Source organism: Aphanizomenon flos-aquae FACHB-1287 (assembly GCF_014698755.1).
GTDB classification, from domain to species: Bacteria; Cyanobacteriota; Cyanobacteriia; order Cyanobacteriales; family Nostocaceae; genus Dolichospermum; species Dolichospermum flosaquae.
The window spans coordinates 57672-173014 of record NZ_JACJTO010000001.1 but is presented as its reverse complement, the minus strand read 5'-3'; the positions used below and the strand labels follow the sequence as shown (position 1 = coordinate 173014).

Here is a 115343-nt window from a genome sequence, read left to right as displayed (position 1 = left end):
GAAGCAACCCATACAGAACACCCATTTTGAGATAAATTTAACACTTGGATTTGGGAATTTTAGGTTTATTTTCGCTATCAGCGTTGACTCTCTCACGCTATTAGATATCTAATCACCAATCTAATCTAAAATCGAGAAATCAGTTAATTAAATTGGTTTTTGGTTAGGTATACCCACCCCACGGGGAAAACTAATTGGTGTGTTAGTAACTTTTCGCAAATACAGACAATGACGAATACTATTACTCAAAGGAGTAGAAAACTCTTCAATTAATTCAATAACCCCACCTAATTGCTCCACAGCAGCTTCTAAACTTTCATTTTCTGCTTGAGTCCAAGTACCTCGATAAATAACCGCCAAACCGCCCTTTCTAACTAATGGTAAACTATATTCAGCACAAACAGAAACATTACTCACAGCCCGAATCACCGCTACATCATAATATTGTCTATGTTGATATTGTTGACCAACTTCCTCCGCTCTCCCCAGTAAAGTTTTAGCATTATTAAGACCAAGCGTTGATAAAATCGTCTCAATAAAAGCAATTTTTTTACCCGTAGAATCTAAAAGTGTAACTTGAGAACTGGGAAAAATTAGAGAAATGGGAATACCCGGAAAACCAGCACCCGTACCAATATCAATTATCCGTTTACCCTGCTCAATTCCAGGAATAAATAGTTGTTTAGGTGCAATTCCCCGTAAAGAATCCCAAAGATGTTTTTCCCAAAAATCTTCAGGTTCAGTAATACGAGTTAAATTAAATTGACGATTTCCCGCAACAATTAATTGATAAAGTTGTTGAAATTGATTTTCTTGCCAAATTGTCGGTTGCCAATTCAGAGTTTTTTGCCATATTTCCCCCATTTCTGGTAAACTAGCTATTGGTAAAGATTCTAAATTCATTGGTAAAAATTAATTTTTTTAAGTTATTTTTAGCGGAAAACCAAATCTTATACCAATTTTATAATGAGGCTGCACAAAATCATCAAATCCATTAATTCATCCCTCTTCATCTGCGTTTATCTGCGTTCATCTGTGTTTAAAATTCTTAAAACCTGACATTTTAACTTAGTCTAAAGCAGATTCTAGCTCTTCTCCCTGACTCCTGATCTTAAAACACCATGATCTAATGTCCAACAATAATCAGCTATTGGCAACATATCACCCGCATCATGTGTTACAACTAACAATGTCCAATCTTTTTTCAGTTTGGCTAATAAATTCACCAGTTGACGACGCATTGACCAGTCTAAACCCGCCGTAGGTTCGTCTAGTAACAAGACATTTGGTTGACGAATTAATTGTACAGCTAAAGCCAAACGCCGCTGTTGTCCACCGCTTAAATCAGTAGGTGATGCGGACAAAGATAAATGATCTAATCCAACTGCCGTTAATGCTTGTCTAACCTGTTCTATTGCTAATTCAGGATGTCCTAAGCGTAATTCTTCTAAAATCGTCCCCCCGCAAAAATGGCGTTCTGGAAATTGAAACACTAAACCTGCTAATTGTTGTAATTCTTCGGCTACGAGTCCCTGTTCTCTCCAGAAAACCCCGCCAGTGGTAGGATCAGCTAATCCAGATAAAATTTCCAACAAGGTGCTTTTACCCGAACCGCTAGGACCAATAATTAAACCCAGTTTTTGGGGAGGTAATTCTAAATTTATGGCTTGGAGAATGGCTTTTGGGGAAGCGGTGGGGTGATAAGTTAGATTTCTAAGATAGAGCATTTGTTAAGATTACCAAGTTATCAAAAATTTTGGCGGAAATAGACTAATTTATAATTCACTATTTTTGTATTCTAGATAACAGATACAACAATTTCAACTGTAACTATCCACAAGAGTTATCATGTTTAAACAGTTTTTAATTGATCCATTAAGGATATCTTGGCGATTTCCTACATTTTTAAAAGTGTCTGTAACTACTGCAATCCTTGTAAATATTTTTGTAAATCCCTCATTTGCTGGTGATCCATTTCGCAGTCGAGATCCTCATAAAATTGGTGATAACACGGAAGCAGTTTTTAAAGCTATTTTTCAGCAGGGAAATTACTCAGTAGCCAAAGATGCTTTACGAAAAGCTGTCTCTAGCGAACCCAATGAACCCTTAATTTATGCTATCCAGGCTTCTTTAGCCTATCAAAATCGAGAAAGTGCTAATTTTGAAGAATACAGCCGTAAAACCCTAGAAACTGGACAAAATCTAATCGCTAGTGATCCCTTGCGTGGTAATTTATACACTGCGGTTGGTCATTTTTTAGAGGGTGCGGTAATTTTGAATCGAGAAGGAACTGTCAAGGGTGCATCTGGGGCTTTTATGCAATTGCGTCAAGTCTACACATATCTTAACAAAGCCGAAGAAATTTCTGCCAATGATCCAGAGTTAAACTTAATTCGTGGCTATATGGATTTAATATTAGCTGTGAATTTACCTTTTACTAGTCCAGATGAAGTAATTGAAAGATTACAAAAAAATGCTGCACCTGGTTATTTAGTAGATAGAGGTATTGCTTTAGCATATCGAGATTTAAAACAATACTCTCAGGCTTTAGATTATGTCAACCAGGCTTTAAAAACAACTGCTGATAACCCAGAAATTTACTATCTCAAAGCCCAGATTCTCTATGAAAAAGGGAAAGCAGAAAAAAGCCAGAATTTAATTAAGGAAGCAATAACTCATTTTGAGAAAGCATTAGCCAAAAAATCGCAACTTCCCGCTAATTTAGTCAACCAAATTGAAAATGAACGCAATCAAGCTGTGAATAGTCAGTAGTTCGTTGTTAGTTGCATAAAATTCTAATTCTAACAATTACAAATTACCCATTACCTATTAGCAAAAAAATGGAAATTCAATTCCGCGAGTTTAATCCTTTTGATACTTGGATTTGGTTGAGGTTCAGCACCATTCCCTCCCAACAAGAAAAAAAATATGTAGAAGAAGTCTTTAATTCCTGGTTTTATTTAGGTAAATTGGGAGGATTTAATGGGGAAAATCTCCAAATCCAAGATACAGGACTTGATATCAGCTACATGGATTATGATCCAAAAGGCTATGATAAAAGCTTACTGGCTTTGATGCACAATATGGGTGAATTTGAATATGAAGGAGAATGGTCCCGTTGTTGGTTTGATTTAGGTACAACTGATGCAATTGCATTAGATATTCTGATTAACGCTCTCACTCAACTCAATGAAGAATACGTCGCAATTGAAGAATTATATATTGGTGGTGAAAATTCAGATTGGCCGATAGAAGATAGCGAAAGTCGCCCTCCTTCAGTTTACGATAATTAATTAAAATTATGAATAAAGAAGGTCAAATTCGGGTAATTGTTTTAGCACTGATTCGAGATAATAATAGAATATTTGTATCTGAAGGATATGATCCTCAAAAACAATCAATATTCTATCGAGCTTTAGGAGGTGGTGTGGAATTTGGGGAAACTAGCCTCATAGCCTTATCTAGAGAATTTCAAGAAGAAATTCAAGCTGAATTAACCAATATTCGCTATCTAAGTTGTATCGAAAACCTATTTACTTTTAATGGTAAACAAGGACATGAAATTATTCAACTCTATGAATGCGATTTTGCTGATTCCCAGTTTTATCAAATTGAAAGTTTAACTTTTTCAGAAACACCAGAACGTCAACATCGTGCATTGTGGATAGATATTTCCCGGTTCAAATCTGGTGAATTAAGGTTAGTTCCTGAAGTCTTTTTTGATTATTTGTAAACCTAGATTCCCGACTTCTTATTGAGTTAAAAAATCGGGGATCTGATTGCTATATTAACAATAAAAGTAAATATAGGAAGTTAATTATATAGTGTATTTATGAACAAATGATTATTCTTTATCGCTACCCTAGTGAAAATGGTTATAGCGACATTCAAAAACTAAGTCAAGAAGAAAAAATGTCAATTCCAGCATTCCCCGAAATGAACTTAGTTGTAGATAATATTTTGGGATCAATACTTCCATCGTCAATCCTAAATAAGATCAAATTCACATCCTGAGATATTGATTAAATAGAATTGCAGAAATATTAATCAAAGCAAAAACGAAAAATGTTTCTTGACATCGCTAATAATTTCCCATGTACATGACATCCCAGCGGGAAAAGTTACTAAATCTCCCTTACCTATTTTTACCGCTTGTCCTCCATGAGGAGTGACAATAATATCACCTGTTAAAAAGTAACAAGTTTCTTGATCATCGTAAGTCCAGGAAAATTTGGATATTTCCTTTTCCCAAATTGGCCAGTTGAACACATCTAACTCTTTGAGATGTGTAGGATTTGGTTGATGTTCGATTTTAATTTCCATGGAATTAAGTTGTATTTAGCAATAAGATTGGATATCTTCTCCACACTTATCTACTAAATAACATAATGCGCGAAAACGCAAGCCTACAAACTGTTCATACAGTGGGTTTAATTTGCACATAGGCGGAATGTGACCAATTTTCCGGCCAAAAACGATGATATCACGTTCAAAGGGACATTGAGCAGGAATAACTTTAGCAATTAATTTAGCAAATTGACGATTATTAATTTCGATTTCGTCTAGACGTTGACGGATTTTTTGCAATAAATCAAACTTATTTTTAACTGAATGGTTTTCCTCGATAGGGTTAACAAAACTAGAGATAATCATCGGTTGACTATTTGTTTTTAGCATGATTGTAAATCCTGTGTAGATGATATGGAGAAAATTTGGCTAATTTGGTAACACTATAGATTATCTTACCAATTCGCGCTGAACCTCATAAACGGTAAGGTAGTTGAACTAATTTTTATTTAAACTGGCTTTGTGTTGAATAACTGTTCAGTTGAATACAAAATAACAAAGAAAATATAAAAATGGTATAGTCTTAGCTTATGGATTCCTGATATTTAATATAGTAATCTCATATAAGAAATTCTCAGGAACTCCCAGGAAAATAAGCCCAAGATACTGCTGTATCTAGCTTTCTTCTCCTATTGGACTGCAAACTGTTAGGAAACGATGACATTGACTCTAGGTGATAGAAGACCAAGAAACGGTGATACCATTTATTTTATAGCAGAGAATAGGTAACAGAAAACAGGTAATTGGTAATTTTCTTATTTTTCCTGACCTCTCTTTAGTCCGCTATGGTTATATAATCAGATTAGTATTGTCACTAATTTACTAACCTAGTATTATCACTAGTAGTATTTATCAAAATCTCGAATAAACTTACTCATGGAGCGTCTAGTAACACTCAAGATCGAAATTTTGGCTGCTGATAAACTCTCCAGGGTACTTGGCAGTACAAACGTAAATTTGCTACTCTTAATTTAGAGTCCTGGCCTGTTTTTAGTAATTAAGTATAGTATAAATACGTAAGTATTAAATTCGGCAACTGCTGTATATTTACGAGATACTTGCCTAAGTTACTAATAGGTTTTTACAGATGAATTATTAAGACAATGTAAAAAATATTTATACAACAGCGGACTAATAAAAAATTGAGGGATTATTAAGAGATCAGGGAATAAAAGTTTCATACAATTTCAAATTATAAATTATGGTTAGTACAATTTTTTTGGCGCAATCGTCTAAGCCAGCAACAACAGTCACAAATACAACAGTTTCCAGCAATGAATTCCCGATTGTACCATTACTCCTATTTACTGATGGTGTATTGCTTTTAGCTTTAGTTGCTGCGATAGTCTATGGAAAAATACTAATAGACAAGAGTGATAAAAAACTCAAGTTTGAACAATTCCGTACACGAGAATTAGAGAAAAAGCTGAAATTAGCCTTAGAAGTCATTCGCAAAATGGAAACTAATCCAGATTTAGCTCACTCACGGGATTTCAACCTTGATTATCTACGAATGCGGATGTCAGAGAAAGTATTTCATTTGGCCTTAGTGAATCAAATTAATGTTAAGATTAAAACTAGGATTACCGAGTCACTGCGTCCTGATCAATCCAAGCAAGGATCTGTGGGAGTTGCTAGTTATAATGGTAGACAGGTAGATGAGATCTTCGATATTGAGTATGAAACTGGAGTAGCGCCCAATATTGTGAAGCGGGTACTATTCCGGGCGCAAATTCGGTTAATAAAGCTACCAACTCAAGCTACTTCTTCTACTATTAGTCAAATCATTAATTGTATAGAAACCTACCTTAGTCCTAAGCAAAATGACGATAGCTGGCAGCCGACTATTCAAGGTCGGATTGTTTATATGCACTGGGATCAAAAGGCTAAACCTACCCCATTACTGGTACTAGAACAAACAAATGAAGGGGTAAATGTGACATTTAGAACTAGCCGTCAAATTCCTATGGTCAAGAAACAGCAGCCTTAAACTACACCATTTAGCCCCTATAGAGAAATGATTATTGTAGGTAGTCAGGATTTGCGGTTAGCCGGCACATTTTGAGCATCACGGGTCAGAAGACCGTCTTCCATTTCTACAATGCGATCAGCGATGTCTAAAATTCGGTTATCGTGGGTTACTAATAAGATAGCTGTTCCCTGGTCTTTAGCTAGACGCTGCATAATTTCTACTACGTCGCGTCCTGATTGTTTGTCTAATGCAGCGGTTGGTTCATCGGCTAATACTAATGGAGGATGATTAACTAAAGCGCGGGCGATGGCTACTCTTTGTTTTTGTCCACCAGATAAATTATCTGGATAATAGTTAGTGCGTTCTTGTAAACCTACAGATGTAAGCATATCTTCTGATTGAGAAATAGCTGTTGACTGGGAAATATGATGATTTAATTCCACAGCCATTTGCACGTTTTGCCTAGCAGTTAAGAAACCTAATAAATTATGAGCTTGGAAAATATAACCAATCTTCCGTCTCATTTGTACCAGTTTGCTTTGACTAGCTCCACATAGTTCTTCACCTAAAAATTTTAAACTTCCTTCTTGTACCGACCTTAATCCACCAATTAGACTCAATAATGTTGTTTTACCTGAGCCAGATGGTCCAGTCATAATCACAATTTCTCCGGCATATACTTCCAAGCTAATATCAAATAAAATCTGTTTTTTCAGAGATCCTCTACCATAGTAGTGGTCTATATTTTTAATAGATATTACAGGTTCTTTGTTGATGATCATAAAAGTTTGTTAGTGGTCAGTTGTTAGTAGTCAATGGTCAGTTGTTCGTAATATTTCTTTTCTCTGTTCCCTGTTTCCTATTTTATAGCAAATTAAAAAATATCTGCTGGGTCAGCAGAGCTTAATTTACGGATAGCAATCATCCCCGAAATAAAACACATTAAAATAGTTAACATGATTACCATAATGGCGCGATTATAACTCATAAATATTGGTAAAAGCGTAGCATCTCTAGCAACATTGTATAACACTAGAGCACAGGCAAATCCAGGTAAATAACCAACAACTGCTAATAAAAAAGCCTCTTGAAGAATCACCATTAGTAAATAGTTTTGAGTGTAACCTATGGCTTTGAGCGTGGCATATTCAGATAAATGATCATTGACTTCTGTATACAGAATTTGATAAACAATTACAGTTCCGACAATAAAACCCATAATTGTTCCTAAGGTAAAAATAAAACCAATAGCCGTACTACCCGCCCAATAATTTCTTTCAAATTCAATAAATTCTTCCTTAGTTAAAACATTAATATCTGTAGGGAGATAACTCCGCAAATATTGAGCTACCTGCATGGGATCTGCACCTGGTTTTAATTTAATAACACCAATATCAATTAATCCTCGTTGACGGTTATTAAAAATTCGTAAAAAGTTAACATCACTAGTAATTAAATTTCCATCTGCACCAAAGGATGCGCCTAAAGTAAATAATCCACCTACCTTAACTTGTCTTCTTCGCACTTCTGCGGTGACAATTTTTCCCTGATTAAAATTATCAGTAATAGGACCATATTCTACTCTAGAAGAACGGTCATATAAAACAACATCAGGAAGTTTAAGTTTATTTAAGTTTTCCTCCACTCCGGGTAAATTAAAAAGATTAACCTCTGGATTAATGCCGAAAATCAAAATACTTCTAGGACGGCCTGTAACGGGATTTCTCCAGCTTGTATAATCCAAATATATGGGGTGTACTGACTGAACTGTTGGCAAATCTAACGCCTTATATAAACGGCGTTGGGAAAAGGTTTTCATTGAGAGAACAGCATTAGATTGACTGTTAATTAAAATTACATCTCCTACTAAACTACTGTGCATTCTCACATTACTGTAATAGAGTGCATCCCGGAAACCTAGCTGCATGAACATTAAAATATCAGCAAAGGCAATACCTGACAAAGCTACCGCTAGGCGAGTTTTTTCTCTTGTCAGTTGTAGCCAAGATAAAGGTATTTTTATTGCCATTTTCTAGACTTAATGATCTGGATATTAATTAAGTATTTGAACGTCCATATTTTGTATGGAAATAGGAAGTTAATGCTCATTAATTTCTACCGTAACTTTAGCATTAGTCAAACCAGAAACTTGCTTAGTATATTCTGGAGATAGGGCAATTTTTACTTCTACAACTCTGGCATCAACATCTGCGGCTGGATCGTTATTGAGTACATCTTTTTTGCCAATTTTCCTGCCAATTTCTGTAATTATGCCTTTTAATTGTCCATTAAATGCCCGGTTATCACTAGAGATAGTAGCAGCTTGACCCAAACGCACTTTACTAATACTATCTTCGGGAATTTCTGCGACCACAAACATCTGATCTGTTTGTCCAATTTCCGCAATCCCATTTGCACTCATCATTTCCCCTGATTTAGTGTGAATTTTTAATATCTCACCGGAACTAGGAGCTTTAACATAGCTTTGTTTAAGTTCTGCTTGGGCTTTTCTGATTAAAGCAATTGCATTAGTAACTTGAGCTTGAGCGACTTGAATATTGAGCGGACTAACTACTAATATTCTGTTCAATCTTTCTCTTTCTTCGTCTATTTGCCTTTGCAAAGTAGCGATAGTTTTGTTGCGGTTAGCTGTAGCTTCAATTAATTGTTGTTGTAGCGTGGATAGAGTTTTAACTTGATTAGCTCTAGCTTCGGAAACTTGCTGTTGGATGGTAGTTATTGCTCGTTTTAAACTAGCTTGACTTTCAATTAATTGTTGATTAGTTGTCACCGCACTTAACCGTCGGCGATCGCGTTCTTGCTCAGAAATAGCACCTTGTTTGTATAAAAAATCATAGCGTCCAGAATCGACTTGAGCATTTCGTTGTTCGGCTCTAACACGCTCAACAGTGGCTCTTAAAGAATCTTTTTGTCCCAGTAGTTCGGCTTCTAGACGCATAACTGTTGCTTCTTGGGCAATTTTTTCACCACTTAACTGGGCAGCAATTCTACTAATTGTGGCTTGTTGAACGTCTTTTTCCCCAGCCAATTGGGCTTGCAATCGAGCAATAATGAATCTTTGGGCTTGAGCATCTCTTGGTGGACCGGCGCTAATTTGGGCTAAATTCGCACGAGATTCTTGCAGTTTAGCTTTGGCTTCTTCCACTACTGCCATGCTAGTATCTCGGCTGTCTAAAATAGCCACAAGTTGCCCCTGTTGTATTCTTTGTCCTTCTCTAACTAAAAGTTGCTGTACTCGTGAACCACCTGATAAACCTGCAGGAGCAGCAAGTTTAATAATTTCTCCTTTTGGTTCTAAGCGTCCTATGGCACTAATCGTACTAGGAACTGGGGCAACAGATACAACATTCGTGAGTTTTTTTAATTGCTCCATTCTAGTTGTAGCTAATAACCCGGCAGCTATAGCTACTGGTAGAGCTACGGCAATACTTAGCCAAAGTTTAGGCTGTTCAAGTTCCTTTTCTTGAGATCTTGATTTTTCATTCACCCTTGACATAATATTTAACCTGTTTATCTGAATTGTGGTGATGAAACTAAAAAAGTAAGTTAGCTGTAATTAAATTAGTTAACCAAAGTCTGAATTTATCAGTATCTGGTAAATCATTAAAATTCCCAGCAAAATTCATCCAAGATTTATAGCTTTTTGGGCTTTCGTTTTGGCAATTTTATAGTTGTTGCTGAGTATGATTACTTTTTCACAAACTACACTTTATGATTATTCAGGTGTATTATCTTTACATGAAAATTTCTGTCTCAAAGCAACCATGGATACAATTAGCAGATTTGATAGATTACATTGTCATGAAAAAGGTTTCAAACTCACATTTTTAGCATTAATTGAGGAGAAATTGAGAGTTTTTTGGACATTACTGATAACTTTAAAAGGGTTTAATTTGCTTCTTTTCGGCAAAAATTAACAAGGCTTAAAGCTGACAAGAGAAAATAAAAAATCTGAGTAGATAGGTAAAAATTTTACCAATTAATAATTAGAAACTTGAATGATTAAGGTTAGTTTTCTCTCCTAAAAGTATCGGTATTGATTACTTCATATAAATTCTACATTTATCAGTTGAGAGAAAACGTAACGGAGTTTACAGATAGAGTAATAGCAATTTTTAATTTTTAATTGCTGACAATTCTGGTAATATCTTTTCAGATCACATTGGTAATTCTGGCAAGTCAAATAAAACTGTAGCCATATAATTTTCTGCCCAATCTACACCAAAAGCTTTTTCTAGAACTCTACGGGTTTTATCATTTTGTTGTTGTTTGGTACAATAATTATGTTGTCCAGCAATAATTTGAGCTACTTTTTCCGGTGCAACTGGACTAGATGCTATCGCTTGGGTACAATGGATATCTAAAAATGATTCTACGTGAGACAAAAAACTTGTTTCTTCTTCTGGGGAAGCAGGACGAATAAACAGACAAAAATCAGAAAAGATATTTCCCCATTCTGGTAATTCACGGGGTTGAGAAAAGTTAGATGTGGTTAACTTCCTAAGTTGCAAATTATAACCATCTGGTAAAATCCGATCTAAGTTTACCGGAGAAAGATCGGCAATAGCAGCACTAATTTGACCTCTACCTCCAACTAAATCACAACCAAACATGGGAATGTCATATTCTGGACGGGGAAACATGACGCAGTGCAAAATATCTAACATATTCCCCACTCTTGCTAGTTCCAAGTGCATTTTACGAAATTGGGGACTTTGATAACAGCGATTTTCAATAATCAATTTTTCCCCCTCTAGTCTACCTTCCACATATCCCAATTCCGCAGGTAAATGGTATGGTGACAAGTCTAAATGTTTATGCCAAACTGTTTCAATACAATCAGCTAATTGACGAATTAGGGGATGTTGTTGTTCACGGAGGGAAGGAGTAGAAGACATATTATTTGGAAAATACAATTTATTTGTTAGTTTACAATTATTTGTACCATTTTTTCTGCCTGGAAATATAAACAAAGAGTTATAGTATGGGCTGATGGTAAAAATAAATTTATGTAACAAAAAAAATGCAATTATATTCCGTATAATTTTAATGAATTATGAAAGCTCTTCAATGATATAATTATAATGCAAATTAAATTTTATTTTGTGGTGACTTTTTGTGATCAATTACATAACAGCAAATCTCCCATTGTTTACAAATCCAGATCGAAAGTTAATAATTAAATTAGAAGAGATTAATACATTAGATTTTGAGCAATCTAATTTCATTATTAATGCAGAAGTTTCTGAAGCTTTAAAAAAACTTCCCGATAACATAGTACAAACAATTATTACCAGTCCTCCTTATTATGATCAACGAGATTATCATACAGATGAACAAATTGGCAATGAAGAAAGTCCAGAACAATATATAAATCGGTTAATAGAAGTATTTGATCAAGCAAAAAGAGTTTTAAAAGAAGATGGTACTCTTTGGTTAAATTTAGGTGATAAATATATAGATGGAAATTTAGCAGGTTTACCTTGGAAATTAGCACTATCTCTGAAAGAGAGAGGTTGGATTTTGAGGTCTGATATTATTTGGTACAAACCCAATGCAATGCCATCTTCTGTAAAAAATCGTCCAACTACGGATCATGAATATATATTTTTATTTGCTAAAAGTTCAAAATATTATTATGATGCAGATTCTATTCGTGAACCTCATGTAACTTTTTCAGAGAAAAGTAAAATGAAAGGAGGAAGAAATCATCTTGGTAAAGCAGGAGGAACTCCAGAATTAGGAAAAAATGGAGGTAATTCTAATCTGCATAAAGGAAGATGGGATCAAGCTTTTCATCCTAAAGGTAGGAATAAAAGAACAGTTTGGGAAGTACCTTTATCTAAATTTAGAGATGCTCATTTTGCAGTTTTTCCCGAACAATTAATAGAACCATGTATTTTAGCAGGATCACCTGAAGGTGGAATAATTCTTGATCCTTTCTTTGGTGCTGGTACAGTAGGATTAGTTTCTATTAATAAAGGACGTAAATTTATTGGAATTGATATTAATCATCAATATTGTGAAATTGCTGCTAAGAGAATTTTTCATTAATTTATTATTTCAAAAATAGGTAAAAGTTTTTGAAGCTCTTGATCTAGTAAAGGTTTGACTATAGTTATTGAATTAGGATTTTTATCTATATATACGAAATTTTTACAACCTAAAGAGTTGATATCCCCTTTCCAAGATTCAGCAATAATAATTGGAATACACATAAATCCTGATTTATTTGCTATTGTTATTGCTTTATAAATATCTCTTGTAAATAAATGAGCATGACCTCCTCCCATTGTTTCACGAGTTTTTACAGGAATTAAGATAGTTCCATTTTTTCCACTAATTTTAACATCATAGGTTTCATCACCTATTTTAACTTGATTATCTGTAATTATAAGTTCTAAATCATTATTTTTAAATATTTCTTTTAGATTGATCCTAACAATTGCTTCAAAGAGATTACCTTTTATGGCTCGACGACTTCCTTCTAAACGATCAATCATTACCTCAAAAATGGCTACCCATTCCCATTGTTTTTGTTCAGGTAAAATATTAGAAACGTATTCGCGAACTTGATTTATTATTTCTACTTTTCGCTCAATAGCTGTACCATGAATTATCTTAAGAAATGGTTTAAGACGTTGTTCAGGAGCATCTCTAAAAATCCAACCTAAAATTAACCATTTAGCTTTATGTTCAAGATAAGGACGAGCAATTCCATCATATAATTTCAAGTTGTCAGGAATTTTACGATCTAAATATTTTTTCAGTACAATTTTTGCTTTTGGTGCTTCTTGTTCTCTTACAAATTGATAAAGACTAATATAATTTTCTGAATTTAGGAAGTTAATGAAATCGTCAAAAAAAAAAAATGGTTTATTTGAATTAGCAATTATTACTAGCTCCTTTAAGCGAATATTTTCTGGTATTTTAGTCATGAAAAAATCTCAAATTTATTATTCAAAAACAGTTATCAATATACCCAAAAATCTATAACTTCATATCCCAATTCCCCGATCATCTGCCGCAATAAGGGTAAACTTAAACCAATGACATTACTGTGACAACCCTCTATTTTCTCTATAAATAAACTCCCAAAACCTTCTAAAGCAAATGCTCCAGCGCATTTAAGAGGTTCACATGTAGCTACATAGGCTCGAATAGCGCGATCGCTCATTTCTGCAAAATACACCCTAGTAACTTGACATTTAACCACAGTTTTATTTTTAGTAGTATCAATCAAAACATGACCTGTATACAAGTCACCAAAATTACCTTGCATCAATTGCCACCGAGCGATCGCTTCCTCTGCATTTGCTGGTTTACCATAGATCATACCACCAATAGCCAAAACCGAATCACAACCCATTACCAAAGCTGATGGAAATTGGGAAACTACAGTTTCCGCTTTACACCGAGCCAGGGTTTTTACTAATTCCCCTGGTTCAGTTAGTTGTATTTGCGACTCATCAAAATCACTCGGACAAACTATTGATTCAATTCCCACAGTGTGGAGTAACCGACGACGCGCAACAGAAGCAGAAGCAAGAACAAATTGTGGGATTTTCATAGATTTTGATAAAAGTAATTTTTGGTAATTGATAATGATTAATTGTCAATTACCACCATTTTTAATTATTAATAAACAGTGAAAGAACTAACAACTTCATCAATCATCCGTTGCAGTTTTTTCCAACGTCTCTCAGGGACTGAAGCATTAAAAGTAAACAGTTTACCACGACTTACAGCCACACTAGAAATATTGTGTCTTTTTTGTCCGTTAGGAAATTTCACTTCATATTCTAGAAAGTAGTAAATTTTCCCATTTACTTCCCGTTGAGCCGCATTGATTAATTCAGCAGTACGCCCAGAATTTACAGGAGCAAGAGCCACTTTTCCTAATTTATAACCAACTTCTGTTGGTGTTCCCAATTCCGCCAAAGTTTTACCAGAGGGAACTGGACTAATTACTACAGAAACATTTTCTGATACTTCAATTAAATCGTGAAATACCACATCAGGTCCATCACCAACTTTAACTTGTAACCAACCATTAGGATAAGCAAACTGATAACCGTCGTCACTATCGATAAAGCTCCTAAGTCCAGCCGCATTAGCTACACCAGGATTACTCAAGCTGAAGCTCAACACCAATAATAAAATTAACGTAATTCTTTTCCACATTTTTTAAGATTCCTTTCAGCCGTCAGCAACACAAGGTAAGGATAATTGCCAGTTTTCATTTTCTCATCAATTAGGTACAATTTGCAGACTTTCTTTTGGCGATCCTCTTCAGGCTTTATAGGTATGTGTGCTATAATCGGACAGTCTCTTGTGGGCAATCAAAAACCCCTTTCTTACGAAAATAAGCCGCAAGCACTTTCAAAAGTGTGAATTATGAAAAAAGTTGTCGTTGGTCTTTCTGGTGGCGTTGATAGTTCCGTAGCCGCCGCTATGCTGCATAATCAGGGCTATGATGTAATTGGTTTAACCCTTTGGCTAATGAAAGGCAAGGGGCAATGTTGCTCTGAAGGAATGATCGACGCGGCTGATATTTGTCAACAATTGGGTATCCCCCATGAAATTGTTGATATTCGGGATGTCTTTCAAACGGAAATTGTTGATTTTTTGGTGACAGGTTATAGTGTGGGAATTACGCCCTTACCTTGTTCTCAATGTAACAAAACTGTGAAATTTGGTCCAATGGTCGAATATGCGCGGGAAAAATTAGAATGCGATCGCATCGCTACAGGTCATTATGCCAAAGTTTGTTATGATGACGCTACTAATCGTTACCAATTATTACGAGCCGTTGACCGCAACAAAGATCAATCTTATTTTCTCTACGATTTATCCCAAGATTTATTAGGGGCTGTAATTTTCCCTCTAGGGGAATTAAATAAAACCGATACCCGGAGAATTGCCAGCGAATACAATTTAAAAACCGCTGATAAACCAGAAAGTCAAGATTTATGCTTGGTAGAAAGTAACGGTTCTATGCGGGCATTTTTAGATAAATATTTAGCTCCCAAATCAGGTGATATTGTTGATACATCTGGAAAAATTTTGGGGCAACATGATGGTATTCATCATTACACTATTGGTCAGCGAAAAGGCTTAGGTATTGCTGCGGCCGAACCCTTGTATGTGATTTCCTTGGATGCTGTTAATAACAGGGTAATTGTAGGCGATCGCACCAAAGGAACTGAGTCAGAATGTACAATAAATAGAGTAAATTGGGTTTCTATTGCCGAACCTGTAACACCGATTCGCGCTGAGGTACAAATCCGTTATCGTTCTCAAGCTGTACCTGTGACGGTAATTCCTTTAGCAGATTCCCGTGTGCGTTTGGTATTTGATGAACCACAGTTCAGTATTACACCTGGACAAGCTGCAGTTTGGTACAACGGAGACAAAGTATTAGGTGGGGGAATTATCGAACAGTTTAGTTAAATCAAAAACCCGTATGAGCGTAAGAACTGGTCTGAGAATTTGCGGACTACTGGGTTTTTCTATTAACTAATATTGATAGTGATTGCTGTTCCTTGCTATTGGAGTATAATTGATAACTGTCAATTAACAATTATCAATTAAGTATTGACATTAAAAATTATCGTTAGTATTCAGCCGTGATATTAGCCTACTTACTTCCTTGCACCGATACTTTTTTGAAATGCGGGACGTTCAGACATTGACTGAATATACTTCACAATTGCCGGATAAGCACTCAAATCTAATTTGAGCATAATGGGAATATAGCAAAGAATTGATCCCACAGCCACATCTGCAACGGTAAAATCATTACCTAGTAAAAAAGGCTGATTTCCCAAAATTTCATTTACAGGAGTCAATAATCGTGGCATTTCTCGTTCACGATTGGCCTCTATAAAAATACCTGTTCCTAAACTAGAATTGGCAAATAATACCCACTGGGCAAAGATAGCTTTTTCTTCCAGAGAAAACGCCATTCTACCGTATTTTTCCGCCAAATAAAGCAAAATAGCTCCTGATTCCCAAAGCCGAAAATCACCGTCAACGATAGCGGGAACTTTACCCATAGGGTTAATTTTCAGAAAATCAGGCCGGAGGTGTTCCCCTGCTTGCATATCCAAAAGTACAACCTCATAAGGAATTTCCAGTTCCTCTAAGTACCATTGGATAATTGCAGCCCGACTACGAGCACCGCCGTAAAGTTTCAATATAGTCATCTGAAATTTCTGAAATTAAAGAACTTTGTGAGTGTGAGAGTGTTGTTTGATGTTGTCGTCTTTAGTGACAACTCTAGCCGCATTCAGTACCCGTTTGCGCTCTATCGAATAATTCAAATCCATTTTAGTTGCTCCTAGGGGAATCAGATTTTGGGCAGCTTCACGGCGTTTATAGGTACGAGCCGCAGAAAACAACCGTAATGGAAACTCATCTCCAAATTGAGCAGAGGCTGGGAAACCTTCTGGCAATAGCATTTTATCACCATCTAACACAGATCCTAAGTTCGTTGCATAAGCCAATCTGTAAGATGTGGGAATGTTTTTACATATAGCTTCTAAGGCCGCTGAAGGAATGGGTTCTATCACTTCAATTTGATGTACTTCCCCATCTTCTTTATAGAAGCAAGTAGCTAAACCAATAACAATGTAGTCATCAGTATTCAGGTCATTAGCATCGGCATAAGAAATTGTTGTTGTCATGAGAAATGTCTCTTCTAGAATTGGTAATTAGGGGTTTGTCAGTTGTCACTTGTCACTTGTCAGTTGTTTTTGGTAAAAATTTCTCTCGCTTCTTGGCCGTCATCATCAAAATCTACACTTCAATTCTTCAGAATTTTACTGATTCAGGAATTGAGCTTGGGTATGAAGTATACATTATTAGGTTTATGACTCCTGTTGTTGTTGGATATAAAATCCACATCCTCCCATCATCCTAGATCCCTCCTGTTACGAAAAATGTAATTTTATTTGACAAGCCAAGTAAATTCAATAGGCAACATTATGAACAAGCACTCTTTTTTAAATTCTGGCATTCAAAACAATCAAGTATGCCTTTTTGATCAAAACAATTTTTGTTATCAATGTGCGCGGTTACAGGATGGTGATCAATCAATGTTGGAAGAACGTTATCTACGCTCTTGTGCTTTGAAGTTAGCACAACAAGGGGATTATACTAAGGCAATCGCTCTATTAAGTTATCTAATTGACCATCATCCCGAAAATGCTGTTGATTACAATAACCGAGGGCTAATTTATTTTCAAAGTGGTGACAGACAAAAAGCCCTCCGTGATTATAACAAAGCTTTAGACTTAAATTCTAAACTAGCTAGTGCCTACAATAACCGGGCTAATTATTATGCTGCTTGTGGTCAATTAACAGCCGCGTTATCTGATTATGAACAGGCACTAGATATTAATCCCCATCATGTTCGAGCTTGGATTAATCGTAGTATTACTTTACGTGATTTAGAAGAGTACGGGGAAGCCATTGAAAATTTAGAAATTGCTATGTTGTTTGGTCAACTTAAAGGACATATTTGGGCTGAACGGGGACGAACTTATCATCTTTGGGGCGATTGGAATTGTGCAATTGCAGATTATCGTCGAGCTTTAGCGAAACTACCATTACTGAAGGATAAAGATGTTATCGGTTATCGCTTACGCTTACAAATCGAAACTTGGTTAAACGAGTTGCTATTTTTTGAAGAATAATTTGGTAGATGACTAAATTTGTACATTGATGAGTCTTATCTTTTCCGCGCTTTTATGGTGCTAAAGTTGATTGTTCCGTTATACCCTGATCTGGATTCATCAATATAACTGGACGCTGATTAGGGTCAAAGCGAAATGATTTTTGTTGCATAATACTTTTGGCTTCACTGGGATCAAAATTGCGGCTAAATTCTGTCTGCAAATTTTGCACACGTCCTTCCATAACTTTTACTTCGGTACGGACTTCTCGCAACTTGTCTTGTTGTAGCCAATGATAAGGCAACAATTGTACTAGAGCAGATACCGCTGCCGCACTAATAACTATGTTAACTGTTACTTTAGCTGTAGTTTCCAACGCCATTAACTGATAAGCTCGTTGCCGTAGCCGTCGTTTAGGTCTTGGTATGGTTCGGCGTTGTTCTACTGGTTTTAAAGGAGGTCTAGATGGTTGAAACGCATTCATAGTGCTAACAAAAGGCTTGCATAATTTCCGGCAATTACCGTCAAAAGCAAACAGGTGCTAATTGCGGCTTAATTTAGCTGCCATGATACTTCAATTTCTGGGAAATTTATACAGGTGTGAAGATGAGCAAAATATCACCTAGTAAGTTCAATAACTTGTCCAAATCCAAAAAGTCTTGATTTGTAGATTGGGTTGAGGTACTAAGCCCAACATAAGCGTCGGGTCGCACTGTCGCTTAACCCAACCTACAAAAAAACGGGCAAGGTATTGAAGGTAAAGGCCAATTTCCAAAATTCTCATAGCTTAGAACCACAAGAATTTGGAAACCAGGCCCCTCATACTAGCACTAATCACCTGTAATAAGGTTACATTGGTGTTATTTGTATAGTTCTGTAGCTAAACGCCAAGCCAAAATTCCTGGAATTAGTGCCACAGCCAATGCAATGTAAACTTGGGTATCTGTGAGAGCCATGATGGAAATCCTCCTAAGTTGAACTAGATTTTCAAGACTTCGTTTACTACTTTTCCCTGTTTTAGCAAGATTAGGAAACATCTTGTTACAATATGCAACAAAAACCGGGGATTTGTTAGTTGTCATTGGTCAGTGGTCAATAGTCAATGGTCAATGGGAAGACTAAATACCAATCTTCTCCCCCTGCTCCCCTGCTCCCTATTACCTTAATTTATGACTTTATCACTCGGTATTGACTTTGGCACCTCTGGCGCACGGGGTGTGGTAATTGATGAAGAGGGTCGAATTCTGTCCCAAATGCGTCATTGCTGGCACGTTGAGACGGTTGATTGGGTAACTTGTTGGCAACAGGCTTTATGGAGTCTATTAGGGCAAATTCCGGGGGTTTTCAGGAAGGAAATAGGGGCAATTGCTATTAATGGCACTTCTTCCACTATTTTGCTGACTGACGAGACTGGAAAGCCAGTAGACGCACCTCTATTGTACAACGACAGTCGGGGAGCTATGGCTTTAGAACGGTTGACGGCAATTGCACCACCCAATCATACTGTATTAAGTGCTACATCAAGTCTAGCGAAACTCCTCTGGATGCAAGAATTACCTACTTTTACAAAAGCTAGATATTTACTACATCAAGCCGATTGGTTGGGATTTCTCTTGCATGGAAAGTTAGGTATTAGTGATTACCACAATGCCTTAAAGTTGGGTTATGACGTGGAAAAATTGCAATATCCAGCATGGTTACAACAGCTACAAATTCCCCTTAATTTACCCCAGGTCTTTCCACCGGGAATACCTATTGGTGAATTACTTCCACAGATAGTGGCTGATTTTGGCTTTAAAGCTGATTGTTTGGTGGTTGCAGGTACAACAGATAGTATTGCGGCTTTTTTAGCCAGTGGAGCTAAATTTCCGGGGGAAGCGGTAACTTCTCTGGGTTCAACGTTGGTACTAAAACTTTTAAGCCGTCACAGAGTTGAAGATGCGCGATATGGAATTTATAGTCATCGCTTAGGTGATTTGTGGTTAACTGGAGGTGCTTCTAACACGGGTGGCGCTGTTTTAAAGAAATTCTTTAGTGATGTTGATTTGGTGAGGTTAAGCGCGGAAATTGATCCAACTCAAGCCAGTATGTTAGATTATTATCCATTATTGCAACCGGGCGATCGCTTTCCTGTTAATGATCCCCATTTATTACCGAAACTAGAACCACGTCCAAATCAAAATCAGGAATTTCTCCATGGTTTATTAGAAGGTATGGCTAGAATAGAAACCAGAGGATATGAACTTTTACAAAATCTCGGTGCTGATTCATTAACTCATATTTATACATCCGGTGGTGGTGCTGTAAATTCTACTTGGACTGCTATTCGTCAACGTTATTTAAAAGTACCAATTGTTTCATCTATTAATACGGAAGCAGCCTATGGAACGGCACTTTTGGCAATGGGAAGAATTAATTTGGAATGAACCACGGAGGACACGGAGAAAGAAAAAATAGAGAGGTTTTTTGCGTCAGTTTTGAGACATTTTTTATTTAGAAGTCCCTAAACTTGCATGATACTATTGTTTAATTTATTATTCGATTCCATAAAGGTATCAGTAGAGCAGTAAACCATTAGATATCATGGAAGTTTTACCATTATCCAATAATTGGCAAGATATTCAACCTGACGTTGTATATTCTTCGACCTATGATTTGCAAGTTTCATTTAGCGACGAACAAATAAAATTAGGTATAAGATATGATAGTAAAGGAAAGCATTTAAAGGCAATTGCGAAAGGGTTAGTACACCCACAGGGTAGTATTGGGCTTGTTGATTCTCAAGAAAAAGGATATAATTTAAAATCTAAAGTGTTAGGTAGCGGTGGTGATAGACGGTTTCACGCCAAATATGTTAATGGTATATTACATTTTCCTGGTTTTGTAACACAACATTAATCCAGAATAAATTATGACTACACTTCAATTGAAAAATCACCAAATCTGGCAAGATTTAACTGAGATATTAGAAAATTTAGATCCTAATTCTCTTGTTCAAAAACATCTTGAACAATGCTGTTATACAATCAATGGTTATTGGGATAAACAGGATAAATATTATGAATCAATTACTTTACCTCACCCCATAGAAGCAAAATTAATCAGCAGTTTTGTGGGTGTTACCCAAGATAATCGGTTTCTAAAACTCAAGTTTTCTCTTATGAATTTTCCTGAAAATATAGGTGAGTTAGTTCTTATCTATAATGAAAATCTAGAATTGATTGATGAAAATTGGCTTTTAGATATAGATTCTCCTCTGCTTGATAAAAGACAATTTACTAACACCTAAGATAATTGTAGGTTGGGTAGAACGAAGTGAAACCCAACAAAATATAGCTAGACTTATGAAAGTAATCTATTTTTGCACGCAGAGGCGCAGAGTCTCAGAGAGTCAATTGTCTTTTATCCTATTTGCAAAACTAAGGTTTCTTCTCCTGGTGAAATTAGGGTTTTTCCGACTGGTAAAATGGCTAAAGCGTTGGTTTGTGCTAAGTTAATTAAGTTCCCTGAATTTAAGTTACCACTGGTTTGCTGAAATTCATAAATACCATCATTTAAATTTAAATTACCCCAAATATAAGTTTCCATTTTCCCGTTAGATTTTAATTCAGAATGAGATTTCACTTTGATAAATTTACTTTCCCAACCTTGATTAATTCCTGAAAGTTTTTTAATTGTCGGTTCTACAAATCTCCAAAATGTGACTAATGCAGAAACGGGATTTCCTGGTAAACCAAAATAAAGAGAATTAGGAAATGTAGCAAATGTTAAAGGTTTTCCTGGACGCATTTGCACGGCACGAAAATGAATTTCTGCCCCCAAAGATGCTAATATATTATCAATATAATCATAATCACCTACGGAAACTCCACCAGAAGAAATAACTATATCACTATTATTAATTGCATAATTTATAGTTTCTGTTAAGGAACTAGGATTATCTTTAACAATTCCTAATGTTAATACTTCCGCACCCAAATCACGTACTAAAGACGCTAAAGCATATTGGTTAGAATCTACTATTTGTCCGGGTTTTAGGGTTTGTTCTGGTGTTACCAACTCATCACCGCTAGAAAAAATAGCCACCCGTGGACGACGGAAAACACTGATTTTAGGCAGTTGTGCTGCGGCTAAAATCGCAATTTCCGCTGGGTTGAGGGAAATTCCCGCTGGTAAAAGTTCCGTTCCTGCTTGGTAAAAGTCCCCTTGTTTTCTGATAAATTCTTGGGGTTGAGGTGTAGCCAAAATAAAAACTTGGTTTTTCTGAAATTTAGTTTTTTCTTGTATAACTATAGTATCTGCACCTTTTGGTATAATTGCACCAGTGAAAATCCTTGCTGCTTGTCCTTTTTTAATAGTAATTTTGGGTTCATATCCTGCGGGAATCTCTTCGACAACTTCTAAAATTGTCGGATTTTCAGAATTTGAATTTTGTACATCTTCATAACGTACAGCAAAACCATCCATTGCGGAATTGTCCCAATGAGGAAAATCCAAAGAACTAATTACAGGAGTTGCTAAAATGCGATGAAATGCTGTTAATAAATCCACAACTTCAAGATCATGTTCTTGATTTAAAGGTCGAACATGATTGAAAATAATCGTTTCTGCATCTTTGACTGATAACATAGTAAATAAATGTGTGATTTGATTACTTTTGATAAATTAAAAATACCGAACCAATTGGACCTAAATTCTCGACATAGACTTTATTATTATAAAACAATCCTGGAGACATTCCTCCATCAAATAACATTCCTTCCTGAATTGTTCCTAAACAGTTATTTCTAGCAATTCCTGTTAAAACATCATCAAATTGATTGGGTAGTAATTCTTTATTATTACCAGAAACTTGAATAAGAGAATTAGCTTTTATATCATTTACCAGGAAAATTACAAAACCTTTACTAGTAATAGCAACTAAAGAACGATTAGTAGCACCTTGACAAGCAAATTTTCCTAAAGCTTGACAAATATCTTTAAATTTTCCTTGATTATAAAATCTCCCATTCCCCCCCACTATATTGTAATTGAGAATATTTGTTCCTCTTCTTCCAGTCCCCATAGTGGCTTTTCGTTGTTGAGGATTTGCTGATGATATTCCAAAAGAAGAACGTCTATTTTTAAATACTCCTGAATACTCAACACCGCGAGAAATATTTAAACCTTGTGGTTGATTTTTTGGATCTATATAGTCAGCATTAATAGCTGCAATTGGTGATTTACCATTTAATTTAGAATTACTATCAGTGATAATTTCTCGAAACTGTTTTGGTACATATTCTCTGCGAAATCTTCCCCTAGAATCTTTAGCATAAATCTGATGATCTAAACCCACATTTACCTTAAAATCTAACTTGGGAGATTGAGGATTAAAAATAATTATATGATTAATCCCTTTTTTATATCTTTCTCCATTATTATTAGTCTGAAAAAACTCAATACTAAATTGAGGATTTTTACCAGGACAATTACCAGGCTGTTTTGCTTTTGAATTAGCTATTATATCCTCTGAACCTGATATTAATACTGCTGTTATTGTCGCAATAGATGTTAAAAATAATTTATTTACGTTCATTTGTTTTCATCTTTTAATATTTTTTAATTACCTTTTGTTGCTAAATAGCCTATTTTTTCATCTTTTTAACCATAAATAACTACTATAAATTACTGGGTATGGTTTTAAATTTATCTGCTGCACCTAGAGAATAATCATCTAATTTAAAATCTGCAAATGGTTTTTTATCTAATCTATCTCTTAAAGCTTCATCTAATATTACACCTTCTGCTTGTTTTTTCACCCCAATAATAATAATACTGCGTTGATAGGCTGTTGAGTCTTGGTTAGCTTGACAATCTTTTCTCTGAAATTGTCCCAAATTTAATAACCGATATCCTTTAACACTGGGTGTACTACTAAATATCTTTTTTCCTAATAGTTGAATTTGTTGAGAACGTTCTAAAGCACGACTTTGTTCTGCGGTAATATTACCTTCACAAGAAGCTGTTCCTACAGAAATAATCTCGCTGGGATTTTCCATAATTTTTTGGATTCCTTCTTGTTCTAAATTGGATTTTAAGGAATCAAGGGTCATAGTTTGATCATTATATTTAATCTGATATGTGCTGCCTAATTGCCATTTATATTCTACTGATAAAACTGCAATATTAAACTCTGCAACTCTTCCTTGACTATCTTTCCCTTCTTCATAGGGAAAATAATCAACTTTACCTTTTTTAACTGGTGTTTGTCCATAGTCAGAAGGTAAAGCTACGAATTTATTATCTCTAAATCCTAAAGCTAACCACCAAAGTAGTAATAAGGAAACTATTAAAGCTGTAAACCACGAGAATAATGGTAATTTTTTCGGTGGTTCTTGTGGAAGAATAACATCATTATTATTAGTTATTTGATTAACTAATTCTGTTTTTTGTTCCTCTACTATATTCACGTTGTTTGCTCTATTTCCTATAATTTGATCTTCAAGTTCTGCTAATCTTCTAGAAATCTCTTCAGCATTGCTAGGACGTTTACTGACTTCTGTTGATATTAACCAATCAACTAAATCTAATAATAATGGAGAAACGTGATTTGCATGATGTCGCCATTTTAAAATATCCAAATTAGGATCATATAATTCTCCGGGTTGATATCCCGTTAATAAAAATACAAATGTCCGTCCTAATGCAAAAAAATCTGATTGAGGTATAGCTTGTCCGCGCATTTGTTCTAAAGGACTATAACCTGATGATGAAATTGCTGTTATTCCTCCACCATTTACTAGATAAGTTCCGGTAATTTCCCTAGCTGTACCAAAGTCAATTAATACTAATTGTCCATCAGGACGAATCATAATATTTGATGGTTTAATATCTCTATGAAGATATTTTTGATCATGAACTAAAGCTATTATTTCTAATAATTGTTTTAACCAAGCTATAGCTTGAACTTCAGAAATAGGACGGTTTTGTTGTTGTTTTAACCATTGTTCTAAATTAGGTCCTTCAATCTTTTCCATCACCATACAATGCAATATGAGATTATTTCTGGTTTGATAGGGAAAATAACCTTCTGTTTGCGGAATACCAGGATGATTTAATTGTTGTAAAACGTTGGCTTCTTGTTGAAATAGTGCTAAGGCTTTACTATCATTTGTTAATTCTTCTTTGAGGACTTTCAGAATTTTTGGACTATCTTGTTGATAGGCTTCGTAAATTTTACCAAATCCCGTTTTATCACTCAATAAACGTAAAACTCGATAACGTCCGATTAATTCTAATTGAGAACCACAACTTTGACAAAAGCGGTTTTCATCATTGTCTGGGTGGTTGGGTTGAGGACAAACTGGATTAATGCAAAGGCTCATAATTTGGTGATTGGTAATTGGTGATTGGTAATTGGTAATTGGTAATTGGTGATTGGTGATTGGTAATTGGTGATTGGTAATTGGTGATTGGTGATTGGTGAAGATTTAAGATTATCTCATGTTTGTGCTGCTAAAAAAACGGCGACTGTTTGATTAAATTCAATTGGGTTAGTTAAAAATGGCCAATGATTTCCAGGGACTTGACGAATAAGTAAATTTTTGAGGTTGGTTTTGTAGGGTTGAATTTGCCAATTTTGGCGGTTCACACCTTTTTCCGGTTGTATAAAGAGGGTAGGTGTGTCAACTGGGTGAATAAAACCTGGTACTTCCATGACTGCGTTAAAAATGCCATCACGGGCTGCTATGGTAAATTTGCTACCCCAAGTACCGTCGGGTTTTTGTTCAATTGCGGCTTGAAAAACCTCCTGTTGCAAAGAACTCCAATTTTGATATTGACTGAGTTGTTTAATTTTTTGTTCAGCTTCCTCATAACTTGCAAAAGGCCCCATGCTTTTCAGGAAAGGCAAGACACGATACAATAAAGGGAATGTGATTTTCAGAAAACTAGGCATTTTCCAGATAAAAATGGGATCTACTAATGTGATACTTTTTAACCTACCTGGGTTCTCCCTCGCCCAAATAGCCGCTAATTTCCCCGTCCAAGAGTGGCTGACAATATGAGCCGCAGACCACCCCAGTTTATCCATTAATGCCTCCAAATCACAAATCGCACTGGCAAAAGTATAATCTTGTTCTGGCTTACTACTCTCACCATGACCACGCATATCTGGCGCGACTATATGATAATCTGCTGCTAAATAATCTCCCAAACTAGACCAAACCAAGGCATGATCAGCCATACCATGTAATAACAGTAATGGTTTTTGACCTTGATTCCATTCTAAATAAGAAAGTTGAATATCAGATGTTAACAGGGTTTGACGTACAGGCATCATTTGCTCAATCTTCTCCAGAACAGGTGATTGGGAATTTTAGCAGAAATCATGACTTTTTTGGTTTGAATTTTTAATTTTGATAATTGTACTGATTAACACGAATTAATGGAACTAATGAATGTCAAAATTAAGAGTAGAAAAACAAGGATATTAAAATTACTATGTCAGAAATCAAGCAATCCATCGCTCAATACTATCACGACCGGACTAAGTACCACCCAGAAACCCTGGCTTCTAAGAGTCGTAATCTAGATTGGGCCAAACAACCAGTACCGTTTAAGGAATACAAAATTGGTTCTGATATTGACCTGAAACCCTATCTAGAAAAAACAGCAGAAACGCTTACCAATCATCAAGATGCTAAATGGTGGTGGCGACTATCTCACCTATTATTTCACAGTTATGGACTCACGGCAAAAATGCCTTCTTTGGGTAATACAGTATACTTGCGTTCCGCGCCTAGTGCGGGAGGATTATATCCGGCTGAAGTATATTTAGTTTCTCGCGGTACGCCATTACTACCACCGGGACTTTATAATTATCAATCTCGGACTCATTCTTTAATGCACTTTTGGGAAAGTGATGTTTGGCAAGGTTTACAAGCCGCTTGTTTTTGGCATTCTTCCCTAGAAAGTACCCAATTAGCTATTATTACGACTGCGGTTTTTTATCGTTCTGCTTGGCGTTATGAAGATAGGGCTTATCGCCGAATTTTCTTGGATACCGGACATCTTTTAAGTAATATTGAATTAGCTGGTAATATTGTTGATTATCGCGCTCATTTAATTGGCGGTTTTGCAGATGAAGCTGTTAATGAGTTACTCTATATTGATCATGAACAAGAAGGAACAACCGCTGTTTTAGCTTTGGCAGATTTATTAGATGTGCGTCAAAATTTACCCCTAGGACGGACTGCTTTACCATCTACAACTGAAACTAATTATCTATCTGTTCCTGACGGTCAACTGCTAAAATATTTTCATCTCAATACCCAAATTCCAGCTAATACTACTGGTAAGTTAAATGTACAAACTGTAGAACTAGAAAAGTCTTTAGAAGATAAATATAATTTTCCTTTTTGTGAAAAGTTTTCAACTCGAACTATACCAATTTATTGGGGAGAAAATTTAGTAAATTTAGCAAATACCATCCAGAAACGTCGTTCGACTCGTGCTTACTCTGGTGATGATTTGAGTTTTGATGAACTGAAAGCTTTACTTGATTTTACTTATCAACCGCAAAATTATCTTGACCAGGATTTAGATCCTCACCCTGATTATTTTGACTTGAATTTAATAGAAACATTTGTTGCGGTTTCTGGAGTGGAAGGATTAGATCCTGGCTGTTATTATTATGCACCTAAAGCTCAAGAATTACGGCAAATTCGCTTTAAAAATTTCCGTCGAGAATTACATTTTCTCTGTTTGGGACAGGAATTAGGTAGAGATGCAGGTGCAGTGCTATTTCATACTGCTGATTTGAAAAATGCTATTGCCCAATATGGGGACCGTGTTTACCGTTATTTACACTTAGATGCAGGTATTTTAGGACAAAGGCTAAATTTAGCAGCTATTCGGTTAAATTTAGGGGTCAGTGGTATCGCTGGCTTTTTTGATGATCAAGTAAATGATGTTCTGGGTATCCCTATTGATGAGGCAGTTATCTATATTACTACACTCGGAAAACCCAGGTAAGTGGAAAGAGACAGGGAGAACAGCACGTTTAGCTTGAGCTATGTACAAGCTATGTACAATTTGTGCGGGCAAGATGCCCGCACCACAAGCGTTTTATTATTAATGTCTCTACTTCATAATACCGGGAACTGCTGTATTTACCAGGGTCAGATACTTCTTTTAAAAAATTGGGTATCTTTTTTATCACTAATCTTGATAAATTACACCACCAACCACGGGTTTAACTTCTTCATTAGAAAATGGATCTGTACCTCCATTCCAATTAAAATCACTAATACGAATACTAAAGCCGCCTAATTGTAAAACAGGATTGTAGCGTAAAGTAATACCATAAGTGCGACGAGTGTATTCTAATGTATAATCAGTGCTAGTGGCTTTACCTGTGTCTAGATTAACGGATGTTTGCAAACCCAGTTGCAATGGTCCATAAACTTGCTGAGAAATACCCGCATTCAGAACTTTGTTATCAACCGAACGGTCAAAGAGAAAGGGTGATAAACCGCTATTAGTTCCTTGGGAGTAGGTAAGATTAAAGGCCGTATAATCTAAGTAAGGGCGAGAAAAATTACCAATTTGTCCCACTAACCCGATAGTACCAGTGACAGTGCTTTGGTTATCTCTGCTACTATAATAGCTAGTAGTTCCCGTAATACCAGCGATCGCTTGCAAATAGGGAACAACAGGATTAGATGTATATTTTAATCCCTCACTAGCTGTGGCCGCTAACGCTGTCCCTTGCCACAAATTGATACCACCACTTAACGCCACACTCCCCTGTAAACGACTTAGAGAAATGCGGTCATTTTTTCGCACCGAGGAGAGTAAATCTTGACGGTCTGTATTTGCGTCTATATATTGAGCACCACCTTGATAGCTAAGATTGATACCGCTTTTGCCTAAAGGAATAACGGGGGAAGTGATAATTCCACCGATACTACTTTGTACAGTTTGATAACCAAGACTACCATTATACAAGCGATCGCGGTAATTAGTCTCTAGGCTCAAGGTATAAGGATTGACATCACCCCAGGCTTGGCGGAAGCGCAAACTTCCACGTAAACTATCTTCCACCTGATTAAAATCAAAGCTAGTTAACTCCCCCGTACCTTCTAGAACAGATTTGGGACTAAGAACAGCATTCAGCTTGCTTTTCGCACCAAATAAACTGGCTACATTATCGCCATTACCCAAAGCCTTTTGTACATAAAACTGGGGTGTAATCACCCAACGTTTTTGATCAGTATTAATCGGTTCAAAAGTTCGTTCTATATACAAACCACCCCGTTTACCATTATCAAAACCAGGAGAGACAATAGCCGGATTTACTTGGCGTGGCCGTCGATCTATAGTTCGACGATTCACAGGAATAGGGATAACAACTTTTTGATCAAAAACCAACCGTTGACGCTGGGTAACAATCCGGTCTATTAAAGGTGCTTCTCGCGTCACCGTCACCTGGTCAGCCCTAACCTCTAGTTCAGGAGGTGAAAACGGATCATTAGTGATTCTGACATCTTGGGCTTGAAAACCTCGGGGATAAAATTCAATGCGTTGGGCTTCAAAACGTAAACGCTTGACTACACCCCCAGATTTAGGTACAGGTAGATTTCGCGCATCTGATTGACCACCAATATTAAATTGTATTCCTCCTGGACTGTTAACACCGATAACCGGCTGATTAGCACGAACACGATTACTTAAAGGACGGGTGACAGTTCTGGGTGTAATATCTGTAGCTAGTGTGGGTGAAAAATTAAAATCTGTACCTGTGCTGGGGATATAAAGTTCACCTTTACCGTTTTCTAACTCCCCGTTATCTTGAATAAAATTATAAGTAAAACGTTGTCCTTGAAGTACCTGATTACCCCTAGTTAAGGCTACATTACCTTCCCCCACAGCAATCAAATTATCTAAATTGATGTGCAAACTATCAGCATCAATCACGGCTTCATTAAATCTGACAACTACATTTCCTTGAGCAGTAACAATACGCCTTTGCTCATCATACTCCTGGCGATCAGCAATTACCTCAATCACGCGGCGTTCTCCCAGTGGGGTGTTTTTTGGGGCTGGGAGTTGGGGTGACGGTGGAAATTCTACATTAGTAGGTTGTGAATCTTGATCTCCAGGCTTTCTTAGCTTAAATTTAATAATATTTTCCACCGGTACAGCAGGTTTCTTTTCACCAACAGACAGATGAAATTTCCCCCCCGATTCCTGTAAATTAACTGTAGGGGTTGATGTTTCAGCTAAAACTACTGATTTACAGGGAAATAAAACTTGACTTTGATTAATAACTTCACCGTTGATTTTAGGATAGGTCGGTAAAAATTTGCAACCTTTGTTTTCAGAAATATTTCTCCTAACTAAGTCGCTATTTGATTGATACTTGTGACCCTCAATGATCAGTTTTTCCTCATCAGTTTTGACCTTAACAGCAGCAGTAGAAGCAAGATGATGAAAAGGTTTTAAAGATTCAAGATTTGGAGGTAGCTGGGGTGGTAATACAGGATGAAACATATTGACCAAAAAGCAAAGAATAGCCGGAAGGTTAAATCACATATTAGCCTGTTTCTACCTTCCAGCCGTTAGGCGTGATTTGTTGTATATTTATTCTGAATCCCGACGACCAGGGTTACGGGCTGGGTCATTGGACAAAAACCCAAATATGAAAATGCTTACAAACAAGCCTACAACAATATAAACAGCGATTTTTAAACTCAACATAGAACTAACTCCCGGAGGTTTGGTAAATAGCAACTAATTTATCTTACCTATATCTTGTACCTTTGGCGAGAGAATAGGGAACAGCAGTTCCGTAGGTTGGGTAGAACGAAGTCCAACCCAACATTAAATGTAAGATACTTATGTGTTGGGTTTTCTCTCGATATAGTTAATAACATCATCTCACTATTTATCTTCATTGCAACGGGAAAAAGTCATAGCCAGCAGTTAAGCTTTTACTTGGTTGCACTTTGACCAATATTGCTTTACCTTTAATATCACCAGAGTCTTGAAATTCAATCTTACCTGTAGCACCATTAACAAAAAAACCTGGACTATGTAGCACTTTTTGTAATGCTTCACGGGTGTAAGCTTGCTGTAAACCTTTAGCGATTGACATAGTTGCATCATAAGCTGTTGCTGAACGCCAATTCACTTTTCCCCCCCAAAGTTTTGTGGCTTTTTGAACAAAAGGATTGTCAAGAATGGCTTTTGGATGCCAGGGTACAGCAAGAACCATACCGTTAATATCAGATTTCCCCGATTCTAATGTTTGAAATGTGTATAATGTCGGACTACCAAACAGTGCTAATTTACCTTGATTTGCTGCTGCTAGTTCTAAAGCCCGGTTAATTCTACCAATATAGGGAGCTAATACCAAGGCATCAGCACCACTACTAATTAATTGAGAAATCATTGTAGTTGGGTTAAAATCAGCAGCGGAAAAATCGCACTTGGTGGGATTAATTTTACCACCACCAGCTACTATATTTTTGGCGTACTCATCCCTAAAAGATTGATTATCAATAGATTTAGAATCTACACATAAGGCAACATTAGTTTTATTGGCGGTTTTGAGGGTATAAACAGCCAGGGGTTCGGACTGAGAACTAATATTGGGGATTGTGCGAAATATATAGCTACCAATACCAGAGAGATTTTGAGCGAAACTGGTAGGAGAAATCATCACTAGTCCCCCTTGCTGATATATTGGTGCGGCAGTAATAGAAGCGTTACTGGCGTTATGTCCAACTACAGCGAGAATGCTAGAATCTTTGACAAAATGCGTCGCTATTTGTTGGACTTGGGTGGGATCATTATCATCATTAGCGATCGCTACTTGTAAAAGTTTACCATTAATACCACCATTGCGGTTTACCTCATCTTGAGCCTGAGCCACACCGCGCAGAATCTCTTTGGCTACATTTAGATTCCCTCCGATGGGCACACTCACCGCAATCTTGATATAGTTACTACTACTGCCCAGGGAATTATGTAAGTAAATTAAACTTTCTGGATCATTGTGATTTTGGCGCAAAGATGCTTGAAAATTGGTTTTAGCAGCCTCAAAATCACCCTGAGCAAAGGCTTCTACTCCTTTTTCTTTATTTGAGTTGATTTGATCAGTAATTAAGATTTTCTCACCTAAACTGATTCGCTTTAGTGTAGAATCAGCATCGGGGGCAATATTATATTTTTGGGAAACATCCGTAGGCAGTTTAAATTGATTCCATAATAAAAAGCCAAGTCCTAATAACGTCGTCGTAAACAGTAGAGAAAAAACCAGCAGTTTTGTTTCATTTTGAGACTTCATAACAGCTTTTTACCTATTTTCACCTGTATTTTAGATCATACCGCTACACTGCCATTCTATCTATACATACAGCAGATAATTAATTTTTACTAAAACTTTGACAATGACTCAGGAAAACCCTTAGACTCAGCATATCTGTTAGTTTAATGTCTATATCTAAAAATTAAATAGTTACCAATTCTTAACAAAGTCATTAAATTGGTAATATTAGGTAAAAACAGTAAACAATATCCATAGCTGAACTTAAAGTTTTTCTAAACCATGCAGCCAATTCGTACTTTTAATGTATCTCCTTCATTACCATCTAGACTAGAACCCCTGCGGAAACTAGCGTATAATCTCCATTTCGATTGGAATGTGGAGAGCAAAGACCTATTTCGGCGTTTAGACCCTGATTTATGGGAATCTAGCCATCATAATCCAGTATTAATGCTGGGAACTATCAGCCAAAGTCGGTTGTTAGAAGTTGTGGAAGATGAGGGCTTTTTAGCACAAGTAGATCGAGCAGCGCGGCAATTAGACGATTATTTGCAAGAGCGAACCTGGTATAATAAACAAAGAACTCAGCAAAATCAAGAATGTTATGCCTACTTTTCCGCTGAATTTGGGTTAGTAGATTGCTTACCTGTCTATTCTGGTGGTTTAGGTGTACTCGCAGGAGATCATCTTAAATCAGCTAGTGATTTGGGATTACCTCTGGTAGGAGTAGGATTACTGTATCAACAAGGCTATTTTGCCCAGTATCTCAATGCTGATGGTTGGCAACAAGAACGCTATCCTATCAATGATTTCTATAATATGCCGTTGCATTTGGAGCGCAATCCCGATGGAACAGAACTACAAATTGCGGTAGATTATCCCGGACGCAAGGTATATGCCCGGGTGTGGCGTGTCCAAGTAGGGACTGTACCCCTGTATATGCTCGATACCAACATCGAACCTAATAAAGCTTACGACCACGATATCACGGATCAGTTGTATGGTGGTGATATAGATATGCGTATCCACCAGGAAATTATGCTGGGCATAGGTGGGGTGCAAATGTTGAAAGCTTTGGGGTATGAAGTTACTGCTTACCACATGAATGAAGGTCATGCGGCTTTTTCTGCTTTAGAACGTATTCGCATTCTGATTCAAGAAAAAGGACTGAGTTACAGAGAAGCTAGACAGGTGGTATCTTCTAGTAATATCTTCACTACTCATACTCCAGTTCCCGCAGGGATTGACCTATTTTCTCCTGATAAGATTTTACATTATCTGGGTTACTATGCAGATATCTTTAATTTACCAAAAGAGCAATTTTTAGGTTTAGGACGAGAAAATACTGGTGATTTGTCTAGTCCCTTCAGTATGGCGATATTAGCACTGAAAATGGCGACATTCTCCAATGGTGTGGCACAATTACATGGTGTCGTTTCTCGGCAAATGTTCCAGGGTTTGTGGCAAAAACTGCCAGTGGAAGAAGTGCCAATTGCTGCAATTACTAACGGTGTTCATGCCCGTAGTTGTGTGAGTAAATCCACTCAAGAGTTATATGATCGCTATCTTGGTCCCAATTGGTCATCAGCACCACCAGATAGTCAATTATGGGAACGCATGGATGCAATTCCCGATGAGGAATTATGGCGGAATCACGAACGCTGTCGTTTAGACATGGTTTTATATGTTCGGGAGCATTTGGTTAAGCATTTACGCGATCGCGGTGCTTCTGCTTCCGATATTACCCAAGCCCAAGAGGTGCTTGATCCTAATGTTCTCACCGTTGGCTTTGCTCGTCGCTTTGCTACCTACAAACGTGCTACTTTATGGATGCGTGATTTGGAGCGAATCAAGCGAATTTTACTCGGTAACAAGCACCAGAAAGTGCAGTTTGTAATTGCTGGAAAGGCTCACCCCAAAGACATCCCTGGGAAAGAATTAATTCGGGATATTAATCACTTTATCCGTGAACACCATTTAGAAAAACAGGTAGTGTTTGTTCCTAACTATGATATTCACATCGCCCGTTTAATGGTAGCAGGTTGTGATATCTGGTTAAATACTCCCCGTCGTCCTATAGAAGCTTCTGGAACAAGTGGTATGAAAGCTGCTATGAATGGCTTACCAAATCTTAGCGTTCTTGATGGTTGGTGGGATGAAGCGGATTATGTTCGCACTGGTTGGGCTATCGGACATGGTGAGAATTACGAAGATCCCAATTATCAAGATGAGATAGAAGCTAATGCTCTCTATGAGTTACTAGAAAAAGAAGTTGTTCCTTTGTTCTATGATCATCGTGATGGTGATGGCTTACCTCGTCCTTGGGTGGCAAAAATGAAAAATGCAATTCGCTTGAATTGTCCTTTCTTTAATACAGCCCGAATGGTGAGAGAATATGCAGTGAGAGCCTATTTCCCGGCGAGCGATCGCTATCATACCCTCACTGTTGATAATTATGAACCAGCTAAGGAATTAGCGGCTTGGGGGGCAAAATTAGGTGAAAAATGGTTTAGTATCAAAATCAAGGATGTTGATGTATCCGCAGCATCAGATATTGAAGTTAATCAAAATGTAGCTGTTAGAGCTAAGGTTGATTTAGCGACTTTGAGTAATGATGATGTACAGGTAGAACTATATCAAGGTTCTATTGATGCTAACGGTAATATTGTCAATGCTATACCTGTGGTGATGAGTTATCAAGGACAGGACGCAGAAGGTTTAAGTGTTTATAACACAAATATCACTTATACTACTTCTGGTTTGCAAGGTTTATCTTTGCGTGTATTACCTAGAAATCAATACCTCTCTAGTGCTTATGAACCCAGATTAATCGCTTGGGCTGAATAAGCAAATAATGTAGAGACGTTCCATGGAACGTCTTTACAAAAATTGTTAAAACATAGGTTTAACCATTTAGGGTATAGCTTGAAGTAGACGATTTAAAATGATTTTGCCTTTATTATTAATTACCTGAACCCGAATATAATTAGGATCATTTGGTCGGTAGGTAACTTGATATTTTGTCCGATTATTATTCCAAGTGTAAACTTGACGTTCATGAGTACCGGAAGCAACAGCACCAGATAAATTAATAGAAGAACCTTTAGTGTGCATTCCATGGTAGTGATAAGAGTTATTGGTAAACTTTAAAATCACTGTCCACTCTTTGTCGCTAAATGTATTGTTTGGATAATTAAACTTTTGCACAGCCATAGCTTGATTAGGAATAGCCATATCAATAATGGCAGGGGTAGAAATTCCTAAAATTGCTGATAAAATGATCGCTTTAGAGTTCATAATTTTCAAGTTTACTACATAAACTTGTGATAAATATTTAGGGCTTACTAAAAAGTGCTAGAAATAGCAAAATTAACTCAAGCACTAAAGATAAAGTTAGTCCAAAAAGAGAGATAGACAAATATAAGCTACCTCTCAGAAATGATTATTTCTTGGCAATTATCCAGACTGCGTGAACAATTCCCAAAATATAAAAACCAAAGATAGTCAAAAGTAAATTAATCCAAAAGTCTAGACCAAAACCTACTTGTAAAAACACGCCCAAAGGTGGGATAAAAATCGCTACTACAATTCTAACTAGATCCATATTCATGATATCCTCTTGTTAATCCACATCCCTAGAGTTAACATCACAGGCTGTCGTGATGATTCCTGAAAAATACGGGAAACCGCACTCTTCAACCACCACTGATTTTAGCCTTGTAACCTAATTTTACCAAAATCTCTAATATCTTCTGTTTATGGTCGCCCTGAACTTCAATTTCATGATCTTTAACCGTGCCACCAGTACCACATTGGGCTTTTAACTGTTTTAATAAAGTAGCCAAAGTTTCTGGTGTAGTTTGAAAACCTGTAATAACTGTAACAGTTTTACCTTTACGTCCAGCACGAGTAGCCTGGATTCTGACATTTTGCTGATTGGGGGGTAAATCTGGGGTTCCGCGTTCTACAGCGCGGTCTAGTGGGGGTGAACTACCATTACCAAATTCTTGGTAGACAAAGCCTTTGTTAGAATTGGGATTAGAAGCCATAAAATTTAATGCAGAAAAAATAGACTTTAGATATTATCTATTTTATATTAAGCGGTGGCCATCAGTTTCGGCAAATCCGATTTAAAACATATCTGCAGGGTCAGCAGATTGGAGTTTGCTTGTAGCAATTGTTCCAGAAATAGCACACATAATAATAGTTAAAAATAGAACTTGGATACCACGAATAATCGTCATATACATGGGCAAATTTGTCGCTGTTCGGGTGATATAATAAAGTCCTAAGGATACAGCTACTCCTGGAAAAAATCCCAAAACTGCTAAAATTAAAGCTTCTTCAAAAACTATAGTTAGTAAATAGGAATGAGGATATCCTATGGCTTTAAAAGTTGCATATTCTCGTAAATGGGCATTAACATCTGCGGAAAGAATTTGATAAACAATAATTACCCCAACGACAAATCCCATTGATACACCGAGATTGAAAATAAACCCAATCGGAGAATTATTACTCCAAAATTTATTTTCAAATTCAATAAATTCGGCATGAGTTAGCACTCTTACATCATCTTTTAAATAAGCCTTTAATTGGGCAACAACTTGATCAGTTTTATAATTTGGTTTGATTTTAACTAAACCAATACTCACACTACTTGTAGGCTGTCTGGCAAATATTTGTGAGAAGTTATTAGTGCTAGTAATTAAAGTACCATCAGCCGCAAAGGAAGCACCAAGTTTAAATAAACCACTAATAGTAATTGTGCTGCCATTAATTTCAGTTGTGACAGTTTTACCCTGTTGAATTTGCTTGATTGCTTCTTGATATTCTCCCCTAGCAGATCGATCAAATAAAACTGTATTTGCTAATTTTATCTTCTCTAATTGTTGATTAATTTCTGGTAAATCAAAAGCTGGTTTATCTGGATTAATGCCAATAATTAAAACTCCTGTTTCTAAATGTGTTTGGGGATTTTTCCAAATAATATGGTTACAATACATGGGTTCAGCGGATTTTACCCCTGGAACATCCATTGCTTGATAAAGTCGTCTGCGGGAGAAAATAGACATACTTTGTAAACTACGGGCTTGAGGACTAATAAGAATAATATCAGCCTGTAAACTTCGATGTAATCTAGTATTACTATCATATAAAGCAGTTTGAAAACCTGACTGCATAAACATGAGAACATCAGCAAAAGCAATACCAGATACTGCGACCAATAAGCGACTTTTTTCATGGGTAAGTTGTAACCACCCTAAAGGTATTCTTCGTCGCAATTGTTGAAAAATAGGAATCATAGAATTGACAACTGATAATTGATAATTGAACTGATTAAAGACTAATAATTGTCTTAACTTGCATATTAGTAAATTTAGCGGCTTGCTGACTAGAAGCCTTATTTAGTCGGATATAAACTTTTACTATTCTATTATCAATATTGGTGGAGGGATCTGTATTGGTGAGATTTTGCTTTCTGACTTGTAAACCGATTCTTTCTACTTTTCCCTGCAATTCTTGAGCAAAAACATCACTAACTATCCGCACATTTTTTCCTTGAATAATTTTATTAATATCACTTTCGTAAACTTCAGCAACTACATACATTTGACTGGTTTTACCAATGTCAGCTATACCATTATTAGAAATTAATTCTCCTGGGTGAGTGTAGATTTCAAATACTTGTCCATTTTGAGGAGATTTGACATAAGCTTGTTGAAGATTAATCGTAGCTTTTTTCACATTTACATCTACCCGATTTAATTCGGCTATTGCAACTTCTATATCTACTTTTCTCACTTCGGAAATCTGGTTTAGTGTAGCTGAAGCTTCTTTTATTTTTTCTTTACTGCTTAATTCTAATTTTTTTAACTGTGACTGTGCTGCTTGGAGACTTTTTTTTGTAGTTTCTATATTCAAGTTTTTGCTATCTTTTTCAGAAGCGGAAATAGCCCCTTCTATATATAATTCCTGATAACGTTTATTTTCGGCTTTTGCATTGAGTAATTCAGCTTGTAATTTTTCTAAAATTGCTTTTTGAGTATCAATATCACCTTGACTTTCGGCCACTAGTCTGTCAATAATAGCTTTTTGTGCCGTAATTTCTCCAGGTTTAGCACCTGCTTGAATTTGGGCAATTTTAGCTTGAATTATTCTTACTTCTGCTTTGGCTGCGGTTAATTCTGCCTGCAAGCGTTCTCTAGTATTTAAAATAGCAATTACCTGTCCTTTTGTTACCATATCTCCCTCCTGAACTAATATTTTTTCGACTTGACTTCCTTCTCCAGATATAGGTGCTGATAATTTAATTACCTCCCCTTCTGGTTCAATTCTACCGAGTGCTGTAACTGTTTTTATCTCTGGTATTACTACCGCAGGATTTTCTGGCTTTTGATGATCTATTTCCCGAAATTTGAGAACAATAAAAACACTAATACTAGCCACAGATAAAGATGCTAACATAGTAATAGCTATTGCTAATCGGAGAATAGACTGAGAAGATAATGAACTTTGTAGTTTGTGGTTTTGCACAACTGCATACCTTTTCAGTGCTGTTTCAAAATTAGTTGATGAAAATTAATCTCTAATTCAGGTATGGTAGAAAACACAAATTCTGGAAAATTTGACAATATAGATGTAGACTAAATAAGGTAATTTAGTCAATTTATGGCATTGAAAATAACAAATGAATTGCAGATTTTTGGCAGATATGAACATTTAGAAATGATATGCTAAAATAGAAAGTCAGATGGTTAGCAGATGACAGTTTGAGTAAAATAGTAAAAATAAATGGTATATTTCCCAGTCTAATGAAGTACACACCAATTTGTTCCCTGTTTCCTGTTCGCTAAAACTAACAAACTTTGTACCTTACAAGTATGAGAACTGCTATATTTGAGACAAAATATTTTCAGGAGGTTAAGTATTAAAATAAACTCCGCTTTCCATTAGGACGCACTGTGAACATATTCATTTTAGCTACAGCTAATTGCTGGTCAGTTACCTTAGCACCAGTAAGATTAGCTCCAGACAAATTAGCTCCCCGGAGATTGGCTTGACTCATATAAGCTCGACTAAGATCAGCACCTCTGAAATCCGCCCCTTCTAAATCAGCATTACTAAAATAAGCCTTGCTTAAATTCGCATCTCTGAAATTTGCTTCTTTTAAACTTGAACCGCCAAAATCCGTATTCTGAAGATTAGTTCCTTGAAAATTGGCTTTATGAAATTGAGCAGAATGAAAATTAGCTCCTGATAGATTACCTCTAACTATATTCAAGAGCGTAAAATTGTAGCAGGAAAAATCCCGTTCGCCTGTGTTATAGGCTACTAATAGACCTTTGGTATCTAATTTTTGCACAGATGGAGATCTGTAATTATTGATGCTTCTATGAGTTCGGTTACTGACAGGAGGCTGTTCAGATATAGACCCTCCCTTTTGAGTGTATCCACGTTGCCATTCCGGTGCCGTTTTTTCTTTTCTAGATCGAATAGATTCAGCAATTTTCGTTATAGAATTATTTTTATCAGAAGTATAATTATGAACACCAGGATCTTCAGATATGGGGGGTGTGGATACTAAGCCTTGAGTTAAATTATCTACATATGGCTCTATATCCAAAGCTTGGAGTACGTTTTGTGCTGTTTGATAGCGATCGCGTACTGACATTTCCAACATCTTTTTTAATACCGTAGTCAAATGATCACTAATATTAACTAGATGTTCCCACGTCACATCACCCGTGGTGGGATTGTATTCTAAATCCTTAGGAATTTTAGCCGTCAGCAAATAAATACAAGTCACTCCTACTGCGTAGATATCACTAGAATAAACGGGACGCATGGCCATTTGTTCTGGAGGTGCGAAACCAGAAGTACCAATTGCATAAGCGGTTAAAGCTGTGGCTTCAGATTCACCAGAGGTGATTTGATTGACTTGATTTTTGACAGCGCCGAAATCAATGAGTACAAGTTTGCTATCTTGAGAACGACGGATTAAATTAGCTGGTTTAATATCCCGGTGAATTACCTTTTGCTCATGAATGTATTGCAGTAATGGCATAAGATCCCGTAAAAAATTCCTGATTCGCTCCTCATTATAAACCCCGGTTTTTATCACCTCCTGTTGGAGAGTTAAGCCGCTGACATATTCTTGAACTAAATAGAATTGCTGATTATATTCAAAATAATCCAGTAGTCTGGGTATTTGGGGATGATTACCAATCCTACCTAAAGTTTCTGCCTCTCTGGCAAATAGCTCCCCTGCCATTTTCAATAGGTGAGGAGTTTTACTGACTGGACGTAATTGCTTAATTACACAACGAGGTTTACCTGGCAAGTTTTCCTCTATTGCCAAAAATGTTGCCCCAAAACCACCTTGACCTAGTGGTTTGACAGGTCGAAAGCGACAGTGCAAGATCAATTTTGAGCCGCAAGCCTCACATATTTGGCTAGAGCCTGAATTTTTAGGAGAGGAACAGGTGGGATTTACGCAATAGCTCATGAACTGTCAACTTAATGGGACTAATCATGCTTTTGTTCGATTATATCAGAGAATTTAATAACTATACTTTTGATTAAGTAATTTGCACCTCACAAGCATAGGAACTGCCATAAAGGCAAAGGGTGTGGTCCAGGGCTGAAATTACGCGCTCTGCCCCCTGCCCTCTACCTATTTACAGACTAGATAGCACCTCTTTCGCTGCGGCTAAGGTCTGTTCGATATCTTCTTGAGTATGTGCCAAGGAAGTGAAACCAGCTTCAAATTGAGATGGTGCTAGATAAATACCATGCTCTAACATTCCGTGATGAAAACGACCAAATTTAGCGGTATCGGCTTTTTTAGCATCTTCATAGTTATGCACGGGTCCAGCGGTAAAGAATAATCCAAACATGGCACTAATATTACCACCACAAGCAGCATGACCAGTATCAGCGCAGATTTTTAGTAATCCATCGGCTAATTGTTTGGTAATTTTTTCTAAATACTCATAAGTTCCGGGTTTGTTGAGTAGTTCTAGGGTTTTAATTCCCGCTGTCATGGCCAAAGGATTACCCGAAAGCGTCCCGGCTTGATAAACAGGACCTGCGGGGGCAACCATTGACATGATTTCGCGGCGGCCACCGTAAGCGCCAACAGGTAAACCACCACCAATGACTTTACCCATGGTGGTTAGGTCAGGGGTAACGCCAAATTTTGCTTGTGCACCACCGTAGGCAATGCGGAAGCCTGTCATAACTTCATCAAATACCAATAGTGCGCCATGTTCTTGGGTAAGTTCTCTAAGTCCTTCTAGAAACCCAGCGTCAGGGGTAATAAAGCCAGCATTACCAACTACAGGTTCGAGAATGACACCGGCGATTTCTTGGGGATTTTGTTCAAATAAGGCTTTTACGGCTTCTAAATCATTGAAAGGAGCGGTTAAGGTGCTGGCTGTGACTGCTTTAGGTACTCCTGGGGAGTCGGGTAAGCCTAGGGTAGCTACTCCAGAACCGGCTTTGACTAGGAACATATCAGCGTGTCCGTGATAGCAGCCTTCAAATTTGATGACTTTTTCTCGATTTGTAAAGGCTCGCATGAGGCGTAAGACGGCCATACAAGCTTCTGTTCCAGAGTTGACAAATCTCACCATTTCGACGCTAGGAACAGCATCAATGACCATTTCGGCTAAAATGTTTTCGAGGACGCAGGGAGCACCAAAGCTAGTACCTTTATCTAGGGCTGTGTGCAGTGCGGAGATGACTTCTGGGTGAGCATGACCACAGATAGCTGGTCCCCATGTGCCAACATAGTCTATGTATTTGTTGCCGTCTATATCCCAAATATACGCGCCATTAACGCGGTCAAATACTATGGGTTGTCCCCCGACGGATTTAAAGGCGCGGACGGGAGAACTCACTCCTCCGGGCATGAGTTTTTGAGCAGCAGCAAAGATTTCTTGTGATTTTGTGGTTTTAATTGAGGTGTTTACCAAGGGTATCTCCTAGTCGGTAATGATGAAAATTGAGTTTCTATCTTAAGATAGGGTGAAAAGTTACTCAGAATTTCTATGGTATAGGATTAGGTGAAAATGGTATCCTAATTCCACTAATTATTGTAAATTAACTGCTATGTCTCGTCCTGAATTGCTATCCCTCCTATCTGCTATCCCTGTGGACAAAATTCGCTATGATGACCAAGGTTTAGTACCGGCAATTGTCCAAGATTATTTGGATGGAACTGTGCTGATGATGGCTTGGATGAATCGGGAATCTTTACAAAGGACTTTAGCAACTGGAGAAACTTGGTTTTGGAGTCGTTCCCGTCAGGAGTTTTGGCATAAGGGGGCTACTTCTGGTCATATTCAGAAGGTGCAAAGTATTCGTTATGACTGTGATAGTGATGCTTTGTTGGTGGGGGTGGAGCAGGTGGGTGATGTTGCTTGTCATACTGGGGAACGTAGTTGTTTTCACCAGGTTGATGGCAAGGTTACACCACCACCAGGAGATAGTTTATCACAGTTGTTTGCGGTGATCTGCGATCGCCGGGATCATCCTCATGAAGATTCTTATACCTGTAAGTTATTGGCTGGTGGTGATAATAAGATCCTGAAAAAGATCGGTGAGGAAAGCGCGGAGGTAGTCATGGCCTGCAAGGATAATGATGCTGATGGAATTGCTGGTGAAGTTGCAGATTTATTTTATCATACGCTTGTGGCTTTGGCACATCATCAGGTTGATTTAAAGGCTGTGTATTTGAAACTACAAGAACGACGGAAGTAATCGGGGTCAAGAAATCTATTTCAACCTGGTAGGGTAGGTAATACTACCCTGTATTCCTGGAAGTTTTTATGTTTATATATTATAATGTGTACTTCATTATACAGGGGAAAACATGGGAAGATATCCTTATTATCCTATCTAATTTATACAATTCTATAATTTTTGCTCCAAAGTTAATACAAATTAACCTATTCAGGTCTTTACAGATATACTTAACTGTAGTTATCATATAATCAGAATTAGCTTAAGCAGGATTTAAGGATATACAGGATGATAATTTTAATTATCATCAAAAACATAAACAAATAAAATTTATAAACTGGTAGAAAAATTAAAATGACCATTCGCTCAGTCTTAAATGAATTTAGAGAAAATTCTGATTCCCCCCGTGATTTAGGTGATAAATTTGAACGATTAATGTTAAATTATCTCCAGACTGATCCTATTTATAAAGAGTGTTTTAGTCAAGTGTGGATGTGGATGGATTTTCCAAAACGGGGAAATATGCCAGATACAGGTATTGACCTAGTAGCAGTAATCAGAGATACTGGCGATTATTGTGCTATTCAATGTAAATGTTATGGAGAAAATCAAACTTTAGAAAAATCAGATATAGATTCATTTTTCACCACTTCCGGGACAAATTTATTTAAAAAACGGATGATAATTTCCACTACAAATAAGTGGAGTAAAAACGCCGAAGCAGCTTTAGATGGTCAACAAATTCCTGTTATTCGTGCTGATATTTATAATTTAGAAAATAGTCCCATTGATTGGGATAAGTTCAGTTTAAAAAATCCTGATCATTTAGAACTTAAACCTAAAAAACAAATTAGAACCCACCAACAAGACGCTTTAGAAAAAGTCCTCGCTGGGTTTAAAACGGGAGATAGAGGTAAATTAATTATGGCTTGTGGTACTGGTAAAACCTTTACTGCTTTGAAAATCGCCGAAAATTTCCCTAGAGAAAATAATTTAATTCTCTTTTTAGTTCCTTCTATTTCTTTACTTTCCCAAACATTGAGAGAATGGACAGCAGAAAGTGATATTAATTTTCATAGTATTGCAGTTTGTTCTGATGTGAATGTGGGTAAAAATAAGAAAAAATCTCAAAATGATGATCTTGCTGATCTTACCATTAATGATTTAGCTTTTCCCCCTACAACTAACGCGGAAGATATTATTAAATCCTATCGTGCTTTTAATACCCCCCAACCCCCCTTAGAAAGGGGGGCTTTTGATTCTCCCTTAGAAAGTGGGGCTTTTGATTCTCCCTTAGAAAGTTCCCCCCCTTTACAAGGGGGGGTTAGGGGGGGTTTAACCGTTATTTTCTCCACTTATCAATCAATTCAATCTATATCAGACGCACAGAAAAAAGGTTTACCAGAATTTGATTTAATTATCTGTGATGAAGCCCATAGAACCACAGGAGTAACGATTTCTGGTGAAGATGAATCTTATTTTGTGAAGGTACATAATCAAGATTTTATCCAAGCTAAAAAACGTCTTTACATGACAGCAACTCCTAAACTTTATAGTGATGAAACTAAAGTACAAGCACAGGAAAACGACGCTTTTTTATGTTCCATGGATGATGTAAATATCTATGGTCAAGAATTTCATCGTTTAAATTTTGGGGAAGCTGTCAGCACTGGTTTATTAACTGATTATAAAGTGATGGTGTTAGCAGTTGATGAAAAATTTGTGAGTGCAACTTTTCAACAACAATTAGCAGACGCAAATAACGAATTAAATTTAGATGACGCAGTTAAAATTATCGGTTGTTGGAATGGTTTAGCTAAACGTTTAATTCAAGATGCTCAAGGAGAAGAAATAGAAGATAATAACCCCATGAAACGTGCGGTTGCTTTTTCTCGCACCATTAAAGATTCTCAAAAGATTGTTGATTTATTCGCTGATATTGTCAATGATTATCAACAATTAAACCCCGATGATGAAACGTTTTTACAATGTAATTTAGACCACGTTGATGGTAAACAAAACGCTTTAGAAAGAAACAGTAAATTAGAATGGTTAAAAGCTGATACTTCCGCACAGGGTTCTATCTGTCGAATTTTATCAAATGCGCGGTGTTTATCGGAAGGTGTAGATGTTCCTGCTTTAGATGCTGTCATGTTTCTCACTCCTCGTAATTCGGTGGTAGATGTGGTACAGTCCGTTGGTAGAGTGATGAGAAAAGCTGAAGGGAAAAAGTACGGTTATATTATTCTACCCGTTGGTATTCCTGCTGATATACCTCCCGAAATTGCTTTAAAAGATAATCAAAAATATAAGGTAATTTGGCAAGTTTTACAGGCTTTACGCTCCCATGATGACCGATTTAATGATACTGTCAATAAAATAGAATTAAATAAACGTCGTCCTCCCCAAATTGCTGTTATTGGAGTGGGAGGTAAAACTGAAAATAATGGTAGGGGCGAACGGCCGTTCGCCCCCACATATAAACAATTAGAATTGAATTTTCCCATTGAAGAATGGAGAAATGCCATTTATGCGAAAATAGTTACTAAATGTGGTGATAGACAGTATTGGGAAAAATGGGCTAAGGATGTAGCGGACATTGCTGATACTCACATTTCCCGAATTAAGGCTTTATTAGGGGCGAACGGCCGTTCGCCCTTACAATCGGAAGCGAAAAAAGTATTTGATGAATTTATCACAGGATTACATCAAAATATTAATCCTAATGTCACCGAAGATGAAGCCATTGAAATGTTATCTCAACATTTAATTACTAAACCGATTTTTGATGCTTTGTTTGAGGGTTACGAATTTACTAAATATAACCCGGTTTCCCAGACAATGCAAAGAATGTTAGATGTGTTAGAAGGTCAATCTTTACAGAAGGAAGTCAAGACTTTAGACAAGTTTTATCAAAGTGTGCGAGAACGCGCTAGTGGTATTGATAATGCAGAAGGAAAACAGCGGATCATTATTGAATTATATGATAAATTTTTCCGTGCGGCTTTTCCCCGGTTGGTAGAAAGATTGGGTATTGTTTATACTCCCGTGGAAGTGGTAGATTTTATTATTAAAAGTGCTGATTTTGCTTTAAAACAAGAATTTGGTGTGGGTTTAAGTGATGAGGGTGTGCATATTTTAGACCCCTTTACCGGGACTGGTACTTTTATGGTGCGGTTATTGCAAAGTGGGTTAATTAAACCAGAGGATTTACAACGGAAGTTTACTTCAGAATTGCACGCTAATGAGATTGTTTTATTAGCTTATTATATTGCGGCAATTAATATTGAGGAAAGTTATCATTTTTTAACTCAATACCCCCCAACCCCCCTTGTAAAGGGGGGCTTAAATTTCAACCCCATTAATGAAGGGGGATTAGATTTCAACCCCATTAATGAAGGGGGATTAGATTTCAACCCCATTAATGAAGGGGGATTAGATTTCAACCCCATTAATGAAGGGGGATTAGATTTCAACCCCATTAATGAAGGGGGATTAGATTTCAACCCCATTAATGAAGGGGGATTAGATTTCAACCCCATTAACGAAGGGGGATTAGATTTCAACCCCATTAATGAAGGGGGATTAGATTTCAACCCCATTAACGAAGGGGGATTAGATTTCAACCCCATTAATGAAGGGGGATTAGATTTCAACCCCATTAATGAAGGGGGATTAGATTTCAACCCCATTAACGAAGGGGGTGCTTCATTCCCCCCCTTAATAAGGGGGGGTAAGGGGGGGTATCAACCTTTTAATGGGATTGTTTTAACGGATACTTTTCAAATGTTTGAAAATGCAGGTTATTTGTTAGAAAGTATCTTTCCTGAAAATAATCAACGGGTAATTAATCAAAAGCAAAGGGATATTACTGTGATTATTGGTAATCCTCCTTATTCTGCTGGACAAACAAGCGAAAATGATGGTAATAAAAATCTCAAATATGAAAATTTAGATCAAAAAATTGCCAATAGTTACGCTAAACATTCCACAGCTACGAATAAAAACAGCCTTTATGATTCTTATATTCGCGGTTTTAGATGGGCTAGTGATAGAATTAAAGACCAAGGTATAGTTTGTTTTGTCAGTAATGGTTCATTCATTGATAATAATGCAATGGATGGTTTTAGAAAATGTTTGGTAGATGAATTTACTAGCATTTATTGTTTTAATTTACGTGGTAATCAAAGAACTTCGGGAGAACAATCAAGAAAAGAAGGAGGTAAAATTTTTGGTTCAGGAAGTCGTGCTACTATTGCCATTATTTTCTTAATCAAAAATTCCAGTAAGAAATCAGAAAATAAGGTATTTTATCATGATATTGGTGATTATTTAAGTCAAAAAGAAAAATTAGATATTATTAAAAATTTCGGTGATATTTCTACTATGAAATGGCAAGAAATCACCCCTAATGAAAATTATGATTGGATTAACCAACGTAATGATGATTTTGAAAGTTTTATTTCATTGGGTGATAAAAAAGATGCAACTTCTAAAACTATTTTTGATGTATATTCAAGAGGATTAGCAACAAGTCGAGATACTTGGGTTTATAATTTTTCTAAACAAGAATTAACAGCTAATATGACTAAAATGATTGATTTTTATAATCAACAAGTTGAAGATTTTAAGAAACATTTAAAAGGTCAAACTTTAAATAATGTTGAACAAAGAAAAAAACAAGTAGAATCTTTTATTGATAATGACCCTAAAAATATAAGTTGGTCAAGAGGTTTAAAAAATGACTTAGGAAGATTCATTAATTATGAATTTTCTCATGATTCTGTATTTATGGGAATATATAGACCTTATTGTAAAAATTGGGTTTATTTTAATAAATATTTTAATGATATGACATATCAATTACCAAGAATATTCCCAAATCAAAACTTAGAAAACTTAGTAATTTGTGTAACTGGAATTGGTGTTACAAAAGATTTTTCAGCTTTAATAACTGATGTTATTCCTAATTTACACTTTCATGATACAAGTCAATGTTTCCCCTTATATACCTACGAAAAACAAAGCGAACTAGGATCACTATTTGCAACAGCAACCACAGAACAATACACGAAAAAAGAAAACATCCCCGATAGCATTTTCAAAGAATATCAGCAAAAATATCAAGACAAAACCATCACAAAATCAGATATCTTCTATTACATTTATGGAGTATTACATTCCCCCGAATATAAACAACGCTTTGCGTCAGACCTCAAGAAAATGTTACCACGAATCCCCTTTACTGCGGATTTTTGGACATTCAGTCAAGCCGGTAGAGAATTAGGGTATTATCATCTCAACTATGAAACCATAGAACCTTATGAATTAGAAGAATTTAAAAAAGAATTATATTTAGACGACAAAGATTATCAAGTCGAAAAAATGGTATTTGGTAAAAACAAAAACGGTATAGATAAAACCATCATCATCTATAATAGTAAACTTACCCTGTCCCAAATCCCCCTAGAAGCCTACGAATATATAGTAAATGGCAAATCAGCCCTAGAATGGATTATGGAACGGTACAAAGTCACCAAAGATAAGGATAGTGGCATAATTAATGACCCTAACCATTGGTCAGAAAATCCCCGTTATATAGTGGATTTAGTTAAAAGGATAGTGAGAGTCAGTTTAGAAACCGTGAGAATAGTTAAAAGTTTACCAGCATTGAATGAGATATAGCCATTCCCCTATAATTTATGTATTGTGTAGTCAGTGTTAAGTTTATGCCACATTGATTTGCGAAATGTGATATGTAATGTGCGAATGTACAATGTACAAATGGAGAATAGGAGACTCGAACCCCTGACCTCTGCGGTGCGATCGCAGCACTCTACCAACTGAGCTAATTCCCCTTGTTACGCTTATGCGTTTTCAAATCTAATGGAAATAATAGACGTACTATATCTTAACACTCAGGAACAACAAATTGCACATCTTTTTCTAAAAAAACTTCTTGTACCCGCTGTAAATCCAAATCAATCAGATAATCAATTGTCCAATTAGCTTGACGTTGTAGCATATGGAAAGGATAAGTATTCGCTACACCTACTACTTGCATTTGGGCGCGTTTAGCTGCTTGTATACCTAATGGAGTATGTTCAATCACTAAACACTCATGGTGTTTTAAGTTTAATTCTGGATATACCTGATTTAGACGTTCAACTGCCAACAAGTAACCTTCTGGATGAGGTTTATTGCTGCTGATATCGTCCCCCGACACAATCACAGAAAAGTGTTCAGCTAACTTAGCAGATGTTAACACCATTGCTATTTCTGAGGATAAAGCATCGCTAACTAACCCCAATTTAAGATGACGGGAACGAATCTGAAAAATCACATCTTCAATGCCAGAATACAAAGGCAATTTTTCCAGCTTCCCCAATTCTAGCACATAAGCTTGAGCTTTGCGGACAAGTAACTGATTTATAGAAGCTTCGTTTAATACCCTACCACGACTTTTTAACAGACTTTGCAGATACGCACGACAGCTTATTCCTAAAAAAGCTTGACGCTCTTGTACCCGTTGAGGTTGAAGATTTTCTTGTATAAGAATTTCATCTATTAGTTGAATATGTACTGCTTTGTCCTTAATAATAATACCATTAAAGTCAAATAAAACTGCCTTTAAATTCCCAGATGAATTTTTGTACTTAGTATAATCCATAATCCTCTCCTACAAATGACTTTAAGTACATTGGTAAAGCTAAAGAAATTGGTTGATTAATAACATTAACCGATTGTATGGGGTTTTTGGCAAACTTGATTGTTTTATCATAATTTTTTACAGTCAGTATCCCAGCTATATTTAGTGTAATCAAGGACGCATACCTGCGTCCATGGGAGTATCAATTGTCTACTTATTTTGTCGGTAAATCTGGGACTTCTCCAGTGCTCACCATTGCTCGATATAATAAAGCACAAACATCTGCTCTAGTGGCAACTTTTTTAGAATTTAGCAATTTTTTATGGGGATAATTAGTAATTACACCATTTTCTGTTAAAGCCGCGATAAAATTACGATGTTCACTTCTAATACTAGAAGCATCACTATAAACTGAAAGGATATTTTCTGTTGAACCTGTAAATTTATAATTCAATCCTTTAGCTAAAGTGATTAAAACATCGAGACGGTTAAGTTTTTGGTTGGGGTTAAAGTTTTTGCTTTTGCTATTGAGAATAGTAAAAAAGCCCATTTCGTAAGTTTCTCGAATAGCATCATAAGCCCAATATTTCTGAGGAACATCTTTAAAATTAATTGCTTCTCGAATTTTACTTTTAACAAAGACTTTTTGCAAAAGAGCGGCTAATTCAGCACGAGTTACTGGTGCATTCGGACGAAAAGAATTATTAGGAAATCCGCTAATTACTTCCATTGCTGCTAATTCGGCAATATATTCTCTAGCCCAATAGTTTTTAGGAATATCAGAAAATGAGACTTGAATATCTTTAGCTACTCCTATTTGCCGATATTCACTTAATAATTTACCAAGTTCAAAACTAGAGTTTGCAGTAATTGGAGTTAATTTTACTAAACTACCAGGACTAGCTGTTAAGGCTTTTGCTAAAGTAGAATCAAAGGCATTGAGGGATTTACCAACTACAGCAAAATCACCTTCACTAAAGGATGTAGGATAAATGCCAGTGGTAGCAACTTTAGCAAATCCTGCGGCTTGATATTGGACAATATTGAGCTTTTCTGAACTATTCAGGAAAGTAACTTTTTGGTTATTAACTTCCGTGAAATAGTCGTAGGCATTATTATTATCAACAATGCTATCATTGTTAGTATCAAAACCATAAAAAGTGCGAACTACTTTGTCTTCTGTGGGATTAGCTGATAAAATCAAATTAACCGCGGTATTTTCTGGTAAACAGACAAATTCACTGTAACCAATAAAGCGATTATTTGTATCATATAAACGGATAACAATGCGATCGCCTAATTTAAATCCTTTAACAAACTTAGCCTTTTGCTTAATCTTATATTTATAATCACCTAAAAACCTTTCTTGACGATATTTATTACCATATTTACTCTTAATAGAAATACGGGCAATTACTTCTTTTATTGTTCCTCCAGGTTGCCATATATAAAGGGTAAATGCTGATTTTTTTTCTGGTGGAAAACTCGTATTATCAGTAGTATCAATTGCTTTACCGTCAGATTGACTTACTAAAAGTTGTGTTTGCGGAGAATTGCTAAATTTTGATGTAACTGGGGAAGAAATTCTTAATACTGCTAATGCAGAAGATATTGGTGATAATACGACAACAGAAACCGCTGTAACAAGCAGTTTACTCCAACTTAAGTTAATGGGATTCATTGTATTTATCTTACACCTAGCCAATGGACTAATATTCTCTAGATCAAAAATTTCGATGCTAGTGAAACTTACTGGTAATACAAGGCATTTTATATTACTTTTGACAAAGAAGCAAAAAAGAGATAATTACCCATTATCGGTTTCAATGTAGATAAGCTGTTATACACGGCAGAAATCACAAAATAAACATAACTCTCGAAAGAGATTAAATATGATTAAGATTCAATTCTTGACATAGAGAATCAATTACATTTTGAGTAGCCAGTAGTTGCTCGTCAGATTTGATAGGTCTAGAAGGAAAAGCTTGTCAAATTCTAAGTAGTTCAGACCTTTAGAAGAAACTAACTAAAAAGAGTAATTCCAGAAAAACCAGAATTACTCTTTTAAAAAGTTTAGGAAAAATTACGCAAAAGCAGCCATTTTCACATCGTTATTACCAAGAATTTCTTGTAATTCCTCAGCGTCTACGGTTTCCTTTTCAATCAGCATTTGAGCAATTTCATCTAATACCTTGCGGTTATCGACTAAAACTTCTTTAGCTCGAATATAAGCCGTATCTACTAACTTCCGCACTTCTTCATCAATAGCAGCAGCAGTTTCTTCCGAGAAATCGCGCTCAGACATAATATCTCGACCCAAGAACATATTTCCTTGTTGACGACCAAGGGCAACTGGACCCAAGCGATCGCTCATACCAAACCGAGTTATCATTTGTTTAGCTACCCTGGCCACCTGCTGTAAATCATTAGAAGCACCTGTCGTAACTTCCTCCTCACCAAAGATAATTTCCTCAGCGAGACGACCACCTAAAGCCACAGCCATTTGATTTTCCAGATACGCACGACTGTATAAACCAGTATCCATACGGTCTTCACTAGGAGTAAACCAAGTCAAACCACCAGCACGACCACGAGGGATAATGCTAATCTTTTGGACAGGGTCATAGTCAGGCATTAAAGCCCCAACCAAAGCGTGACCTGCTTCATGGTATGCTACCAAAGTTTTGCGTTTTTCGCTCATTACCCGGTCTTTCTTTTCAGGACCCGCTAATACGCGGTCAATAGCATCATTAATTTCATCCATCGAAATTTCAGTTAAATTCCGACGAGCGGCTAAAATTGCGGCTTCATTGAGTAAATTAGATAAATCAGCACCAGTAAAACCAGGAGTCCGACGGGCGATTTTATCCAAGTCTACATCTTTAGATAAAGTTTTACCACGGGCGTGAACTCTCAATATTTCGCTTCTTCCCGCGTAGTCAGGACGGTCAACCACAACTTGACGGTCAAAACGACCAGGACGTAATAAAGCCGCGTCTAATACGTCAGGACGGTTGGTAGCAGCGATAATAATAATACCAGTGTTACCTTCAAAACCGTCCATTTCCGTCAACAACTGGTTAAGGGTTTGTTCCCGTTCGTCATTACCACCACCTAAACCAGCGCCCCGTTGACGACCTACCGCGTCAATTTCATCAATAAAGACGATACAAGGAGCATTAGTTTTCGCTTGTTCAAATAAATCGCGGACACGGGAAGCGCCCACACCCACAAACATTTCCACAAATTCCGAACCGGAAATTGAGAAAAAAGGAACACCAGCTTCTCCAGCTACAGCCCGTGCAAGTAGAGTTTTACCAGTACCAGGAGGTCCAACTAAAAGTACACCTTTAGGAATTTTCGCACCAATGGCAGTAAAGCGATCAGCATTCTTTAAAAAGTCTACAACTTCATTTAATTCTAATTTAGCTTGGTCAATACCCGCAACATCCCCAAATGTAACTTGAGTTTGGGGTTCCATTTGCACCCTAGCTTTAGATTTACCAAAGTTCATAGCTTGATTCCCAGGACCGCCTTGAGCGCGACGGAGGAGGAAAAATAAGCCAACTAGCAGCAACACAGGAAAGAATAAGCTGCTGAGAGCCTTAAACCAAAATCCTTCGTCTGCTTGAGGTAATACAGCGATATCAACACCCTTAGCTGTGAGAGTATTAATTAAATCCGGGTCATTAACTAAGGTGACAATCTTTTTATTAGGGTCAAATTTGGGTGTTACCAGGGCTGTAGACCGGTCGGAACTCAAACTAACTCTCTCAACTCCACCTTTTTCAACTTCTTGGATAAACTGGCTGTAACGCCATGTTTCTCTGCTTTGAGGTTGTTTGTCAAAAAAAGCTGTTCCTAGCGCAATAACAACTATAAAAAGGAGCACATACAGCCCCGTATTTCTCCATCTTTTATTATTCACCGATGTTGATTCTCCTGTACTTGTTTGCTGCTTATACCTTGCTTCTCTAAGGAAGAGGACATTATGATAATTATGTTAACTTATCTTAAGATATCTCAAAATCATCCTCCTGTCATGCTCAAAATAATCTCCCACCTCCTGTGGGGTCTAAAACGTGAAGATAGCAGGAGTTCTATTGTAACGTTCTCAGGAGAAGTCACCGAATGAATAACTCACCAATTAATCTGCTCCTGGTCTAATATTAGTTGTACCGTCGGGATTAACAATGACCTTTGCTCCCAGAGCTTCAATTTCCCGAATTGCCCGTTTGCGAGTTTTTTCATCTATGTTATTATTTAAAACCATTGTCCATGTAGCGACTCGCGCCGATTTGCTATCAGGATTTTTACTGAGAAATTGAGCAGTTCTGTCAGAAATAGATGCTACTTGTTTACTTTCTTCATCAGTGTAAGCACTTGCCCATTCTGCGGCTTTGAGAAAAGATGTTCGGGCTGCTTGAGCATTACCTAAAAACAATAACTCATCTGTGCCTTTATAGCGCCAAACATAATAGGATCTTTTTGGTACTTGGGGGGATATAGATTTTAATCCTTTTTCCATTAAAGCTATGGTTTGATCTGGCATACCACCGTATAAAGAACTACTTATTGAAAGTGATAAATAGGCTTCTAGAAATCGTGGGTCGCGGTCTAAAATAACTTTAAAATATTCTGGGCTGATACTGTAACCTGTTTTATCTCTGGCTTCCGTATCACCAAAAAATTGCAAAAAATCAATATACACCCAATCTGCAATCAGGTTTTTATAACCAAAGCTGGGTACATTCTGGAATAATTGCAAGTGGAGACTTGCTTTTTTGAGGTCTTTTTCCAGAGTTTCTACGGAAATCGCTTGTTTATTAATTAATAGTTTTTGCAGTTTTGGTATTTGCATTAAGCTAATGCCAGTAATACACAAGCAAGGGACCAAGGGTGTAATAAAAGCTTCACGAGATAAAAGCATACTTCGAGTAATTAAAAATTCAGCATTAAAAATTAAAAATGAGGATAACCTCCCCTCCCTCTTGATTATCGCATCAATTGGTAACATTGTTGTGCTATTGCCCAATCTTCCTGAGTTGCTACAACTAAAACGCGCACTGTTGAATCAGATGTGGCAATATCAATATCAACAGGTTGTTGTTGATTTTTCTCTAAATCAATTTTTAGCCCCAAAAATTCAAAAGCTGTACAAGCTGCTTGACGGATTCCTGCGGATTTTTCCCCTACCCCAGCAGTAAAGACTAATACATCTAAACCGGCTAAACTCGCCAGCATCGCCCCGATACCAGCCCGCAAACGATGTACGTATATATCCCATGCTAATTGAGCGCGTTGATTACCTTGTTCTTTAGCAGCTATCACCTCCCTTAAATCACTCGATATTCCAGAAATACCCTTTAATCCAGAAGCCTTATTTAACACATTATCTAATTCTTGACTAGAGTAATTATACTGCTGCAATAGATAAATTAAAATCCCTGGATCAACTGATCCACAGCGGCTACCCATCATTAAACCATCCAGAGGAGTAAATCCCATAGTTGTGTCAATACTGCGACCATTTTTGATAGCAGCTAGGGAACAACCATTACCTAAATGACAAGTAATTATCCGCAGAGATGATAAATCTCGACCCAGAATTTCCGCTGCTCGATTCGCACAATACTGATGACTGATACCATGAAAGCCGTAACGACGAATACCTTGCTCTGCTAAATGATAGGGGATGGGATAGATAGCTGCGGACTCCGGTAAGGTGCTATGAAATCCTGTATCAAAAACTGCGACTTGACTCACATTCCCCAAACTTTTTTCAATGACTTCGATACCTACTAAAGCTGCTGGATTGTGTGCTGGGGCGAGATTGCATAAACGAGCGATCGCCTGTTTAATATCTTCCGTAATTATCACAGCCTCTCGGTAATCTTGACCACCATGTACTACCCGATGTCCCACCACTTCTATGGCTGATAAATCATCAATTACCTTAGTTGTACCATTGATGAGAGTAGATAGCAGGTAAGCAAATTGCACCTGTCGGGAATCACCAGCCAGGGTTTCTTGCAGTTTTGCACCTGTAGCGGTTTTGACTGTAATTTCCGCTGGGTTTTGGTCTTGAGTCCAATTTATTTTCCCTTCCCACAGGGGTTGGGGGGCTAAATTAGGAATTGGGGATGTTATATCATATAAACAACTCTTTTGGCTGCTAGAACCGGCATTGAGGATGAGTATTTTCATAAATTAAATTTTATGGCGTTGCTTATTCAGGATATAATTTTACATCACGCAGAGGCGCAGAGTCTCAGAGAGTAAGAATTTGAAATTTTTGATTTTCATACTTCAGTCTCGCTTCGCTACGCAAGCTATCAGCAATGCCAAATTTATTAGTAAGTTTAGTCTCTAGAGACTAAACACTTTCCCTTGTGGGGACTGGTCTATTACCTACGTTTACCAGAACGACGTGGTGTCGGTGAACCAGGAATAGACTTTTTATCACCCGCTGCTGTGCGTGAAGAAGGCTGTCTAGGGGACTTTTGAGAAGCAGATTTAGGAGCAGAACGACGAGTTCGCTGATTTCCACCACCACCAGCAGGAGCTTTGCGTCCATTGGGAATTGGTTCGGCCTTAATTTCCGGGTTGACTCCAAAACCAGCCACCACTTCCTTAGGTAAACGCTGCTGAATTAGTTGCTCAATATCCGCTAACAAATGATGTTCATCAACACATACAAGGGAAATCGCTTGACCTTCCGCACCAGCGCGTCCAGTCCGACCAATACGATGTACATAATCCTCTGGAACATTCGGTAAATCGTAATTAATAACGTGAGGTAATTCACTAATATCAAGACCACGCGCAGCAATATCCGTTGCTACCAATACCTGCAAAGTCCCATCTTTAAACTTAGTTAAAGCGTGAGTTCGCGCTCCTTGACTCTTATTCCCGTGAATAGCTAAAGCTTGAATACGGTCCTCACCCAACTGCTTAACCAAGCGGTCAGCACCATGCTTGGTGCGGCTAAACACTAATACTTGATACCAGTTATTTTCCTGAATCAGATGAGAAAGTAATTGCCGTTTGCGATCGCGGTCCACATGATAAACTTTCTGTGATACCGTAGCCGCAGTTACATTCCGACGTGCCACTTCAATCATTGTCGGATTATTTAGTAACCCAGCGGCCAGGATTTTAACTTTATCCGAGAAAGTCGCAAAAAATAGCAAATTCTGGCGTTGTTTTGGTAAAAGTGCCAGAATACGGCGAATATCATTAATAAAACCCATATCCAGCATTCGATCTGCTTCATCCAGTACCAACACTTCTACACGGGATAAATTAACTGTCCCTTGTTGAACATGATCTAACAATCGTCCCGGAGTGGAAACTAAAATATCTATACGGGTTCTCAATTTCTGTTTTTGGGGACCAATACTCACCCCCCCAAACATCACCATTGAACTCAAATCTAAGTATTTACCATAATCACGGACGCTTTCTTGTACCTGTGCAGCGAGTTCACGAGTAGGAGTGAGAATTAAAGCCCGAATTGGGGAAAATCCCTGAGAATTGCTGGAAATACTCTTATTTGCAGACAAACGATGTAACAATGGTAGAGTGAAGCTGGCGGTTTTACCAGTACCAGTTTGCGCTCCAGCCATAATATCACCCCCAGCCAATACCACAGGAATAGCCTGTTTCTGGATTGGTGTAGGTTGATTATATCCTAGCTCCGTAACAGCACGGATAATTTCAGGGGACAAGCCGAGATTAGAAAAAGACATAGAACTCCAGAAATAACATCGGCCTGTCGCCAATTATGGCTGCAGTCTTAGGCGGACGAATGGTTTAAAATGGTAAATGGGCAGTAAGCACCAAGACTAGGAGCATAAGCCGTAATCTCCCATTATAGCACTTATTGTTAAATCTGAAACTATCTCTCCCAATCCGCGATTTTACAACCGGAGACTTAATAGTGAGAGAATTAAATACTAATCCAGCGACTTTGTAAACCATGGCCGAACTACCCAAAACCCTAGAAGATGCGATCGCTCAATCAACAGAAGCGGTAAAATCAGCTTTAGCTGATGGTGTAACTCGGATTCAAGTTGAGTTATTATTTCCAGAACTCAAATTCATGACAGTTGCAGAACAGTTTCTCCCTCAGTTTACTGAATATGAATCCCGTCTCAAAGTCTTCTTTGCTGATGCCGGTGCGGCTGCTTTAGCCCGTCGTGACTGGAAAGATGCAGGATTCCAAATTTCCGATATTGGTACAGGTAGAGCCGCATCCTTAGCCGCGAAAATTCAGCCAGAAGATGAAATTTTCCTGTTTATCGCCCCCACATCCGTAGAAGTACCACAATTAGAAAAATTGTGTGAACTAATTGGAGAACGTCCCGTCATCATGTTGACACCCCGACTAGAAGATTCTAGTATCGTTGGTATCGGTTACACAGCCAGGGAAACCCGTCGTCGCTTCATTAGTACCATCGAATCTTGTTACTATATCCGTCCTCTAGATGATCAATCTGCCCTTTTCCGTTGCTACCCTGGACTGTGGGAAATATGGTTAGAAACAGAAGGTGGATATCAAAAAATTACCGAACTCCCTAAAAAACCCTCTGGTGATGAATTAGATGCAATTCTCCTAGGGAAAGGGGAAAACACCACAGACTCTACACCAGCTAAAAAATCCAGTGTGTTTAAGAGTTTACAACGGTTTATCAAGGCTTTAAGCAGTTAAGATAACAACGTAATGGGTAAATCAGTTATTACCAATTACCAATTACCAATTACCCATTACCAATTACCTATTCCCTATTCCCTATTCCCCCCATTCAATTACCTTTAAGATGAAATTAATCTGTTCTCAAAGTGATCTCAGTAGTAATCTTTCTCTCGTTAGTCGTGCAGTCCCATCTAGGCCAACTCACCCAGTCCTGGCTAATATTTTATTACAAGCAGATGCCAAAACTAATCAAGTGAGTTTAACAGCCTTTGACTTGAGTTTAGGTATCCGTACCAGTTTTACAGCCGAAGTATTAGAAAGTGGAGCGATCGCTCTCCCCGCCAAACTACTTGTAGATATCACTTCTCGTTTACCAGAAGGGGAAATCACCCTCGATGACCAATCAGGAGACGCAGGTGGAGAAGGTATAATTGTTACACTCAAGCCCAAGACCGGACGTTACCAAGTGCGAGCAATGGGCGCGGAAGAATTTCCCGAATTACCAGTGATTGAAAACGCTGAAGCAATTACTCTTACCACTGCTGCCTTAATTGAAGGTTTAAAAGGTTCTTTATTTGCTACCAGTTCAGACGAAACTAAACAAGTCCTCACAGGAGTACATTTAACCCTAAAACAAGACACTTTAGAATTTGCAGCCACCGATGGACACCGTTTAGCCGTGCTGGAAACCAACAATGAGCGTCCTGTAGAAGGGAGTGAACAGGTAGAAGTGACAGTACCCGCAAGAGCATTACGGGAATTACAACGGATGTTAGGACATAGTTCCGCCTCGGAAGATACTGTAGCGGTATATTTAGATCAAGGTCAAGTAGTCTTTGCTTGGCAAAATCAACGGTTAACAAGCCGCACTTTAGAAGGACAATATCCAGCCTATCGGCAATTAATTCCTCGTCAATTTGAACGCCAAGTTACATTAGAAAGAAAGCAATTTATCAGCACTTTAGAACGAATTGCTGTATTAGCAGATCAGAAAAACAATATTGTCAAAGTTAGCATTGATAATGCCAATCAAGAAGTTACTTTATCTTGTGAAGCCCAAGATGTGGGTAGTGGTACAGAATCAATGCCAGCACAAATATCTGGAGAAGATATAGACATTGCTTTTAATGTCAAATATCTAATGGAAGGTTTGAAAGAATTACCATCTTCAGAAATTCAAATGCACTTAAATCAAAGTTTAACTCCAGTAATTTTTACTCCTTTAGGTGGGTTAAAAATGACTTATTTGGCTATGCCTGTACAGCTTAGAAATTAGTTGTTGAAATGTCAGGGAATGTATCATCTGTTCCCTGACAATTTGTATGGCTGTATCAGGATAGTTTAGTAATAAATTTTACCGCCACCCCATTTAGCGCCAACAACTTTGGGCTCAAGGAGAATATGTCCAGCAATTGCTTTCAAGTCTTCCTCTTTAAGATTTCGCATGACTTTGAAAATATTTGCACTCTTAATACTGGGGTGGATTTCAGAAATCTCTGTTTCACCATCATAGGTGGTGGGATTTTTCATATAGTCCACCAGTCCTTCAATATTATTGCGGTTGGGTAGAGCCCCTGCTAAAGCTTCTGGTTCAAGTCCCACATTTTGGTTAGTCTTCGTCACACCACCTGCATGGCATTGAGCGCAAGCGTAATTGAATAGTCGTTTACCTTTTTTGACTTGTTTCAGAGATAATACAACAGTATCACCTTTGTCATTTAATGGCACCGTGCGGATAGTTTCATTTAGTTCTAAAGCTGTTGCACTACTGATAACCATCTGAAAAGTCAGTAAAATAGTAGCAACAACAACACCAATTAGCCTTCTAAACATATTTCCCCCTTCAAGATTTTATTGAGTCACTGTAATACCAATATCATGTTAGGAGTCCAATTTGTTGCCAAAAAGAAGAAGGTGATAGGTGACAGGTGTACTATTTTAAAATTGGTTTTTTCAGAGAAATAGAAAGAGTGTACTTCTGCTTCTTTCGTGATTGACCTATATACACTAAGTATTTACCCTCTTGCCAGTAACCAGAGAGTTCTGCCTTGCCACCTTCAGCAAGAACACAAAATCTCCCTCCCGGTCCTGAAATCAATAGTGTTTGTCCTGTAGCTTCATTATCTTTAGCCTCCACCGTAAAGCGTAGATAAGGCAATGGCTCTGTAATTGAAATTACTTGATTAGGGGTGGAGCTAATATTCCCACATTTATCTTTCACATCCCCCCCAGACAGACCTGTTAATATTAGGTCTTCTGTCAAAGCAGAATTAATTTCAATGGTTGAGGTGTCAGCAAAACTAGACTGATTCAATAATAAACCTGTTGTAAATGCTAGGGAAGCAATTTTCAATAGCTTCAAAGTTTTCATGTTATTTCTATGCTCTCATATATTGGCTGCATTGAGTTTTAAACAAAAAGGTCTGTTTTAGCCGGATTTTGCAGAACTTTTCGTAATGTTGTTCGTTGTCAGTTGTTCGTTCATGACCACTGACCACTGACTGCTGACGACTGACCTTTGAGATATTACTTATTGAGACGAGAACAATTAGATTGTGTTCCTACTGAATATTTCTTGATTTTAGAGTCAAGAAAACAATGGCTTTCCTTGCGTTAGGCTGAATGAAACTGCAAAACAACGGATAGTTTTATCCGTGTAAATCCTGAAAAATTTCCTGATGTTAAAACTGAAGCATCTTCAAAACACCAATACAGGGTGGTCCTTAGAGCAACGAGATCCAAAGTTTATTGAGTCTATGATGCCTATCTTAGGCTGGTTATATAACTTATATTTTCGAGTCCAAACCAGTGGTTGGGAAAATGTTCCCAATCAAAAAATCCTGATTGTTGGTTCTCATAATGGCGGGCTGGCCTCTCCAGACACATCCATGATGTTATATGATTGGTTGCGTCGCTTTGGCGTGGAGAGACCGATTTATGGTTTGATGCACCCTAAAGTTTGGGATGTCTTCCCTCTAGCAGCAGAAATGGCGATGAAGGCTGGTGCAGTCAGAGCTCATCCGAAAATGGCTTACGCGGCTTTGCGGTCTGGTGCTAGTGTTTTAGTCTATCCTGGTGGGGCGGAGGATGTCTTTCGTCCCCATGCAATGCGGGATAAAATTTACTTTGCTCAACGCCAGGGATTTATCAAGTTAGCGTTGCGGGAAAATGTGCCGATTGTCCCGGCCATTTCCTGGGGGTCACATGATACTCTGATTGTCTTAGCTGATATATATGAAATCATGCAGCAATTTCATAAAATGGGTATGCCTTGGCTGTTTGGAGTTGACCCTCTGGTTTTTCCTATTTATCTAGGATTACCCTGGGGAGTGGCTTTTGGACCTTGGCCTAATATTCCTTTTCCTATGCCTATATACACTAGGGTTTGTCCGCCTATTGTATTTTCTCGCTATGGAAGAGAAGCTGCAAGCGATCGCATTTATGTTAATGAATGCTATGAGTTAGTCAAAAATAAAATGCAGCAAGAGTTGGATACTTTGATCCAAGAATCTACCCATTAAGATCATCCTGGCGATTAAAAACCGCCAGATACAGCACTTCCCGGTGTTATGTCAGTTGTCAGTTGTTCGTTGTCAGTTGTTCGTTCATAACCACTAACTAATGACTACTGACCACTGACCACTGACCATAGAGTTTTTCTTTTTGTAAAGATTGGTTAAAGTACGTAAAGATTTATCACCTTTGTACTTAATTCAGCCCTGAGAGTGTCAACAACTTAAAACTCCCCATATCCGTTATTCTGTTAAAAACTGTATAAGACAAAGCAGGGATCGCCAAAACCATACATTAAACTTGTGTTTGACCAACACTTTATTTGGGACTTCCCTATGACTTCTAGGGCACTTTGGCAAAGATACCAGGATTGGTTATATTTCCATCCAGGATTAGGACTATATCTAGATATTAGTCGAATGCGGTTTGATGATGCGTTTGTGGCATCATTACAGCCTAAGTTTGACAAGGCGTTTACGGATATGGTGAAATTAGAAAAAGGTGCGATCGCCAATCCTGACGAAAACCGCATGGTAGGGCATTACTGGTTACGGAATCCAGATTTGGCCCCCACCCCTGAACTAACCCAAGAAATAGTTCAAACCTTGGAACAAATCGAAGCTTTTGCCGACCAGGTACACACCGGGGCGATTCATCCCCCCAAGGAAAGCCGCTTCACAGATATCATCTCCATTGGTATTGGTGGTTCAGCTTTAGGTCCGCAATTTGTCGCTGAAGCTCTTTCTCCCGATTTACCGCCCTTACAAATTCACTTTATAGACAATTCCGACCCTACCGGAATTGATCGGGTTCTCGCCCAACTGGGAAATAAACTAGCCACAACTTTGGTATTAGTGATTTCCAAATCTGGAGGTACTCCCGAACCCCGCAACGGCATGATTGAAGTCAAACAAGCTTACACAGCCCAAAATTTAGACTTTGCTAAATATGCAGTGGCGATTACTGGACCCGGTAGCAATCTGGATCAGGTCGCCAAATCTGAAAATTGGTTAGCCCGGTTCTCCATGTATGACTGGGTGGGTGGACGTACCTCAGAAATGTCCGCTGTAGGGCTAGTACCTGCGGCATTACAGGGCATTGATATCCGTGCCATGCTAGATGGTGCAAAAGAGATGGATGATGCTACCCGCGTCCCCAATCTCAAAAATAACCCGGCTGCCTTATTAGCCCTGGCTTGGTATTTTTCTGGCAATGGTAAAGGCGAAAAAGATATGGTTGTTCTTCCTTACAAAGACAGCCTGTTGCTATTTAGCCGCTATTTGCAACAACTGGTCATGGAATCTTTAGGTAAGGAAAAAGATTTGGACGGGAAAACTGTATATCAAGGGATTGCAGTTTATGGTAACAAAGGTTCAACGGACCAACACGCCTATGTACAACAGTTGCGTGAAGGTGTCCCTAATTTCTTTGCTACCTTAATTGAAGTTTTAGAAGATCGTCAAGGAAAATCCCCAGAAGTTGATCCTGGAGTGACTTCTGGTGATTATCTCTGTGGATTTTTGTTAGGAACTCGTCAAGCATTGTATGAAAATAACCGCGATTCGATTACAGTCAGCATTCCTCAAGTTAATGCTCGCACTGTGGGCGCGTTAATTGCATTGTATGAACGGGCTGTGGGTTTATATGCCAGTTTAGTTAATGTCAATGCTTATCATCAACCAGGTGTGGAAGCTGGTAAAAAAGCCGCTGCTGTGATTCTTGATTTACAAAAACGGGTTCTAGAAGTGTTAAAAACCCAGAAAAAAGCACTTTCTATGACTGAACTTGCAGATATTGTCGGCGCTGCTGAGGAAGTTGAAGCAATTTACAAAATTCTCCGTCATTTACACACTAATAATCGGGGGGTGGTATTAACTGGTGATTTAGCTAAACCCGGAAGTTTAACTGTTTCTCTCGGTTAGTAAAATTTTCTTTGTTCATTAATTAAATCCCTGACTTCTTGAAGAAGTTAGGGATTTTGTTTTTTATTGGCAAATTTTGTGACTATAAATTATCAAAAATATTAAAAGTACCATTGGATAGAGATAAAAAGATCACATATTAGGTAAATATGATAGATACGTTAATAATTTCTTTAAGTAAGAAAAAAAGAATTTTTAATAAATTGAGTAAATTCAGGAGATTAAATCATGTCAAATATTTTAAAAATATCCAAAGAAGATATTATTTATCATCTGAAAATATCCTGTCAAATCCCTAGTTTATTAGAGGCAATTGCCACCAGGAAAATCATTACAGAAACAGCTAAAAAAGAAGGTATTAGCATTGAAATAGCAGAATTACAACAATCCGCAGATAATTTACGATTAGTTAATAATCTAATTAAAGCAGATGACACATGGGAATGGTTAAAAAAACATTATCTTTCCTTAGACAATTTTGAAGAAATAGCTAATCTTAATCTCCTATCTGCGAAATTAGCCCATCATTTATTTGCTGACAAGATAGAACCATTTTTTTATGCTCATCAAATTAGTTATAGCGGAGCAGTTACCTATGAAGTGATATTAGATGATGAAGATCTAGCTTTAGAAATATTTTATGCTCTCCAAGAAGGGGAAATTAGTTTTCAAGAAGTAGCTCGTCAATATATCCAAAATCCTGAAATCCGTCGCGCTGGAGGATATCAAGGTATCCGCAAACGCAGTGATTTTAGACCAGAAGTTGCTTCCGCAGTTTTTGCAGCTAATCCCCCAGAAATGATTAAACCAGTAACTACACCTAAGGGAGTTCATATAATTATTGTTGAAGAAATTATTGCCCCCCAATTGAATGAACAAATCCGGGTAGGGATTCTTGGAGATTTATTTACTAATTGGTTAAAAGAGCAAATTAATAAATTAGAAATTATGGCTACATTAGGAGATGAAATAAATTCTCCTGTTTCTCCCATAGAAATATTTAGTGAAGCTAGTTAAAACAGGAGATAATTATGCTATTCATTGATATGGAGTTTATTTTTAGTTGTAAAGACGTTTTATGCAACGTCTCTACAGAATTTATTTGAGTCTTATTGATCGGATGTAATCGGTTTACCATTTAAAGTCATTGTAGGAAGGCGATCACAAAGACTAAGATTAGCTTGCCAGCGAGAAGGGAAATCTGGATCAATGAAGGTAATTTCAAATCTGCCCCAATAATAAGTAGGTTTACCATTAGCACCTTCTCTATAGGTATCGCAACGTACCGATGAACGATCACGATCTTGTGCCCAATAGCCGCTGTATGAACCCCGGTTGGTGGTAACTCCTGCTAAACCATCAATAAATATAAGTCTATTGCGGCCATAACTCCAGATAGCAGTTTTGTTACGATCTGTTTGATAGATCACATTATATTCCTTCGTTTTCCACATCTCATCTGCTAGAACTTTTTGGGGAGCGGCAAAACAAGTCAATAGGGCTAAAGTTAGAAAAACATGGTTATTTTTCATACAGTAAAGTTAACCTTGATAAATTTACAATCTGCGTTAGTTGCACAAATCGATTTTATCATGATCTTAGACATGGGAGATTACCGAACTCGAAGATCTTAATTAACAGTAGCCAAAAAGCTAATAATTACTGTCTAAAAAATACTTGAGATCCCCGAATTCTCTAAGAATTCGGGGATATTGATATTATCAATCTAAAGTCGTATAAATATCATCTGAATAGCCATTAAGATAAGGATATCGTAATTTGATTTTGTGTAAAGTAAATTGTTCCAAAATAGCTGTCATTCGACTTTCAGGATGATTATTGCCCGCTTGCCAAGCAGCAATTAAACCATTAGCAATTATTTGACAACGATTAGTCCCAAAACTTTCTTTTTCTGCCAGCTTATTGGTTGGTTCTTCAGCACAACCTAATCCTGGTGCTAGTTGCTTAGTAAACAACGGTACTTGTGGGAAAAAACTATCTTGATTTTCTGAATATACCTGTTGTAACATAGGATAAATTGTTTTATATTGATGTTTATTAAAGTAAAGAACTGCCGAATCATAACGTCTATATTCATCAGGATTATATAGAGCTTTAAATGAGAAAGAAACTTGCATATTATTGAGTTCTGTAGTCACATTCTCCATCACTGATACTGCTCCTTCTGGTGATAGGTTAAAGTAGATTCTGACAATATCTTCATTGTCTTGAGTTCCCAGATTAGATACTGCCATATAAAATCCATTTTGAACTAGATTTTTAGGCATTTTAATTGCTACTAAATTACCAACATTAGCTGATTTATCAACTTCTGATAAATATAAATCCCGTTCAATATGCAAGGTTAAACCATTTTTCTGCACTGCTAAACAGCCATCATTTTCTTCATGAACTACTAACCAATTTTCACTCCAATATCCTCGTCCTGTATTACTTGTATGTAGTTTTTCATAAAACGCCAAATCCATGCCAAATAAGCTATTATTACTGAAGTTATTTATTTCGGTGTCAGTATTAAGAGAATTAGTCCAAGAACCGTTGTAATAAGCACTATAGAGAAAATTACGTAATTGCATACTCAAGTGTTTATTTTGAATATCTAAGGATAAATTTTTAAAGCGAGCAATTACTGATTCTGGTAATTCTGGTAATTTGTATTCTGGATGCTTAATAGAATAAAATGATTCAATTTCCAGATTGTCAACAATATTTTGCAGTGCTGTTTGTAATTCTTTTGGTAATTGGAAAAGTTGACTATTTATAGAATCTAATACTTGCATACAAGCTTTCCTTTTCTAAACAAGAGATAAATTTTTAGAAGTTATTGTTGAAAATTCCATCCCCAAAATTGTGGAAATAGATGCTTGGGGACGACACAATAAACTCTTAGCAACTTGGAGGATACAAATACCCGAATTATCAAAAGTTTTTTCATATTGAAGTCTAGCCTGAATAGATCTAATTAAAGCTAAACCGCTAAATTGCATCACTAATTGCCAGAAATCTGGACGCAGTTCTAAAATTTCTGGAAAATTAGTTAAATAACCAGTAACTAATGTTGATAAAGAAGGTTGAATCATTGTTAACGGAATAGCAGCTAAACGTAAACATTCTTCAATAGGGATAGTTTTATTAGCCACTATGCTATATAACCAAATTTGCAGATAACTAGCAATTATTGTGCCTAAATCATTAGCAGGATCTCCCCAATTGCCTCTTTCCCAATCAATTAATCGGATGATATTTTTGTTTCCAGGTAATTTATCTTCAAGTTCTGTTTCCCAGTTTAAAGATAAAAGAATATTATTAAGTTTGAGATCATTATGGGTGAGACAACAGGGAGTAAAAGCCTGATTTAATTGTACAATTGCTTTTCCTAAATTATCGTAACGTTGATAGAGAGCAAAAAATCTCAAACCATCAGCCGGAAGTTGACCAAATATTTGTGGTGTAATTCTATCTAATCCTTTGATAATATTGTGAGATTTTAGAGGATTTTCAAAGAAATTTTGATAGCTTTTATTGTTTATTGTCTTGCGATGAATAGCTGCAATAGTCGTACCAACTAACTGAGAAATTTCAGCAGGAAATTCCCGATCTTTGGCATAAAATTCCGCTAAATCTTGATATTGATTTAGATAGTTAAAAACAATGATGGAGTTTTCTAAATCAAAATGAATTACTTCTGATAAAGATGAAGGTAAATGATTTAGCTCTGGGAATTTTTGACAAAAATCATGAATTCTCCACTCATCTATAAATTCGCCTAAAGTTTTACCATTTTGATCATAACGCTCTTGTTTTACTAGGAGTTGACGACCATCTGGTAAACTAATTAATAAATTGAAATTTTTCGCGGATTTTAATTCTATTTTACTTAATGGCTGCTCTTGTGGCTGACAAATTCTGTTTTCAATTAGGTAATTGAAAACGTTGGTAGAACTTATTAAGAATGGCATCATTTGCAATGATAATAATATGTGTGTAGAATTGCTATTGTTGATAAGTTGGAAATTATTTATTTTTTAAATGTCTTCGTTAAGAATGAAATACTATCTATAGCATAAATTACCAATACAAACTCTAGAGCCTTAATACCATAATTAAGTATTTGATTAACATCATTATATCCACCTCCAAATATAGATGCCTTGTCCAGATTATTTAGATTAAAAATAAACTTTTTTTCATCAGCATTATCTAGGTCAGAAATTATAATATTTGCCATTTCTTACCTCTAGAAAAATTTAATTTTTGTATCTATAATTTTATTAACTATCCAGGATTATTAGTAATCAATCTGATGTAAATAACATAGATTAGTTTTTACTTTGACTCCTGGATAGTTATATCGGCTTTGTAGTCAACTACAAAGCCAAGTAATTAGTGGACGTAGCGAGAATCATTGCTGAAGGATTTAGCGATATGCTTAATACTAGCAATCGCATAGCCATCAACTAAGAATTCTAGATATTTAACACCAAAGTCACCATAGGCACTAAAACCGCTGAAATCGCTACCACCACCATTGATTGATACAGAAGCTGCATCATTCAATTCATTAAGATAGCTTTCAGAATCTGCAAATAATTCAGAACCAGTTGTATTTAGTTGAGAAAGGGTAATATTTGCCATAATTTCCTCCAAGAAGATCTGTTTTTGTAAGTTAGAATTTGTGAGTCGGTTAAGTTGGTGTTTCCTTAACCGTTACTCCTATTTTTATTCATAAAAAATAGAAAAATCAAGGCTTTGAACCTAGTAAAAAAGACACAAATATCTCAATTCTGTCTTTTATAAAAACTGCAAATTGTGGAATTAACCTCCATAAAAAATCGTGTATCTTCAGGTTAATAAATCTGAAAACACACGAAAATAAGTAAAATATTTGATTTTTCGCAGCAGATATTAAAAATCGAATTTGCTTCTTAGACTATCTGTTGTATCTTTGAGGCTGATTTTCCACCTTTCCATACTACTGTCTAGTTCTTTGAATACTGTTGAAAGATCAGTTGTATTGGTTATATTGGTTGTTGGCGGATTTCTTCTGTCTTTTCTCATCACGTAACCACCCTTAAGAGTTTTCATTTCCCAAGGAGTTAGTTCATCCAGAATCGCTTCTGAAATCCTAAGTTCTAGTTCAGAAATTGTGATTCTCACTATTGATTCACCTCCTTAAATACTCCATTTGCATAGAATAAAATTATAAATTTATCCTGCTCTTATATTTTGGAATAGTATCCGATAAAATACATGATTTGAAACTAATTTATTAGACAGAATCAAGGATATTTTGTCTATCAAAACAAAAAAGCAAAAGAAGTTTTATAAAAGTAACTTCCCTTGCTTTAGACAAATTAAAAATTATCAACCTCTATCAAAAGATTGAAGTTTCTCGGTTTATTAATTAACCAACAAATGCTAACCGAGGTGCAATTTCAGTAGGACGTTCTACACCTTTGAGGTAAGCAAGAACTGTATCAGCATCAGATACTTCAAAGGGGTCACTACCACAGTTATCTTCAAAACCAGGTTCAATGAACATTTTTTCAATCTCGCCGTTATTAACAACCATTGCATAACGCCAAGAACGCATTCCAAAACCGATGTTAGATTTATCAACTAACATCCCCATTTTACGGCTAAATTCTCCACTACCATCTGGTAATAAGAAGACATTTTTAGCACCTTGTTGTTTACCCCATTGGAACATTACAAATGCGTCATTAACTGACAAACAAACAATTTGATCAACACCTTGAGATTTAAATTCATTAAACAGTTCTTCATAGCGAGGTAAATGTGTAGAAGAACAGGTAGGAGTGAAAGCACCAGGAAGAGCAAATAATACTACTTTCTTACCGGCAAAAATCTCTTCTGTACTTAGGTCTTTCCAAGTATAAGGATTTGGTCCACCTATAGACTCATCCCGAACACGAGTCTTGAATACTACATTTGGAACGTGAGTAATAGCAGTCATAAATACCTCTTTTGTAGATGGAAGATTTTAACTCGTGTGTTTATCTCTCAAATCAGAATAATTCTGATTTAATAATTAGTCAATAGTTAGAAATACTGATTTTATTATGTATTTTTTAAAAAAGTTTAGTTCTTAAAAAGGAAAAGTTATAATAGGAGTCTATATCTTTAATATAATTAGTAAATCCTATGCAGCAAAAAGCTAATGATATTATCAAAACCCTTAAAAATAGAGGGTTGCGAGTCACACCCCAGAGATTTGGTGTTTATGCAAACCTATTAGCAAGAGAAGATCACCCAACGGTTGATCAAATTCTGAGGGACTTGAATCAAGAAGCTCCCACTTCCTCCCAAGCTACTGTATACTCGGCACTTCAAGCACTACGGGAGGTGGGTTTGGTGCGAGAAGTGCTATTAGAGGAAGGAGTATGCCGTTATGATGCTAATATTGCCCCCCATCATCATTTCCGCTGTAGCTGTTGTGGTGCAATTGAAGATATCAATTGGAATACTTTCCCCGATCTTGATCTGAGTCAACTGCGACAGGGGTTAAAGGTAGAACGGTATGAGGTGACGGTGGAGGGATTGTGTGATGCTTGCAGCACGAATACTTGATATAATTAACTAGAATTGCAGAGGAGCAAACAATGTACGACAACGATAAACGTAAATTATTATCAGCATTGTGTCATGGAGCAATTTTTTTTAGCACTACAATGGTCTCCATTGGTTTACCTGTAGCCATATTATTTGTATCAGATGATCCTGTGGTCAAAGACAATGCTAAAGAATCTATCAATTTCCATTTTAACGTTTGGTTATATGGAGCAATTCTGGGGGCATTATTTTTTCTGACTGGTTGGTTGATTATACCATTATTTTTCTTGTTACCACTTGCAGGTTTAGGTTATATCATCCACTGGGGATTGACAATTTGGGCACTAATTGGCGTTTTTAGCAATCCTAATCAACCTTGTCGTTATCCATTTATTTTTCGAGTTTTTTAGATCAGATGCGGGGAAATATGGTAATTTGATTAATCATGGACTTTTGATTAAACAAATTACCAAAATTAATTACATGATTTTTTAAGATTGTTTTTTGCAAATTTGTTACAAGCAAATGTCTATTAAGTTGTAAAATATAAAATGCCCTACGGCTTCATCAACAGCAGGGCAAAAGACAGTTAAAGCACTGTTTGTAGTTTGTCTGAATAAAGCAAGCTAGAAACTCGCTTTTGTGACGCTTTATTCTGTGGCCATTTTATTCTTTTGTCCCAACCAAATTTATGTTTCCTATACATCGTCCTCGTCGTCTACGTAACCATACTCAATTACGTCGTATGGTTCGTGAAACTGTTTTAAATACTAGCGATTTGATTTATCCATTGTTTGCTGTACCAGGAGAGAGTATAGCTAAAGAAGTTAAATCTATGCCCGGTGTTTATCAACTTTCCGCAGACAAAATTGTTGAGGAAGCCAAAGAGGTTTATGATTTAGGAATTCCGGCAATTATCTTATTTGGAATTCCAGCAGATAAAGATATAGATGCTACCGGGGCATGGCATGATTGTGGTATTGTCCAAAAGGCAGCAACCGCAGTTAAAAATGCCGTTCCTGATTTAATTGTTATGGCTGATACTTGTTTATGTGAATATACAAGTCATGGTCATTGTGGTTATTTACAAGTTGGTGATTTAACGGGTAAGGTATTAAATGATCCAACTTTGGAATTATTAAAGAAAACCGCAGTTTCCCAAGCTCAAGCAGGTGCTGATATTATCGCACCTTCGGGAATGATGGATGGTTTTGTGCAAGCTATTCGCGCAGGTTTGGATGAGGCGGGATTTGAAGAGATCCCCATTATGTCCTATGCTGCTAAATATGCTTCGGCTTATTATGGGCCTTTTAGAGATGCTGCGGACTCAACACCGCAATTTGGAGATAGACGCACTTACCAAATGGACCCCGGTAACGCTAGGGAAGCACTGAAAGAAATTGAGTTAGATATTGCTGAAGGCGCTGATATGCTGATGGTTAAACCAGCTTTGGCATATATGGATATTATTTGGCGAGTTAAGGAAGCTACTAATTTACCTGTAGCGGCTTACAATGTATCCGGTGAATATGCAATGGTGAAGGCTGCGGCTTTAAATGGTTGGATTGATGAGCAGCGCGTTGTTATGGAAACCTTGACTGGGTTTAAACGGGCTGGTGCTGATTTGATTTTGACTTATCACGCTAAGGATGCGGCTCGGTGGTTATAACTTAGGATATTATCTCACGCAGAGGCGCAGAGGCACAAAAATGATTTTGAGTGTTTTTGTGTTTGGGCGTGAGACTTTCTGGTATTTTGGATGCAATTGTAGTTAGTGACAAAAAGTATCTGAATTAGTTAGAATAAAATTTAACCTTAGCTAATTAAATAGAGATGACTGACAAAGCCTCAAAAATTCAAATCAAGGAAACTCCGAAAATTTGTGCAATTGATTTAGATCAAGAAATTATTCAAGCTTTACAAGATAGAGGCTTGCAGTGTTTCTCTGGTACATTTCTCAGGTCAAAGTACCCAATTTTAAGAAAGGGTAGGATCTAGATTTTTAATGTCAAAAAATATAGCTATTAATGTATAAACCTGAACAAGACAAATCCATCATTAAAAATAAATAATTACTCTCAATTTATTAAATTTTTAGAATATTAACAAATAAATTTATCATCTTTTGAATGAAATTAGATATTTTTCCGTTTTAATGCACTAATATAGTATTTTTTCAAGATAATTAGATGCGTTTCCCCTGCAACCAAACTGTTTTCTTCCGTATCTTCTGCTAAATAAGTTTCACCAAAGCCACCGCCACTGATCGCTCTTTTAATGATATACTGTCCATTCTGTAGTGGGGTGTTAGGTGTCCAGGATTGCATATTGTCAGAATCAGGATTTACACGATAGCAGAGAATTAAAAACTAGTATAACATCAGCGTTCATCAGCGTTCATCCGCGTTCAATTATCAGAATCAGGATATCCAGAATTTAAGGAATGATAATAATATACTGGATTTTAGTGGATTTTTGAAAATAATGATGTTAATAGTTGAAAAATTTACTATATATGCGCGGACAGATTTCCAATCTTAACATTAGTGTAAACTAAAATTTTCGCCTTGTCAAGTCCTGAAGTAAAATCTTTTGAATATAATGGTTATGTCCTGGGAATCCTTGCCGATCTTGTCAATAAGGTATATAATTGTAGATTGTGTTGAATTAAAGCCATCCCATGCCTAAATTAAAGACTCGCAAGGCTGCGGCCAAGAGATTCCGCGCCACCGGTAGCGGTAAAATCGTCCGCCGTAAACCTTTCAAAAACCACTTATTAGAGCATAAATCCTCTAGTAAAAAGAACGATATGTCAAAAATGGCAGTTGTTCATGAACGAGACGAACCTAACGTACGCTTAATGCTTCCATATTTGTAAAAGATCACAGGTAATAAGATATGACTCGGGTAAAACGCGGTAATGTAGCTCGTAAACGCCGCAATAAAATTCTCAAATTAGCTAAAGGCTTTCGTGGTTCTCATTCCACTTTGTTTAGAACCGCTAACCAACAGGTAATGAAGGCGCTAAGAAGTGCTTACCGCGATCGCAAAAAGAAAAAGCGTGATTTTCGCCGTCTGTGGATAGCACGGATTAATGCAGCTTCTAGACAACACGGTTTAAGCTACAGCCGTTTAATTGGCAATTTGAAAAAGGCCAATGTGGAACTAAACCGCAAAATGTTGGCACAATTGGCAATTCTTGATCCGACAAGTTTTGCTAAAATTGCAGAATTGGCACAATCGGTTAACGGATAAAGGTGGCAACGGATGAATAACGGATGTAACAAGTTGCCGCTTCGGAGAATTGAAAATTAAAAATCAAGGTGCTTTTTAGCCTTTTTAATTGGAGTACAACGCAGAGCGATTATGAATAAGTTACATCTGGTATTATCCGCTACCCTAATTTTGATTTTTTGTCTATTTTTTCCCGGAGGGAACTTAACTGTATCAGCCGCAACAATGGCGGAAATTCAGCAACGAGGCTACTTAAATGTGGCAGTTAAGGATAATCTTCGCCCTTTGGCTTTTAGGGACTCTAAGGGCAATCTACAAGGGTTAGAGATTGATTTAGCTAAGGGTTTGGCCAGTGATTTATTAGGCAAAGCTGATGCTGTAAAATTCCAATTGGTAGCTAATAGCGATCGCTTACCTGTAGTATTTAATCAGCAAGTTGATTTAGCGATTGCTAGAGTCACAGCCACAGAATCGCGTTCCCGGATTGTTAGCTTCAGTGTTCCCTATTATTATGATGGTGCAGCTATAGTCACAAAAAATACATCTATTCAAGGGTTAAAAGATGTAAATAACCGGAAAATAGCTGTTCTCAACCACTCTAGCACAATTAGCTATTTGAAATACTTTATACCCTCTGCTAAATTAATCAGTGTAAATTCTTATGAACAAGGATGGGAAAAAACGGCAAGTAATCAAGTAGATGGTTTTGCAGCGGATGTCAGCGTTCTTAGTGGTTGGGTACAAGAACATCCTGAATATCACATATTGCCAACTAAATTATCAGCAGAACCTTTATCTGTAGTCATGCCTAAAGGGTTGCAGTATGATGAATTAAGACGTAATGTAAATGAAGTGATCGCCCGTTATACGGTTACAGATTGGCTGAAGCAAAGGATAGAATATTGGGGATTTAGGTAATAGTTAAGAGCAATGACAATTGACAACTAACAACAGACAATTGACAATAGATAAGGTATTTTAATAATTTGTATTTGTAGAAAATGGATAGCAATTTAGTCATCATTTATTTGTCAATTTTTGTTGGTTTACTTGCATTTGCAGGTGTGAGTGTTTTTCGTCAAGTATTCAAAACCCGGAAACTTGAAAGCTCCTTAAATAAATTGAAAAACAAATTAACTAAAGAAAAAGGTACGGCTCAAGAATATTATGAATTAGCTAGTATCTATTCAGAAAAAAAAGTATTTAGCCAAGCGATACCCCTATTTCAAAAATCTCTGAAAGCAGCAGAAGAAGAAGGAGAAGAATCTATCGCTCCTATTTATAACGGCTTAGGATATGTTTACTTTGCTCAAGAGCAATATGACTTAGCAATTCGTCATTATAAAGAAGCTATCAAATTAAAACCAGATTATGTATCAGCCCTAAATAATCTCGGACACGCTTATGAGAAGAAAAAATTGAATGCTCAAGCTTTAGAAATGTATGAAGCAACACTTAAATTATCACCTAATAACACCGTTGCTAAACGTCGGGCTGAATCTTTACGTCGTTTAGTTTCTATATAGGCTTTGCTGAATAAACCTACAACCCTACACATTAAAACTTTTATCTGTGTAAAAGGTAAATGAGGCGCAATAAAAATATGATCATAGCATCAAAAATTGTTCAATTTTCCAGACTTGATATTACTTCTAAATCCTCCTGATAGCCAAGCGTGGCGTTAGCCATACTCCTGAACTTCTAGCCCTCTTTGATAGAGTAGAGACAGGTTGTAGATGAAATTTCAGCCATACTGTTATTTTCACCCCTGTCCCCACTGGGAAGCGTAGTTTTAGCTGTCTCCTGTTTTTTCAATAGTTTCAATCACTGCTAACCCTATACTCGAAGCGGCGATTAGCATGATTGTTGATGCTAAAAAAGCAATCGTAAGCATCTTGAGGGCTTGGTCAAAAAAAATATAGGTGGTCATTTGTTCACCTTCTGAACTGTATACAGATACTGGTACTTTCTAATTTTTCTTCACGCCAGGTGACTGAATTCCTGTAATCAGATCTTAACAAAACTTTAGCCCTTTCATGACACAATGACAAAGTTTTATTCCCAAATATTTGCTAAATTTTAACTAGATTCGGTTAAGTACAATACTGAAAAATATAAAATTAGCAAAAAACAAGATTCTGAATTTTTCTAATTAGTAAATCGTTCAACCAGACTCACCTATACAAGCTTGAATTGTAGCAACTACCGATTCCGCAAGACTTGGTAAATCATAACCACCTTCTAAACCAAACATGATTTTTTTGGTTATACTTAAACAGTATTCTGTAAATAAACCAAAATCTTTTGGTTGTAAATTAATACCAGCCAAAGGATCATTAGTATTAGCATCATAACCAGCACTAATAATCAATAAATCTGGCTGAAAATTGGTTAAAAATGGGATAATTCTCCCTTCCCACAGAGATTGATAGACAGTAATATCACTACCAGGATCAATAGGTAAATTTAACACATTATTGTGTAAACCTTGTTGAGAAGCATCCCCTGTACCTGGGTAAGCTGGATATTGGTGAAGAGAAATATAAGCAATTTCTGGGTGAGTTTCGACTATTGCTTCCGTACCATTTCCGTGATGTACATCCCAATCTAGAATAGCAACGCGCTTAACCGTAGGTTGCTGTAAAGCATATAAAGCAGCAATTGCCGCATTAGAAAATAAACAAAAGCCCATACCCGTATCACTTACCGCATGATGTCCTGGTGGACGCGCTAATATAAAAGCTGAATCATCTGTATTAAGAATAATATCAATTCCATCTAACCAAGCACTAACCGCTAATAACGCTACATCATAACTGCGGGGAGAAACGGGAGTATCTCTATCTAAATAACCCCCACCAGAGACAGCGATATCTTTAACTTTGTTAATATAGGTTGTCGAATGAACATTTTCTATCCAAGACATTAACAATGGTTTTAATAATACAGGTGTAGGTAACTTCCAGGTAATTTTTTCTACAAAATTCCCAGATTTTAAAGCGTCAACTATAGCAGTCAATCTAGCTGGTTTTTCAGGGTGGTAGATTCCCGTTTTGTGATCTAAAAATTCGTCAGAATAAATAACTTGTAGCATATATTTCTATATCCAAAGTCTGAAATTTAAATTAGTTGGCAGTCAAGAAACCCATTAACATGATATAGATATATTACACCAATAGGTACAGCATAGAAAGTATAACTCCAATAAATCGGGACATTGAGTACATCATCAGCAAAAAGGGAACAGGGAACTGGTGTATAAGTAATTAGACTGGGGAACAATATTAGGAAATTCGAGAAGTTTTATTAAAAATCACCGCAGCTTTTGCTTAAAAAAAACGCCAATAAAGAGATCGAAGGGCTTGACATTTGATTTTAAATTTGTTATGATAGAACTGACAAGGAAGAACTATCTTATCATAAACAATTTAACTGCCATCAGAAATACCCATTTAGCACAATGACTGAATGGGTATTATTCCCCTAGGGCGGATAACCCCCGCCCGTTATCAGAATTAATTACTACTTGCTTTCGGTGAAATCAGCATCAATGACATCATCACCGGAGGGAGCAGAACCACCACCAGGGGATTCAGCACCAGTAGCGCCAGCATCACCACCAGCTTGTTGATAGATATTACTACCAATAGCAAACAGGGCTTGTTGCAGTTCTGGCATTAACTTCTGAATTTGAGCATCATCTTCCTTAGCAACAGCCTCTTTAACTTCCTTCACCAAACCCTCAACCTTAGTCTTATCAGCAGCAGCAACCTTATCACCCAACTCTTGTAACTGCTTTTCAGCTTGATAAGCTAAAGTATCGGCTTGGTTTTTGCGTTCAATTTTTTCACGGCGCTCCTTATCAGAAGAAGCATTTTGTTCAGCTTCCCTAACCATGCGTTCTACATCATTCTTATCAAGAGTAGAAGCGCCAGTGATACTAATAGATTGTTCCTTACCAGTTCCCTTATCCTTAGCCGCAACATTGAGAATACCGTTAGCGTCAATATCAAAAGTAACTTCAATTTGGGGAACACCACGAGGAGCAGGAGGAATACCATCCAAACGGAAAGTACCTAAACTCTTGTTATCATTGGCAAATTCTCTCTCACCCTGGAGAACGTGAATTTCCACATTGCTTTGTCCGTCCACAGCAGTAGAAAACACCTCAGACTTTTTAGTAGGAATTGTCGTATTACGAGGGATAATCTTAGTCATCACACCGCCCAAAGTTTCCACACCCAAAGACAATGGTGTTACATCCAACAACAAAATACCCGTAACATCACCAGCCAAAACCCCCGCCTGAATCGCAGCACCAACCGCCACAACCTCATCAGGGTTAACAGTTTGGTTAGGATCCTTACCTAAAACCCGCTTAACCACATCCTGAACAGCAGGAATCCGAGTCGAACCACCAACCAGAACCACCTCATCAATATTGGTTTTATTCAACTTCGCACCCTTGAGCGCGTCTTCCACAGGAATGCGGCAACGGTCAATCAAATCAGAACAAAGTTCCTCAAAAGTCGCACGAGTGAGAATTGTATCTAAATGCTTAGGACCATCCTGCGTAGCAGTAATAAATGGTAAATTAATTTCCGCTTGGGTGACACTAGAAAGTTCAATTTTAGCTTTTTCTGCGGCCTCAGTCAGACGTTGTAAAGCTTGTTTGTCCTTACGGAGGTCAATACCTTCATCCTTTTTGAACTTTTCAGCCAAGAAATCAACAATCTTCTTATCAAAATCATCACCACCTAAATGAGTATCCCCAGATGTTGACAACACCTCAAAAACACCATCACCTACCTCCAGCACAGACACATCAAAAGTACCACCACCCAAATCAAACACTAAAATAGTCTCATTGCTCTTCTTATCAAAACCATAAGCCAGAGAAGCCGCCGTCGGTTCATTGATAATGCGGAGAACATCAATACCAGCAATTTTTCCCGCATCCTTAGTCGCTTGACGTTGGGAATCATTGAAATAAGCAGGAACAGTAATTACAGCTTGGGTAACAGTTTCACCCAGATATTTACTAGCATCCTCCACCAACTTACGCAGAACCTTAGCAGAAATTTCCTCAGGAGCAAACTGTTTACCAGCCCCCGGCGAATCCACCTTAACATTACCACCGCTACTGAGAACCTTATAAGAAACCTCCGTCGCCTCGTTCGTAATCTCCTCAAAACGACGACCAATAAAGCGTTTCACCGAATAAAAAGTATTTTCCGGGTTCATTACCGCCTGCCGTTTGGCGATTTGACCAACCAAATTGTCGCCATTTTTGGCAAAAGCAACCACCGAGGGAGTCGTCCGAAAACCTTCCGCATTAGCGATAACAGTCGGTTTACCACCTTCCATTACTGCCACACAGGAGTTTGTTGTTCCTAAATCAATGCCAACTACTTTCGCCATTTTGGGTTTTTACTCCGTATAAAATTACTAAATGAACCAGAAAAATTATCCGCTTTAGTCAGTTGTTAGTGGTCATTGGTCATTGGTCATTGGGAAATATATTGTATTCTCCCTGTCCCCTGTTACCTGTCACCAATCACCTGTCAACTGTCACCTGTCAACTGTCACCTGCTATAGTAGCTATCCCATGAAGGGTGGTTTACCGAACCGTCAGGAAAACCGCAAATTTTATAAATTATCTCTAGTGGTTTCATGGATTAACGTGCATTCACATTGACTAATGTATGAGAATTAATACCTTCAGGAATTGGGGTGAACCGTAACTTTATAGTCGTATTTGCCGTCAAACCCTCTTGGGAATTGAAAATTAATAATTAAATATTGAAAATAATACCCCAGACTCCGTAACAAGATAGCCATGGACAATAGATAATTATTCCCCCCCCTGCTCCCTACCCCTTGTCTCATGAAACAGATATCAGCCGCGCCCTACCGTTTTTGAAACTTCAGCCATGCCTGTTGTAGAGCCGCCGGCGCTGGATTTCCACCATCATAAATAACAATAACATTAGTTAATCGTCTACCAGCCGGGACTAAAATAGTACTTTTACTAGCCAAAGCCCTAGATGCTCCACCATCCAAATTCATCGCCTCATAACAGCCCACAGCCCTCATCACCTCCGCTTCTTGTCGCAGAGAGATATTAAAGTCAAAAGTTACTAAAATTAACCTAGTTCCATCTTGGTTAAAACCAATTGCTGTCCGGGCGCTACTACCCAAAACAGTAGGATCTTTGAACCCTTCAATATTAGGACGTAACCAAATTTTCCCTTTTCGCAATAATCTCGGTCCAGAACTTATAGAAAACCAAAATTTATTCCCTTCCGGTTTACCCTCCGCCCTCACCGTCACCATTTCCGGTTTATTGCCAACACCCAATCTCAAAGTAGTTCCAAAATTTTCCCAAGGACTGTATTTCAGGGATTTTCCCCCAGCAATCATATTACCCATCACCGTTTTTTGGGGATTTTTGGCGAAAAAAGTCCCATTAGCAACAACAGCCGCTTGATAACGCCCCACCAACTTACCAAACTCCTCATCACCACTCGTTTTTTGAATAGAATTAGCGAAGCCCGCATTATTAGCCAAACCAATAGTAATCAAGTTTTTTGGGTCTCGAAGATTAACAATAGTTTGATAAAAAGTAATACCATTAAATTGACCCCTGTTAATCTGTACAGATTGGGCGTGACTAGGTGCCGTGAGAAATAGTCCTTGTGCCAAAGTCGCTCCACCCAAAAATAAAAAAGACCTGCGACTGATTTTAGTAATTGTCATAATTCATGTTTATTAAATCCTTTTTCCTTCTTCCTCTATTTTATGAATAATCGGTATATTATTTTTCACAAACCCTATGGAGTTTTGAGCCAATTTACCCAAGAAAGTCCTAAACATATCACCCTTAAACAGTATATAGATATTCCTGATATTTATCCCGTCGGGCGTTTAGATTGGGACAGCGAAGGCTTACTCTTATTAACCAATCATGGACAGTTCCAGCATCGTCTCGCCCATCCCCGCTTTCGTCATCAACGTACCTATTGGTCCCAAGTAGAACGTATTCCTGATGCCACCGCAATTCATCAACTCCAAAAAGGAGTAGAAATTCAAGACTACCGCACTCGTCCCGCTCAAGTTAGGTTATTGTTAGAAGAACCATCCGTCATTCAACGCATCCCACCCATCAGAACCCGGAAAAATATACCCACAGCCTGGCTAGAAATTACCCTCACCGAAGGTAAAAACCGCCAAGTTCGTCGCATGACTGCCACCGTGGGTTTTCCCACCTTACGGTTAATTAGAGTCAGTATTGCTAATATTCAATTACATGACTTAGCTCCAGGAGAATGGCGCGAACTCACAACCCTTGAACTCACAAGCCTAAATCATGCACCGGAAAACTAAACCAAAGAGTTGTATTACTAAAATACTCCAGAAATCCCAAAAAAATCCAGACATTTAAATATTCGTGAAAAGCACCTCTTTCGCCGTGAAAATCAAACAAATCCCACCATGCTAACTTGCCCCCAGTGTAAATTTAAAAACCCTAACATCAATAAATTCTGTCAAAACTGTGGCACATCTCTAACCCACAAAATCTGCCCCAAATGCAGCACCAAAATAGCCTTAAATATCCAGCATTGTCCTCAATGTAGTACAGAATGTAGCACCACCTCCTATGCCTTAATCACCCAGGAAGAACATCAGGTAGTTTCTGTAATCCCAGAACCCACTCAACTCACCCAAAATTTAGAAAATATAGCAAATGAAAACAGCCATACTAGCCCCTTCCACCAAATTGACTTAGAATCTTATTTAGATCCCCAGCAGCGTTATCCAATAGCCGAAATAGTGACAGAGATAACCACTCAGGAAAAACCCGACTTTTCCCCCACCGTCTTACAAGCAAGTAGTGAGGCAGAAACTAAATTAGCAACTGAAAATGATGATTCCCAAACTATCTTATCCATGGAGCTAAGTAGTTTAGAATATGTCGCATATACTGATCTAGGTCGTCAACGCCATCACAATGAAGACTACTTTAGCGTTGATAGCCAATTCCATAAACTAGAACTACCTAATCATAGCATAGTCACAGCACAAGGTTTATATATTCTTTGTGATGGTATGGGTGGTCATGCTGGAGGTGAAATAGCCAGTGAGTTAGCTGTAAATACTATCCGTAAATACTTTCAAGAAACCTGGGTCAAAGGAGAATTACCTGGGACTGAATCTATCTGTGATGCTATTTACCTAGCTAATCAAGCTATTTATGAGCTTAATCAACAAGAATCACGTTCCGGTACTAAACGCATGGGTACTACTTTGGTTATGCTGTTACTTCAGAATAATCAAGCAGCAATTGCCCATGTCGGCGATAGTCGTCTTTATCGTCTAACTCACAAGCAAGGATTAGAACAAATAACTATAGATCATGAAGTGGGTCAGCAAGAAATTGCTAGGGGTGTAGAACCTAGTATAGCTTATGGACGTGTAGATGCTTACCAGCTTACCCAGGCTTTGGGTCCACGCAATGAAAATTATATCTCTCCTGATGTGACGTTATTTAATATCAATGAAGATATGCTCCTGGTATTGGTATCAGATGGTTTATCAGATAATGACTGTCTAGAAACTCATTGGCTAACTCATCTCCAACCTTTACTAAGTTATACTACTAACTTAGAAACGGGTATTCAAAATTTGATTGAGTTGGGTAATGAATACAACGGTCATGACAATCTTACGGCTATACTAGTGCGAGTAAAAGTCCGCCCGTCTTCACCAAGTTGCTTATAAAACTACTTTTTTGATCTTAAATTTTAGGTTGTATTGTGATTACTCTGACCCTACTGGAAAAAGGCACAAAAATACCGCTTCAACAGTGGTTATTTGAGGGTTCTACCGTCATTCGCGTTGGTCGGGCGGTAGATAATCACGTGGTTTTGGCGGAAAATTCAGTTTCTCGGTATCATTTAGAACTTAAATTAATTACTAGCGCCAGGGGGGATGATTGGGAATTAACTAGTCAAGGGACTAATGGAACTTTCCTGAATGGCTCTCTCGTAACTAAATGTATCATTCCTGATAATTCTTTACTGCAATTAGCTCAGGGCGGTCCTGTACTCAAGGTTCAAATTCAGGATTTATCCCCCCCCATACTTATTCAACCCTCTTCTGAAGCGGTGGGGAAAATTAGTCAGAACATGACACCCGCATACTCCAGCACTGATTGTACCCATGAAGGAAATCAGCCTCAGAACCTATTTTGTATTCACTGTGGTCAACCGGTTTTGGTCCAAAAAACCGTTCGCCATTATCAGGTGTTACGCACTCTCGGAAAGGGTGGTATGGGTACTACCTATTTAGCTTGGGATGGTGCAGGTAAAATTACAGGTATGCCACAATTACTTGTACTTAAACAGATGAATGCCGATATGATGAAAATACCTAAGGCTCAAGAGTTATTCATCCGAGAAGCCAGTATTCTCAAGCATCTTAACCATACAGGAGTTCCTAAGTATTATGACTTCTTTATGGAAATCGGTAAAAAATACTTGGCTATGGAATTAATTCACGGACAAGATTTAGACAAACGCATTAGGTTAAATGGACCTGTAACATCTAAACAGGCAATCACCTGGATGGTACAAACTTGTGATATTCTGGATTATCTGCACAACCAAGAAACACCATTAATCCATCGGGACATTAAACCAGCTAATTTAATGGTGCGAAATAGTAATAATACTATTGTTGTTCTGGACTTTGGCGCTGTTAAGGAAATCGGTACACAACCAGGTACGAGAATCGGCGCTGAGGGCTTCTGCGCTCCTGAACAAGACAGGGGACAACCTCTGACTCAATCTGATTTGTATGCTATTGGTCCGACGTTGATTTTTTTATTAACTGGGGAAAATCCTTTAAAATTCTATCGTCAGAGAGGGCGCAGTTTTCGCTTTGATATTAAGGGTATACCAACAATTAGTGACAAATTAAGACAGGTAATTGATTGTGTTACAGAACCTTTACCACGCGATCGCTATCATACTGCTAAAGATCTCGCTGAGGCATTAATATTAGTCAGCAGTTAGTAGAATTTGAGCAGCAGTTAATTTCAATTCGGAAAAAATGTGGGAAATTATTTGATCATCGTTTCTGAATTTGTTGATTTTATACTCATCACCAATTAGAGAATAAACTGATATCAATCGCGGGCAAGATGCCCGCCCCACAAGAGTTTCATGATTCAACTTTGTACCTCATCTTCAGCGGAAAAGGCTGTAAGCGACTACACTCTATCGTTAAAAACCCAGTTCTGCTTTCGTGTTTTCCTAATGGCGGATTCATCTTTTGTAATTTCCCCATCATACAATTCATAAAATCCGCCTTCTGGTTTCCATTTAATAAACCCTTCAAAAGTCACTAACTAAGTTTTAGGTAAGGTTTGAACCATAATTGACCTACCTTGATAAAAATTCTTGAGTATGTATTTTGGTAATGAACCCCAGATGATTATTGTGCTAAATACATAGCAGAACCAGAGCAAAATTGCACACACCATGAGAACAAAGATAAAGTTCTATTATTACCAGGGTTAGGCGTGTTTGCGCTGAGTTATGCTAGATATAGCTGGTATAATTTAGATGTTTAATCGTCGTCCCACTTTTCTACTGCTAGTAAATCACTAATTGGATCTTGGGTGCTAAATCCAAAGTCTAGCAACTCTTGCTTCCAATGCTGCCATTCATCGCCATAAAGTAATGCAATTTTCCAAATCCTATCATTGGGTTTGATAATATTGGATTCTATGAGTGATTGCACGTTGCGCTGCAATTTCACCATTGGGTGAATTACTTGCTGAATCATAACCTCGGTGTATTTCAGATTTTTGTGTGTAAATTCTTGATTAAAACAGCCTTCCGTGGGCAATTATTACCTGTGCGTAGAGCAATTATAGTTTGGTAAAGCTAGTTCTAACTTTTTCACTATACCATAACTAACAAGAGTAAGTTGCTTGAGAATTTGGTTTTGCACGGTAATCACTACCACTGAGCAATATGTTATGCCCAACAGTCGTGGACAAGTCCATTTGGCAAAGTTTTTAGGCTTGTAATCGCCATTATAACGCAAGTAGAAAAAATTGACACTAAATTTTTTAATTTTAGTTGTGGTCTTGATTTGGAGTGACTTATTGTTAAGCGGGTTGTTGACTATACCGTAAAAGCTAACTGTTTGTCTACTTTGTCGAGCTTCAAAAATTGCTGTATTCATAAATTGGTTTATTTGTCAATAGTCCCGATATAAAAAAGTATTATAGATACTTCCCTGTGGAAAAGCTGTGGAAAACCTATTTTAGCTTTCGATAAAGTCAATCAAGTTTTCTACAGATTATCCGCGAAATTTGGGTTTTTACCAAGATCCAATTATACAGATTTTAATTTAATAAATTGGTTTTTTGGTTGTGGAAAACCTCAAGGAAGTTAATTCTATATTCTAGAACGAGTAGTCATTTGAATGCGATCGCTCAATTGGTGTAAAGTTTGAATTAAATTCTGATCAGTTTCTTGTAACTGAGCAATCTTTTCACAACTATACATTACTGTCGTATGATCTTTACCACCAAACTCCTCGCCTATTTTGGGTAAACTGAGATTGGTAAGTTGTCGCATTAAATACATGGCTATTTGTCTGGCCCAACTAATTTCTCGACGACGGGAATTACCTTTTAAGTCGTCAATGGAAACACTCAAAGCATCTGCGACTACATTTAAAATTATTTCTGGAGTGGTTTCTATTTTTTGGCTAGGAGTTCCTAAAATGGGAGCAAGATTTTCCACAGTCATAGGTAACCCCCAAATAGAAATATAAGCTAAAGCCCGAATTAATGCCCCTTCCAATTCACGGATATTAGAAGTACAATTAGAAGCAATATATTCAACCACCTCCCGTGGTAAACGAATATTTTCATATTCGGCTTTTTTCTGCAAAATTGCCATTCTGGTTTCTAAATCAGGGGTTTGAATATCCGCAATTAGTCCCATAGAAAACCGTGAACAAAGCCGTTGTTGTAAACTAGGAATTTGATGGGGAGGACGGTCTGAAGCAATAACAACTTGCTTACCTGCCTCATGTAAAGTATTAAAGGTATGAAAAAATTCCTCTTGAGTATATTCTTTCCCCTCAAGAAATTGAATGTCATCAACTAGCAGCATATCAGCAGCCCGATAATGTTCACGAAAACTTTGCATACTATCCTGACGAATTGCGGTAATTAAATCATTGGTAAAATGCTCCGTAGACACATAAAATATTTTAGAGTAGGGAGATATTTCCTGGCGATAATTACCAATAGCTTGCATGAGGTGAGTTTTTCCTAAACCGACACCACCACATAAAAATAATGGATTAAATTCCCTCCCTGGATATTCGGCCACTGCTAAAGAAGCAGCATGAGCCATGCGATTGTTAGCGCCGACAACAAATCGAGAAAAAACATATTTAGAATTTAAATCTGAAGTTTTTTGATTATTTCCAGAGTATTTGCTCCAAATATGATTTATTGGTAATAAATTTCCCCCAATATCCTGTTGACCCAGATGAGAAGTTTCCTCATCTTCAACCACAGTAATATAAATTTCGATTGGATAACCCACAATATCTTGGGCTACATTAGCAATAGTATGGATGTAATGTTTCTGAAGCCAATTGCGAGCGAAGGGATTAGGAGCGTATATTACCAAGCAGTTGTTCTCTAACTGCTGTGCTTTAGCTGTCTTAATCCAAGTTTCAAAGGTAGGAGGTGCTAACTCTAACTGTAGACGCTCTAATACATGATTCCATAAACCATCTATGGGAATTGCCATTCACACCACCTCTATCCGTAATTCGTCGTTTCTATTTGTAATTACTTTTATGTTGCCTATAATCATTTTGATAAAAACCAGATAGCTAAGATCCTAACATCTACTAACATAAAGAATACTCAAGCATGATCATGACGATGAAAATTAATAATCATAACCTAGTAGCTAAAAATATTCATACCAAATTTTTACCGCAAAAATTGGAAAATAAGAGTAAAAAATGGATCGCAGTGTGTAGCGTAGCAGTTTTGATACTGGGAGGTTGTACTAATCTCAGGAAAGGGACCGCAGAAATCGAACCCAGTAATACACAACCACAAAAAACCACCGCACCCACTACAGAAATTGCTGCTCCGGCGATTTTCTCTGCTTCTGGAGATCATAATTTTGTTGTCAAAGTAGTACAAAAGGTGGGAGGTGCAGTTGTTCGCATTGATTCGACTAGAACCGTCACAACTCAAGCTCCAGATGAATTTTCCGATCCCTTTTTTCGCGGCTTTTTTGCGATTCCATCACAACCAAAAGAAAGGGTAGAACGAGGTAGCGGTTCGGGATTTATCATTAATTCATCTGGACAAATTTTAACTAATTCTCATGTTGTAGATGGTGCTGATTTAGTTACAGTTACTCTTAAAGATGGCCGAACTTTTAAAGGTAAGGTGTTAGGAGAAGATGCAATAACAGATGTTGCTGTAATTCAAATTGATGCGAATAACTTACCCAGTCTAGCATTAGGTAAGTCTGATACTTTACAACCAGGAGAAGCTGTGATTGCTATTGGTAATCCATTGGGTTTAAATAATACTGTTACATCAGGAATTATCAGCGCTACAGGTCGTTCTAGTAGTGAAATTGGTGCGAGTGATAAACGTGTTGATTATTTACAAACAGATGCAGCCATTAACCCCGGAAACTCCGGTGGACCACTATTAAATGCCCGTGGTGAAGTTATTGGGATGAATACAGCAATCATTCAAGGTGCTCAAGGTTTGGGATTTGCTATTCCTATTAATACTGCTCAAAAAATCGCTGAGGAATTAATTGCTAAAGGTAGAGTTGATCATCCCTATTTGGGAATACAAATGGTAACATTAACACCTGAAGTTAAGGAAAGAATTATTGCTCGATTTGGTGATAAAATGAATTTATCTGCAAGTCAAGGAATTTTATTAGTTAGAATTGTTCCTAACTCGCCCGCAGCGACTTCTGGATTAAGGCCAGGAGATGTGATTAAAACTATTAATAATCAACCCGTTTTCAAAGTTGATGAGGTACAAAAATTAGTGGAAAATAGTAAAATTGGTATTCCTCTACAAGTGCAAGTTGATCGCAATGGCAAAATTTTTCAAGTTTTAGTTAAACCCGCACCTTTACCAATTAACAAAGAAAATTGATATTTGGTTAGTTGTCCCAGATTTCCTGCTCAGAATTACCAAGGGGCGTTCCTTAAAATTCCTTAGAAACTGTCAAAATCAGGATACCTATGATTAATCTAATGAACAAAATGGAAACAGAAAAAATAGAGCTTTGAAAATGAATGAACTAACACCAATTATTAAATTAGGTAATCCGATATTACGACAAAAAGCTGCTGCGGTTGAGAATATTCAAAGTCAAGAAATTCAAAACCTGATTGATGAATTAATTACCTCAGTTTCTCAAGCTAATGGGGTGGGAATTGCAGCACCACAAATAGCATCATCTTACCGTCTATTTATCGTCGCTTCCCGTCCTAATGCTAGATATCCACACGCACCAGAAATGCAGCCGACCGCAATGATTAACCCCCGAATTATTGCCCATTCTTCAGAAATGCTTAAAGATTGGGAAGGTTGTTTAAGTGTCCCTGATATTAGGGGTTTAGTTCCTAGATATCAAACAGTTGAAGTTGAATATACAGACCGTTATGGTAATTTACAAAAACAACAATTAACGGATTTTATTGCCCGAATTTTTCAACATGAATATGATCATTTGGAAGGATTAGTATTTTTAGATCGTGTGGAAAATAATCATGATTTAATTAGTGAGGAAGAATATCAGAAATCTGTAATGGGTAATGGGTAATGGGTAATGGGTAATGGGTAATGGGTAATGGGTAATGGGTAATGGGTAATGGGTAATTGGTAATTGGTAATTGGTAATTGGTAATTGGTAATTGGTAATTGGTAATTGGTAATTGGTAATTGGTAATTGGTAATGGGAAGAAAAATATTATTTCCTTCCCACAATTTGATCAAAATCCTAATTTTTCTAAAATGGGTTTTGTAGACACAATATGTCTTTCTAAACCCAATTCTTTGGGACTAACACCTAAGGCTAAAGCAATTAATTGGGGTAAGTGTAAAATCGGTAAATCTAACTTTTGTCTAATTACCTTTTCTACTTCTGGTTGACGAGAATCTAAATTCAAATGACACAAAGGACATGGTGTAACAATACAATCAGCCCCATTATTTAAAGCTTCTTGGATATGATTTCCAGCCATTTGAAAAGATTCATTTGTCGCATAGCTAGACAAAGGCCAACCACAACATTGAGTCCTGCCACGATAATATACAGGTGTCGCTCCTACAGCCCGAAATACATTTTCCATTGCTTCGGGTTGAAAAGGATCATCATAGAACATAGACTTTTGAGCGCGGAGCAGATAACAACCATAAAAAGCTGCACATTTTAAACCACTTAATTTCTTAGTAACACGCTGAGAAATTTCCTCTAAACCATAATCTGTCACCAAAGCATATAAAAGATGTTTAACTTCCGTACTACCCCGATAAGGAGAACAGCCCTCTTTCACTAATAAACCATTAACTTTGTTGAGATAATCGGGATTGGTTGATTGACATTCTTTTAAACGTTCATCAACGTGACCGATAACACCCTGACAAGTGCTACAATGAGTCAGCAAAGGAAGATCCAAAGATTCCGCTAAAGCGATATTTCTAGCATTAACAGTATCTTCTAATAATTGAGAATCTTCTTTAAATGTACCAGAACCACAACAAGCAGCTTTTTTCAATTCAATCAGTTCAATACCTAACGCTTTAGTTAGAGATTGGGTTGATAAATACAGTTCTCGACAAGCTCCTTGTGCTACACAACCAGGATAATAAGCGTACTTCAGATTTTTAGATAGCATAAAATTATATTTGGTTTAGATTTACACCGATTTTCGACGTATTCCCCCATTCCCTTTTCCCTGACATAATCTTTAATCTCCAATTTTAATGATAGAACCTATACTCAGATTCACTCTTTCCGATAAGATGAATATGCCCAAAAAAACTTTGTTCATTGAGAGCAAATCATAGCAACTTGTTAAGGAGTTTTATTTATGAGCCAAGCAGATATTTTTGAAAAAGTGAAAAAAATTGTTGTTGAACAACTCAGTGTAGAAGCTGAAAAGGTTACACCAGAGTCGAATTTTAGTAACGATTTAGGGGCTGATTCCCTGGATACAGTTGAGCTAGTCATGGCTTTGGAAGAAGAATTTGAGATCGAGATTCCTGATGAAGCGGCTGAAAAAATTACAACAGTTCAAGAGACTGTGGAATACATTGAGAAAAAGATCGTTACATCTGCTTAATCAAGGAATTATCTAGTATAAGCGGGCTTGAAGAGATATTTCAAAAGTATACAGATTAACTGGATAAACCCGCCCGTACATGAGTGTTGAGTGTCTAAGCTATAAGTTTGACTTCAAAAAAGCGCCAAAGGTTCATCATCATATTGAAGAAATAGTATACTTTTGACTAAGGATACTTAACTCGGAACTCAGCACTCTTAAATTTTCCTCCCTGCTGCTTTTTCGCCATATTTAATCTAATCATGACAGACTATAAACGTAATCGCGTTGTTGTAACAGGTGTGGGCGCGATTACACCCATTGGAAACACACCCACCGAATATTGGCAAGGATTATTAAGCGGACGCAATGGTATTGACTATATCACCGCTTTTGATGCTTCTAAACATAGTTGTCGCATTGCTGGTGAAGTTAAAAACTTTGATCCAGAAATTTACTTGGAGCGCAAAGAAGCCAAGCGCATGGATCGTTTTTCTCAACTGGGTGTATCAGCGGCTATTCAAGCTGTTGCAGATTCAGGATTAGTAATAGACGATCTCAACGCTGAACAAATTGGCGTGATTATCGGTTCTGGTATTGGTGGTATTAAAGTATTAGAAGACCAACAAACCATTTATTTAGATCCTAAACGTGGTCCTAGTCGTTGTAGTCCCTTCATGATTCCCATGATGATCGCTAATATGGCAGCAGGACTAACAGCAATTCACACGGGCGCGAAAGGTCCTAATTCCTGCTCTGTCACTGCCTGTGCAGCCGGTTCTAATTCCATTGGTGATGCCTTTCGTCAAATTCAGGGAGGATACGCTAAAGCTATGATCTGTGGCGGTTGTGAAGCAGCAGTTACACCTTTGTCAGTAGCAGGATTTGCGGCTGCTCGCGCTTTATCCTTCCGCAATGATGATCCAGCCCATGCTTGTCGTCCATTTGATCGTGATCGAGACGGTTTTGTGATGGGTGAAGGCGCGGGAATTTTAATTCTCGAAGAGCTAGAACACGCCATAAATCGCGGTGCAAGGATTTATGGGGAAATGGTGGGTTATGGGATGACCTGTGATGCTTATCACATGACCTCGCCCGTACCCGGTGGTTTAGGTGCGGCTAGGGCGATAGAATTAGCTTTAAAAGATGGGTCACTTACGCCACAGATGGTTAGTTACATCAATGCTCATGGGACCAGCACACCAGCTAATGATGCCAATGAAACTGCTGCTATCAAGAAAGCTTTGGGAGAGTATGCTTATCGAGTAGCCATCAGTTCCACTAAATCCATGACAGGACATCTTTTAGGTGGTTCAGGTGGAATTGAAGCCGTAGCGACAATTTTAGCCATCGCTGATGATCAAATTCCCCCGACCATCAACATCGAAAATCTAGATCCAGAATGCGACCTAGATTATGTCCCCGACACTAGCCGCGCTCAAGTAGTCGAGGTAGCTTTATCTAATTCTTTTGGCTTTGGTGGTCATAATGTTACTCTAGCCTTCAAGAAATTTACTCCCTAAAGATACTTACTAGTCAGGTAATAGGTAACAGGTAAAGTTAATAACCCAATTATCCATTACTAAAACTCGTATTATTGATCCTCGCCTCATTTTGCCCCTAGTTTGCTTTTTAGAAGTGAACACAAGACAAGTATGATAGAGACATTCAAGCCTAACCAATAGCCTAGCTTTGGGAAGGCATGATTAAATTTATCGGCCTTATTCATCACTAAAAACCTCAAAAATCCCGCTTGTCCATTGGCAATTAGGAATGAGATGATGAATAAAGTGGGATCTCTTGCTCATGAACCCACCAAAAAAACCCTAAAAAGAGTCCTAACCCGTCCTTAACAATTAGAGATTATGGCTGTTGCAACCCTCCAAGAACTTTGTATCAATTCTATCCGCTTTTTGGCTGTAGATGCCATAGAGAAATCCAAATCGGGACACCCTGGGCTACCAATGGGCGCTGCTCCCATGGCTTTTGTCCTCTGGGACTCCTTCATGCGGTATAATCCTAAAAATCCTCAGTGGTTCAACCGCGATCGCTTTGTTTTGTCCGCTGGTCATGGTTCAATGTTACAGTATGCCTTACTCTACCTCACAGGCTACGATAGCGTTACCATAGACGATATCAAGCAATTTCGTCAATGGGGTGCTAAGACCCCAGGCCACCCGGAAAATTTTGTGACGGCCGGTGTAGAAGTTACCACAGGTCCTTTAGGTCAAGGAATTGCCAATGCTGTTGGTTTAGCCGTAGCAGAAGCACACCTGGCCGCTAAGTTCAATAAACCTGATGCCACAATTGTTGATCACTACACTTATGTACTTCTTGGTGATGGTTGCAACATGGAAGGGATTTCTGGTGAAGCAGCTTCTATCGCTGGACACTGGGGATTAGGTAAACTTATTGCTCTCTATGACGATAACCACATCTCTATTGATGGTTCTACAGATGTAGCATTCACTGAGGATGTTTCTAAACGCTTTGAATCTTACGGTTGGCACGTTCTGCACGTTAAAGATGGTAACACAGATTTAGAAGGCATTGCCAAAGCGATCGCAGACGCAAAAGCAGTAACGGACAAACCTACCATGATTAAGGTGACAACCACCATCGGTTATGGTTCTCCTAATAAGGCTAATACTGCGGGTATTCACGGTGCTGCCTTGGGATCTGATGAAACAATAGCTACTCGGAATAATTTAGGCTGGGAATACGATGCTTTTGTCGTTCCTGAAGATGCCCTCAATCACACCCGCAAGGCTGTTGAACGCGGTGCTAATTACGAATCCCAGTGGAATGCGGCTTATGCTGAATATAAGGCTAAATACCCCCAAGAAGCAGCAGAATTTGACCGTTTAATTAGTGGCAAATTACCAGAAGGTTGGGATCAAGTATTACCTACTTACACAGATGCAGATAAAGCATTACCTACTCGCAAACACTCGGAAACCTGCTTGAACAAATTAGGTGCTGCTTTACCGGAATTAATCGGCGGTTCTGCCGACTTAACCCACTCCAACCTCACTGAGCTTAAAGGTGCTGGAGACTTCCAAAAAGGACATTTCGGAAATCGTAACATTCACTTCGGTGTCCGGGAACACGCCATGGGTGCAATCTGTAACGGTATGGCCTTGCATAACTCAGGTTTAATTCCTTACGGTGCAACCTTCCTTATCTTTACCGATTATATGCGGGCTGCCATTCGCTTGGCTGCTCTTTCCGAAGCCGGTTCAATTTGGGTTATGACCCACGACTCCATTGGCCAAGGTGAAGATGGTCCTACCCACCAACCCATTGAAACTCTAGCTTCTTTACGAGCTATTCCCGATTTAACCGTAATTCGTCCCGCAGACGGAAACGAAACCTCTGGGGCTTATAAAGTCGCAATTGAGAAGTCTAAAGCAAATGCTTCGACTTTATTGGCTTTCACTCGTCAAAACGTTCCTAACTTAGCAGGTACATCAATCGCAGGTGTTGCCAAGGGTGGTTATACAATTATTGATTGTCAAGGTACACCAGATATCATTTTAATTGGTACTGGTTCGGAATTAAGTCTTTGTGTGAGCGCGGCAGAGAAACTAACCGCAGAAGGTAAGAAAGTTCGCGTTGTTTCTATGGCTTCTTCTACCTTATTTGATACACAAGATCCAGCTTACAAAGAATCTATTCTTCCCAAGGCTGTTACCAAGCGTCTATCCGTAGAAGCGGCTAGTAGCTTCGGTTGGCACAAGTATATCGGCAGTGAAGGTGATACCGTAAGTATTGATACCTTTGGTGCTTCCGCCCCTGGTGGTATTTGTTTAGAGAAATTTGGTTTCACAGTGGACAATGTTTTAGCTAAAGCTAAGGCTTTGTTAGGTTAACACTAACGGATATTCTCTAAATTTTGTGGGGTGAGCTGAAAAAGCTCACCTTTTTTATGGGAAAATTACTAATATAGGTTGATACAAATAAACCAAACATTCTCAATCTTTTAAATCTGGAATTCCGCTTTATGATACTAGCCATTTTACTATGATTGAAACCCTATTTAAAGCTTATACTCCTCTATTTACCTGGATAGGATTAGGACTAGTATTAGCGCGGTTCACACCCAATAATTTAACCAAGTTACTAGGACAGGCACTTTACTGGGTAGGAGTGCCACTACAACTACTAGTATTAGCTCGTCACACTAACTCATCTATTGGCCTACTAATACCAGCGATAGGAGTCTGCGTTTTATTGTTAAGTCTGGTTCTATCATTGTTGATTTGGTGGCTTTGGCAATCGTTAATAAGTAGTAGAATCAAGACAGAACAGAATAATATAGAAGTGTCAGCCCCCTTAAGCAAAGCAAGTTTAGGCAGTTTTATTTTAGCAACCATTTTAGGAAATACAGGCTTTGTGGGACTAACACTAACACAAGTCTTAACAAGTCCAGAAAATAATGATTGGGCAGTATTATTCAGCGTCACAAATAATGTTGTTGGTACTTATGGCATTGCCGTGTTAATTGCCAGCTATTTTGGAGAAAAAGAAACCGAAAATCACTGGTGGATACAGTTACGAGATATAGTTACTGTTCCTAGTCTGTGGACATTTTTTATCGGCTTAAATACCCAATTTGTCGAATTACCTGCAATCATTGAATCAGGTTTAGAACAAGCTGTGTGGGTAGTTATTGCCTTTGCCTTATTGCTGGTTGGTTTGCGACTAGGTACAATAAAAGAATATAAAAATTTGAATATGTCCTTAATTGCCAGTATTTTAAAAGTTTTGGTTGTACCTTTACTAGTGGGATTAGGTGCGAGTTACTTGGGTATAATTGGTGAACAGCGGTTAATATTGGTATTAATGTCAGGAACACCCACAGGGCTTTCTGTACTAATTTTAGCAGAAGTTTATGAGTTAGATCGAAACTTGTTAGCCAGCAGTATTGCTTTAACTTTTATTGGGTTATTTTTAGCGCTACCCTTGTGGTTAATTTGGTTTGGTTGAATTTATTTATTAACTTCCCAAGGAAACAGTAACTACAATAAATTAGTCCGTTTACTAACAGCCTCTAAAAATCTGTTTATTAAGCTTATGAATACCATACCTAAGACTATTAATCTAGAGAATAAATTTTCAGTGTTTTCTATTATCAACCCTGCTAAAATGTTCATAGGCATAATTGCTGCTGTCCCTATTGCTTTCAGCTTACCAGCAAAAGCTTTAGAAGTACAGATATTACCTAAAAGTCCGCAACTGGGAGATACAATTTCCGTAGTAATTGAGTCTACTAACTCAGACAATATCAGCAATCCTACTGTAGCAGTGGGGCAAAAAACATATCCAGCTTTTGAAATTGCCCCTCGTAAATATCGTTCTTTTATTCCCACAACTCCTTTAGAAAAAGCCGGAGTAAGAACAATTAAAATTTCTGAAGCTGGACAAGAAAAAAATTTATTAGTACAAGTACGAGATCGCAAATTTCCTATTCAACGCATCACATTACCACCTGGGAAAGCTGGAGTCAATGCTACCGAATATGAACTTAAGCGCGTAGCCGAATTAAAAGCCCTACAGACACCAGAAAAATATTGGCACGGCATTTTTTTGACACCCAATACTGGGCGAACATCCACTAAGTATGGTGTCCGTCGCTACTACAATGGTAAATTTGCCAAAGACTACTACCATCGTGGACAAGACTACGCAGGTGGTGAGGGTTCAGCCGTGACCACCCCAGCAGCCGGACGAGTGGCCTTAGTTGGTACAGTATCCCAAGGATTCCGGGTACATGGTAACGTCGTAGGGATTGATCATGGTCAGGGGGTAATCAGTATTTTCATGCACCTAAGTCGTATTAATGTTCAAGAAGGTGATTTTGTGAAAGCAGGAGAAAAAATCGGTGCAGTCGGTTCAACTGGTGCATCAACTGGACCACACTTACACTGGGGACTGTATGTAAACGGACAATCTGTTGATCCATTACCCTGGAAATCTCAACAAATTGATTAAAAGTAAGTCATATCTTTGACTAAATAACCTCAATATCTTTGGCGTGGATTGTGTTAATCATTACCCGTGGATCTAAATTGGATCGAATTTTATTCACGCACTAACACTTGTGTGCCTATGTTGACTTGACTATACAACATTCGCACATCAGAATTACGCATTCTTAGACAACCGTGAGAAACCGCCGCCCCCAATAGGTCAACATTTGGTGTACCATGAAAGCCAAGTTCATTCCGGCCATCTGACCAGAAACCAATCCATCTATCCCCTAAAGGACTATTGCTACCTCCCTCAAAAACAGCACCAGTGATAGGATGTCGCCAAATGGGATCATGTTCTTTGTGCATGATTTGAAAATTACCCGTTGGTGTTTCCCAGCCTTTTTTGCCAATAGCGATGGGATAACTCGCTATTACTTCATCATATCGAAAAACATAGACCCGGCGATCGCCTAAATCCACAATCACCCTAGTTGTATTTAATGTTGGTATTGGTCGCTGGGAATTATTGACCGAACCTGTAACATTAGCCAAAATTGACTTGCGGGGTTTACCGGAGAAATCCAAATTAATCACAGCAGATTTTTGGGGAGAGTTAGGCACAGAAGCCGCAATTGCGCTATTGCCAATTTCCACCGCTGAACCCTGGGGATAAACCTTTGTAAATGTAGATTGATTTAATTGTCCTGTTGTTCTCGTCGTGTGCCAATGGACAGCCAGAGATAAAATCGCTGTACCAAAACAGAGAAACGTTACCATAGTCCCAACTGATTCATTTCTTGCCATTGTCCTCGCCTATTATTTATCCCTGACATATTTAGCCATTACCTATTATTACTTATCATCGGTTATCAGTCAGGTATTTGGTAGACGATTTTCCATCTGAATTATTACTTCAATTTCACAAAAAACTTAATCTCGATCTTCTTTTCACCTGACCTTCCCGTAACTACTTGACCATGAATAAAATACTGGGAACTCCTTGCTATTTATATTTCCGTGTTCTAATTATAAATCAGTTACTTTACTGAGGAACTTTTAAGCCATGATCAAGTCTAATAGAAGGGAGTGATTTAACACCAGCCTGATCCATGAGTCAATCCCTTGCTGTATCTTGGTCAACAGTTGATGCCGTCTACCCCGAAGCATCCATTCCAGTTGACAAACTATCAAACCACGATCTGATTTTACGCTGTCAAGTTGGATTGCGTCCAGACCGTGCCGCCTTTTCAGAACTACTAGGTCGCTATCAGGCCCAAGTTGATCGAATTTTATATCATTTAGCCCCTGATTGGTCTGACAGAGCCGATTTAGCCCAAGAAGTCTGGATTCGTGTGTATAGAAATATTAAGCGACTACAAGAACCTGCCAAATTTCGGGGTTGGTTGAGTCGCATTGCCACGAATTTGTTTTATGATGAATTACGTAAACGTAAACGGGTGGCCACTCCCCTATCATTGGATGCTCCGCGATTATTAGATGACGGAGAAATGGATTGGGAAATTGCCTGTCAGACCCCAAGTCCACAGGAGGAAATGACGACAAGAGAATTTTATGAGCAGTTGCGAGAAGCAATTGCTGATTTACCAGAGGTTTTTCGGACTACAATTGTTCTTAGAGAAATTGAAGGTATGGCCTATGAAGAAATTGCCGAAATCACCGGAGTTTCCCTAGGGACTGTGAAATCTAGAATAGCTAGAGCCAGAACGAGGCTACAAACTCAATTGCGAAGCTATCTAGATACATAATCTACACTATGTTTCTTTAATTCTATGGCAGATTTTAAGAAATATTAAGGACTGTCAACGAAAATATACATTTTCTGCCATTAAGAACTAAAACAAATCAACAGGTACTACAAGTATGGATAAGCGCGGTTTTTTTGAGTTATTAAGTGCTTACTTGGATGGCGAAGTCACAGCCACCGAACGTAAGCAAGTTGAGGAGTGGCTGTCAACTGATACTGACATAAAATTATTGTATAAGAGATTATTAACTCTTCGACAAAGTTTACAAAATCTACCTATTCCTACCGGCGTTCAGTCACCAGAAATGACGCTTAATATAATCTTAGCACGTCTGAGGTTTCGTTACCGCTTAAACTGGATGCTTGGTGGTGCAGTGACAGCAGTTTGTATTATCGGAGCTATGTCCAGTTTATTCCCTAATTCCTCAAGAATGCTGGAATTTGCCAGAACACAACCAACGGAATCAACAGCTACAGAGCCAGTAGTTACAAAGTTTTCAATAATGATAGCTTTAAATAACCCAGTGTTTGAAATTCCGAAAACAGCAATATCTCCCGACGAACAGCCAGTTAATAAACTCGACTAATTGGTTGCTGGTATCTTAACCCCAAATGTACTGATTCTTACACCTATCTAATTATTCTATCATATTAGTAAATAAAACCAATTTTCGATTTTACCTCAGCTTATGCCTCCTTCCCCTTATCCAAGTTTAGTGACTGTTGCTACACTGATACTATATTTTGTAGTGACAATTAATGTTGGTAGAGCCAGATATAAATATCAAGTTCCCGTACCACAAACTACAGGAAACCTCGATTTTGAAAGAGTGTTAAGGGTGCAGCAAAACACCTTAGAACAGCTTGCTTTGTTTATCCCGGCTTTATGGTTGTTTTCTATTTATGTTAGTCCTATTTGGGGTTCTGCTCTCGGTGCAGCTTGGGTAGTGGGACGGATTCTATATGCTTGGGGATATTATCAAGCAGCGGAAAAGCGTGGTCCAGGTTTTGCAATTAGTTCTTTGAGCAGTATTGGGCTAATTCTCGGTTCACTAGTTGGTATTATTTTATCTATGGTGAAATAGACTAGGGACTGGGAACTGGTTTAAATTTTACCAATTCCCAATTCCCAATCAACTAACTAAATCTGGGAAAACTTCTTGTAGAGCAGAATGGACAAGACGATGATTTTGAACATTTAAGCCTTTAGCTAAGGCTGGGTTAATGTCTAAAGCTTTAAGTCCCAGCTTTGCTAACTGGACAGTATAGGGTAATGTACTGTTATTTAGAGCTTGTGTGGATGTCCAAGGAACTGCTCCTGGCATATTAGGAACGCCATAATGTACAACTCCTTCATCAATGTATACTGGCTGAGTGTGGGATGTGGGGTGTAATGTTTCAACACATCCACCTTGGTCTACAGCGACATCTACAATTACTGAACCAGGACGCATTTGTTTAACTAATTCCCGAGATACTAGAATGGGTGCTTTTTTACCAGGAATTAAGACTGCACCAATGAGTAAATCCGCGTCCTTGACGGCAGTTTCAATATGGGCAGAATTGCTGTAAAGTAGTTCTACTCTCGAACCAAATAGAGTTTCTAGGTAAGATAGACGTTCAACGTTGACATCTAATATTTGCACCATTGCACCCATACCCACGGCGATTTTTGCGGCTTCTGTACCGACAACACCCCCGCCTAAAATCACTACTTTACCAGCTTTAACTCCGGGAATACCCCCTAAAAGTACACCTCTTCCTCCTTGTTGACGTTCTAGGAATCTTGCACCAAATTGTACGGCTAACCGACCAGCAACAATACTCATGGGGGTGAGTAAGGGGAGTTTATTTGCTCCTGGTTGTTCTACGGTTTCATAAGCAATGGCACAAGTGCCACAATCAATTAAATGCTCTGTTAATTGACGATTCGCTGCTAAATGTAAATAAGTAAATAACAATTGTCCTTTTTGTAAAAATTTGTACTCGCTCGTCAAAGGTTCTTTCACCTTAACAACCAAATCCCGATTCCAGGCATTATCAGGGTTATTGACAATTTCCGCGCCAGCACTGCGGTAGTCTTTATCAGTGAATCCCGCACCAGTACCAGCGTCACTTTCTACAAAAATATTATTACCATTTTCCCGTAATACCCGAACACTGGAAGGACTTAAACCTACCCGAAATTCCTGATCTTTAGTTTCTTTGGGAACACCAATTTCCATTTATCACCTCTTATATTTTATTGTTTTACTGTAACCTACTGTGTACCTAGTTTACTATTCATGTATTCAGTAATTCCCAATCCAAAATTTTTAGTCCCCTAATCATACACCTTGACTAATTCGCCAGTTTTCTTACAATAAATAAAGAATAATTAAAAATTGTTAAGCTCCGACGACCATCCCCAGCAATTTACTTGAAAACCCTCTGTAAGTTTTTGTTTACCAATTATCAAGAAAGGAATCACTGATTATGACACAACAACCACCAACCATTACCCCCAAATTAGCAGAACCTAAGTTTGGTTTCAATGAATATGCTGAACGTTTGAATGGTAGAGCAGCTATGATTGGCTTTATTTTAATGGTGATAATTGAATACACTACTAATCAAGGTGTACTTGCATGGCTCGGTTTAAAGTAATCTTCTAAGTGTTACTGATAGGGTGTAGGGACGTTTCATGTAGCGTCTCTACATTAGTTCTTGGTTTATTTTTATCCTCATATTCTGTTTCTCCAAATTACCAAATTAATTTGGTGGATTATTCCTAGTACAATAGGAATAGAAAACTACCGCAGTGCTGGCGGTGTTAACTACAGTGATCCATTTGTTGCCAAAAGAAATTACAATCGTCTATGCTATTATTGGCCTGCAATGAAACAAATAAATTGTAGTCAGGGTATTCTGAGTAAATTTATACGAAAACCTAATTGGAACTAAGTAAGCTGTGATGAATGCTGTATTACCTCGTTTTTTAAAGTCAGCCTACCGCAAAGAACCTATCATTAGTGCATTGATAACTGTGGGAATCATGGATGCTCTGATTGGTGGTTTGGATGATAGTTGGTCACTTTTCACTTTTGGTTTAGGAACAGCCGGAATAGCTCTCGTCTTTAAATTATGGCGAATGCAGCAACGTCCGTCTTTACCAGAAGAGCCTGTTGCTCAATATTATTTACCTCCTCAGTCTTCGATTGATCCTTTACCTGTATTAAAGATTTCCAAGAAAAAACCCCGTCAGTAATGAATAAATTACTTGTAGTAGCGACAGGAAACCCCGGTAAATTGCGGGAAATGCAAGCTTATCTAGCTGATTCTGGTTGGGAATTAGCTTTAAAACCGGAAGATTTAGATGTGGAAGAAACAGGAGAAACTTTTGCAGAAAATGCTGGTCTCAAAGCCTCGACAATTGCTAAAGTTACAGGTAATTGGGCGATCGCTGATGATTCTGGTTTAAGGGTAGATGCTCTTAATGGTGATCCGGGGGTGTATTCTGCTCGTTATGGGAATACAGATGCAGAGCGGATTGAGAGATTATTAAGAGAATTAGGTGATCAGGAAAATCGCCAAGCTCGGTTTGTATGTGCGATCGCAGTTGCAAATCCTCAAGGAGAAATAGTAATTCAATCTGAGGGTGTTTGTCACGGTGAGATTTTATTTTCACCTGCTGGAGATGGTGGTTTTGGTTATGACCCGGTTTTTTATGTACCCGAACAACAATTAACTTTTGCTCAAATGAGGACGGATTTAAAAAAATCCATTAGTCATCGTGGTCATGCTTTAAAAGCTCTATTGCCACAGTTAATTAGGATTTAATCTAGGGGCGATTAAGCTTGATTAGCCGTTCCTGCGTAGTTCTTCGCTATCGCCCACAATATGACATCCAAACCTGTTACAAATCTTAACCTTTAACTGGTGTACCACAAGGATAAGTTGCTACTTTGGAATCACTACCCTCACTTACAGGCTTGTCTTTAGCTGCTAGATAGTCTTTTTGCAATGTATCTAATAAAGCTTCACGTTGATCATATAACCGCTTCAAGGGACGAGGTGGACATTGATTCAGGACATAAGCTGTCATTAAAGGCAAAGCGATCGTACTATCAGTATAACAGACAATGGCGCTAGGTAACTCATCGGGGTCAATTTTACCCCAACTCACGGCTTCTGCGGGAGTCGCCCCAGACAAACCACCAGTATCAGGACGTGCATCGGTAAACTGGACAAAGAAATCATGTCCCCGTTCTTCCAAACCTAACACCTCGTGTATTTGCGGTTGTGTTTGTAATAAAAAGTTTTTAGGACTACCACCACCAATAATTACCGCTGCACTTGTACCGTCATTTTCTCGCGCTCCATAAACAATCGCTGCTGTTTCATTGACATCAATGGACGGATCTATAACTAGCTTTGAACCTTCTAAAGCTAAAGCTGCGACATTCATACCGATAGAACTATCACCGGGAGAAGAAGTATAAATAGGTACGCCATATTTATAAGCTGTCGCCAATAAACAGGAATTTTTAACACCTAATTGTTGTTCTATTTCCCAGACGCACTTACCCAACAAATGATGAAATTCCGCCGTTCCCATGCGTTTTTGGAAAGGTTCAGCTTGGAGAACTTTACGGATAAAAGCGTCCGTTTCTAGGAGTACATCGTAACCAAAAATTATATCATAAATTCTGATTGTTCCTTCCTCCCGCAATTTGACATCATCTAAAAAGGGACTACCAGCAAATAGTTCAAAACCCAAACCATAGTGGATATCATGGTAAAGATTCGCACCTGTGCAAATCATCCAGTCAATAAAACCATTGTGAATGAGGGGCGCAAGGGCGGAAACCCCAAAACCTGCGGGTGTCATAGCCCCAGAAAGGCTTACTCCTACGGTGACACCCTCTTGAAACACTTCCTTAGTCAGCAGTTGACAGGCTTCCCGCAACCGGGCTGAGTTGTAAGCGGTAAAATAGGTATCAATTAAGTCAACCACGCTAACATTGTTAGACATGGGGATAGGTGCGATTTTTTTACCTGGCTTTTGTGACATTTTTGGGAAATCCTGAATACTAAATATGCCGAATATAATGTTATCGTATTCAAATGTACGGAAGTTGCTAAAATATTTTGTAGCGATATGAGTTAGGGACAATGCTTAATGGTATACTGAGGGATTAATACAGTTTTGTATTTCTATTAGTTGCTATTATTAAAGGCAATTAACTTGTTATTAATTATGGCACAAGCTTTAGTGAATCTTTCTGAAGGAATTGTATCTGAACCCGCACCATTGGAATTTACCACTGATGGTGTCATTAGGATAACTCGTGTAACACTAGATACGGTAATTACTGTTTTTCAACAAGGAACAACAGCAGAGGAAATTGCTTACCGTTATCCATCCCTTAAACTTGCTGATATTTATGCTACCATTGCCTTCTATCTCAATCATCAACAAGAAGTGGAAGTGTATCTACAGCAAAGACAGCAACAAGCACAGGAAATTCGTAAAATAAATGAGACCAGATTTGACCCCCAAGGGTTGCGTGATAGATTGTTGGCGCGCAAAGCAGAACGGGACGTATGTTGAAACTGCTTGCTGATGAGATACTATTGTCAGGGGATTGTTGTGACGTAACCCAAATATTGATATTGTCAGAGTCCAAGATGTTGGTCTTTTGGGTAAAGATGATCCAACTATCCTAGCATGGGCAGCCCAAGAAAACAGAGTTTTACTTACTCATGATGTCGCTACAATTACAAGCTATGCCTATGAACGGATTACACAAGGTCAGCCCATGCCAGGAGTGATTGAAGTTATTACAGATACACGAATTGGGCAAGTAATAGAAGATATTTTGCTTCTGATAGAGTGCTGTTTAGAAGGAGAATTGGCGGAACAAATTTACTATCTTCCTCTGTAAAAATCATAATTAATTAGCTGTTAACTTAAGTAGGGATACGAGACACGATCGCTCTTTTTGGTTTACAATAAGATTATCCCAGAGGATTAATTCAGAAACCGATGCCAACCCTCACAGATATTTCCACTTTGATTGTTAGCACACCAGATACTTGTGGTGGTCGTCCGCGAATTGCTGACACTCGCATTACTGTTCAGTATATTGTCAATGAAATTAAATCTGGTATGACCCCAGAAGAAATTATTGAAGATAAGCCTTATTTGACAATTGCAGGTATTTACACGGCGTTGGCTTATTATTATGCTAATAAGGAATCACTAGATATTGAATTCACTCAATATCAAAAAGAATGTCAACGACTTGAAGCAGAATATAAAACAGGACATTTCTCGTGAATCGTATTTGCTTCTATTTGGATGAAGACACTATCAAAACCGCACTTATACAAGCATTAAGAAATGCTGATTTGGATGTTGTGACAGTGGCTGATGTTAAGAGATTGGGTTATGCCGATGAAGAACAACTAATTTGGGCAACAGAACAAAAGCGAGTAATTTATAGTTTCAATATCGGTGATTTTTGCAGATTACATCGTGATTTTATGGTTGAGGATAAAAGTCATACTGGAATAATTTTGGCTTCACAACAACAATACTCGGTTGGTCAACAACTACGAGGATTATTGAAACTGGCTGCTGACAAGTCAGCCCAAGACATGGTTAACGAATTGGTATTTCTTAGTGCTTATGTTTAAAAATTACTGAAAATAGATTCTATCAATTTTGAATTATTCAGATCGCAGGTAACAGAATTTATATCATTTTTAGTCTAACATAACAAAGACAAAAAATTATACTTCATTCTCTTAGCCTTAACAGTTATTTATCAACAGGGTTTATGAAAAGCAACACACCAGAAGAATTAAATCCAGATCAAGAAATTTCCCGTTTAATTGATGAGGTAATATCAACATCACAAACTGATGAAAAATACCGTCAAAAAATGCAGCGAAGGAAAGAAATTCAAGACCAAAGAATAGCTAAAGCCATACCCGAAAAAGGCTTAATTATCGTCAATACCGGTCACGGAAAAGGTAAAACTACAGCGGCTTTGGGAATGGTTTTAAGATCCCTTGGTCATGGATACAAAGTAGCCATAATTCAATACATTAAAGGCGCGTGGGAACCAGCAGAAAAACGCGCTTTTAGTCATTGGGAAAACCAACTAGAATTTCATGCAATGGGAGAGGGTTTTACATGGGAAACTCAAGATCGTGATCGAGATTTGGATAAAGCCGCAGCGGCTTGGGAAAAATCCCTAGAATTTATCAAAAATCCCGATTTTAAATTAGTGCTTTTAGATGAAATTAATATTGCTTTGAAAATGGGTTATTTACAAGTTGAAGAAGTATTAGCAGGTTTAGCTGAAAAACCACCGGAAAAGCACGTAATTCTCACGGGAAGAGGCGCACCAGCAGCATTACTAGAAAAAGCTGATCTAGTCACTGAAATGACATTAATTAAACATCCTTTTAAAGATCAAGGTGTGAAGGCGCAAGCAGGAATTGAATATTAAGAATTAATACGGTAATTTTAGTAATAGGGAATTACCTAAAACCATCGCTTCCCTGTTGACATATCTGTAAAATTTCCCTATCATGAGAACTTACAGAACTTAAGCGGTAATAGTCTTGTAAAGTTACTGAATAAGGATAGGTTGTCAACTCATTTTCATTATTTTTAGGGATTGTACTTATTGTAGCTACTTCCATTGTCCCGACTTCACCAGGAAAAGTTCTCACTATCATAGCTAGTTCTCCCGACTTGGTTAACTTACCTTGAAAACAACTAAACTTAGATTGAGCAATATACAAAGCACCAATGATTTTATCTTGCTGTTTTTGAAAAATAATGTAACCTTGTCCTAATTGGTTTGGTGTTAATGATTCTCCATAAAGATAAATACCATCTTCTTCTGGAAATTGGATTTTTTCTTTTCTTTCTAATTTTCCTGTATTTGTAAATTCAGTGGATGTGTGATAATAATTCTTAACTGATGATTCTTGAACCGGTTCCTCTTTTGTCTCTTGGGGTCTTGATAAAAGAGCAGGATTAGTAGCTAATACTTTTGATGAAAGGAGTTTATAATGTTGTTGACTAGAATAGTTAATACCTAAAAAACCAACAGCAATAATTAAACCAACTATAGGAACTTTGAATTTATCGGAAGTCATTAATTTGGAAATATAATTAAGCACAGGATTCTCCCTTTAACAAACTTAATTAACTATTCTTTTGTCTAAACTTCTGCAATAATAACTAAATACTCATAACTAAAAATTCCCTCAAAGGTTTTATCTATATATTTAATTTAAAATTAGTTAAAAACTCTCTGTTTATCTAATTTTGAGGAATAATCTCAGATGATCATAATTTGAAAAATTCAGGCTTCATCTGATAAAATCATCCAAATGGAAGATGTAAAATCAAGATTTAAAAAATTTATACCTTGTCACCAAATTCGCAACGTAAATCTAAAATCCTTCCTATTTCCTCCCCATAAAAATCGCCCCCTGTTTTCAAATCAGGAGGCACATTACCGAAAAGGATATTTTAAAATTCGCTGTTGCGTGTTCACATTCCTAGCTGGCAATATATTCTTTGACATTACCTCGACGACGACGTAAATGTGCAAGAGCTTGATGCTCTAATTGACGAACTCGTTCCCGACTGAGGTTCAAGCGCTCACCAACTTTTGCCAAAGACATTTCATTTCCATCTTCTAAACCAAAGCGCAAAGCCACAACTTGACGCTGCTGGGGAGTGAGTTCTGCAAGCAGATTATTCAAATCATGACGCAAAAACTCCTGAGTAGTATAATACTCCGGGGAAGGACCATCATCTTCCAGCATTTCTTGTAACTCAGTATCTTGGTTCTCACCGACCCGCACATCTAAAGATACTGGTTGACGTGCCATATTCAAATATTCCCGAATCTGAGCCGGTTCTAGCTCCAATTCCTTAGCGATTTCTGTCGGAGAAGCAGACCTTCCCAACTTTTGCGCTAATTCCCTTTGAACTTTCTTAATTTTGTTCAGTTTTTCGGTAATATGGATTGGTAAGCGAATTGTCCGACCTTGTTGGGCGATCGCTCTGGTAATTGCTTGACGAATCCACCAATAAGCATAGGTTGAGAATTTGTAACCCCGCATAGGATCAAATTTCTCCACACCCCGTTCTAGTCCCAAAGTTCCTTCCTGAATTAAATCCAGAAATTCCATATTGCGCTTTTGGTATTTTTTAGCAATAGCCACAACTAAGCGCAAATTGGCCTCAATCATTTTTTGCTTGGCTCGCTTACCTTGGACCATCAGCCGATTTAGTTCTGTCTCCGATTGATTAACACGAGTAGCCCATTCTGATAGACTAGGTTCATGATCAATTTCCTTGCTTAAAGCCTCCTTGGCTTCCAGCAACACCATCATTTGCTGTACTTGTTTACCGTAAATAATCTCTTGCTCACGGTTTAACAAGGGTACACGGCCAATTTCCCGTAGATAGGTTCGCACCATATCAGCCGTGAATTTAGCATTGATATTTTCTGTATGATTTTTAACTGTAGGCATTGGCTTTTTATCCTCTACTCCCTAAACAAAATAAATATTTTTCAACAAAGGCAATTGGTAAATTTACTACACACATCACTGGATATATATAGGGAGCTACCATCTATAATTACATTGATTAAGCCTTTGTCAAGGTGTTGCTACTTTAAAATAGATTGCTTTATCCTCCCTCAATTTTGGAGTTTTAGCAGCAGTAAATTAGTTGTTTTCTAGAATTCTTTTTTTAGTTATCTAGTAGTCGCATGGAAAAAAACCGGAATCAGTATGAGTTTACTTTTGTTTCATGTTACGACAAATAGAGTCAATAGTAAAGTTCCCAAATAATAAATATTTCAGTAATCAAACTCCAAAATTTGATAACTATTTTTCCTCAACTTCCAAAAACTGTACTACCATAATCATAGTGACGCAAAAAACCCCCTCAAGTTGCTTTCAAGTAGCGGGATAACCGAACTTGAATTGTTTGGATAATGGAGGGATTTTACAGGAATACCCGGTAAGCTAAAGCCCCTGGTAGTCTCAAGCAGTTGTCAGTTGTTGATTTCAAACTAAAAACCTAAGTCTGCTTTAGCTAGTTCAGCAGCAGTGAATACTTCCTCATCTGACTTTTCTTCCCAAACGATATCGCCAATTTCAGCATAAAAGGTGGTATCATAGGGACGGGTACGCACAACCACTGGCATGGGAACAGCATGACCTAAAATTAAAGCTTGTTGTTTAGAGTCTAACTTAGCTAAGACTGAACGTAAACCACCTGCACCAGATACACCTGTAAAAATAGCATCAATATCCTTCTCATCATTGAGCAAAGCTGTAATTCGAGTTCCAATCTGCGACATGACTTCATTATCTATGCCAGATGGACGTTGATCAACTACCAAAAGCGTGACAAAATATTTTCGCAGTTCCCTAGCAATAGTTCCAAAAATTGTACTTTGTACCACCCCTGGGTCAAGAAAACGGTGCGCTTCTTCTATTGTAATCATTAATGGTGTCGGTCTATCTAAAGGATTTTTGCTCTGGAGAAATTTATCAGCTTTTTTGACATAATGCTCATGTATCCGTCTAGTGATCATATTCGTCACTAGCATATATGAAAGCATATTTGATTGTGAACCAAATTCGATAACTACGTTTTTTCCAGCTTCTAGGGATTGGACGATATTTTTAATATAATTTTGTGGACAAGCACTACGCATATATTTTAAAGCATCTAAACGGAATAATTTACGCTGTAATGCCATGATTGAGCCTTTATGTCCGCGTTTTTCCTCACAAAACATCTCAATATCTTCGTTACTCATATTTAGTAACTTAATAATCCAAGATTTACCCAATTCACTAAATAGGATATTGGCATTATCTAAAGCCGCTTCTGAAAGTCCTAAATCACGATTACATAATTTAATATCTTCAACTTCAACCTGCTCATAACTAAGATAGAGTTCTTGTGCATCTCGTACACCTCGACGTTTAGTTGAGTCGGGATCAAGTGTGTAAACTTCGACTTGTCCGGGAAATAACTGTTTTAAGCCTTTAACAGTGTTGACGTTTTTTCCTTCTGCGACTGCTTCCCAACCATATTCTGAGTGCATATCAAAAATTAAATTGACAGCAGCATTTTTACGGATAACACCAGCTAAAATTAAACGAGTCAGGAAAGATTTACCAGTTCCCGATTTTCCAAAAATCCCATTACTGCGCTCAACAAAACGATTTAAATCAATACAAATCGGCACATCCATATCTAAGGGTTTACCGATAGAAAAGTTTTTGCGTTGCGGGTCGTCTTCCCAGCCAAATACTTTACGAAAATCCTCAACGCTGGCTTCATAAACTTGGCTAAAATGACTAGGAATAGTTTTAACAGGTAACAATTCCATCGTCGTACTGGTTTGGGGTTGAAAGGATGCTAAACCTGTAGACGATGGTATAAAAGTATTAGGAGATTTACCATTACTGGAAAAGACAGATTCTAGAGATTCAGGGGTAAACATCAACATGGGCGCTAGGTTGATCATCCCGTAAGTACCGCTACCTGCTAATACTTCGCGCAAAAAACTATCTTCCCAATTAGGAGGACTAGCTGTAATGCGGTCATTTGCCATACCCAAGGATACATCTGTTAGCATACAGAAAAAACGCGATCGCATTCCCTGTACTACGAGAAATTTACCTACCCGCATATCTTCTACAGAAATGTCTGGGTGTAATCTGACTTCCAAACCCCCAGTCAGAGAACCTTCAATAACTGAACCTAATGGTAATCCCAAATTCATTTTTGTCCGTTGTCAGTGGTCAGTAGTCAGTTGTTCGTTGTCACTGGTCAGTGGTCAGTTGTTCTTTGTCAGTTGTTCGTTGTCAGGGAATAGGAAATTCTTACCAATGACCAATATTATCAATTACCAATTACCCATTCCTTTCCTTAGTCAATGTGAATGTTTGTTGGTATATTTCCCACCGGTGGGGTAATTCCTGGTAATGGTTTTCTAAATTGTGAGTAAATGCGATCGCGCCAGGCAAAAAATGCTTCATACTCAGGATTATCAGCTATACTAGATAAACCCTTACCTCTAAGAGATACTGGTAAATCCAAGTAAGCACCATCAGGAAACTTCAAAAGCATTGATAAACTAGCTACAGTCAAATCAGCTAAAGTTGGTTCATCACCTGTTAAATAAGGACTACCCACCAATAATTGGGTAATAATGTCCAAATCTTGTTTCAAACTGGTAATAGCCGCATTAACCACATCTGGGGTAAAACCAACACCGAAACCCAGTGCGGACAGAAAATCACCAGGAACACCTTCAACAAAACTTCTGAGAATATCTGGAGTTGAAACTGGTAACAACGACTTACGAAAATTTTGATCTTGACTAATGGCTGCAAATAGTGCTTTTCTACCTTTAACACCCATTGACTCATCTGCCCAATCTTCCAATAATAAAGTTAAAGCCCGTTTTTTGGGTTCTATTGGTATCAGCGGTCGATCTGGATATTCCGTATCTAAATACTTAGAGATTTCCGTAGAATCAACAATATATCTATTTCCATCCTTTAAAATTGGTACTTGTTTATGTCCAGTTAAGCGAAATAATTCTAGCTGTCCAATTCCAGGCGCAACTTCGATTTTGCGATACTCTAACCCTTTATAATCAAGAATTAGACGGACTTTTTCGGAAAATTGAGATAGTTCCCACTGATATAGTTCTAGCATATTATATATCCTGCAAGTTGTTTGTGATTGTATCTTTAATTCTGAGGCTTTTTCCCGTGAATCAATGATTTTTTTGACTTTATTTGCTGATAGGTAATTTGGAAACTATCTAGACTTTTGTTCAATTGAAAATTTAGATATTTTCGGGAGCATTAGTTAAGATTGTATCATATTTTTGATTTTTGGCAGAATTTAGTTTTAAATACTTTTAGATTATCTTGACAATTATAAATCCTAACTGGTAAATTCTTGTAGAGATAGGTTGATCTAAAATATTTGGTAAGATCAGACCTACTAATTAGGAAGATATTCTAGTTAGCAGAATTTTGTCAGTTTTGATATAACCTATAATTGTAAGTAATGAGGACTAAAAAATTGATCAAGTGTAATTACAGTAAATTATTATTTAGAATAGTAAGTATAATGGGATTAACTAGTTTTGGACTGTTAATTAACATACCATCCCCAGCCGAAGAAACACTTAAGCCCAAACCAAGTATTTTCAACCAAGATCCCTATAATCGTCATGGAAACCCTAGTCAAAAAGTACCTATAACTAAACCCATCAAACCAGTAATAGAAGTTCCCACCGTTAAACCGACACCAACAACACCCGTAACTGAAACCACAGAAAACAAGAACTTAATCGTGTTGGCCAACGCCGATGGATCTTTTACAACTCTTATCAAAGCTTTAACAGCAGCGGGGCTCACAGAAACTTTACAGGGAGCAGGTCCTTTTACCATTTTTGCACCTACAGATGCAGCATTTGCACAACTAAAAGATGAAACCGCAGTACAAGATTTGTTAAAGCCAGAAAATAAGAAAATATTAATTCAGATTTTAAAGTATCATGTAGTCCCTGGTAAAATCCTTTTCAGTGATTTGAAATCTGGGAAAGTAAAAAGCTTACAAGGAGATGATATCATAGTAACTATTAATAATAATATTGTCAAGGTTGATAATGGCAAGATAACTGAAGTAGGTATCCAAGGTAGCAATGGCATTATTTATAAAATTGATCATTTACTTGTGCCTCCTAATTTATAGATTTTCCATATTTAATTGATAAAAATTCAAAACTTAAAATCCCCGAATTATAGAAATATCGGGGATTTTTTCTAGGAAATAGCGATCAACTTAACGATTTTTAACCGTAGCTTTAGCTTCGGGTTGCTTCGCTTCTTGAACTAACTGCATCATCAACTGTTCCAGTTTTTGTGCTGTCTGTTCTTCTTGGCGTAAATTTTGCTCTAATAACTGGACAACTTGGTTTTGTCCTAGCATGACTTCCCCACGCAGACTCTCAGCAACCTTAATCAAAGTACGATAACAAGTAATTTCTAATTGTTCAATTTTACAATGCCATTCTGCTAGTCCTAGATCTACAATTTTGGAATTATCCGCAGATAAAAGTGTGAATTTTTGACATTCACTAATTAAACCAGCCGCAATATCACAAGTAATCCGTTGTGGCTGTTCTCCGAAAATAGTTAATATCTGTTTGAGGTTTTCAATGTGCTGTTCAGTTTCGGGAATATGTGGCTCAATTACCGCCTTTAACTTACTATTTTGACAACATTGCCACATCATTTGCTGGGCTTCTAAGAAGCGATTTTCAGCATCGTACATCGTGTTAATTTCATAGATAAACTTCTGTTGTAAGCTGGTGATTTTTTTTGTACCTGGACGCTCACTAAGTTGAACCATGATCATACTCCTAATGCTATTTCGCTGTCTTTAACAGTCGTTTCATTAACCCTACCGCTACTCTTATTGATTTTCTTCTTACTAAAGACACAGTAAAATATAATTGTTATTTACACGACAAGATCGGACATAAAGAATAAGTCTGAATTATGATTTGTGTAATTAACAGAACCTACGCAAAATATTCCTCTAACCCTCATTTCTCAGTGTTCTTTGTACCTGAAGTAGTTCGTTATTCCGTCACTTGTGTGAAGTTCTAATTAATGTGATCGAGATGATTTCTATCATCAAAATCACCAAAATCATCAAAATTACAGTTGAGACCGTCCCAATTATGTTAAAGTGCAGATAAATTAAGAAAATGCTGTCAAATAAATGGCTGCTCCAAATTTAGAAGTAATTTCGGCTCAGTTAGAAAGTCCCAATCTGCGCGATCGCATGGTAGCTCTTGCTAATTTGCGTCATGTATCTGCTGATGATGCAGTACCTTTAATTAAAAAGGTATTAGATGATCAATCTCTACAACTACGCTCAATGGCCACATTTGCTCTAGGTATAAAAAAAACCTCAGAGTGTTATTCCATTCTAGTGAAAATTTTAGAAACAGATCCCGATTATGGTATCCGTGCTGATGCTGCGGGTGCATTGGGATATCTAGAAGATAATAGAGCCGTAGAAGTGCTATCAAGAGCATTTTATGAAGATACAGACTGGTTAGTGAGATTTAGTGCCGCAGTATCTTTAGGTAATATCAAAGACCCCCGCTCCCATGATATTCTTATCCAGGCACTAAATAGTCAAGAAATAGTGATTCAACAAGCAGCTATTTCCGCCTTAGGAGAAATTCGGGATGTAAATTCAGTCACACATATTCTGCGTTTTGCTCAAGCAGAAGATTGGTTAACACGACAACGCCTCGCCGAAGCCCTTGGCAACTTACCCACCCCTAAAAGTGTATCTGCTTTAAAATATCTAGAAAAGGATAGTCATAAAAACGTTGCAGAAGCAGCCAGGATTTCTCTACAAAGACTTGAGGAAAGCAATAACCTTAGTTGAATTAAAGTCTCTTCCTAGTTTTTAATAAAATAAAGAGATTTTGAAAATTAAGGACAGGGGATAATTTGATTTATGAACGTTAAAGAATTTTTTGAATTAAGCGCTGGAAAATGGTTTTCCCATCGTACCAGTCACCATTTGGCGTTCAAGCAGTCAGAAGACGGTAAATCAGACATCGTGATTGAGATATTAGCCGCTGATCATCCAGAAGTGATTAAATTGTGTCAACAGTATGAAATTGAGCCAGATACAGCTTCCTGTGGAGCGCGAGTTACCTGGAATGGCACAATGGAATGGGACGAAGAAAAACACGAGGGTTCAACCGTTTTAGCCACAGTTCCCAATGCAGATAACCCAGATGAAGGTAAATTACTGCGGGAAATGGGTTACGCCGAAAAAGCCCCCGTTGCTGGTAGCTATAAAATCGGTGATGATGGAGCCTTAACTTTGATCACTGAATATGAAACAATGTGGTCTGAAGAAAGACTATGGTTTGCTAGTCCTAATTTGCGGATGCGAGTAAGTGTTTTAAAACGCTTTGGTGGCTTTAGTATGGCTTCCTTTACCTCAGAAATTCGTATGGGTAGCACAGATGCCTCTAGAATGGCTACAGAAGCCGCTAATACTGCTACTAGTTAAAAAAGAAGTTTCCAAGACAGGGAAAATTGCCAATCCCTGTTCTTCAGCGGTTAGTTGTCAGTGGTCTTTTGTTCATTATTATCACCGATTCCTGATTTCTGATTCCCGCGCCCATTGCAATCCAAAATGATAAAATTAGCAACTTTAAGTTAACATTAATACTCCGCGCTGATTTCTACAACTGCTATGCTAAATCCGAATCTGGATGAAATCCAGTTAACAAAAGACGACTATGAACGCTACTCCCGCCACTTAATTTTACCAGAAGTGGGAATGGAAGGGCAAAAACGCCTAAAAGCTGCCAGCGTATTGTGTATTGGTACAGGTGGACTAGGTTCACCATTGCTGTTATATCTTGCAGCCGCAGGTATAGGCAGAATTGGTATTGTTGATTTTGACATTGTAGATACCTCTAACCTCCAACGTCAAGTTATTCATGGCACATCCTGGGTAGGTAAACCCAAAATCGAATCAGCAAAAAACCGCATTCACGAAATTAACCCCCATTGTCAGGTTGATTTATATGAAACGCGTCTGAGTTCAGAAAACGCTCTAGAGATTATTCGTCCTTACGATATCGTTGTAGATGGTACTGATAATTTCCCAACTCGGTATTTAGTTAATGACGCTTGCGTATTGTTAGATAAACCCAACGTTTACGGTTCTATATTTCGTTTTGAAGGACAAGCAACTGTCTTTAACTATGAGGGCGGTCCTAACTATCGTGACCTATATCCCGAACCACCACCACCAGGAATGGTTCCCTCTTGTGCAGAAGGTGGAGTTCTGGGAATTTTACCAGGAATGATTGGGATTATTCAAGCTACAGAAACAGTCAAAATCATTTTGGGTAATGGTACAACCCTCAGCGGAAGATTGGTGCTTTACAACGCCTTAGATATGAAGTTCCGGGAACTAAAACTACGTCCTAACCCCATCCGTCCAGTTATTGACAGGCTCATAGACTATGAACAATTCTGTGGTATTCCCCAAGCCCAAGCGGAAGAAGCGAAACAGCAAATGGAAATTCCAGAAATGACCGTGAAGGAATTAAAGGAATTATTAGATAGTGGTGCAAAGGACTTTGTACTATTAGACGTACGTAATCCTAATGAGTATGAAATTGCTAAAATACCCGGTTCTGTGTTAGTTCCGTTACCAGATATTGAAAATGGTGATGGTGTCGCTAAGGTGAAAGAATTACTCAAAGGACACCGCTTAATTGCTCATTGTAAAATGGGTGGACGTTCAGCGAAAGCCTTAGCTATCCTCAAAGAAGCAGGGATTACAGGTACAAATGTCAAAGGGGGAATTAATGC

At 37.6% G+C, this 115343-nt stretch carries 113 protein-coding genes and 1 tRNA gene (2 of these 114 cut by a window edge); 51 read left to right on the top strand and 63 right to left on the bottom strand.

The window, feature by feature from the left end; all coding sequences use genetic code 11:
* The 3 genes from H6G44_RS00790 to H6G44_RS00780 all read right to left on the bottom strand — a co-directional run.
* Positions 1–44, bottom strand: partial view of a bifunctional riboflavin kinase/FAD synthetase gene (locus H6G44_RS00790; RefSeq protein ID WP_190386061.1) — the beginning only. It extends 982 nt beyond the left edge of the window; 44 of the gene's 1026 nt are visible here — the first part of the coding sequence; it begins with the start codon at positions 42–44; the stop codon falls past the left edge of the window.
* A gap of 103 nt (positions 45–147) precedes the next feature.
* Entirely contained in the window at positions 148–903 is a 756-nt protein-coding gene (gene rsmG, locus H6G44_RS00785) for a 16S rRNA (guanine(527)-N(7))-methyltransferase RsmG (RefSeq protein WP_190386062.1), read from the bottom strand.
* Positions 904–1085: 182 nt separating this feature from the next.
* Positions 1086–1727 carry an ABC transporter ATP-binding protein gene (locus H6G44_RS00780; RefSeq protein WP_190386063.1) on the bottom strand — a complete coding sequence of 214 codons (642 nt, stop codon included), beginning with the start codon at positions 1725–1727 and terminating at the stop codon, positions 1086–1088.
* Between the two features lie 121 nt (positions 1728–1848).
* Here H6G44_RS00780 and H6G44_RS00775 point away from each other — a divergent pair, with 121 nt between their 5' ends.
* From H6G44_RS00775 to H6G44_RS00765, 3 genes are all read left to right on the top strand, one after another.
* Entirely contained in the window at positions 1849–2772 is a 924-nt protein-coding gene (locus H6G44_RS00775) for a Sll0314/Alr1548 family TPR repeat-containing protein (protein WP_190386064.1), read from the top strand.
* Positions 2773–2840: 68 nt separating this feature from the next.
* Entirely contained in the window at positions 2841–3293 is a 453-nt protein-coding gene (locus H6G44_RS00770) for a DUF3531 family protein (protein WP_190386065.1), read from the top strand.
* Positions 3294–3301: 8 nt separating this feature from the next.
* Positions 3302–3733 carry an NUDIX hydrolase gene (locus H6G44_RS00765; protein ID WP_190386066.1) on the top strand — a complete coding sequence of 144 codons (432 nt, stop codon included), beginning with the start codon at positions 3302–3304 and terminating at the stop codon, positions 3731–3733.
* Positions 3734–4047: 314 nt separating this feature from the next.
* Here the strand turns inward: H6G44_RS00765 and H6G44_RS00760 are convergent, their stop codons facing one another.
* Entirely contained in the window at positions 4048–4323 is a 276-nt protein-coding gene (locus tag H6G44_RS00760) for a cupin domain-containing protein (RefSeq protein ID WP_190386067.1), read from the bottom strand.
* 15 nt (positions 4324–4338) lie between these two features.
* Positions 4339–4677 carry a Mo-dependent nitrogenase C-terminal domain-containing protein gene (locus H6G44_RS00755; protein WP_190386068.1) on the bottom strand — a complete coding sequence of 113 codons (339 nt, stop codon included), beginning with the start codon at positions 4675–4677 and terminating at the stop codon, positions 4339–4341.
* 871 nt (positions 4678–5548) lie between these two features.
* Between H6G44_RS00755 and H6G44_RS00750 the strand changes: the two genes are divergently transcribed.
* Entirely contained in the window at positions 5549–6337 is a 789-nt protein-coding gene (locus tag H6G44_RS00750) for a hypothetical protein (protein ID WP_190386069.1), read from the top strand.
* A 44-nt stretch (positions 6338–6381) separates the two neighbouring features.
* Here H6G44_RS00750 and H6G44_RS00745 read toward each other — a convergent pair whose 3' ends face one another.
* From H6G44_RS00745 to H6G44_RS00730, 4 genes are all read right to left on the bottom strand, one after another.
* Positions 6382–7098: a DevA family ABC transporter ATP-binding protein gene (locus H6G44_RS00745; RefSeq protein ID WP_190386103.1), complete on the bottom strand. Its 717-nt coding sequence runs from the start codon at positions 7096–7098 to the stop codon at positions 6382–6384.
* A 95-nt stretch (positions 7099–7193) separates the two neighbouring features.
* The gene (gene devC / locus H6G44_RS00740; protein ID WP_190386070.1) at positions 7194–8348 is read right to left on the bottom strand and encodes an ABC transporter permease DevC; all 1155 of its coding nucleotides are present in this window, start codon (positions 8346–8348) and stop codon (positions 7194–7196) included.
* Positions 8349–8417: 69 nt separating this feature from the next.
* Complete coding sequence (locus tag H6G44_RS00735) at positions 8418–9836, bottom strand: HlyD family efflux transporter periplasmic adaptor subunit (RefSeq protein ID WP_190386071.1); 1419 nt, start codon at positions 9834–9836, stop codon at positions 8418–8420.
* Between the two features lie 661 nt (positions 9837–10497).
* A complete protein-coding gene (locus H6G44_RS00730; RefSeq protein ID WP_190386072.1) occupies positions 10498–11238 on the bottom strand; it encodes a phycocyanobilin:ferredoxin oxidoreductase in 741 nt (246 codons plus the stop codon).
* Positions 11239–11458: 220 nt separating this feature from the next.
* Here H6G44_RS00730 and H6G44_RS00725 point away from each other — a divergent pair, with 220 nt between their 5' ends.
* Complete coding sequence (locus H6G44_RS00725) at positions 11459–12394, top strand: DNA-methyltransferase (protein WP_190386073.1); 936 nt, start codon at positions 11459–11461, stop codon at positions 12392–12394.
* Here the strand turns inward: H6G44_RS00725 and H6G44_RS00720 are convergent.
* From H6G44_RS00720 to psbP, 3 genes are all read right to left on the bottom strand, one after another.
* On the bottom strand, positions 12391–13278 hold the full coding sequence (locus tag H6G44_RS00720; protein WP_190386074.1) for a hypothetical protein: 888 nt from the start codon (positions 13276–13278) through the stop codon (positions 12391–12393). The genes H6G44_RS00725 and H6G44_RS00720 overlap by 4 nt on opposite strands.
* 35 nt (positions 13279–13313) lie before the next feature.
* Positions 13314–13910, bottom strand: coding sequence for a Maf family protein (locus H6G44_RS00715; RefSeq protein ID WP_190386075.1), 597 nt, complete (start codon positions 13908–13910; stop codon positions 13314–13316).
* A 68-nt stretch (positions 13911–13978) separates the two neighbouring features.
* Positions 13979–14524: a photosystem II reaction center PsbP gene (psbP, locus tag H6G44_RS00710; RefSeq protein WP_190386076.1), complete on the bottom strand. Its 546-nt coding sequence runs from the start codon at positions 14522–14524 to the stop codon at positions 13979–13981.
* Positions 14525–14737: 213 nt separating this feature from the next.
* On the opposite strand from psbP, the gene mnmA reads away from it, so the two are divergent.
* Positions 14738–15793, top strand: coding sequence for a tRNA 2-thiouridine(34) synthase MnmA (gene mnmA, locus H6G44_RS00705; RefSeq protein ID WP_190386077.1), 1056 nt, complete (start codon positions 14738–14740; stop codon positions 15791–15793).
* Between the two features lie 191 nt (positions 15794–15984).
* On the opposite strand, the gene H6G44_RS00700 is transcribed toward mnmA, so the two are convergent.
* Positions 15985–16542 carry a glutathione S-transferase family protein gene (locus H6G44_RS00700; protein ID WP_190386104.1) on the bottom strand — a complete coding sequence of 186 codons (558 nt, stop codon included), beginning with the start codon at positions 16540–16542 and terminating at the stop codon, positions 15985–15987.
* Between the two features lie 21 nt (positions 16543–16563).
* Positions 16564–17028, bottom strand: coding sequence for a hypothetical protein (locus H6G44_RS00695; RefSeq protein ID WP_190386078.1), 465 nt, complete (start codon positions 17026–17028; stop codon positions 16564–16566).
* Positions 17029–17328: 300 nt separating this feature from the next.
* Between H6G44_RS00695 and H6G44_RS00690 the strand changes: the two genes are divergently transcribed.
* The gene (locus H6G44_RS00690) at positions 17329–18039 is read left to right on the top strand and encodes a tetratricopeptide repeat protein (protein ID WP_190386079.1); all 711 of its coding nucleotides are present in this window, start codon (positions 17329–17331) and stop codon (positions 18037–18039) included.
* A gap of 52 nt (positions 18040–18091) precedes the next feature.
* On the opposite strand, the gene H6G44_RS00685 is transcribed toward H6G44_RS00690, so the two are convergent.
* Positions 18092–18502, bottom strand: a complete 411-nt coding sequence (locus H6G44_RS00685; RefSeq protein ID WP_190386080.1) for a slr1601 family putative cell division protein — start codon at positions 18500–18502, stop codon at positions 18092–18094.
* Between the two features lie 376 nt (positions 18503–18878).
* Positions 18879–18974, bottom strand: a complete 96-nt coding sequence (gene psaM, locus H6G44_RS00680; RefSeq protein ID WP_190386081.1) for a photosystem I reaction center subunit XII — start codon at positions 18972–18974, stop codon at positions 18879–18881.
* Between the two features lie 213 nt (positions 18975–19187).
* Between psaM and H6G44_RS00675 the strand changes: the two genes are divergently transcribed.
* The 3 genes from H6G44_RS00675 to H6G44_RS00665 all read left to right on the top strand — a co-directional run bounded on the left by H6G44_RS00675 (position 19188) and on the right by H6G44_RS00665 (position 21307).
* The gene (locus tag H6G44_RS00675) at positions 19188–20444 is read left to right on the top strand and encodes an FGGY-family carbohydrate kinase (RefSeq protein ID WP_190386082.1); all 1257 of its coding nucleotides are present in this window, start codon (positions 19188–19190) and stop codon (positions 20442–20444) included.
* 157 nt (positions 20445–20601) lie between these two features.
* Positions 20602–20916, top strand: a complete 315-nt coding sequence (locus H6G44_RS00670) for a hypothetical protein (RefSeq protein ID WP_190386083.1) — start codon at positions 20602–20604, stop codon at positions 20914–20916.
* Positions 20917–20929: 13 nt separating this feature from the next.
* The gene (locus tag H6G44_RS00665; RefSeq protein WP_190386084.1) at positions 20930–21307 is read left to right on the top strand and encodes a hypothetical protein; all 378 of its coding nucleotides are present in this window, start codon (positions 20930–20932) and stop codon (positions 21305–21307) included.
* Positions 21308–21420: 113 nt separating this feature from the next.
* Here the strand turns inward: H6G44_RS00665 and H6G44_RS00660 are convergent, their stop codons facing one another.
* The 4 genes from H6G44_RS00660 to H6G44_RS00645 all read right to left on the bottom strand — a co-directional run bounded on the left by H6G44_RS00660 (position 21421) and on the right by H6G44_RS00645 (position 26341).
* Positions 21421–22647 (bottom strand): molybdopterin molybdotransferase MoeA, encoded by a 1227-nt coding sequence (locus tag H6G44_RS00660; protein ID WP_190386085.1) that lies wholly within the window; start codon positions 22645–22647, stop codon positions 21421–21423.
* A gap of 22 nt (positions 22648–22669) precedes the next feature.
* A complete protein-coding gene (locus H6G44_RS00655) occupies positions 22670–23596 on the bottom strand; it encodes a phosphodiester glycosidase family protein (RefSeq protein ID WP_190386086.1) in 927 nt (308 codons plus the stop codon).
* Between the two features lie 82 nt (positions 23597–23678).
* Positions 23679–25385: a serine/threonine-protein kinase gene (locus tag H6G44_RS00650; RefSeq protein ID WP_190386087.1), complete on the bottom strand. Its 1707-nt coding sequence runs from the start codon at positions 25383–25385 to the stop codon at positions 23679–23681.
* Between the two features lie 116 nt (positions 25386–25501).
* A complete protein-coding gene (locus H6G44_RS00645; protein WP_242031688.1) occupies positions 25502–26341 on the bottom strand; it encodes an alpha/beta fold hydrolase in 840 nt (279 codons plus the stop codon).
* Positions 26342–26502: 161 nt separating this feature from the next.
* Between H6G44_RS00645 and H6G44_RS00640 the strand changes: the two genes are divergently transcribed.
* On the top strand, positions 26503–28035 hold the full coding sequence (locus H6G44_RS00640; protein ID WP_190386088.1) for a SagB/ThcOx family dehydrogenase: 1533 nt from the start codon (positions 26503–26505) through the stop codon (positions 28033–28035).
* A gap of 186 nt (positions 28036–28221) precedes the next feature.
* Here H6G44_RS00640 and H6G44_RS00635 read toward each other — a convergent pair whose 3' ends face one another.
* The 3 genes from H6G44_RS00635 to H6G44_RS00625 all read right to left on the bottom strand — a co-directional run bounded on the left by H6G44_RS00635 (position 28222) and on the right by H6G44_RS00625 (position 32353).
* Positions 28222–30555: a DUF3769 domain-containing protein gene (locus H6G44_RS00635; protein WP_190386089.1), complete on the bottom strand. Its 2334-nt coding sequence runs from the start codon at positions 30553–30555 to the stop codon at positions 28222–28224.
* Between the two features lie 90 nt (positions 30556–30645).
* Positions 30646–30762, bottom strand: a complete 117-nt coding sequence (locus tag H6G44_RS00630) for a photosystem II reaction center protein I (RefSeq protein WP_190386090.1) — start codon at positions 30760–30762, stop codon at positions 30646–30648.
* 193 nt (positions 30763–30955) lie between these two features.
* A complete protein-coding gene (locus H6G44_RS00625; RefSeq protein WP_190386091.1) occupies positions 30956–32353 on the bottom strand; it encodes an ABC transporter substrate-binding protein in 1398 nt (465 codons plus the stop codon).
* Between the two features lie 261 nt (positions 32354–32614).
* Between H6G44_RS00625 and glgP the strand changes: the two genes are divergently transcribed.
* Positions 32615–35179 (top strand): alpha-glucan family phosphorylase, encoded by a 2565-nt coding sequence (gene glgP / locus H6G44_RS00620; protein WP_190386092.1) that lies wholly within the window; start codon positions 32615–32617, stop codon positions 35177–35179.
* A 66-nt stretch (positions 35180–35245) separates the two neighbouring features.
* On the opposite strand, the gene H6G44_RS00615 is transcribed toward glgP, so the two are convergent.
* The 7 genes from H6G44_RS00615 to hemL form a co-directional block, all read right to left on the bottom strand.
* Positions 35246–35629: a hypothetical protein gene (locus tag H6G44_RS00615; protein ID WP_190386093.1), complete on the bottom strand. Its 384-nt coding sequence runs from the start codon at positions 35627–35629 to the stop codon at positions 35246–35248.
* Between the two features lie 145 nt (positions 35630–35774).
* A complete protein-coding gene (locus tag H6G44_RS00610; protein WP_190386094.1) occupies positions 35775–35936 on the bottom strand; it encodes a YqaE/Pmp3 family membrane protein in 162 nt (53 codons plus the stop codon).
* A 91-nt stretch (positions 35937–36027) separates the two neighbouring features.
* Positions 36028–36381: a translation initiation factor gene (locus tag H6G44_RS00605; RefSeq protein WP_190386095.1), complete on the bottom strand. Its 354-nt coding sequence runs from the start codon at positions 36379–36381 to the stop codon at positions 36028–36030.
* 81 nt (positions 36382–36462) lie between these two features.
* Positions 36463–37638, bottom strand: coding sequence for an ABC transporter permease DevC (gene devC / locus H6G44_RS00600; RefSeq protein WP_190386096.1), 1176 nt, complete (start codon positions 37636–37638; stop codon positions 36463–36465).
* A 34-nt stretch (positions 37639–37672) separates the two neighbouring features.
* Entirely contained in the window at positions 37673–38869 is a 1197-nt protein-coding gene (locus H6G44_RS00595; protein ID WP_190386097.1) for an ABC exporter membrane fusion protein, read from the bottom strand.
* 394 nt (positions 38870–39263) lie between these two features.
* The gene (locus H6G44_RS00590) at positions 39264–40841 is read right to left on the bottom strand and encodes a serine/threonine-protein kinase (RefSeq protein ID WP_190386098.1); all 1578 of its coding nucleotides are present in this window, start codon (positions 40839–40841) and stop codon (positions 39264–39266) included.
* A 172-nt stretch (positions 40842–41013) separates the two neighbouring features.
* On the bottom strand, positions 41014–42312 hold the full coding sequence (hemL, locus tag H6G44_RS00585) for a glutamate-1-semialdehyde 2,1-aminomutase (RefSeq protein WP_190386099.1): 1299 nt from the start codon (positions 42310–42312) through the stop codon (positions 41014–41016).
* A gap of 136 nt (positions 42313–42448) precedes the next feature.
* Here hemL and hisIE point away from each other — a divergent pair, with 136 nt between their 5' ends.
* Both hisIE and H6G44_RS20075 read left to right on the top strand, forming a co-directional pair.
* Entirely contained in the window at positions 42449–43099 is a 651-nt protein-coding gene (hisIE, locus tag H6G44_RS00580; RefSeq protein WP_190386100.1) for a bifunctional phosphoribosyl-AMP cyclohydrolase/phosphoribosyl-ATP diphosphatase HisIE, read from the top strand.
* A gap of 336 nt (positions 43100–43435) precedes the next feature.
* Entirely contained in the window at positions 43436–48766 is a 5331-nt protein-coding gene (locus H6G44_RS20075; protein ID WP_242046773.1) for a DEAD/DEAH box helicase, read from the top strand.
* A 100-nt stretch (positions 48767–48866) separates the two neighbouring features.
* Here H6G44_RS20075 and H6G44_RS00565 read toward each other — a convergent pair.
* The 7 genes from H6G44_RS00565 to H6G44_RS00535 form a co-directional block, all read right to left on the bottom strand.
* A tRNA-Ala gene (locus tag H6G44_RS00565) sits at positions 48867–48939 on the bottom strand.
* 53 nt (positions 48940–48992) lie between these two features.
* On the bottom strand, positions 48993–49751 hold the full coding sequence (locus H6G44_RS00560; protein WP_190385263.1) for an HAD family hydrolase: 759 nt from the start codon (positions 49749–49751) through the stop codon (positions 48993–48995).
* A 193-nt stretch (positions 49752–49944) separates the two neighbouring features.
* Complete coding sequence (locus H6G44_RS00555; protein ID WP_190385264.1) at positions 49945–51411, bottom strand: S-layer homology domain-containing protein; 1467 nt, start codon at positions 51409–51411, stop codon at positions 49945–49947.
* Between the two features lie 402 nt (positions 51412–51813).
* Positions 51814–53658 (bottom strand): ATP-dependent zinc metalloprotease FtsH3, encoded by a 1845-nt coding sequence (gene ftsH3 / locus H6G44_RS00550; protein WP_190385265.1) that lies wholly within the window; start codon positions 53656–53658, stop codon positions 51814–51816.
* A gap of 219 nt (positions 53659–53877) precedes the next feature.
* Positions 53878–54660, bottom strand: a complete 783-nt coding sequence (locus H6G44_RS00545; protein WP_190385266.1) for a hypothetical protein — start codon at positions 54658–54660, stop codon at positions 53878–53880.
* 65 nt (positions 54661–54725) lie between these two features.
* Entirely contained in the window at positions 54726–55937 is a 1212-nt protein-coding gene (locus H6G44_RS00540; protein WP_190385267.1) for an acetate kinase, read from the bottom strand.
* A gap of 200 nt (positions 55938–56137) precedes the next feature.
* The gene (locus H6G44_RS00535; protein WP_190385268.1) at positions 56138–57481 is read right to left on the bottom strand and encodes a DEAD/DEAH box helicase; all 1344 of its coding nucleotides are present in this window, start codon (positions 57479–57481) and stop codon (positions 56138–56140) included.
* A gap of 230 nt (positions 57482–57711) precedes the next feature.
* Between H6G44_RS00535 and H6G44_RS00530 the strand changes: the two genes are divergently transcribed.
* Together H6G44_RS00530 and dnaN are read left to right on the top strand one after the other, a co-directional pair.
* The gene (locus H6G44_RS00530) at positions 57712–58443 is read left to right on the top strand and encodes a DUF1995 family protein (protein WP_190385269.1); all 732 of its coding nucleotides are present in this window, start codon (positions 57712–57714) and stop codon (positions 58441–58443) included.
* A gap of 109 nt (positions 58444–58552) precedes the next feature.
* Entirely contained in the window at positions 58553–59704 is a 1152-nt protein-coding gene (dnaN, locus tag H6G44_RS00525; protein WP_190385270.1) for a DNA polymerase III subunit beta, read from the top strand.
* Positions 59705–59769: 65 nt separating this feature from the next.
* On the opposite strand, the gene psbV is transcribed toward dnaN, so the two are convergent.
* Both psbV and H6G44_RS00515 read right to left on the bottom strand, forming a co-directional pair.
* Complete coding sequence (gene psbV / locus H6G44_RS00520) at positions 59770–60261, bottom strand: photosystem II cytochrome c-550 (protein WP_190385271.1); 492 nt, start codon at positions 60259–60261, stop codon at positions 59770–59772.
* A gap of 100 nt (positions 60262–60361) precedes the next feature.
* Positions 60362–60799 carry a hypothetical protein gene (locus H6G44_RS00515; RefSeq protein ID WP_190484217.1) on the bottom strand — a complete coding sequence of 146 codons (438 nt, stop codon included), beginning with the start codon at positions 60797–60799 and terminating at the stop codon, positions 60362–60364.
* Positions 60800–61106: 307 nt separating this feature from the next.
* Here H6G44_RS00515 and H6G44_RS00510 point away from each other — a divergent pair, with 307 nt between their 5' ends.
* The 3 genes from H6G44_RS00510 to H6G44_RS00500 all read left to right on the top strand — a co-directional run bounded on the left by H6G44_RS00510 (position 61107) and on the right by H6G44_RS00500 (position 64880).
* Positions 61107–61949 (top strand): lysophospholipid acyltransferase family protein, encoded by an 843-nt coding sequence (locus H6G44_RS00510; protein WP_190385272.1) that lies wholly within the window; start codon positions 61107–61109, stop codon positions 61947–61949.
* 327 nt (positions 61950–62276) lie between these two features.
* Entirely contained in the window at positions 62277–63863 is a 1587-nt protein-coding gene (locus H6G44_RS00505) for a glucose-6-phosphate isomerase (RefSeq protein WP_190385273.1), read from the top strand.
* A 228-nt stretch (positions 63864–64091) separates the two neighbouring features.
* Positions 64092–64880, top strand: coding sequence for a peptidylprolyl isomerase (locus H6G44_RS00500; RefSeq protein ID WP_190385274.1), 789 nt, complete (start codon positions 64092–64094; stop codon positions 64878–64880).
* A 92-nt stretch (positions 64881–64972) separates the two neighbouring features.
* On the opposite strand, the gene H6G44_RS00495 is transcribed toward H6G44_RS00500, so the two are convergent.
* From H6G44_RS00495 to H6G44_RS00465, 7 genes are all read right to left on the bottom strand, one after another.
* Positions 64973–65395, bottom strand: a complete 423-nt coding sequence (locus H6G44_RS00495) for a hypothetical protein (protein WP_168632233.1) — start codon at positions 65393–65395, stop codon at positions 64973–64975.
* A 189-nt stretch (positions 65396–65584) separates the two neighbouring features.
* The gene (locus H6G44_RS00490) at positions 65585–66664 is read right to left on the bottom strand and encodes a T3SS effector HopA1 family protein (RefSeq protein ID WP_190385275.1); all 1080 of its coding nucleotides are present in this window, start codon (positions 66662–66664) and stop codon (positions 65585–65587) included.
* 15 nt (positions 66665–66679) lie between these two features.
* Positions 66680–67843, bottom strand: a complete 1164-nt coding sequence (locus tag H6G44_RS00485; RefSeq protein ID WP_190385362.1) for a phosphotransferase — start codon at positions 67841–67843, stop codon at positions 66680–66682.
* Between the two features lie 59 nt (positions 67844–67902).
* On the bottom strand, positions 67903–68112 hold the full coding sequence (locus H6G44_RS00480; protein ID WP_190385276.1) for a hypothetical protein: 210 nt from the start codon (positions 68110–68112) through the stop codon (positions 67903–67905).
* A 155-nt stretch (positions 68113–68267) separates the two neighbouring features.
* Entirely contained in the window at positions 68268–68519 is a 252-nt protein-coding gene (locus tag H6G44_RS00475) for a hypothetical protein (protein ID WP_190385277.1), read from the bottom strand.
* A gap of 270 nt (positions 68520–68789) precedes the next feature.
* Positions 68790–69041, bottom strand: a complete 252-nt coding sequence (locus tag H6G44_RS00470) for a hypothetical protein (protein WP_190385278.1) — start codon at positions 69039–69041, stop codon at positions 68790–68792.
* A 247-nt stretch (positions 69042–69288) separates the two neighbouring features.
* Positions 69289–69861, bottom strand: a complete 573-nt coding sequence (locus tag H6G44_RS00465; RefSeq protein ID WP_190385279.1) for a peroxiredoxin — start codon at positions 69859–69861, stop codon at positions 69289–69291.
* 188 nt (positions 69862–70049) lie between these two features.
* Here H6G44_RS00465 and H6G44_RS00460 point away from each other — a divergent pair, with 188 nt between their 5' ends.
* The 3 genes from H6G44_RS00460 (at position 70050) to hemB (ending at position 72126) form a co-directional block, all read left to right on the top strand.
* Positions 70050–70475, top strand: a complete 426-nt coding sequence (locus H6G44_RS00460; RefSeq protein WP_190385280.1) for a Fur family transcriptional regulator — start codon at positions 70050–70052, stop codon at positions 70473–70475.
* A gap of 32 nt (positions 70476–70507) precedes the next feature.
* Positions 70508–70867: a DUF4870 domain-containing protein gene (locus tag H6G44_RS00455; RefSeq protein ID WP_190385281.1), complete on the top strand. Its 360-nt coding sequence runs from the start codon at positions 70508–70510 to the stop codon at positions 70865–70867.
* 281 nt (positions 70868–71148) lie between these two features.
* Complete coding sequence (gene hemB, locus H6G44_RS00450) at positions 71149–72126, top strand: porphobilinogen synthase (RefSeq protein ID WP_190385282.1); 978 nt, start codon at positions 71149–71151, stop codon at positions 72124–72126.
* Between the two features lie 466 nt (positions 72127–72592).
* Here the strand turns inward: hemB and H6G44_RS00445 are convergent, their stop codons facing one another.
* Complete coding sequence (locus H6G44_RS00445; RefSeq protein WP_242031639.1) at positions 72593–72784, bottom strand: hypothetical protein; 192 nt, start codon at positions 72782–72784, stop codon at positions 72593–72595.
* Between the two features lie 353 nt (positions 72785–73137).
* Between H6G44_RS00445 and rpmI the strand changes: the two genes are divergently transcribed.
* From rpmI to H6G44_RS00425, 4 genes are all read left to right on the top strand, one after another.
* Positions 73138–73335: a 50S ribosomal protein L35 gene (rpmI, locus tag H6G44_RS00440; RefSeq protein WP_168644550.1), complete on the top strand. Its 198-nt coding sequence runs from the start codon at positions 73138–73140 to the stop codon at positions 73333–73335.
* Between the two features lie 20 nt (positions 73336–73355).
* Positions 73356–73712 carry a 50S ribosomal protein L20 gene (rplT, locus tag H6G44_RS00435; protein WP_190385283.1) on the top strand — a complete coding sequence of 119 codons (357 nt, stop codon included), beginning with the start codon at positions 73356–73358 and terminating at the stop codon, positions 73710–73712.
* 111 nt (positions 73713–73823) lie between these two features.
* A complete protein-coding gene (locus H6G44_RS00430; RefSeq protein ID WP_190385284.1) occupies positions 73824–74609 on the top strand; it encodes a transporter substrate-binding domain-containing protein in 786 nt (261 codons plus the stop codon).
* A gap of 83 nt (positions 74610–74692) precedes the next feature.
* A complete protein-coding gene (locus tag H6G44_RS00425; protein WP_190385285.1) occupies positions 74693–75217 on the top strand; it encodes a tetratricopeptide repeat protein in 525 nt (174 codons plus the stop codon).
* Positions 75218–75483: 266 nt separating this feature from the next.
* Here the strand turns inward: H6G44_RS00425 and H6G44_RS00420 are convergent, their stop codons facing one another.
* The 4 genes from H6G44_RS00420 to H6G44_RS00405 form a co-directional block, all read right to left on the bottom strand.
* Complete coding sequence (locus H6G44_RS00420; protein ID WP_190385286.1) at positions 75484–75621, bottom strand: hypothetical protein; 138 nt, start codon at positions 75619–75621, stop codon at positions 75484–75486.
* A gap of 234 nt (positions 75622–75855) precedes the next feature.
* A complete protein-coding gene (locus H6G44_RS00415; RefSeq protein WP_190385287.1) occupies positions 75856–76785 on the bottom strand; it encodes a histone deacetylase family protein in 930 nt (309 codons plus the stop codon).
* A 428-nt stretch (positions 76786–77213) separates the two neighbouring features.
* The gene (gene dnaK / locus H6G44_RS00410) at positions 77214–79112 is read right to left on the bottom strand and encodes a molecular chaperone DnaK (RefSeq protein ID WP_190385288.1); all 1899 of its coding nucleotides are present in this window, start codon (positions 79110–79112) and stop codon (positions 77214–77216) included.
* Positions 79113–79601: 489 nt separating this feature from the next.
* A complete protein-coding gene (locus H6G44_RS00405) occupies positions 79602–80450 on the bottom strand; it encodes a phosphodiester glycosidase family protein (protein WP_190385289.1) in 849 nt (282 codons plus the stop codon).
* A 42-nt stretch (positions 80451–80492) separates the two neighbouring features.
* On the opposite strand from H6G44_RS00405, the gene H6G44_RS00400 reads away from it, so the two are divergent.
* From H6G44_RS00400 to H6G44_RS00390, 3 genes are all read left to right on the top strand, one after another.
* Positions 80493–81077 carry a pseudouridine synthase gene (locus tag H6G44_RS00400; protein ID WP_190385290.1) on the top strand — a complete coding sequence of 195 codons (585 nt, stop codon included), beginning with the start codon at positions 80493–80495 and terminating at the stop codon, positions 81075–81077.
* A gap of 108 nt (positions 81078–81185) precedes the next feature.
* Complete coding sequence (locus tag H6G44_RS00395; protein WP_190385291.1) at positions 81186–82472, top strand: serine/threonine phosphatase; 1287 nt, start codon at positions 81186–81188, stop codon at positions 82470–82472.
* Positions 82473–82507: 35 nt separating this feature from the next.
* Positions 82508–83767: a protein kinase domain-containing protein gene (locus tag H6G44_RS00390; RefSeq protein ID WP_190385292.1), complete on the top strand. Its 1260-nt coding sequence runs from the start codon at positions 82508–82510 to the stop codon at positions 83765–83767.
* Between the two features lie 556 nt (positions 83768–84323).
* On the opposite strand, the gene H6G44_RS00385 is transcribed toward H6G44_RS00390, so the two are convergent.
* Both H6G44_RS00385 and dnaA read right to left on the bottom strand, forming a co-directional pair.
* Positions 84324–84542, bottom strand: a complete 219-nt coding sequence (locus H6G44_RS00385) for a DUF4327 family protein (protein ID WP_190385293.1) — start codon at positions 84540–84542, stop codon at positions 84324–84326.
* Between the two features lie 620 nt (positions 84543–85162).
* Entirely contained in the window at positions 85163–86539 is a 1377-nt protein-coding gene (gene dnaA / locus H6G44_RS00380) for a chromosomal replication initiator protein DnaA (protein WP_190385294.1), read from the bottom strand.
* Positions 86540–86676: 137 nt separating this feature from the next.
* On the opposite strand from dnaA, the gene H6G44_RS00375 reads away from it, so the two are divergent.
* On the top strand, positions 86677–87933 hold the full coding sequence (locus H6G44_RS00375; protein WP_190385363.1) for an HhoA/HhoB/HtrA family serine endopeptidase: 1257 nt from the start codon (positions 86677–86679) through the stop codon (positions 87931–87933).
* A gap of 139 nt (positions 87934–88072) precedes the next feature.
* Complete coding sequence (gene def / locus H6G44_RS00370; protein WP_190385295.1) at positions 88073–88606, top strand: peptide deformylase; 534 nt, start codon at positions 88073–88075, stop codon at positions 88604–88606.
* Here def and H6G44_RS00365 read toward each other — a convergent pair.
* Positions 88579–88779 carry a hypothetical protein gene (locus H6G44_RS00365; protein ID WP_190385369.1) on the bottom strand — a complete coding sequence of 67 codons (201 nt, stop codon included), beginning with the start codon at positions 88777–88779 and terminating at the stop codon, positions 88579–88581. The genes def and H6G44_RS00365 overlap by 28 nt on opposite strands.
* Positions 88776–89681 carry a CoB--CoM heterodisulfide reductase iron-sulfur subunit B family protein gene (locus tag H6G44_RS00360; RefSeq protein WP_190385296.1) on the bottom strand — a complete coding sequence of 302 codons (906 nt, stop codon included), beginning with the start codon at positions 89679–89681 and terminating at the stop codon, positions 88776–88778. Before H6G44_RS00360 ends, H6G44_RS00365 begins: the two co-directional genes overlap by 4 nt.
* A 195-nt stretch (positions 89682–89876) precedes the next feature.
* Here H6G44_RS00360 and H6G44_RS00355 point away from each other — a divergent pair, with 195 nt between their 5' ends.
* The 5 genes from H6G44_RS00355 (at position 89877) to H6G44_RS00335 (ending at position 96101) form a co-directional block, all read left to right on the top strand.
* Entirely contained in the window at positions 89877–90128 is a 252-nt protein-coding gene (locus tag H6G44_RS00355) for an acyl carrier protein (protein ID WP_190385297.1), read from the top strand.
* A gap of 242 nt (positions 90129–90370) precedes the next feature.
* Positions 90371–91630, top strand: coding sequence for a beta-ketoacyl-ACP synthase II (fabF, locus tag H6G44_RS00350; protein WP_190385298.1), 1260 nt, complete (start codon positions 90371–90373; stop codon positions 91628–91630).
* 342 nt (positions 91631–91972) lie between these two features.
* Complete coding sequence (gene tkt / locus H6G44_RS00345) at positions 91973–93979, top strand: transketolase (RefSeq protein ID WP_190385299.1); 2007 nt, start codon at positions 91973–91975, stop codon at positions 93977–93979.
* A 151-nt stretch (positions 93980–94130) separates the two neighbouring features.
* Positions 94131–95096, top strand: coding sequence for an AEC family transporter (locus H6G44_RS00340; protein ID WP_190385300.1), 966 nt, complete (start codon positions 94131–94133; stop codon positions 95094–95096).
* A gap of 87 nt (positions 95097–95183) precedes the next feature.
* Entirely contained in the window at positions 95184–96101 is a 918-nt protein-coding gene (locus tag H6G44_RS00335; RefSeq protein ID WP_190385301.1) for a M23 family metallopeptidase, read from the top strand.
* Between the two features lie 89 nt (positions 96102–96190).
* Here the strand turns inward: H6G44_RS00335 and H6G44_RS00330 are convergent, their stop codons facing one another.
* Positions 96191–96886 carry a L,D-transpeptidase gene (locus H6G44_RS00330; RefSeq protein ID WP_190385302.1) on the bottom strand — a complete coding sequence of 232 codons (696 nt, stop codon included), beginning with the start codon at positions 96884–96886 and terminating at the stop codon, positions 96191–96193.
* A 305-nt stretch (positions 96887–97191) separates the two neighbouring features.
* On the opposite strand from H6G44_RS00330, the gene H6G44_RS00325 reads away from it, so the two are divergent.
* The 3 genes from H6G44_RS00325 to H6G44_RS00315 all read left to right on the top strand — a co-directional run bounded on the left by H6G44_RS00325 (position 97192) and on the right by H6G44_RS00315 (position 98932).
* The gene (locus H6G44_RS00325; RefSeq protein WP_190385303.1) at positions 97192–97848 is read left to right on the top strand and encodes a sigma-70 family RNA polymerase sigma factor; all 657 of its coding nucleotides are present in this window, start codon (positions 97192–97194) and stop codon (positions 97846–97848) included.
* 115 nt (positions 97849–97963) lie between these two features.
* The gene (locus tag H6G44_RS00320; RefSeq protein WP_190385304.1) at positions 97964–98434 is read left to right on the top strand and encodes an anti-sigma factor family protein; all 471 of its coding nucleotides are present in this window, start codon (positions 97964–97966) and stop codon (positions 98432–98434) included.
* A gap of 102 nt (positions 98435–98536) precedes the next feature.
* On the top strand, positions 98537–98932 hold the full coding sequence (locus H6G44_RS00315; protein WP_190385305.1) for an MAPEG family protein: 396 nt from the start codon (positions 98537–98539) through the stop codon (positions 98930–98932).
* Positions 98933–98980: 48 nt separating this feature from the next.
* Here the strand turns inward: H6G44_RS00315 and ald are convergent, their stop codons facing one another.
* Positions 98981–100072 (bottom strand): alanine dehydrogenase, encoded by a 1092-nt coding sequence (gene ald, locus H6G44_RS00310; RefSeq protein ID WP_190385306.1) that lies wholly within the window; start codon positions 100070–100072, stop codon positions 98981–98983.
* Between the two features lie 250 nt (positions 100073–100322).
* Here ald and H6G44_RS00305 point away from each other — a divergent pair, with 250 nt between their 5' ends.
* From H6G44_RS00305 to rdgB, 3 genes are all read left to right on the top strand, one after another.
* Positions 100323–100493 (top strand): hypothetical protein, encoded by a 171-nt coding sequence (locus H6G44_RS00305; protein ID WP_190385307.1) that lies wholly within the window; start codon positions 100323–100325, stop codon positions 100491–100493.
* Between the two features lie 307 nt (positions 100494–100800).
* A complete protein-coding gene (locus tag H6G44_RS00300) occupies positions 100801–101094 on the top strand; it encodes a hypothetical protein (RefSeq protein ID WP_190385308.1) in 294 nt (97 codons plus the stop codon).
* Positions 101094–101666, top strand: a complete 573-nt coding sequence (gene rdgB / locus H6G44_RS00295; protein ID WP_190385309.1) for an RdgB/HAM1 family non-canonical purine NTP pyrophosphatase — start codon at positions 101094–101096, stop codon at positions 101664–101666. The genes H6G44_RS00300 and rdgB overlap by 1 nt, the downstream gene beginning before the upstream one ends.
* Positions 101667–101751: 85 nt before the next feature.
* Here the strand turns inward: rdgB and H6G44_RS00290 are convergent, their stop codons facing one another.
* Positions 101752–102900, bottom strand: coding sequence for a homospermidine biosynthesis protein (locus tag H6G44_RS00290; protein WP_190385310.1), 1149 nt, complete (start codon positions 102898–102900; stop codon positions 101752–101754).
* 186 nt (positions 102901–103086) lie between these two features.
* On the opposite strand from H6G44_RS00290, the gene H6G44_RS00285 reads away from it, so the two are divergent.
* The 5 genes from H6G44_RS00285 to cobO all read left to right on the top strand — a co-directional run bounded on the left by H6G44_RS00285 (position 103087) and on the right by cobO (position 105349).
* A complete protein-coding gene (locus H6G44_RS00285) occupies positions 103087–103440 on the top strand; it encodes a DUF433 domain-containing protein (RefSeq protein WP_190385311.1) in 354 nt (117 codons plus the stop codon).
* An 88-nt stretch (positions 103441–103528) separates the two neighbouring features.
* Positions 103529–103774, top strand: coding sequence for a hypothetical protein (locus H6G44_RS00280; protein ID WP_242031640.1), 246 nt, complete (start codon positions 103529–103531; stop codon positions 103772–103774).
* Between the two features lie 101 nt (positions 103775–103875).
* Positions 103876–104169 carry a DUF433 domain-containing protein gene (locus H6G44_RS00275; protein WP_190385312.1) on the top strand — a complete coding sequence of 98 codons (294 nt, stop codon included), beginning with the start codon at positions 103876–103878 and terminating at the stop codon, positions 104167–104169.
* The gene (locus H6G44_RS00270) at positions 104166–104528 is read left to right on the top strand and encodes a DUF5615 family PIN-like protein (protein WP_190385313.1); all 363 of its coding nucleotides are present in this window, start codon (positions 104166–104168) and stop codon (positions 104526–104528) included. The genes H6G44_RS00275 and H6G44_RS00270 overlap by 4 nt, the downstream gene beginning before the upstream one ends.
* Before the next feature lie 143 nt (positions 104529–104671).
* Complete coding sequence (gene cobO / locus H6G44_RS00265) at positions 104672–105349, top strand: cob(I)yrinic acid a,c-diamide adenosyltransferase (RefSeq protein ID WP_190385314.1); 678 nt, start codon at positions 104672–104674, stop codon at positions 105347–105349.
* A gap of 31 nt (positions 105350–105380) precedes the next feature.
* Here the strand turns inward: cobO and H6G44_RS00260 are convergent, their stop codons facing one another.
* From H6G44_RS00260 to H6G44_RS00245, 4 genes are all read right to left on the bottom strand, one after another.
* A complete protein-coding gene (locus H6G44_RS00260) occupies positions 105381–106007 on the bottom strand; it encodes a hypothetical protein (protein ID WP_199291707.1) in 627 nt (208 codons plus the stop codon).
* 408 nt (positions 106008–106415) lie between these two features.
* Entirely contained in the window at positions 106416–107399 is a 984-nt protein-coding gene (locus H6G44_RS00255) for an RNA polymerase sigma factor, RpoD/SigA family (protein ID WP_190385316.1), read from the bottom strand.
* A gap of 548 nt (positions 107400–107947) precedes the next feature.
* Positions 107948–109678 (bottom strand): helicase HerA domain-containing protein, encoded by a 1731-nt coding sequence (locus tag H6G44_RS00250; protein WP_190385317.1) that lies wholly within the window; start codon positions 109676–109678, stop codon positions 107948–107950.
* A gap of 146 nt (positions 109679–109824) precedes the next feature.
* Positions 109825–110619: a glutathione S-transferase family protein gene (locus H6G44_RS00245; RefSeq protein ID WP_190385318.1), complete on the bottom strand. Its 795-nt coding sequence runs from the start codon at positions 110617–110619 to the stop codon at positions 109825–109827.
* A 423-nt stretch (positions 110620–111042) separates the two neighbouring features.
* On the opposite strand from H6G44_RS00245, the gene H6G44_RS00240 reads away from it, so the two are divergent.
* A complete protein-coding gene (locus H6G44_RS00240) occupies positions 111043–111669 on the top strand; it encodes a fasciclin domain-containing protein (RefSeq protein ID WP_242031641.1) in 627 nt (208 codons plus the stop codon).
* Positions 111670–111759: 90 nt separating this feature from the next.
* Here H6G44_RS00240 and H6G44_RS00235 read toward each other — a convergent pair whose 3' ends face one another.
* A complete protein-coding gene (locus H6G44_RS00235) occupies positions 111760–112329 on the bottom strand; it encodes a YciE/YciF ferroxidase family protein (RefSeq protein ID WP_190385319.1) in 570 nt (189 codons plus the stop codon).
* A 375-nt stretch (positions 112330–112704) separates the two neighbouring features.
* On the opposite strand from H6G44_RS00235, the gene H6G44_RS00230 reads away from it, so the two are divergent.
* The 3 genes from H6G44_RS00230 to moeB all read left to right on the top strand — a co-directional run.
* A complete protein-coding gene (locus tag H6G44_RS00230) occupies positions 112705–113385 on the top strand; it encodes a HEAT repeat domain-containing protein (RefSeq protein WP_190385320.1) in 681 nt (226 codons plus the stop codon).
* Between the two features lie 72 nt (positions 113386–113457).
* The gene (locus H6G44_RS00225) at positions 113458–114024 is read left to right on the top strand and encodes a phycobiliprotein lyase (RefSeq protein WP_190385321.1); all 567 of its coding nucleotides are present in this window, start codon (positions 113458–113460) and stop codon (positions 114022–114024) included.
* A 186-nt stretch (positions 114025–114210) separates the two neighbouring features.
* On the top strand, positions 114211–115343 hold the 5' portion of the coding sequence (gene moeB, locus H6G44_RS00220) for a molybdopterin-synthase adenylyltransferase MoeB (protein ID WP_190385322.1). It continues 40 nt past the right edge of the window; the window shows 1133 of its 1173 coding nt (coding positions 1–1133); it begins with the start codon at positions 114211–114213; its stop codon lies off the right edge, out of view.

Coding starts and splice junctions, on each gene's coding strand:
- H6G44_RS00455 (WP_190385281.1), top strand. CDS start 70,508: ATGTACGACAACGATAAACGTAAATTATTATCAGCATTGTGTCATGGA.
- H6G44_RS00385 (WP_190385293.1), bottom strand. CDS start 84,542: ATGATTCAGCAAGTAATTCACCCAATGGTGAAATTGCAGCGCAACGTG.
- H6G44_RS00405 (WP_190385289.1), bottom strand. CDS start 80,450: ATGACAATTACTAAAATCAGTCGCAGGTCTTTTTTATTTTTGGGTGGA.
- H6G44_RS00320 (WP_190385304.1), top strand. CDS start 97,964: ATGGATAAGCGCGGTTTTTTTGAGTTATTAAGTGCTTACTTGGATGGC.
- dnaA (WP_190385294.1), bottom strand. CDS start 86,539: ATGGCAATTCCCATAGATGGTTTATGGAATCATGTATTAGAGCGTCTA.
- H6G44_RS00495 (WP_168632233.1), bottom strand. CDS start 65,395: ATGAAAAATAACCATGTTTTTCTAACTTTAGCCCTATTGACTTGTTTT.
- H6G44_RS00260 (WP_199291707.1), bottom strand. CDS start 106,007: ATGACTTCCGATAAATTCAAAGTTCCTATAGTTGGTTTAATTATTGCT.
- dnaK (WP_190385288.1), bottom strand. CDS start 79,112: ATGGCGAAAGTAGTTGGCATTGATTTAGGAACAACAAACTCCTGTGTG.
- dnaN (WP_190385270.1), top strand. CDS start 58,553: ATGAAATTAATCTGTTCTCAAAGTGATCTCAGTAGTAATCTTTCTCTC.
- H6G44_RS00290 (WP_190385310.1), bottom strand. CDS start 102,900: ATGTCACAAAAGCCAGGTAAAAAAATCGCACCTATCCCCATGTCTAAC.
- H6G44_RS00655 (WP_190386086.1), bottom strand. CDS start 23,596: ATGAACGTAAATAAATTATTTTTAACATCTATTGCGACAATAACAGCA.
- H6G44_RS00505 (WP_190385273.1), top strand. CDS start 62,277: ATGACTTCTAGGGCACTTTGGCAAAGATACCAGGATTGGTTATATTTC.
- H6G44_RS00305 (WP_190385307.1), top strand. CDS start 100,323: ATGACACAACAACCACCAACCATTACCCCCAAATTAGCAGAACCTAAG.
- H6G44_RS00355 (WP_190385297.1), top strand. CDS start 89,877: ATGAGCCAAGCAGATATTTTTGAAAAAGTGAAAAAAATTGTTGTTGAA.
- H6G44_RS00605 (WP_190386095.1), bottom strand. CDS start 36,381: ATGGCTTCTAATCCCAATTCTAACAAAGGCTTTGTCTACCAAGAATTT.
- H6G44_RS00250 (WP_190385317.1), bottom strand. CDS start 109,678: ATGAATTTGGGATTACCATTAGGTTCAGTTATTGAAGGTTCTCTGACT.
- fabF (WP_190385298.1), top strand. CDS start 90,371: ATGACAGACTATAAACGTAATCGCGTTGTTGTAACAGGTGTGGGCGCG.
- H6G44_RS00330 (WP_190385302.1), bottom strand. CDS start 96,886: ATGGCAAGAAATGAATCAGTTGGGACTATGGTAACGTTTCTCTGTTTT.
- H6G44_RS00400 (WP_190385290.1), top strand. CDS start 80,493: ATGAATAATCGGTATATTATTTTTCACAAACCCTATGGAGTTTTGAGC.
- H6G44_RS00460 (WP_190385280.1), top strand. CDS start 70,050: ATGCAGCAAAAAGCTAATGATATTATCAAAACCCTTAAAAATAGAGGG.
- hemB (WP_190385282.1), top strand. CDS start 71,149: ATGTTTCCTATACATCGTCCTCGTCGTCTACGTAACCATACTCAATTA.
- H6G44_RS00485 (WP_190385362.1), bottom strand. CDS start 67,843: ATGCCATTCTTAATAAGTTCTACCAACGTTTTCAATTACCTAATTGAA.
- H6G44_RS00500 (WP_190385274.1), top strand. CDS start 64,092: ATGTCAAATATTTTAAAAATATCCAAAGAAGATATTATTTATCATCTG.
- hisIE (WP_190386100.1), top strand. CDS start 42,449: ATGTCTCGTCCTGAATTGCTATCCCTCCTATCTGCTATCCCTGTGGAC.
- H6G44_RS00515 (WP_190484217.1), bottom strand. CDS start 60,799: ATGAAAACTTTGAAGCTATTGAAAATTGCTTCCCTAGCATTTACAACA.
- H6G44_RS00340 (WP_190385300.1), top strand. CDS start 94,131: ATGATTGAAACCCTATTTAAAGCTTATACTCCTCTATTTACCTGGATA.
- H6G44_RS00755 (WP_190386068.1), bottom strand. CDS start 4,677: ATGCTAAAAACAAATAGTCAACCGATGATTATCTCTAGTTTTGTTAAC.
- H6G44_RS00540 (WP_190385267.1), bottom strand. CDS start 55,937: ATGAAAATACTCATCCTCAATGCCGGTTCTAGCAGCCAAAAGAGTTGT.
- H6G44_RS00240 (WP_242031641.1), top strand. CDS start 111,043: ATGGGATTAACTAGTTTTGGACTGTTAATTAACATACCATCCCCAGCC.
- H6G44_RS00315 (WP_190385305.1), top strand. CDS start 98,537: ATGCCTCCTTCCCCTTATCCAAGTTTAGTGACTGTTGCTACACTGATA.
- H6G44_RS00750 (WP_190386069.1), top strand. CDS start 5,549: ATGGTTAGTACAATTTTTTTGGCGCAATCGTCTAAGCCAGCAACAACA.
- mnmA (WP_190386077.1), top strand. CDS start 14,738: ATGAAAAAAGTTGTCGTTGGTCTTTCTGGTGGCGTTGATAGTTCCGTA.
- H6G44_RS00670 (WP_190386083.1), top strand. CDS start 20,602: ATGGAAGTTTTACCATTATCCAATAATTGGCAAGATATTCAACCTGAC.
- H6G44_RS00695 (WP_190386078.1), bottom strand. CDS start 17,028: ATGACAACAACAATTTCTTATGCCGATGCTAATGACCTGAATACTGAT.
- psaM (WP_190386081.1), bottom strand. CDS start 18,974: ATGGCTCTCACAGATACCCAAGTTTACATTGCATTGGCTGTGGCACTA.
- H6G44_RS00445 (WP_242031639.1), bottom strand. CDS start 72,784: ATGCAATCCTGGACACCTAACACCCCACTACAGAATGGACAGTATATC.
- H6G44_RS00545 (WP_190385266.1), bottom strand. CDS start 54,660: ATGCTTTTATCTCGTGAAGCTTTTATTACACCCTTGGTCCCTTGCTTG.
- H6G44_RS00360 (WP_190385296.1), bottom strand. CDS start 89,681: ATGCTATCTAAAAATCTGAAGTACGCTTATTATCCTGGTTGTGTAGCA.
- H6G44_RS00685 (WP_190386080.1), bottom strand. CDS start 18,502: ATGAATGCGTTTCAACCATCTAGACCTCCTTTAAAACCAGTAGAACAA.
- H6G44_RS00650 (WP_190386087.1), bottom strand. CDS start 25,385: ATGAGCCTTTGCATTAATCCAGTTTGTCCTCAACCCAACCACCCAGAC.
- H6G44_RS00660 (WP_190386085.1), bottom strand. CDS start 22,647: ATGTTATCAGTCAAAGATGCAGAAACGATTATTTTCAATCATGTTCGA.
- H6G44_RS00275 (WP_190385312.1), top strand. CDS start 103,876: ATGCCAACCCTCACAGATATTTCCACTTTGATTGTTAGCACACCAGAT.
- H6G44_RS00630 (WP_190386090.1), bottom strand. CDS start 30,762: ATGTTGAGTTTAAAAATCGCTGTTTATATTGTTGTAGGCTTGTTTGTA.
- H6G44_RS00225 (WP_190385321.1), top strand. CDS start 113,458: ATGAACGTTAAAGAATTTTTTGAATTAAGCGCTGGAAAATGGTTTTCC.
- H6G44_RS00780 (WP_190386063.1), bottom strand. CDS start 1,727: ATGCTCTATCTTAGAAATCTAACTTATCACCCCACCGCTTCCCCAAAA.
- H6G44_RS00430 (WP_190385284.1), top strand. CDS start 73,824: ATGAATAAGTTACATCTGGTATTATCCGCTACCCTAATTTTGATTTTT.
- rplT (WP_190385283.1), top strand. CDS start 73,356: ATGACTCGGGTAAAACGCGGTAATGTAGCTCGTAAACGCCGCAATAAA.
- H6G44_RS00490 (WP_190385275.1), bottom strand. CDS start 66,664: ATGCAAGTATTAGATTCTATAAATAGTCAACTTTTCCAATTACCAAAA.
- devC (WP_190386070.1), bottom strand. CDS start 8,348: ATGGCAATAAAAATACCTTTATCTTGGCTACAACTGACAAGAGAAAAA.
- rsmG (WP_190386062.1), bottom strand. CDS start 903: ATGAATTTAGAATCTTTACCAATAGCTAGTTTACCAGAAATGGGGGAA.
- ald (WP_190385306.1), bottom strand. CDS start 100,072: ATGGAAATTGGTGTTCCCAAAGAAACTAAAGATCAGGAATTTCGGGTA.
- glgP (WP_190386092.1), top strand. CDS start 32,615: ATGCAGCCAATTCGTACTTTTAATGTATCTCCTTCATTACCATCTAGA.
- def (WP_190385295.1), top strand. CDS start 88,073: ATGAATGAACTAACACCAATTATTAAATTAGGTAATCCGATATTACGA.
- H6G44_RS00395 (WP_190385291.1), top strand. CDS start 81,186: ATGCTAACTTGCCCCCAGTGTAAATTTAAAAACCCTAACATCAATAAA.
- H6G44_RS00610 (WP_190386094.1), bottom strand. CDS start 35,936: ATGGATCTAGTTAGAATTGTAGTAGCGATTTTTATCCCACCTTTGGGC.
- H6G44_RS00625 (WP_190386091.1), bottom strand. CDS start 32,353: ATGAAGTCTCAAAATGAAACAAAACTGCTGGTTTTTTCTCTACTGTTT.
- H6G44_RS00665 (WP_190386084.1), top strand. CDS start 20,930: ATGACTACACTTCAATTGAAAAATCACCAAATCTGGCAAGATTTAACT.
- H6G44_RS00735 (WP_190386071.1), bottom strand. CDS start 9,836: ATGTCAAGGGTGAATGAAAAATCAAGATCTCAAGAAAAGGAACTTGAA.
- H6G44_RS00475 (WP_190385277.1), bottom strand. CDS start 68,519: ATGGCAAATATTACCCTTTCTCAACTAAATACAACTGGTTCTGAATTA.
- H6G44_RS00675 (WP_190386082.1), top strand. CDS start 19,188: ATGACTTTATCACTCGGTATTGACTTTGGCACCTCTGGCGCACGGGGT.
- H6G44_RS00480 (WP_190385276.1), bottom strand. CDS start 68,112: ATGGCAAATATTATAATTTCTGACCTAGATAATGCTGATGAAAAAAAG.
- psbV (WP_190385271.1), bottom strand. CDS start 60,261: ATGTTTAGAAGGCTAATTGGTGTTGTTGTTGCTACTATTTTACTGACT.
- H6G44_RS00300 (WP_190385308.1), top strand. CDS start 100,801: ATGAATGCTGTATTACCTCGTTTTTTAAAGTCAGCCTACCGCAAAGAA.
- H6G44_RS00590 (WP_190386098.1), bottom strand. CDS start 40,841: ATGAGCTATTGCGTAAATCCCACCTGTTCCTCTCCTAAAAATTCAGGC.
- rdgB (WP_190385309.1), top strand. CDS start 101,094: ATGAATAAATTACTTGTAGTAGCGACAGGAAACCCCGGTAAATTGCGG.
- H6G44_RS00560 (WP_190385263.1), bottom strand. CDS start 49,751: ATGGATTATACTAAGTACAAAAATTCATCTGGGAATTTAAAGGCAGTT.
- H6G44_RS00510 (WP_190385272.1), top strand. CDS start 61,107: ATGTTAAAACTGAAGCATCTTCAAAACACCAATACAGGGTGGTCCTTA.
- H6G44_RS00760 (WP_190386067.1), bottom strand. CDS start 4,323: ATGGAAATTAAAATCGAACATCAACCAAATCCTACACATCTCAAAGAG.
- cobO (WP_190385314.1), top strand. CDS start 104,672: ATGAAAAGCAACACACCAGAAGAATTAAATCCAGATCAAGAAATTTCC.
- H6G44_RS00765 (WP_190386066.1), top strand. CDS start 3,302: ATGAATAAAGAAGGTCAAATTCGGGTAATTGTTTTAGCACTGATTCGA.
- H6G44_RS00535 (WP_190385268.1), bottom strand. CDS start 57,481: ATGTCTTTTTCTAATCTCGGCTTGTCCCCTGAAATTATCCGTGCTGTT.
- psbP (WP_190386076.1), bottom strand. CDS start 14,524: ATGTGGAAAAGAATTACGTTAATTTTATTATTGGTGTTGAGCTTCAGC.
- H6G44_RS00775 (WP_190386064.1), top strand. CDS start 1,849: ATGTTTAAACAGTTTTTAATTGATCCATTAAGGATATCTTGGCGATTT.
- H6G44_RS00640 (WP_190386088.1), top strand. CDS start 26,503: ATGTCAGAAATCAAGCAATCCATCGCTCAATACTATCACGACCGGACT.
- H6G44_RS00235 (WP_190385319.1), bottom strand. CDS start 112,329: ATGGTTCAACTTAGTGAGCGTCCAGGTACAAAAAAAATCACCAGCTTA.
- devC (WP_190386096.1), bottom strand. CDS start 37,638: ATGATTCCTATTTTTCAACAATTGCGACGAAGAATACCTTTAGGGTGG.
- H6G44_RS00425 (WP_190385285.1), top strand. CDS start 74,693: ATGGATAGCAATTTAGTCATCATTTATTTGTCAATTTTTGTTGGTTTA.
- H6G44_RS00530 (WP_190385269.1), top strand. CDS start 57,712: ATGGCCGAACTACCCAAAACCCTAGAAGATGCGATCGCTCAATCAACA.
- H6G44_RS00420 (WP_190385286.1), bottom strand. CDS start 75,621: ATGACCACCTATATTTTTTTTGACCAAGCCCTCAAGATGCTTACGATT.
- H6G44_RS00285 (WP_190385311.1), top strand. CDS start 103,087: ATGGCACAAGCTTTAGTGAATCTTTCTGAAGGAATTGTATCTGAACCC.
- H6G44_RS00645 (WP_242031688.1), bottom strand. CDS start 26,341: ATGATGCCTGTACGTCAAACCCTGTTAACATCTGATATTCAACTTTCT.
- H6G44_RS00245 (WP_190385318.1), bottom strand. CDS start 110,619: ATGCTAGAACTATATCAGTGGGAACTATCTCAATTTTCCGAAAAAGTC.
- H6G44_RS00690 (WP_190386079.1), top strand. CDS start 17,329: ATGAACAAGCACTCTTTTTTAAATTCTGGCATTCAAAACAATCAAGTA.
- H6G44_RS20075 (WP_242046773.1), top strand. CDS start 43,436: ATGACCATTCGCTCAGTCTTAAATGAATTTAGAGAAAATTCTGATTCC.
- H6G44_RS00335 (WP_190385301.1), top strand. CDS start 95,184: ATGAATACCATACCTAAGACTATTAATCTAGAGAATAAATTTTCAGTG.
- H6G44_RS00635 (WP_190386089.1), bottom strand. CDS start 30,555: ATGTTTCATCCTGTATTACCACCCCAGCTACCTCCAAATCTTGAATCT.
- H6G44_RS00325 (WP_190385303.1), top strand. CDS start 97,192: ATGAGTCAATCCCTTGCTGTATCTTGGTCAACAGTTGATGCCGTCTAC.
- H6G44_RS00720 (WP_190386074.1), bottom strand. CDS start 13,278: ATGACTAAAATACCAGAAAATATTCGCTTAAAGGAGCTAGTAATAATT.
- tkt (WP_190385299.1), top strand. CDS start 91,973: ATGGCTGTTGCAACCCTCCAAGAACTTTGTATCAATTCTATCCGCTTT.
- H6G44_RS00615 (WP_190386093.1), bottom strand. CDS start 35,629: ATGAACTCTAAAGCGATCATTTTATCAGCAATTTTAGGAATTTCTACC.
- H6G44_RS00730 (WP_190386072.1), bottom strand. CDS start 11,238: ATGTCTTCTACTCCTTCCCTCCGTGAACAACAACATCCCCTAATTCGT.
- H6G44_RS00230 (WP_190385320.1), top strand. CDS start 112,705: ATGGCTGCTCCAAATTTAGAAGTAATTTCGGCTCAGTTAGAAAGTCCC.
- H6G44_RS00465 (WP_190385279.1), bottom strand. CDS start 69,861: ATGACTGCTATTACTCACGTTCCAAATGTAGTATTCAAGACTCGTGTT.
- H6G44_RS00375 (WP_190385363.1), top strand. CDS start 86,677: ATGAAAATTAATAATCATAACCTAGTAGCTAAAAATATTCATACCAAA.
- H6G44_RS00415 (WP_190385287.1), bottom strand. CDS start 76,785: ATGCTACAAGTTATTTATTCTGACGAATTTTTAGATCACAAAACGGGA.
- H6G44_RS00715 (WP_190386075.1), bottom strand. CDS start 13,910: ATGAAAATCCCACAATTTGTTCTTGCTTCTGCTTCTGTTGCGCGTCGT.
- H6G44_RS00255 (WP_190385316.1), bottom strand. CDS start 107,399: ATGCCTACAGTTAAAAATCATACAGAAAATATCAATGCTAAATTCACG.
- H6G44_RS00770 (WP_190386065.1), top strand. CDS start 2,841: ATGGAAATTCAATTCCGCGAGTTTAATCCTTTTGATACTTGGATTTGG.
- H6G44_RS00555 (WP_190385264.1), bottom strand. CDS start 51,411: ATGAATCCCATTAACTTAAGTTGGAGTAAACTGCTTGTTACAGCGGTT.
- rpmI (WP_168644550.1), top strand. CDS start 73,138: ATGCCTAAATTAAAGACTCGCAAGGCTGCGGCCAAGAGATTCCGCGCC.